The organism is Mucilaginibacter sp., assembly GCF_028288225.1.
Taxonomy (GTDB): domain Bacteria; phylum Bacteroidota; class Bacteroidia; order Sphingobacteriales; family Sphingobacteriaceae; genus Mucilaginibacter.
This window is the reverse complement of sequence record NZ_JAQBOC010000076.1, coordinates 173,015-260,484: the sequence shown is the minus strand read 5'-3', so window position 1 is coordinate 260,484 and position 87,470 is coordinate 173,015. Positions and strand designations below refer to the sequence as shown.

At 40.8% G+C, this 87,470-nt stretch carries 75 protein-coding genes and 1 pseudogene (1 of these 76 cut by a window edge); 31 read left to right on the top strand and 45 right to left on the bottom strand.

Going from position 1 to position 87,470, the window contains the following annotated elements; all coding sequences use genetic code 11:
- Positions 1 to 203: 203 nt before the first annotated feature.
- From JWQ54_RS23045 to JWQ54_RS23035, 3 genes are all read right to left on the bottom strand, one after another.
- Complete coding sequence (locus JWQ54_RS23045; RefSeq protein ID WP_299589884.1) at positions 204 to 617, bottom strand: hypothetical protein; 414 nt, start codon at positions 615 to 617, stop codon at positions 204 to 206.
- Between the two features lie 362 nt (positions 618 to 979).
- Positions 980 to 1,672, bottom strand: coding sequence for an SIMPL domain-containing protein (locus JWQ54_RS23040; protein ID WP_299589883.1), 693 nt, complete (start codon positions 1,670 to 1,672; stop codon positions 980 to 982).
- 152 nt (positions 1,673 to 1,824) lie between these two features.
- A complete protein-coding gene (locus JWQ54_RS23035) occupies positions 1,825 to 2,172 on the bottom strand; it encodes a hypothetical protein (protein WP_299589881.1) in 348 nt (115 codons plus the stop codon).
- Between the two features lie 360 nt (positions 2,173 to 2,532).
- Here JWQ54_RS23035 and JWQ54_RS23030 point away from each other — a divergent pair, with 360 nt between their 5' ends.
- Positions 2,533 to 4,179 carry a M28 family metallopeptidase gene (locus tag JWQ54_RS23030; RefSeq protein WP_299589879.1) on the top strand — a complete coding sequence of 549 codons (1,647 nt, stop codon included), beginning with the start codon at positions 2,533 to 2,535 and terminating at the stop codon, positions 4,177 to 4,179.
- A gap of 190 nt (positions 4,180 to 4,369) precedes the next feature.
- Complete coding sequence (locus tag JWQ54_RS23025) at positions 4,370 to 4,651, top strand: hypothetical protein (RefSeq protein ID WP_299589877.1); 282 nt, start codon at positions 4,370 to 4,372, stop codon at positions 4,649 to 4,651.
- A 142-nt stretch (positions 4,652 to 4,793) separates the two neighbouring features.
- Here the strand turns inward: JWQ54_RS23025 and JWQ54_RS23020 are convergent, their stop codons facing one another.
- The 4 genes from JWQ54_RS23020 to JWQ54_RS23010 all read right to left on the bottom strand — a co-directional run bounded on the left by JWQ54_RS23020 (position 4,794) and on the right by JWQ54_RS23010 (position 8,084).
- Complete coding sequence (locus JWQ54_RS23020) at positions 4,794 to 5,180, bottom strand: NINE protein (protein WP_299589875.1); 387 nt, start codon at positions 5,178 to 5,180, stop codon at positions 4,794 to 4,796.
- Between the two features lie 180 nt (positions 5,181 to 5,360).
- Positions 5,361 to 5,558, bottom strand: a complete 198-nt coding sequence (locus tag JWQ54_RS29245) for a type II toxin-antitoxin system HicA family toxin (RefSeq protein WP_367187130.1) — start codon at positions 5,556 to 5,558, stop codon at positions 5,361 to 5,363.
- Positions 5,555 to 5,779, bottom strand: coding sequence for a type II toxin-antitoxin system HicB family antitoxin (locus JWQ54_RS23015; protein ID WP_299589874.1), 225 nt, complete (start codon positions 5,777 to 5,779; stop codon positions 5,555 to 5,557). The genes JWQ54_RS29245 and JWQ54_RS23015 overlap by 4 nt, the downstream gene beginning before the upstream one ends.
- A 22-nt stretch (positions 5,780 to 5,801) precedes the next feature.
- Entirely contained in the window at positions 5,802 to 8,084 is a 2,283-nt protein-coding gene (locus JWQ54_RS23010) for a glycoside hydrolase family 31 protein (RefSeq protein ID WP_299589873.1), read from the bottom strand.
- A 149-nt stretch (positions 8,085 to 8,233) separates the two neighbouring features.
- On the opposite strand from JWQ54_RS23010, the gene JWQ54_RS23005 reads away from it, so the two are divergent.
- Complete coding sequence (locus tag JWQ54_RS23005) at positions 8,234 to 8,956, top strand: hypothetical protein (RefSeq protein ID WP_299589871.1); 723 nt, start codon at positions 8,234 to 8,236, stop codon at positions 8,954 to 8,956.
- A 65-nt stretch (positions 8,957 to 9,021) separates the two neighbouring features.
- Here JWQ54_RS23005 and JWQ54_RS23000 read toward each other — a convergent pair whose 3' ends face one another.
- Entirely contained in the window at positions 9,022 to 9,924 is a 903-nt protein-coding gene (locus JWQ54_RS23000) for a sugar phosphate nucleotidyltransferase (protein WP_299589869.1), read from the bottom strand.
- A gap of 108 nt (positions 9,925 to 10,032) precedes the next feature.
- Positions 10,033 to 11,157 (bottom strand): M42 family metallopeptidase, encoded by a 1,125-nt coding sequence (locus tag JWQ54_RS22995; protein ID WP_299589867.1) that lies wholly within the window; start codon positions 11,155 to 11,157, stop codon positions 10,033 to 10,035.
- 264 nt (positions 11,158 to 11,421) lie between these two features.
- Between JWQ54_RS22995 and JWQ54_RS22990 the strand changes: the two genes are divergently transcribed.
- Positions 11,422 to 13,194, top strand: a complete 1,773-nt coding sequence (locus JWQ54_RS22990) for a glycoside hydrolase family 9 protein (RefSeq protein ID WP_299589866.1) — start codon at positions 11,422 to 11,424, stop codon at positions 13,192 to 13,194.
- Between the two features lie 144 nt (positions 13,195 to 13,338).
- Here the strand turns inward: JWQ54_RS22990 and JWQ54_RS22985 are convergent, their stop codons facing one another.
- The 5 genes and pseudogenes from JWQ54_RS22985 to JWQ54_RS22965 all read right to left on the bottom strand — a co-directional run.
- A complete protein-coding gene (locus JWQ54_RS22985) occupies positions 13,339 to 14,688 on the bottom strand; it encodes a sigma-54 dependent transcriptional regulator (RefSeq protein WP_299589865.1) in 1,350 nt (449 codons plus the stop codon).
- Between the two features lie 140 nt (positions 14,689 to 14,828).
- A complete protein-coding gene (locus JWQ54_RS22980; RefSeq protein WP_299589864.1) occupies positions 14,829 to 16,160 on the bottom strand; it encodes a Gfo/Idh/MocA family oxidoreductase in 1,332 nt (443 codons plus the stop codon).
- Positions 16,161 to 16,315: 155 nt separating this feature from the next.
- On the bottom strand, positions 16,316 to 16,672 hold the full coding sequence (locus tag JWQ54_RS22975; RefSeq protein WP_299589863.1) for a DHCW motif cupin fold protein: 357 nt from the start codon (positions 16,670 to 16,672) through the stop codon (positions 16,316 to 16,318).
- A gap of 180 nt (positions 16,673 to 16,852) precedes the next feature.
- Positions 16,853 to 17,947, bottom strand: a complete 1,095-nt coding sequence (locus JWQ54_RS22970; protein WP_299589861.1) for a sensor histidine kinase KdpD — start codon at positions 17,945 to 17,947, stop codon at positions 16,853 to 16,855.
- 192 nt (positions 17,948 to 18,139) lie between these two features.
- A pseudogene (locus JWQ54_RS22965) lies at positions 18,140 to 18,277 on the bottom strand (YqaE/Pmp3 family membrane protein); the annotation flags it as partial.
- Between the two features lie 230 nt (positions 18,278 to 18,507).
- Between JWQ54_RS22965 and JWQ54_RS22960 the strand changes: the two are divergent.
- The 9 genes from JWQ54_RS22960 to JWQ54_RS22920 all read left to right on the top strand — a co-directional run bounded on the left by JWQ54_RS22960 (position 18,508) and on the right by JWQ54_RS22920 (position 25,955).
- Positions 18,508 to 18,999 carry a hypothetical protein gene (locus JWQ54_RS22960; RefSeq protein ID WP_299589859.1) on the top strand — a complete coding sequence of 164 codons (492 nt, stop codon included), beginning with the start codon at positions 18,508 to 18,510 and terminating at the stop codon, positions 18,997 to 18,999.
- A gap of 78 nt (positions 19,000 to 19,077) precedes the next feature.
- A complete protein-coding gene (gene purU / locus JWQ54_RS22955; RefSeq protein ID WP_299589857.1) occupies positions 19,078 to 19,905 on the top strand; it encodes a formyltetrahydrofolate deformylase in 828 nt (275 codons plus the stop codon).
- Between the two features lie 87 nt (positions 19,906 to 19,992).
- Positions 19,993 to 20,754 carry a PIG-L deacetylase family protein gene (locus JWQ54_RS22950; RefSeq protein WP_299589855.1) on the top strand — a complete coding sequence of 254 codons (762 nt, stop codon included), beginning with the start codon at positions 19,993 to 19,995 and terminating at the stop codon, positions 20,752 to 20,754.
- Between the two features lie 133 nt (positions 20,755 to 20,887).
- Positions 20,888 to 22,309 (top strand): glycosyl hydrolase 53 family protein, encoded by a 1,422-nt coding sequence (locus JWQ54_RS22945; protein ID WP_299589853.1) that lies wholly within the window; start codon positions 20,888 to 20,890, stop codon positions 22,307 to 22,309.
- 295 nt (positions 22,310 to 22,604) lie between these two features.
- Positions 22,605 to 23,003 (top strand): VOC family protein, encoded by a 399-nt coding sequence (locus JWQ54_RS22940; protein ID WP_299589852.1) that lies wholly within the window; start codon positions 22,605 to 22,607, stop codon positions 23,001 to 23,003.
- 202 nt (positions 23,004 to 23,205) lie between these two features.
- Positions 23,206 to 23,421, top strand: a complete 216-nt coding sequence (locus JWQ54_RS22935; RefSeq protein WP_299589851.1) for a hypothetical protein — start codon at positions 23,206 to 23,208, stop codon at positions 23,419 to 23,421.
- 159 nt (positions 23,422 to 23,580) lie between these two features.
- Positions 23,581 to 24,480, top strand: coding sequence for a LysR substrate-binding domain-containing protein (locus JWQ54_RS22930; protein ID WP_299589850.1), 900 nt, complete (start codon positions 23,581 to 23,583; stop codon positions 24,478 to 24,480).
- Positions 24,481 to 24,555: 75 nt separating this feature from the next.
- Positions 24,556 to 25,566, top strand: coding sequence for an NAD(P)/FAD-dependent oxidoreductase (locus JWQ54_RS22925; protein ID WP_299589848.1), 1,011 nt, complete (start codon positions 24,556 to 24,558; stop codon positions 25,564 to 25,566).
- A gap of 71 nt (positions 25,567 to 25,637) precedes the next feature.
- Positions 25,638 to 25,955: a 2Fe-2S iron-sulfur cluster-binding protein gene (locus JWQ54_RS22920; RefSeq protein WP_299589846.1), complete on the top strand. Its 318-nt coding sequence runs from the start codon at positions 25,638 to 25,640 to the stop codon at positions 25,953 to 25,955.
- A gap of 599 nt (positions 25,956 to 26,554) precedes the next feature.
- Here the strand turns inward: JWQ54_RS22920 and JWQ54_RS22915 are convergent.
- Complete coding sequence (locus tag JWQ54_RS22915; protein ID WP_299589844.1) at positions 26,555 to 28,387, bottom strand: patatin-like phospholipase family protein; 1,833 nt, start codon at positions 28,385 to 28,387, stop codon at positions 26,555 to 26,557.
- Positions 28,388 to 28,524: 137 nt separating this feature from the next.
- On the opposite strand from JWQ54_RS22915, the gene JWQ54_RS22910 reads away from it, so the two are divergent.
- Positions 28,525 to 28,875 carry a helix-turn-helix domain-containing protein gene (locus JWQ54_RS22910; protein ID WP_299589842.1) on the top strand — a complete coding sequence of 117 codons (351 nt, stop codon included), beginning with the start codon at positions 28,525 to 28,527 and terminating at the stop codon, positions 28,873 to 28,875.
- 66 nt (positions 28,876 to 28,941) lie between these two features.
- Here the strand turns inward: JWQ54_RS22910 and JWQ54_RS22905 are convergent, their stop codons facing one another.
- Both JWQ54_RS22905 and JWQ54_RS22900 read right to left on the bottom strand, forming a co-directional pair.
- Positions 28,942 to 30,426: an MBOAT family O-acyltransferase gene (locus JWQ54_RS22905; RefSeq protein WP_299589841.1), complete on the bottom strand. Its 1,485-nt coding sequence runs from the start codon at positions 30,424 to 30,426 to the stop codon at positions 28,942 to 28,944.
- Positions 30,427 to 30,437: 11 nt separating this feature from the next.
- Positions 30,438 to 31,487 carry a hypothetical protein gene (locus JWQ54_RS22900; protein WP_299589840.1) on the bottom strand — a complete coding sequence of 350 codons (1,050 nt, stop codon included), beginning with the start codon at positions 31,485 to 31,487 and terminating at the stop codon, positions 30,438 to 30,440.
- A 493-nt stretch (positions 31,488 to 31,980) separates the two neighbouring features.
- Between JWQ54_RS22900 and JWQ54_RS22895 the strand changes: the two genes are divergently transcribed.
- Positions 31,981 to 32,886, top strand: a complete 906-nt coding sequence (locus JWQ54_RS22895; protein WP_299589839.1) for a DUF6340 family protein — start codon at positions 31,981 to 31,983, stop codon at positions 32,884 to 32,886.
- Here JWQ54_RS22895 and JWQ54_RS22890 read toward each other — a convergent pair.
- On the bottom strand, positions 32,852 to 33,322 hold the full coding sequence (locus JWQ54_RS22890) for a GNAT family N-acetyltransferase (RefSeq protein WP_299589838.1): 471 nt from the start codon (positions 33,320 to 33,322) through the stop codon (positions 32,852 to 32,854). The two genes, JWQ54_RS22895 and JWQ54_RS22890, sit on opposite strands and share 35 nt — an antisense overlap.
- A gap of 101 nt (positions 33,323 to 33,423) precedes the next feature.
- Positions 33,424 to 34,965 (bottom strand): acyl-CoA carboxylase subunit beta, encoded by a 1,542-nt coding sequence (locus tag JWQ54_RS22885; RefSeq protein ID WP_299589836.1) that lies wholly within the window; start codon positions 34,963 to 34,965, stop codon positions 33,424 to 33,426.
- A 150-nt stretch (positions 34,966 to 35,115) separates the two neighbouring features.
- Between JWQ54_RS22885 and JWQ54_RS22880 the strand changes: the two genes are divergently transcribed.
- Both JWQ54_RS22880 and JWQ54_RS22875 read left to right on the top strand, forming a co-directional pair.
- Positions 35,116 to 36,351 (top strand): sodium:proton antiporter, encoded by a 1,236-nt coding sequence (locus JWQ54_RS22880; RefSeq protein WP_299589834.1) that lies wholly within the window; start codon positions 35,116 to 35,118, stop codon positions 36,349 to 36,351.
- A gap of 126 nt (positions 36,352 to 36,477) precedes the next feature.
- Positions 36,478 to 36,747 (top strand): hypothetical protein, encoded by a 270-nt coding sequence (locus JWQ54_RS22875; RefSeq protein ID WP_299589833.1) that lies wholly within the window; start codon positions 36,478 to 36,480, stop codon positions 36,745 to 36,747.
- Positions 36,748 to 36,839: 92 nt separating this feature from the next.
- Here the strand turns inward: JWQ54_RS22875 and JWQ54_RS22870 are convergent, their stop codons facing one another.
- From JWQ54_RS22870 to JWQ54_RS22860, 3 genes are all read right to left on the bottom strand, one after another.
- On the bottom strand, positions 36,840 to 38,018 hold the full coding sequence (locus tag JWQ54_RS22870; RefSeq protein ID WP_299589832.1) for an MFS transporter: 1,179 nt from the start codon (positions 38,016 to 38,018) through the stop codon (positions 36,840 to 36,842).
- A 166-nt stretch (positions 38,019 to 38,184) separates the two neighbouring features.
- Positions 38,185 to 38,685, bottom strand: a complete 501-nt coding sequence (locus JWQ54_RS22865; protein ID WP_299589830.1) for a hypothetical protein — start codon at positions 38,683 to 38,685, stop codon at positions 38,185 to 38,187.
- A gap of 149 nt (positions 38,686 to 38,834) precedes the next feature.
- On the bottom strand, positions 38,835 to 39,542 hold the full coding sequence (locus tag JWQ54_RS22860; protein ID WP_299589829.1) for a DsbA family oxidoreductase: 708 nt from the start codon (positions 39,540 to 39,542) through the stop codon (positions 38,835 to 38,837).
- Between the two features lie 231 nt (positions 39,543 to 39,773).
- On the opposite strand from JWQ54_RS22860, the gene budA reads away from it, so the two are divergent.
- Together budA and JWQ54_RS22850 are read left to right on the top strand one after the other, a co-directional pair.
- Positions 39,774 to 40,580 (top strand): acetolactate decarboxylase, encoded by an 807-nt coding sequence (budA, locus tag JWQ54_RS22855; protein WP_299589827.1) that lies wholly within the window; start codon positions 39,774 to 39,776, stop codon positions 40,578 to 40,580.
- Positions 40,581 to 40,757: 177 nt separating this feature from the next.
- On the top strand, positions 40,758 to 42,056 hold the full coding sequence (locus JWQ54_RS22850) for a PQQ-binding-like beta-propeller repeat protein (RefSeq protein WP_299589825.1): 1,299 nt from the start codon (positions 40,758 to 40,760) through the stop codon (positions 42,054 to 42,056).
- Positions 42,057 to 42,081: 25 nt separating this feature from the next.
- On the opposite strand, the gene JWQ54_RS22845 is transcribed toward JWQ54_RS22850, so the two are convergent.
- The 4 genes from JWQ54_RS22845 to JWQ54_RS22830 form a co-directional block, all read right to left on the bottom strand.
- On the bottom strand, positions 42,082 to 43,266 hold the full coding sequence (locus tag JWQ54_RS22845) for an aminotransferase class I/II-fold pyridoxal phosphate-dependent enzyme (RefSeq protein ID WP_299589823.1): 1,185 nt from the start codon (positions 43,264 to 43,266) through the stop codon (positions 42,082 to 42,084).
- A gap of 164 nt (positions 43,267 to 43,430) precedes the next feature.
- On the bottom strand, positions 43,431 to 45,506 hold the full coding sequence (locus JWQ54_RS22840) for a pitrilysin family protein (protein ID WP_299589822.1): 2,076 nt from the start codon (positions 45,504 to 45,506) through the stop codon (positions 43,431 to 43,433).
- Positions 45,507 to 45,530: 24 nt separating this feature from the next.
- A complete protein-coding gene (locus JWQ54_RS22835; protein WP_299589821.1) occupies positions 45,531 to 46,865 on the bottom strand; it encodes a pitrilysin family protein in 1,335 nt (444 codons plus the stop codon).
- A gap of 197 nt (positions 46,866 to 47,062) precedes the next feature.
- On the bottom strand, positions 47,063 to 48,022 hold the full coding sequence (locus JWQ54_RS22830; RefSeq protein ID WP_299589819.1) for an acyltransferase: 960 nt from the start codon (positions 48,020 to 48,022) through the stop codon (positions 47,063 to 47,065).
- A gap of 178 nt (positions 48,023 to 48,200) precedes the next feature.
- Between JWQ54_RS22830 and JWQ54_RS22825 the strand changes: the two genes are divergently transcribed.
- Complete coding sequence (locus JWQ54_RS22825) at positions 48,201 to 49,103, top strand: hypothetical protein (RefSeq protein WP_299589818.1); 903 nt, start codon at positions 48,201 to 48,203, stop codon at positions 49,101 to 49,103.
- A 130-nt stretch (positions 49,104 to 49,233) separates the two neighbouring features.
- Here the strand turns inward: JWQ54_RS22825 and JWQ54_RS22820 are convergent, their stop codons facing one another.
- A complete protein-coding gene (locus JWQ54_RS22820) occupies positions 49,234 to 50,112 on the bottom strand; it encodes an AraC family transcriptional regulator (RefSeq protein ID WP_299589817.1) in 879 nt (292 codons plus the stop codon).
- A 195-nt stretch (positions 50,113 to 50,307) separates the two neighbouring features.
- Between JWQ54_RS22820 and JWQ54_RS22815 the strand changes: the two genes are divergently transcribed.
- Positions 50,308 to 50,832: an O-acetyl-ADP-ribose deacetylase gene (locus JWQ54_RS22815; protein WP_299589816.1), complete on the top strand. Its 525-nt coding sequence runs from the start codon at positions 50,308 to 50,310 to the stop codon at positions 50,830 to 50,832.
- Positions 50,833 to 50,909: 77 nt separating this feature from the next.
- On the opposite strand, the gene JWQ54_RS22810 is transcribed toward JWQ54_RS22815, so the two are convergent.
- From JWQ54_RS22810 to JWQ54_RS22785, 6 genes are all read right to left on the bottom strand, one after another.
- Complete coding sequence (locus JWQ54_RS22810) at positions 50,910 to 52,157, bottom strand: FAD-binding oxidoreductase (protein ID WP_299589814.1); 1,248 nt, start codon at positions 52,155 to 52,157, stop codon at positions 50,910 to 50,912.
- 106 nt (positions 52,158 to 52,263) lie between these two features.
- A complete protein-coding gene (locus tag JWQ54_RS22805; RefSeq protein WP_299589813.1) occupies positions 52,264 to 53,262 on the bottom strand; it encodes a 4-hydroxyproline epimerase in 999 nt (332 codons plus the stop codon).
- An 86-nt stretch (positions 53,263 to 53,348) separates the two neighbouring features.
- A complete protein-coding gene (locus JWQ54_RS22800; RefSeq protein ID WP_299589811.1) occupies positions 53,349 to 54,923 on the bottom strand; it encodes an aldehyde dehydrogenase (NADP(+)) in 1,575 nt (524 codons plus the stop codon).
- Between the two features lie 102 nt (positions 54,924 to 55,025).
- On the bottom strand, positions 55,026 to 55,973 hold the full coding sequence (locus tag JWQ54_RS22795; protein ID WP_299589810.1) for a dihydrodipicolinate synthase family protein: 948 nt from the start codon (positions 55,971 to 55,973) through the stop codon (positions 55,026 to 55,028).
- Between the two features lie 101 nt (positions 55,974 to 56,074).
- On the bottom strand, positions 56,075 to 58,297 hold the full coding sequence (locus tag JWQ54_RS22790) for a putative Ig domain-containing protein (RefSeq protein ID WP_299589809.1): 2,223 nt from the start codon (positions 58,295 to 58,297) through the stop codon (positions 56,075 to 56,077).
- Between the two features lie 81 nt (positions 58,298 to 58,378).
- Positions 58,379 to 60,388: a glycoside hydrolase family 127 protein gene (locus tag JWQ54_RS22785; RefSeq protein ID WP_299589808.1), complete on the bottom strand. Its 2,010-nt coding sequence runs from the start codon at positions 60,386 to 60,388 to the stop codon at positions 58,379 to 58,381.
- A 434-nt stretch (positions 60,389 to 60,822) separates the two neighbouring features.
- On the opposite strand from JWQ54_RS22785, the gene JWQ54_RS22780 reads away from it, so the two are divergent.
- From JWQ54_RS22780 to JWQ54_RS22765, 4 genes are all read left to right on the top strand, one after another.
- Positions 60,823 to 61,179 carry a hypothetical protein gene (locus JWQ54_RS22780; protein ID WP_299589806.1) on the top strand — a complete coding sequence of 119 codons (357 nt, stop codon included), beginning with the start codon at positions 60,823 to 60,825 and terminating at the stop codon, positions 61,177 to 61,179.
- A 251-nt stretch (positions 61,180 to 61,430) separates the two neighbouring features.
- Positions 61,431 to 61,790: a hypothetical protein gene (locus tag JWQ54_RS22775; RefSeq protein WP_299589804.1), complete on the top strand. Its 360-nt coding sequence runs from the start codon at positions 61,431 to 61,433 to the stop codon at positions 61,788 to 61,790.
- 40 nt (positions 61,791 to 61,830) lie between these two features.
- Entirely contained in the window at positions 61,831 to 62,196 is a 366-nt protein-coding gene (locus JWQ54_RS22770; RefSeq protein ID WP_299589802.1) for a hypothetical protein, read from the top strand.
- 229 nt (positions 62,197 to 62,425) lie between these two features.
- A complete protein-coding gene (locus tag JWQ54_RS22765) occupies positions 62,426 to 62,794 on the top strand; it encodes a hypothetical protein (RefSeq protein WP_299589801.1) in 369 nt (122 codons plus the stop codon).
- A 122-nt stretch (positions 62,795 to 62,916) separates the two neighbouring features.
- Here JWQ54_RS22765 and JWQ54_RS22760 read toward each other — a convergent pair whose 3' ends face one another.
- Complete coding sequence (locus tag JWQ54_RS22760) at positions 62,917 to 63,441, bottom strand: GNAT family N-acetyltransferase (RefSeq protein ID WP_299589800.1); 525 nt, start codon at positions 63,439 to 63,441, stop codon at positions 62,917 to 62,919.
- Between the two features lie 488 nt (positions 63,442 to 63,929).
- Between JWQ54_RS22760 and JWQ54_RS22755 the strand changes: the two genes are divergently transcribed.
- On the top strand, positions 63,930 to 64,124 hold the full coding sequence (locus JWQ54_RS22755; RefSeq protein WP_299589797.1) for a hypothetical protein: 195 nt from the start codon (positions 63,930 to 63,932) through the stop codon (positions 64,122 to 64,124).
- 105 nt (positions 64,125 to 64,229) lie between these two features.
- Here the strand turns inward: JWQ54_RS22755 and JWQ54_RS22750 are convergent, their stop codons facing one another.
- On the bottom strand, positions 64,230 to 64,757 hold the full coding sequence (locus JWQ54_RS22750) for a hypothetical protein (protein ID WP_299589795.1): 528 nt from the start codon (positions 64,755 to 64,757) through the stop codon (positions 64,230 to 64,232).
- Positions 64,758 to 64,924: 167 nt separating this feature from the next.
- On the opposite strand from JWQ54_RS22750, the gene dnaK reads away from it, so the two are divergent.
- Entirely contained in the window at positions 64,925 to 66,874 is a 1,950-nt protein-coding gene (dnaK, locus tag JWQ54_RS22745) for a molecular chaperone DnaK (protein WP_299589885.1), read from the top strand.
- Between the two features lie 226 nt (positions 66,875 to 67,100).
- Here dnaK and gcvP read toward each other — a convergent pair whose 3' ends face one another.
- Entirely contained in the window at positions 67,101 to 70,010 is a 2,910-nt protein-coding gene (gcvP, locus tag JWQ54_RS22740; RefSeq protein WP_299589792.1) for an aminomethyl-transferring glycine dehydrogenase, read from the bottom strand.
- A gap of 184 nt (positions 70,011 to 70,194) precedes the next feature.
- On the opposite strand from gcvP, the gene JWQ54_RS22735 reads away from it, so the two are divergent.
- Entirely contained in the window at positions 70,195 to 73,584 is a 3,390-nt protein-coding gene (locus JWQ54_RS22735; RefSeq protein WP_299589789.1) for a gliding motility-associated C-terminal domain-containing protein, read from the top strand.
- A gap of 417 nt (positions 73,585 to 74,001) precedes the next feature.
- Here the strand turns inward: JWQ54_RS22735 and JWQ54_RS22730 are convergent, their stop codons facing one another.
- Positions 74,002 to 74,718, bottom strand: coding sequence for a pyridoxine 5'-phosphate synthase (locus JWQ54_RS22730; protein ID WP_299589787.1), 717 nt, complete (start codon positions 74,716 to 74,718; stop codon positions 74,002 to 74,004).
- A 120-nt stretch (positions 74,719 to 74,838) separates the two neighbouring features.
- Here JWQ54_RS22730 and JWQ54_RS22725 point away from each other — a divergent pair, with 120 nt between their 5' ends.
- Positions 74,839 to 75,831 (top strand): polysaccharide deacetylase, encoded by a 993-nt coding sequence (locus tag JWQ54_RS22725; RefSeq protein ID WP_299589785.1) that lies wholly within the window; start codon positions 74,839 to 74,841, stop codon positions 75,829 to 75,831.
- Between the two features lie 152 nt (positions 75,832 to 75,983).
- Here JWQ54_RS22725 and JWQ54_RS22720 read toward each other — a convergent pair whose 3' ends face one another.
- From JWQ54_RS22720 to JWQ54_RS22710, 3 genes are all read right to left on the bottom strand, one after another.
- Positions 75,984 to 80,210: a two-component regulator propeller domain-containing protein gene (locus JWQ54_RS22720; RefSeq protein ID WP_299589782.1), complete on the bottom strand. Its 4,227-nt coding sequence runs from the start codon at positions 80,208 to 80,210 to the stop codon at positions 75,984 to 75,986.
- 211 nt (positions 80,211 to 80,421) lie between these two features.
- On the bottom strand, positions 80,422 to 81,711 hold the full coding sequence (locus tag JWQ54_RS22715; RefSeq protein WP_299589779.1) for an MFS transporter: 1,290 nt from the start codon (positions 81,709 to 81,711) through the stop codon (positions 80,422 to 80,424).
- Positions 81,712 to 81,802: 91 nt separating this feature from the next.
- Complete coding sequence (locus JWQ54_RS22710) at positions 81,803 to 83,188, bottom strand: M20/M25/M40 family metallo-hydrolase (protein WP_299589776.1); 1,386 nt, start codon at positions 83,186 to 83,188, stop codon at positions 81,803 to 81,805.
- Between the two features lie 238 nt (positions 83,189 to 83,426).
- Between JWQ54_RS22710 and JWQ54_RS22705 the strand changes: the two genes are divergently transcribed.
- Positions 83,427 to 83,609: a bacteriocin gene (locus JWQ54_RS22705; RefSeq protein WP_299589773.1), complete on the top strand. Its 183-nt coding sequence runs from the start codon at positions 83,427 to 83,429 to the stop codon at positions 83,607 to 83,609.
- 60 nt (positions 83,610 to 83,669) lie between these two features.
- Positions 83,670 to 83,855, top strand: a complete 186-nt coding sequence (locus JWQ54_RS22700) for a bacteriocin (RefSeq protein ID WP_299589770.1) — start codon at positions 83,670 to 83,672, stop codon at positions 83,853 to 83,855.
- A 186-nt stretch (positions 83,856 to 84,041) separates the two neighbouring features.
- Here JWQ54_RS22700 and recG read toward each other — a convergent pair whose 3' ends face one another.
- From recG to JWQ54_RS22680, 5 genes are all read right to left on the bottom strand, one after another.
- The gene (gene recG / locus JWQ54_RS22695) at positions 84,042 to 86,150 is read right to left on the bottom strand and encodes an ATP-dependent DNA helicase RecG (RefSeq protein WP_299589768.1); all 2,109 of its coding nucleotides are present in this window, start codon (positions 86,148 to 86,150) and stop codon (positions 84,042 to 84,044) included.
- Between the two features lie 107 nt (positions 86,151 to 86,257).
- Positions 86,258 to 86,635 (bottom strand): RidA family protein, encoded by a 378-nt coding sequence (locus tag JWQ54_RS22690; protein WP_299589765.1) that lies wholly within the window; start codon positions 86,633 to 86,635, stop codon positions 86,258 to 86,260.
- A 62-nt stretch (positions 86,636 to 86,697) separates the two neighbouring features.
- Positions 86,698 to 86,841 carry a DUF6728 family protein gene (locus JWQ54_RS29240; protein ID WP_317042443.1) on the bottom strand — a complete coding sequence of 48 codons (144 nt, stop codon included), beginning with the start codon at positions 86,839 to 86,841 and terminating at the stop codon, positions 86,698 to 86,700.
- A complete protein-coding gene (locus JWQ54_RS22685) occupies positions 86,784 to 87,071 on the bottom strand; it encodes a hypothetical protein (protein WP_299589763.1) in 288 nt (95 codons plus the stop codon). The genes JWQ54_RS29240 and JWQ54_RS22685 overlap by 58 nt, the downstream gene beginning before the upstream one ends.
- Before the next feature lie 67 nt (positions 87,072 to 87,138).
- Positions 87,139 to 87,470: the end of an OmpA family protein gene (locus tag JWQ54_RS22680; protein ID WP_299589760.1), read on the bottom strand. 1,024 nt of this gene lie beyond the right edge of the window; the window shows 332 of its 1,356 coding nt (coding positions 1,025-1,356); the start codon falls outside the window, past its right edge — the gene reads right to left on this strand; the stop codon is at positions 87,139 to 87,141.

The window sequence follows — 87,470 nt, the reverse complement described above, 5'->3', positions numbered from 1 at the left end:
TTTTATGTTAACGTTTTCCACAAAGTTTTTAGTTTTTAACACCCCCCAGACCCCCCATTTCCAACAATAACAATATTTAATAAAAACTATCTTTGGTAATACAAAGGTAATACAAAGGAAAGGGTCTAATATGTCAGCGAAGGGCATCGCCCTTCGACAATAAGAATGTTATTTGGAAAACACGCCCATTAAGAAATAATCCCTTAATGCGTAACATTAATCACCCATTTTACAATGGATGCATCAACTACAGAGCTAAAAGTATTTAATAGCGATTTGCTTTTTGTTGCTTGTACAAGGTCTTCCCGATATATCAGGTGGTCAACGCCAAGTACTTTTAGAAAACTGTCTGCATTTTCGTTTACTGCGTTTTTGAAACAACAGATTTTTACCTTATCGTAAAATTTATTAACCTTTAGGCGACGAAGGGTTTTTTCCATGTCCTTACCCATAAACTCGTAATCAAACACGATTACATCAGGGCTCATTTCGTAAATAGCCGGAAAAATGCCGCTTGCGGCAGAAATATGCTTTACATTGGTATAATCAGTTAATAACTGATTGGGAAAAATTTCAGGTGCAACCAATAGTACCTTCTTAAAGCGCGTACGGATCATGCTCAGTGACAAATTAGGGTGTATAAATATATATTGTAAAATTCACATTGTCAAATGATTATTACGTTAATTACCCTAAAAAAGGTTGCGGTTTAGTTTAATATTACAAATATTCAAGCAATCGCACTAAAGACGTTGATCAATATTAACTTATAGGAAACATTTTAAAGCTCCGCATCTTATTCTGGATAAGATTTCATAGGAAAATCACTATTGTAACATTTTTATTACAGTACAATAGAATTATTCTTTTTCTTAAAAATTTTTAGATCTTTTTATAAAGATGGAGTCATCTATATATAGGAATAAGGCCAGGTAAACCAGGTGAGTATCAAATAATACTCACCTGATCCCTTTAATAGTTATTTCACAATTTCAAATATCGCGTTGATTTGAAAATTTAACTTTATTGTTTTAAAAGTAATATCTGACTCTGCCGGAGATGCATCAGCTACCATTGCCTTATTAGCATACATCATTGGTCTTGGTGCCTGGTAGTTACCGTTATCAACCTCGGTAATACTTATTGCATCGCCCACCTTATCATTAATGCTGCTCAACAAATAACCTGCTTTTTCCTTTGCTGCAAGTAAAGCTTGTATTTTCAGATCCCGTTTAAGTTCTGTCATTTTTGAATAATCATAGCTTTCAATATTGGTTGACTGAATTCCCTTTGGATCAATTTTATTCAGGATCTGGTTGTACTTATTCAGATCGTGAAATTTAATGCTGTATTGCTTGCTGGCCAAAAAATCAGGTGTTTTTTTCTTGTTGTAGGTATTGTTCCAGGCCGATACATTGTTTACGGTAAAATCCTCTTTAGCTATACCTGCTTCTTTTACTGCATTTTCCAATTGGCTTTCTAACTGATCAATTGTGATCTTTTTTTTGCCATCAAGATATTCCTGTAACGAGATGGAAACGTTAATAATGTCAGGTGTAACTTCCTTTTCGGCAATACCGCTAACCTCAATTTTGCGCCTCAGATCAACACTTTGTGCAAACACACTCCCGGTAAATGTAGCCAGGGCTATTAAAATAAATAATTTTTTCATGGTTGTTATTTTATAAATAGACTATGCCTGCAAAGGTAGGTTTAATTGATATAGTCCAAAAGACTGAAAGTCAGTAGTCCGAAAGATCGGATGTTAAGGCTGGAGGCTTGTATCAGAAAAAAATCTTCAAATTTTAAATAATAATATTCTTATTAAATGGCGCCATCACTTTTAACAATTACCAGGATCCCACTTTTTATCAGGAACATAAAAAAAATACGACTGATAATGGATTTTAGCCAGCTTAATAAACTTTGATGCTGAACTGGTTTTATAATATCTTTTTCCGGCATATTATCAGGATCATCCTGGTCATCCCTGTCGTTCAAAAACAGGTTTTCAATAAGCACTCTTTCGCGAATAGTGGGGTCACGGTTTACTATATCATCCAGCTCGGTTAGCTCGTTAAATGTAGCCTTACCGCTTTTTTGCCTTTTTATTAAAATTTCATAACGGTCCTGTGAAAAGGTGCGCCGTTCCAGTGGTTTGCGATGGCTCATTTTAACATGTCTATTAATCAAATAAAAGCGATCAAACCACGTGCCGTTGTTATAATTATTTGATTAATAAGCAGTTATGAAGATATTAATTATCTGCTTGCACCATTTTGATACAATTGACTGTTCGTTTTCGGGCGGATACAAGAACAGCATCCGGCTTGGTAAAGAATTATTTTAACGTACGAGTCAAGAGAACGGGAATCAAGAGGCAGTAGTGATATGAAAATTTTCAATCGCCACAAATAAATTATTATGCCAACGCTTCCTGGTCTTCGTTTTTCCTGACTCTTGATCTCTTGACTCCTGGATCTTTCCCTCCTGACTCTTTTTACCTACATTTGGCTTATACAACCCCGTAATATGAAGATAAATTATACCCGCATTTTATGCCTTGCAACAGTTGCTTTTTTAGCCGGATGCAAGCAGGATAAAGAAAACACAAACACAATTACCGGCGATGAAATAAAAAGCCATATTGCCGTACTGGCAGATGATTCACTAATGGGCCGCAAACCTTTTACCGCTGGTGAAACAAAAGCCATTGCCTACATTTCATCGCAATTTAAAAAAGAAGGACTTGAGCCCGGCAATAATGGCAGCTATTTCCAGGATGTGCCCATGGTTGAAGTTACCAGCAGGCCATCGGCAACAATGGCCGTGAATGGCGCAAAAGGAAACATCAGCTTAAATTATTTAACCGACTTTGTAGCCTCAACCCGCCGGGAAGTTGACGCTGTACAATTAACAAACTCGCCCCTGGTATTCGCCGGTTATGGGGTTGTGGCTCCTGAGTATCATTGGAACGATTATGCGGGGCTTGATGTAAAAGGCAAAACAGTAGTGGTATTGGTTAACGATCCGGGCTTTAAATCAGGTGATGCTAAATTATTTAAGCAGGATACTATGACCTATTATGGCCGCTGGACGTACAAATACGAAGAGGCCGCCCGCCAGGGTGCAGCAGGGATTATTATTGTGCACCAATCCGAGCCTGCCAGCTATGGCTGGAGTGTTGTAGCCAATAGCTTTACCGGCGCCAAATTGTACCTGCAGCAGCAGGATAAGCATATGTCGCGTTGTAAGGTTGAGGGTTGGATAACTGAGGATGCCGCCAAAAAGCTATTTGCAGCCGCAGGTATTACCGGGGATTTCAGGGCAATAGCACGAAAAAAAGATTTTAAAGCGATCCCTTTAAATCTGAATGCTACTTTAACCGTGCATACTAAATTAAAATACTCAACCTCGCATAACGTGATAGCCGTTTTAAAAGGCAGCACAACACCAGGTGAATGCATATTGTATACTGCGCATTGGGATCACCTGGGTATTGGCAAGCCTGATGCAAAGGGCGACAGCATTTATAATGGTGCAGTTGACAATGCCAGCGGCGTAGCTGCAGTATTAAACGTGGCCAAAGCTTTTGCACAATTAAAAGAAAAGCCTAAACGTTCCATCGTATTTTTAGCGGTAACTGCTGAAGAACAGGGCCTGCTTGGTTCTGAATATTATGCCTCACATCCAATTTACCCGCTTAATAAAACCGTGGCCGATTTAAATATGGACGCTTTGGGTAATTATGGCGAAACAAATAATTTTGCCATAACAGGGAAGGGCCAAAATGACCTGGAAGATTATGTTGCAGAATTTACTAAAGCAGATGGCAAAAAGATAACAGGAGATAAAAACCCTGGTGCTGGCGGTTATTACCGGTCTGATCATTTTAATTTTGCCAAAGTGGGCGTGCCTGCCCTCGACATGAATAACGGCGCTGAAAGCACCGCACATGGCGAAGCATATGGCAAGCAAAAACAAAAGGAATACGGTGAACAGCATTATCACCAGCCATCAGACAGCTATTCGACTGATATGGATGCGAATGGCATGGCACAGGTAGCAAACCTGCTTTTTAAAGTTGGAAACAAACTTGCTAATGAAACCAACTTCCCTGGTTGGAAAAACGGCTCGGAGTTTAAGGCGATTAGGGAGAAATCAATGGAAAAGAAGTGAAGGAAAGGGTTAAGGGCGGAAGATTTTTGTTCCTTGTCATAAAATTTAATTGTTATTATTTACCGATCTATAAAAAACTTTTATGAGCCCACTTTGGCACTTCCTGGCAATGGTTCTTGCTTCTTTCGTTCTGTTCTTCTTAATTATAAGGATAGTAGTAGGGAAACAAGAATTTAGACGAAGGATAACAATGATAATATTACTTTCAATCCTGATAGTAATTATAGGTATGCTGTTCGGGAAATATGGAGCAAACTATGGATTAAAATGGTGGATATACTATCCGGTACCAATGTTGATGAACATTTTGCTGCCTCCCATTATATTAAAAATGGGCTTAAAAAAAACCATTTTGTATTTGTTTCTGAGTTTTCTATCGGCGCCATTGATCCATATATTTTTCTCGTTTTTTTGGGGATGGACTGAATACATGCCTTTTTGGAGTGTGCCTCATATAAAAACAATCTTCTGAATCTAAGCCCGGTATATTAACCCTCCTAATACTGCTGCAAAAGTAAAAACTCCATTCATGTCAATGAATGGAGCTTTTACTTTTCATATATGATGGAGTAAGGGAGTTTTTCAGTTATTATTCATTGCGCTCCCCCGTTGAGTCAGTTATTCATTTTTGCTATCTGGTAACAATCGTAAGCCAGGTGCCTGTTGTAATCATTAGCGATGCTTTTATAACTAATGGCATCTATCAATGTTCCTATTCCCAGGAAACCGCCCGTTAACAAAAAAAGCAAGCCTAATAGTATTTGGTTGGTCATAAATCTTTGAATGCCGGCAAGGCCCAAAAAGCCAAGCAAAGTTGCCGCAAGTATATCGGTAGGGTTCTTTCTGCGGCTGTTGTAAACGGCCATGAAAGTTGTCATTTGGTTTTGGTTTAAGCCGGCAGATGCATGATGAATAAAACTATATTCATCCATAGTCATGCCTGGGAATGCTGCGTCTGAGTTTTGATAGGTGTTCATTTCTGTATCAGTTTTGGTGTTCATTATAAAATCTGATGTAAAACTATATCCCGGACCCAAAATTGGCAATCTGAATTAGGTTAGCAGCAAAAAGAAATCGGTAAAAGGTGGTTTTTGGGCGGTGAAAAAATTTGCAGTGGGGGGCAGTTGATCCTTGCAATAATTTTATGAGATTAGATAAAGTACCCAATTCCTAAATTGTTACTATTCAATCCCGGCTTGTTTTAATATAGTTCGTGCCGTACCATAAGGCAAGTCTTTTTTAGGATGAGGAACTACAGCTCTTTTCTTATTCTGAGGATGAAGAAATATATGATGACTACCTTTTATGCGATCAAGAACAAATCCCGCTTCTTTAAATATACTAATGATATCATGCGAACTATACGCTTTCCTGCTCACGCAAAAACTTGCAAGTTATATTCAAGTACATCTTCATCGGAGGGGATTTCTTCACCATGTTCTTTTAAGCTGTCAATATACAATTCAATAGCTTCCTTTGCATTCAGCTTTGCTTCTTCTAAATCTACACCATAAGTGATACAACCTGGTAATGCGGGAACATTTACAGTATAACCGCCCTCAGGTTCAGGTTTAAGCAATATTTTATAAGATAACGACATATTTAAAGTTAAAGATAATTAGTTAAAAATCAATTTTTATTATTCCTTTGTCATTTTCATACTGGCTGAAACTCTTTCCAGTTTCTTTCGAAATCGAAAAACTCGCAAACCCATGCAACATCAGTTTAATTTTATCATACTTTGATTCAAAAGAACCATCAACTTCCGAAAAACTGATCAATCTATTTTTCGGATCAAAGCTTATTTCTCTTTTATAATATTCCCCTTTTTCATAATCATAAGACGATCCATCATCCTCATAGTAAACAAAGCTGCTTGCTTCATTGCCAAACCACACATTAACCTCCAAAATACCATCGCCTTTTTCATCTGTGCTTTGTATCACATTTTGCATTGGGATAATTGCGCCTGCTTTAATAAATACGGGCAGATCAGTTAACGGCGCTTCAGCAATAATAGCCTTGTCGCCGGTGTAATTTTCTTCTGTACTTAGTCGGTACCATTCGCCTTGAGGCAGGTAAACCTCTGCGGTAAACCTGGTACTTTCAACCGGGGCAACCATTATAGCATCGCCAAATAAAAACTGGTTATGATATTTTACATCGAATACGTTTTCGTTATCTGTATAATTTATAGCGAGCGTACGGCTTAAGGGCATCCCTGTTTTATGGGATTGATAGAAGCCTGAATAAATATATGGCAGCAAACGGTAACGCAGCTCAATATCTTTTTTAATTATAGCCTCATTTTCCTTACCCCAGCACCATGGCTCGCGCATTTTAGTGCCCTGCATGGCATGATTACGAAACATTGGGGTATATACGCCCAGCGAGTTCCAGCGTACCATCAGCGCAGGTGTCGGGTCGCCGGTAAAGCCGCCAATATCAACACCAATTAATGACATACCTGTTATCCCCAAGCTGTTCACCATCCGCTGTCCAAGCAGCATATGGGCATCATAGGCAGAATTATCTCCTGTCCACACCGCTGAGTAGCGCTGTGTGCCTGAATAGGCCGCACGGGTAAGTACAAACGGGCGCTTATTGTCAGGGATCTTCCTGATTCCTTCATAAGTGGCGCGTGCCATCTGCATCCCATAGGCATTGCGTACTTCGGGCATGTAGTATTCGCCGAATTTTACCAGCCAAGGCATGTTTTGTCCCCAGGCGGCAGGTTCGTTCATATCATTCCAAAAACCTTCTACACCGGGTTCGGTCAATGCGGTGAATGATGTGCCCCACCAATCCTGTACATCATCCCTGAAAAAGTCGGGAAAATGACAGCGGCCCGGCCATACATCAGTAATGTATTTTTCGCCATTAAGATAGGTGGCAAAATAATCTTTAGCCACGCCCTCATCATATTGCTTGTAACCGGGCTCAACTTTAATGCCCGGATCAACAATGGTAACCAGGTGAAAGTTCATGGCTTTTAGTTTGTCAATTAATCCCTTCGGGTCGGGGAAAGTTTCTTTATTCCAGGTGAAGATCTTAAACCCGTCCATGTAATCTATATCGCAATAGATCACATCTGCCGGAATCTTTTCCTTGCGGAAGTTTTCGGCAATATCCAGCACTTCAGCGGCGCTCATATAGCTCCAGCGGCATTGCTGGTAACCCAGGCTCCATAAGGGCGGCATTTCCATGCGACCGGTTAGCCAGGTATAATCTTCAATAATTTTTTCAACACTTTGTGCTCCAAAAAAATAATAGTTCATATCGCCGCCATCAGCTCCAAACCAACTCATTTGTTCATCGGTTGTTGCACCAAAATCAAAGTAGCTTTTATGAGTATTGTCGAAAAAGATTCCATAAGTAAGGCCATTATGCAGGCCAATAAAAAATGGAAAGGTCTTATAAAGCGGATCGGCATCAACACCGTGTAAAGCGGCATCGGTATTCCAGTTCACATAACTGCTACCCCGCCGGTTCAGGTTGCCGGTTTTTTCACCCAGGCCGATAAACTTTTCATCGGGATAGAGCTTACGGTAATTAATCACCCTTTCGCTTTGCCAGTTGATACCAAACCGCTCATCATCCTCGCTTAATACTTTTCCATCGGCAGTATAAAAATTAAAGCGTAGCGGCGATTTGCTAACGCGAAGCTTTAATGCGGAAGTAGTTAGGACGATCTCGTCATCAGATTCTGTATAATCAAATCTGTCAGCCGGGTTTTGGATTACCGCGAAAGAGGTGTCATTTTTATCAAATGACTTACTTACATTAATCCTGATAACTGAGGGACTGTAAACCCATACATGTGCTACAGCTTCTTTGGTTTTTATGATAAGAACATTGCCCTGCTTATTGACACTTTTGGTATTTCCTAATATTTCGGTTTGCATATTGTTGCTCTGATAGTAACTATTAAGGTAACGGATGAAGCAGGATAACGTTTTATTGAATTGATAATAGATAATTCAAAGCATACATGCTGTTAAAAAAAGTTAAAGATTATAATTAAACCATTTGTAAGCTTAATTTTATTAATGATATGACTATCAATAGAATAATACTATTTGGTGTTGTTACCTTATGTGTTTTTAATAAAGCTGGCGCACAAACAGCAAAACTACAGCAGGGGCTATTGCTAAAAAGCAATACAAACATCAGGTTAGGTAGTGTAACGGTTTTAAATAAACGGACCTTAAGTAATGCCAGGTCAAGTATGTTTGGCGTGTTTGGTATTTTGGCGCAGCCTGGTGATACCCTGGAATTTAAGAGCGATAATTACCAGGTAACAAATTTTGTAGTTGCAGATTTTACAGATAAAGTAATTTTTATGGCGCCTGTAATTCAATTGGAAGAAGTTGTTATTAAAGAAAATTCAATAAAAAGTGAAATAAAAGAAGCCCGGAACGGTTATAGAAGAAAAAGTGTGTTTTATACGGGAACACCTCACTATTATTATCTTTTTCTAAAACCGATGACCTTTATTTATGAGAATTTTAAAAGCGAAGTAAAGGATGCCAGAAGGTTTAACAGGTATGCCAGAAAAGAACTGGCATCGTACAAGGTTGCCGAACGTTTTAATGATGCTGCTATAAAAAGAGTTGTTCCCATTAAAGACACAGAGCTGGAGGATTTTAAATCAGCTTATATGCCAACTTTAAATCAAATAAATGCGTGGAATGATTATGATTTAATCAATTATATAAAAAGCGCCTATATCGATTTTGAAAAAAGCGGCATAAAACATAATGAAGTAACTTTTTAAACGGATCCTGTCTAAACAAAAAATCCCGCGGTTAAGCAGGATTTCAATTTCAAATATCAATGGATTTAATCCCAAAGATTAGCCGGGTAAGTGCCATTTTCCACCAATTCTGAGATGCATTTTTGTACAATAGGTTTATCTTCTTTATAAGTTACGCCAAACCATTTTGATGCTGTGGGGATCACTTTAAATGATGCCTGTCCGCTTTTTATTAATTGATCAGCTACTATGGGAATAAAAAACTCCGACTTTGGATTGCTTTCATTCGCTTCAACAAAGGCTTTAAACATGGGTTCGCTTTGTTTAAACACAGCAGGGGTAAAGCCCCAAAAGTTCATTGATACCCTGGTGTCGCTGCTCAGCGGATGTTCGCCGGTAGCGTCTCTATAAGCCACACTGCCGTCTTCTTTAAAATAAACCTCTGTGCGCTCATTTATTTCAACCATGTTGCCATCATCATCTACCTTACAAACCCCGCGTGATACGGTTCCGTAATCTGATAAAGTCCGGTCTATCTGGTATCCGATAATTGAATATTTATCGTCAGCCACCTCTGTAGTTAAAAACTTAGCCATTTTTTCAAATGAATCATAGCCATAAAAATCATCTGCATTAATTACACAAAAAGGCTCATGTACCTGGTTGCGTGCCGCTAATACTGCATGTGCAGTACCCCATGGTTTGGCACGTTCAATTTCTTTATCAATACCAAAAGGCTTTAGATCAAAGCTTTGAAAAACATAATCAGTTTCAATACGGCCTTTTAGCTTTGGCTCAAAAATAGCCTTAAATGGCTCAGCAAACTCCTCGCGAATAATGAAGCTTATTTTTCCGAATCCGGCCTTAATAGCATCATAAATGGAATAATCAATTATAGTTTCGCCATTGGGGCCAAAACCATCAATTTGTTTCATGCTTCCATAGCGGCTGGCCATACCTGCGGCCAAAATCAGTAATGTAGGTTTCATATGTTTTTCAGATGTGTCATATTAAATGTAAATATGACATTTTTATTTAATTATTATTTGTAATAATGTATAAAATGGTAAAATGTTTTTCTCTTTTTAGAGAGCGGGTTATTTAATATACCTGAAATCCTGCCCGGCCTTTATGTTTAATAAGGCTTCATATATCAAACGGATCACATTATCAACGTCCTCTTTATGGATCATCTCAACCGTAGTGTGCATATAACGCAGCGGCAATGAGATCAGTGCTGAAGGCACACCATCATTTGAATAGGCAAAAGCATCGGTATCGGTACCTGTTGAACGTGATGAAGCCTGGCGCTGAAAAGGGATCTTAGCTTTTTCTGCGGATTCTATCAGTAATTTATTCAGGTTGTTTTGTACCGCAGGGGCATAAGATACTACCGGGCCACGACCGCAAGCAAGGTCGCCCTGGGTTATCTTGTTGATCATTGGCGTTTGGGTATCATGCGTAACATCAGTAACAATGGCCACGTTTGGCTTAATGTGATGTGCTATCATTTCGGCCCCGCGTAAACCTATTTCTTCCTGCACGGCATTTACTATGTACAGGCCGAATGGTAATTTTACTTTATTTTCTTTAAGCAAGCGTGCTACTTCGGCTATCATAAAGCCACCTGCACGGTTATCCAGCGCACGTCCAACATAATAGCGGTCGTTAAGCACCATAAACTCATCTTCGTAAGTGATAACGCAGCCTACATGGATCCCTAATTTTTCAACCTCATCTTTTGAAGTGCAGCCGCAATCCAAAAAGATGTTTTTAAGGGTTGGAGCCTCTTCCTTTTCGCCTGCATTGCGGGTATGAATAGCGGGCCATCCAAAAACAGCTTTTACTATTCCTTTATCGGTATGGATATTTACCCTTTTTGACGGTGCTATCTGGTGATCAGAACCGCCGTTGCGGATAACATAGATCAGTCCATCATTCGTAATATAGTTTACAAACCACGAGATCTCATCTGCGTGAGCCTCAATAACCACTTTATATTCCGCTTTTTTGTTGATAATGCCTACAGCCGTTCCGTAGTTATCTACATAATAGTCGTCGATATATGGCTTCAAATAATCAAGCCATAATTCCTGGCCTTTCCATTCAAAACCGGTAGGTGAAGGGTTGTTTATATATTTTTCGAAGAATGATAATGATTTATCATTTACAACAGCAATATGCTTAGGGGTATCAGGAGTATCAGTTTTTTTCTTAGCCATATTTTTTAAAATGCCTCTGTTAGAAGATGGGGGCAAATATAATGATATTGCCGAAAGGCAGAAATAGAATTTAGCTTAAGCCCCTAATTGTTAAGGAGGTAAACTTAAATCATCGTTACTGCCAAATCATGCTTAAGTATATCTTTTTTGTTTTTAATGGGTGACTATATACAGGTGTAGCCACCCTACAATTCTACTACTATTGTATTAACTGCATGCTTTTTACAAAATAGCACCTATCTTTCGCTATAAATCAAATAAGCCATGAAATTTCCTGCTGTTTTACTGTCTGTTGCTCTTTCAGTTTTATCATTTATGGGCTTTGCCCAGCCTGTTATTTATGCAAACCAAATAGGTTTTGATTCGAAAGGCCCTAAAATAGCGGTGGTAAGTTTGGATCATAAACTTACTCGCAAAACCATATTTAACCTTGTAAATATTGCAACTAACAAACCGGAGTTTACAGGTGTGTTGAGCGGCCCCCAAATTATTGATGAATGGACACCCGGCAAAGTATATTACCAGGCCGATTTTTCATCATATAAAAAAACAGGAAAATACAGTGTTCAAATAATTTTTGAAGGGAAAACTTATAAGTCATATCCATTTAAAATTGAGGAGGATGCATTGGCAAAGCTTACCATCTCGTCTATCGTTCATTATTATAATAAACAAAGGGCCAATACCCCGCAAGAACTGGCAGCGGATGTACACATGCACTTACAGGGCGGCGGAGACAAAACTGTTGACATGCATGGCGGTTGGTGCGATGCATCAGGCGATGTGAGCAAATATTTTTCGCATTTGGCTTATGCGAATTTTATGTCGCCACAGCAAACGCCGCTGGTTACGTGGTCAATGGTGAGCGCTTCCGAAGCTATCCCGGGCTTGCTAAAGAAATGGAACGTTAAAGATACATTGGATAATGAAGCATTGTACGGAGCAGACTATATGATGCGTGCACTATCAAAGGATGATTATTTTTATATGATTATTTTCAGCTACTTTAATAAAGACCCTAACGCCCGTAGGATAGTGGGCTTGAGGGCCAATAGTGTTACCACCGATGAGTACCAATGTGCTTTCCGCGAAGGCGGAGGGATGGCAATTGCTGCGCTGGCCCGCATCTCTCAATGGAAAAAGAATGGCGAATTTACTTCGCAGCAATATCTTGATGGCGCCAAGCGAGCGTTTGCTCACCTGCTTATAAACAATACTAAGTATGATGATGATGGTAAAGAAAACATCATTGACGATTATTGTGCCCTTATGGCTGCAACCGAGTTGTGGATAGCAACTGATGATACGCTGTATCGCGATGAAGCAAGAAAGAGAGCGCAAAATCTGAATAAAAGAATGTCAACCGGGGGCTATTTTATTGCCAACGATGCCAATCGCCCATACTGGCATGCATCAGATGCTGGTTTACCGGTAGTGGCCCTATCCCGCTATTTAACAAAGGAAAAGGATGAGGCGCAGCGAACCGCAGCCTTAAGTACTATTAAAAAAGCACTGGATTATAACCTTGTTGTAACCAGTAAAGTAAACAATCCGTTTGGCTATGCACGGCAATCATTTTTGTATAAGGGGGCGGTTAAGGATGGCTTTTTTATTCCGCATGATAATGAAACCGGGTGGTGGTGGCAGGGTGAAAATGCCCGCTTAGGCTCATTGGCCGCTGCGGCATTGGTTGGCGGTAAGCTGGTATATTCTGGCAAAGAGAATTGGGGCGTTAAGGATTCACTGGCAGTTTTTGCTTCGCAGCAGGTATCGTGGATCCTGGGCTGCAATCCTTATTCCATGTGTTTTATGTATGGGTTCGGAAAAAACAATGTGCCTTATATGCATTCAAACTTTGGGCATGGATCCGAAAAAGGCGGCATCTCCAACGGGATAACCGGTAAAAAAGATAACGGTGATGGCAGCGGCATAGATTATAAAACAGAAGATAACGGCAATGAATGGCGCTGGACCGAACAATGGATCCCTCATGCTGCCTGGTTTTTGCAAGCGATCTCGGCAATGGCGGAGAAATGATGTGCGGATGTGCGGATATGCAAATGTGCGGATGATTAATCACCACGTCATTCCCGCTTGCATGGCGTAAACTTAGCATATGGTGTGCTGAAACAGCATGCATGACATTATTCCGCATTTGGCATTCCGACTTCCGCATTCAATCTACTCCAACCCGTAATCCTTCAGTTTGCGGTATAAGGTGGCTATACCTATATTAAGCAGGCGGGCTGCTTCGGCGCGATTGCCGCGGGTATGGTTAAGTACGCGCTGGATATGTATTTTTTCTACAGATGCGAGATCAAATGCTGACAATGAATTACCGGCTTGTGCAGTTTGTGGCCCCTGCATTTCATAAGGCAGCAGTGTTTCGTCTAAAATATTTTCATCGGCCAAAATAACAGCGCGCTCAATAATATTTTTCAGTTCGCGGATATTACCCGGCCAGTTATAAGCCTCCAGTTTTTCTATAAGCTTATCGCTTAAACCGGCAATTTGTTTTTTAACCTTTGCACCAAAGTAGTGCATAAAGTATTCAGCCAGCAGCTTAATATCTTTTTTGCGGTCGCGCAGGGCCGGCAGTGTGATCTGGAACACGGATAAGCGGTAATACAGGTCAGACCGGAAGCCTTCTTTACCAACCTCGGCCTGCAAATTCCGGTTTGTTGCCGCCAAAATGCGCACATTGACCTGGGTAGGCTTTGTATCGCCAATTTTAATAAACGATTGCGACTCCAATACTCTTAACAGTTTGGCCTGCAGGTCGTGATCGAGCTCTCCTATCTCATCCAAAAAAATAGTGCCACCGTTGGCTTCTTCAAAAAGTCCCTTTTTATCTTTTATAGCGCCGGTAAATGCTCCGGCTTTGTGGCCAAAGAGCTCGCTTTCCAGCAGCTCTTTGGTAAAGGCGCTGCAATTTACCGCTACAAATGATTTTGCATTGCGCGGACTTGCCTGGTGGATAGCTTCGGCAAAGATCTCTTTACCGGTGCCGGTTTCGCCCAATAATAAAACGGTGGTATCGGTTAATGCTACTTTTTGGGCCAGTTTTATGACATCGCCTATAGCGGCAGATCTACCTATAAGCCTTTCAAAACCAAATTTGCTGTTCAGCTTCTTTTCAAGCTCTAAAACTTTTTGCTGTAAAAGGGCCTTATCCATGGCCTTGCTTACCAGCGGGATTATCTTTTCGTTATCATCCCCTTTGGTAATATAATCAAACGCACCGCCTTTTATGGCTTTAACACCATCGTTTATGGTGCCAAAAGCAGTTAACACTATAATTTCAGTAGCCGGCCAGCTAGCTTTTATTTGCGATGTAAGCTCAATCCCATTAATATCAGGTAATTTAACGTCACTGATAACTACAGGTATCGGCTCATGCTGTAATTTTTTTAATGCCTCCTTTCCGTTTGATGCTACCAGCACATCATAACCTTCCAGCTGAAGGATCCGGGCCAGCAGGTTGCGCAGGCGTTCCTCATCGTCAATAATTAACAGCTTATCTTTTTGCATGATATGATGCAAATGTGGAATATTATTTCGGAATTATAAAGAGGCGCTGCTTAAAACAAACGTCATGCCGACCAGTTGATGGACGGCATGACGTTAATCAAAATTAAATAAATCCGAAATCGAAAATCCGAGTTCCGAAATCAAACCTTCGGCAGCTTATACCCATTATGATATTCCTTCATCAGGTATTCTTTATTAATGGCCTTATCAGTAAATTCATGAGCAGCTTCGTTCCACTCTAATTTTTTACCGCTACGGTAAGCGATGTTTCCCATTTGTGCAACGGTTGCTACATGGGCGCCTGCCTGTATGGGGCAATGCAGATCGTCCATTTTGCGCGATTTTACTACGCTTACAAAGTTTTCCCAATGTTTATCCAACCCATCGTCAGACTTTGCTACAAAAGGCTTGCTCACCTTGTTGCCGCTTTGACGTTCTTCAATTACTTCCCAGCCATTGCGATTTAAAATAAGAGTACCATTATTACCGATATAGGCAATGCCATGATCCTTGTTATAGGACCCATTATCAATTCCCATTGCCGAATCCCAAACCATGTTAAAGCCATCAAACTCATACAGCGTGGTAAGAGTATCCGGTGTTTCTTCTGATAGCTCGGGATAAGCAAACCGTCCGCCTAAGGCTGAGACTGATTTTGGGATAGGCGATTTCATACCCAGTAAACCATAATCCAGTAAATGTACACCCCAGTCGGTCATCAGGCCTCCGGCATAATCCCAAAACCAGCGGAAGTTAAAATGAAAACGGCTCGCGTTAAACGGAACTGTTTTTGCCGGACCAAGCCACGAAGCATAATTAACACCGGCAGGCGGCGCACTATTTGGCACTATTGCTCCCGGTTTCATCCAGCCCTGGTAACACCAAACCTTTACAGTTCGTATATTCCCCAACTGCCCGCTTTGCACAAAATCAACCGCATCTTTAAAATGCTGCTGGCTGCGTTGCCACTGGCCTGCCTGTACCACTTTATTATAGCGCTGCTGGGCGTTCACCATTGCCCTGCATTCTCCTATTGAATTACCAACAGGTTTTTCAACATAAACATCTTTACCAGCCTCTACGGCGTGTATCATTATCAGGGCGTGCCAATGGTCGGGTGTGCCGATAACAACGGCGTCAACATCTTTTTGGTCCAGCAACTGGCGGTAGTCTTCAAATTTTTTAATTTTTGAGGTATCATAGCCTGTTTTGGCTAAATCGGCCAGCCGCTTATCTATCACATTTTTATCTACATCGCAAACAGCCACCAGGTTTACTCCCGGCACTTTTAATGCCGCCATCACATCTGCCCAGCCCATGCCATTTATACCAATAGCACCAATATTCAGTTGGTCGCTTGGCGCAATACCACTTTTAAAAATGGCAAAAGCCTGGTTATTTAAAGCTGATGCTAACAGGCTGCCACCGGCTACGATGGCAGATTTTTGTAAAAAATCTCTACGGGAACTCATACGATTAGTGTTATTTGGTTGTGATAAATTTAGGATTAATTTCGTGATAAACAAGTGTCTAAACAACAATTATAACACGATTTAAGGATTGGAAGAATTTTCAGGATTCTTTAAATTGATTTAATCACGAAAATCAAAAAATCCCTGAATCGTGTTTAAATAGTGTTTGTGTTCAAAAAATCACCGTCAACAATTAGCAGCTTAACACCGTTTTCAGTGATTGAGCGATGGGAACTTAAATCATCCGACACAATATAACTCATGCCTTTAGTTAGCCGAAAGCTTTCACCCGTCTGCATCTCGGTTGTAAATTCGCCTTCCAGGCAATAAACAATATGCCCCTTTTTGCACCAATGATCTGCCAGGTACCCTGGGCTGTATTCAACAACCCTTACCCGTAGACCTTTAAACTGAATAGTTTGCCACCAGGCCGTGCCTGTTGTGCCGGGATGAGTTGTTTTGTCAATATCGTCCCAGTTGATGGTTTGGAAAGGGATGTTTGTGGATTGCATATTTATCATTTTAATATCAGAGGAAGTCATGCTGCTTGTTTCAGCAACTCACAGGACAAGCCATGTAACCGGTCTAAACCATGCCCGATCAACTTGTATAGGGTAGACTTAGCATGTGGGGTGCTGAAATAAATTCAGCATGACATATCGGGTTTAACTCCGAAATCTATCATCCGAAAATTAAGCCTCCACTTTTTCTAAATAAACTATAAACTCCGCGCCCTCGCCCGGTTTACTTTGCACTTCAAGCCGGCCATTGTTGGCATCAACAAATTGCTTAATTAAACCCAGCCCTATTCCTGCACCTACTTCATTATTTGTACCATTACCTGAAATATCCTTGCCTGTTATTTTAAAAAGCTTTTCCATTTTTTGAGGCAAAATTCCAATGCCATTATCATTAACATGTATAGCAAGGTAATCGTCATCATCAGTATAAAACACTTCAATTGTACCGCCATGTGGGGTAAATTTTATGGCGTTGCCAATGAGGTTATGAAAAATAATTTTCACGTGGTTTAAATCTGCCAATATCCATTTTTCGCCTTCGTAATTGTGCCGGAGGTTGATATGTTTGTTTTTTGCCAGGAAATTTGATAACTGGAGTATTTCATTAATAACTTCGGTAACATTAAGTGTTACCAGGTCGGTTTTAATGCCTGATTGTTGGCTATCTGCCCAAACCAGTAAATTGTTCACCATCAGGTTAACCAGGCTTAGCTGCTGATAAAAGCTATTGAGGATCTCCTTTTGTTCACCGGCTGACATCTCGCCTGTCCTGACGCTATCCATTGTTTGCAAAATTGCAGCAAAAGGACTGCGAAGGTCATGGCTGATAACTGAAAAAAGCATGTCCTTTGTATGATTGAGCTGGTGCAGCGTTTCCCTTTGTTGTGTGATCTCCGCTTTTTGCAAGGCAATATCAGCATTTTGTTTTTGAAGCACTTTATTCAAGCCTGTTTTTTGGCGATTGCTGCGGATGATAAGGAATATAAAAATGACAACAAACAGCGCTATCACGTTCCTGAACCAAAATAACTTGTTCCTAAACGCAATGACTTGCTCTTTAATTTTTAATTCGTTTACAAGCCATTCATTATCTGCCTGCCGCCTTAAATGGACATTGTTTGTATCTGAAGTATAATTTGAGGCGGAGCGGGCCTTTTGCCCTTTATTTAACAAGTCAGTACTACCCGGCTGGGCAAAGCTTGTAAAACATAAAAATGTTAATAGCGGTATAAAAATATACCTCGATGAAAATTTGTTAAAAAGCATTTATAAAACCAGTAGGGATGGGCAATGTTTAAATCAGCGGTGAAAATAGGGATTATAGCTAAGTATGCCAAGAGAACACTTGGTATTTATTGCTGATTACCAGTTATTTTAGGAATTTAAACATATTTAATACCCTCTGCGGGCCACGCGCATTAGTTGCCGGTGGCGCTTGTCATCATAATATTTTGTGGTAACCAAAACGGCATGTATAATGCCAGGTACCCAAAAAAATAATGTGAGCAGGATATTTAATATAAATGCGCCAATCTTCCCGGTAGTTAATATAGCTATCGGCGGGCATAAAAAACATAAAAAGTATCGCATAATCATTTTTTAAGCAAAAAGCTTAAGCTAATATAATTACCAGCTTTATATTTTGATAATGATTATCACGTTTTGTTACAACTCATGAAATAATGGTTTAACTGATGGAGTTCTCTGATCCTTATTAACATTGTACGTTAAAACAGTTCTATCCTACAATTACCCAATCAACCATCCTCTCAATCGCTGTAATCTAATATTTGCATGAAATTTGCTCTGTATTTAAAAAACATATCATGGAAAAAATCATGTGGTTTCTTAGTCTTTTGTTTGCAGGGCTTACTTTAGCACCCGCAATGGCCCATTTGCTGGAAATGCCCCAAAAAATGGAATTATCTATGGAGAATTATAAGGTTGTACAAGCCATTTACCGCGGATGGTCGCTTTTAGGAGTTCTGCAAATTGGCGCTATTGTATTTACTTTCATTTTATTGTTTTATGTAAGGCAAAAACTTATTGTTTTCAGGCTTACGCTTGCTGCATTTTTATGTTTAGCTATAACTATAGTTATATTTTTTATATTCACCTATCCGGCTAATGCAGCTACCAGCAATTGGACAATATCACCTAAAAACTGGGTAGCGCTCAGGCAGCAATGGGAATATTCCCATACAGGCAACGCTGTGCTTGAACTCATCTCTTTTATTTTATTAATATTGGGTGTATTGAACAAAGAAGATGAACCCTTACCGCCAGGATCATCATTATTAGGTGCCCGCATTTATTGATATTAATATAGAATTGTAAGATATTAATTCCTAACATCACATCAATTTATATCTTTACCATACTTTCCATCCCAAAGTATGATCATCGTAATTCAATGTATTGACCGCGTCGGACTTGTGGCATCTGTATCAGCCATATTGGCAAAAAACCTTTTTAATATAGTTTCATTACGCGAGCATGTGGACCAGGCCGATAACCTGTTTTTTATGCGCCTTGAAGTTACCTTTGGCGACGACGGCTCAAAGCTTGAAAAACAATTGCGTAAAGTGCTGCCTGATGATGCTACTATTTTAATAAATCCTCTTCCCGATAAAAAAGTAGTAGTAATGGTAACCAAAGATTACCATTGTCTTGCTGATATACTGATCCGCAATTATTTTAGTACGCTTGGCGCAACGGTGCAATGTGTTATCGGCAACCATACCGTGCTTGAAGATATTTGTAAACGGTTTGATATGCCTTTTTTCACTATATCGCATGAGCGGGTAAGTAAAGAAGCCTTTGAAGAAGAAATTGCGAAAACTGTTGATCAATATAAACCTGATTATATTGTCCTGGCTAAATTTATGCGGATCCTGTCACCTAATCTGGTAGCAAAATTCCCAATGCGGATCATCAATATCCATCATTCCTTTTTGCCGGCATTTATTGGAGCCAGTCCATACAGGCAGGCTTTTGAGCGCGGCGTAAAACTAATTGGCGCAACAGCTCACTTTGTATCAAATGAACTGGATGAAGGGCCAATTATCACCCAGCAGATCATTTCGGTAAACCACTCTTTTACAGCAGCAGATATGGTAAAGGCGGGGAAAGAAATTGAAACCTCGGTACTGGCAAAGGCGCTTAAGCTTGTGTTTGAGGATAGGGTATTTGTGTATAAGAATAAAACGGTGGTATTTGAATAGCACCTTTTTGATCTCAGTGACACAGAAATCTAAGCATGCATGTATTATTTTATGATTGCTTTAAGCTTATATTCAACCTAAATAAAAATGAGCATTAAAACCAACACCCGCCGTCAATTTGTAAAAACCACTGCTACCGGTTTAGGCCTGCTTACCCTGCCCACTTTATTAAACGCAGAAAATACCATCGCGGCAGCAAAGAGAAAAATTGTTTGTATAGGAGCGCACCCTGATGACCCTGAAAGCGGCTGTGGCGGAACACTGGCAAAGCTGGCAGTACAGGGACATGAGGTCACAATAATTTATTTAACCACCGGCGAGGCCGGAATTGCCGGGGTTAACCATGATGAAGCCGCCAAAACCCGGAAACAGGAAGCTATTAATGCCTGTAAAATATTAAATGCCAAACCCGTTTTTGCCGGACAGATTGATGGTGCCACTATTGCCGATAATGCAGCCTTGCAGCACATTCAAAGTTTGATAACTGCCGAAAAGCCCGATGTGGTTTTTACCCACTGGCCTGTCGACTCGCATAAGGACCACCAGGTGGCCGGCTTGTTAACCATACAAAGCTGGGTACGTGCAGCTGCTAAGTTTACTTTGTACTTTTTTGAAGTATGTGCAGGTGAGCAAACCATGATATTTAACCCTACCGATTATGTGGATATAAGCGAAACCCAGGAGCAAAAAAAGAAAGCCGTTTATTGCCACACCAGCCAGGACCCACCGGGGATCTATGCCTGCGGACATGCCTCAATGGAGGATTTCAGGGGAAGGGAAGCTGGCGTTAGGGCTGCTGAAGGCTTTGTAAGGATGACCGGAAAAGGCATGGGAATGATAACTGTGTAACTTTTTTAGTTGTTGGCGTTCACTACTATCATCATTTTACACTGTAAAATATTAGCTACACTTCTATTTACCCTAAATATAATTGTCGCCTGCACAATTTATATTTTACCTTTAACATACCAATTATACCGTAATGTTAAAATTATCCAAAACAATGATTAAAGGCAGTTTACTATTTGCTTTGCTGTCATTATTTATTGCAGGCACCGCTAACGCCCAGGGAAGAAGAAAACCCAAACCTGCAGGCGTACCAGCCGAACTACAGGTAACGCCTTATAAAACTACCATGATAGCAGATGGTAAGGATGAAGCATTGATAACGGTGAAAATAATTGACAGTAAAGGAGATAGCATAGCTAATGCAAAATTGGCTGTTACGTTTCATATAGCAGGTGATGCTAAAATTGTAAATATTTATGATGCCGGTGACTTTAATAGTTTACCACATACTGACAGCACCTGGCAGGCAAATATTACTGGTAGCTGCCGGGTTATATTACGCACCGGCCGCATCCCGGGAAGGGTAAAGTTTGAGGCTAAAGCAGATAGTTTATACACGGGTTCTACCGAGATCCATACGGTGCAGCCTGGCATTGCACATGTGGTTACAACTGATAAATATGTACCTAAAACCGTTAGCGATAAAATTTTAGGCGCAGATATTTCCTTTTTACCAGAGCTGGAAAATCGGGGCATGAAGTTTTCGGACAACGGCAAACCGGGTGATGCTATCCAAATAATGAAGGAGCATGGCTTTAACTACATCCGCCTGCGGATCTTTAATGAGCCTGCAAATCCTAAAGGATACTCTCCCAATAAAGGTTTTTGCGATTTGGAGCATACCAAACAAATGGCCAAACGCATAAAAGCTGCCGGCATGAAGTTTTTACTCGATTTTCATTACAGCGATTACTGGGCTGATCCGCAGCAGCAAAATAAACCTGCTGCATGGGTGGGCCAGGATTTTACCACTCTTGAAAAATCATTGTACGATTATACAATTAATGTAATGCAGCAACTGAAAGACCAGGGCACAACGCCCGATATGGTGCAGGTAGGCAATGAAATTAACCATGGCATAGTATGGCCGGATGGTGCTATCAATAACCTTGACAGCCTTTCGCAACTGCTGTACCAGGGAATTAAGGCGGTGAAATCGGTTAGTCCCCAAACTATTATTATGCTTCATATTGCTTTGGGCGGACAAAGCGCAGAATCGAAATTTTTTCTTGATAATATGGCTAAGCGCAATGTGCCGTTTGATGTGATAGGCTTGTCCTATTATCCTAAGTGGCACGGTACGCCTGCCGACCTGAGGAACAACATGACCGATCTTGCCAAACGTTACAACAAACAGGTAATGGTTGCCGAATACTCGCAGCTTAAACAGGTGGTGAATGATATTGCCTTTACCGCACCCGGCAATAAAGCATTGGGATCATTCATTTGGGAGCCCTTAAGCACCTGGGAAGGCATTTTTGACAAGGATGGCAAAGCTAATGAGTACATTAATGTGTACCCTGGTATTGCGGAAAAGTATGTGAACGGGAAATAGCTGAAAGCGAAAAGACTAAAGCTGAAAGCTAAGAAAAATTGATTTATGCTATTTCTTTATCCTTTTTGCTTTACGCCCGACCAGACAAATCTGTATTGTAAAAAAGTGTGTATCGGTTTTGTACCGTGTTTGGCACGTGTGGAAATTTTGATAAAATCGCTGTGGTGAGAAACATCCTGGATAGAAACCATTTTATCCTGATTCCTGAAATCCTGATTCTTTTTTTCTGATTCCTGATTCTTTTTCCCAATTCTTTTCTCTAGTAAGATATGTTTAGCTTTGAAAATTAGAAAAGATGAAGTTCAGAGCCGCCAGACATACTAAAGACTTAAACCGCATTATTGACTTTTACGGCAGGGTTTTAGGTTTAAAAGTTTTGGGAGAATTTAGAGATCATTATGACTACAACGGCGTTTTTTTAGGACTTCCCGGTGCCGACTGGCACCTGGAGTTTACAACATCGGGCATAACACCCGTTCACTACCCGGATGATGATGATCTGCTGGTTTTTTATGCCGAATCGATTGAGGAGTTTAATGCGATAAAACAAAAATTTATTGCCAACCGGGTAAGGCCTGTACCACCCAAGAACCCTTACTGGCGAAATAACGGCATAACTTTTACAGATCCGGATGGCTTCAGGATAGTAATCTCGTTATTAAGGATAGCTCCGAAAAATTTACTGGATAAATAACTAGTGTTGTGTCAATCATGAATTGACTCTTAGTCTTGAGTCGAAAGTCTTGAGCTCTAAGTCAGAAAAAGACAAAATTTGACTTGCGACTTAAGACTATTTTGACTTAACACTATAGTTAAGTCCTGAATATTTAGTCATTAGCTGTTCAACTCAAACAATTTTCTGTATTTTATATTGTGTAATAAACTCAATCATCGCTATGAACAGAACTATAGGAATTGCGCTCATTATTATAGGCGCCATTATGCTGATATGGACAGGCTTTACCTACACTAAAAAAGAAAAAATTGTTGATGCAGGCCCGCTGCAAATATCTGCCGACAGGCAAAAAACGGTTAACTGGCCGCCTTATTTAGGAGGAATACTGTTAATTGGCGGGATTGTGATTGTGGCTACAGCAAAGAAATCGGCGTAGAGACGCGATGCTTCGCGTCTTTAACCGCCTTGCTGAAGGGATAATCGGATACACGTTAAATCGGATATAATGGCAGACGCGAAGCATCGCGTTTCTACCAGACAAATCATAATTTTGTTACCTTAGCAGAGACGTAAAGTATTGCGTCTCCTATATTTAATGATCTTCGATTTTCGGCTAAAGGTATTTCATACGGTTGCACAACGGCTAAGCTTTACAAAAGCCGCCGCCGAGTTGTTTATTACCCAGCCAGCGGTTACCAAACACATAAAAGAGCTTGAACATCAGCTGAATGTGCAATTGTTCCGCCGTAACGGTAACAGCATTGTTTTAACAACCGCCGGAAAGATCCTGCTACAATATTCCGAAAAGATCTTCCAAACCTATACCGAACTTGAAACCGAACTGGCACAGCTTAATAATATGGAAGCCGGCACGGTACACATTGGCGCCAGCACTACAGTTGCACAAACTATACTGCCAAAGATCCTTGCGCTGTTTAAAAAAACATATCCTGCTGTAAACTTCACCTTTATACAAGGCAATACGGATGTGATAACCCAATTGGTTTTGGCCGAGAAAATTGACATTGCCATTGTTGAAGGCGCAGCTCATTATCCGCAGATAGCCTATTCACCATTTGCCAAGGATGAGATAGTTTTAGTTACCCGCGCCAATAATCAGCTGTCGAAAAAAGCAGAGATCACCCCTAAACAATTATTAAATATCCCGCTGATCTTACGTGAAGCCGGTTCGGGAACATTAGATGTTATTTTTAACGCGTTGAACAGTGCCGGTGTTAACCCCAAAGACCTGCGCATCGAAATTCAGCTGGAAAGCAGCATAGCTATAAAACAATACTTGCTATATTCAGAAACTGCCACATTCCTGTCCATCCAGTCTGTTGTAAGCGAATTAAAATACAACGAGCTTAGCATTATAGAAATTAAGGGATTGGAGATCTTCCGCACCTTCCAATTCATCCAGCTGCATGGCAAAAACTCAAAGCTAATAGATCTTTTTAAAAGGTTTTGCCTTGCTAGCTATAACTTAAAGTAATTAGTAATTACTATTTGTCATTAGCATTAAGTTATAATAACTACCACCTTTAGTCATTATTTAACCGGTACTTTTATGGAACTAATAACTACTGATATTTGTATTATAGGCGCAGGTCCTGTTGGTTTATTTGCTGTTTTTGAGGCAGGTCTTTTGAAAATGCGCTGTCACTTAATTGATGTTTTACCGCAGGTAGGCGGGCAGCTTTCTGAGATCTATCCGCAAAAACCAATCTACGATATTCCCGGCTTTCCCACTGTTAATGCGCAGCAGCTGGTTGATGGCTTAATGGAACAAATTGAACCTTTTAAACCCAGCTTTTCATTAGGCGAAAGGGTTAATGAATTGCAGCAACTGGAAGACGGCTCTTTCATCACCACCACAAGCGATGGCACCGAGGTGCATAGCAAGGTTGTGGTGATAGCGGGCGGCCTTGGCTGTTTTGAACCACGTAAACCGGCAATTGATCATTTAGAAGAATTTGAAGGCAGGGGTGTAGCCTACATGATAAAAAACCCCGAAGCATTTCGCGGCCGTAAGGTAGTATTGGCAGGCGGTGGTGACTCAGCCCTGGACTGGACGATATTTTTGGCTGATATTGCTGAAGAAGTTACGCTCATCCATCGCGGGGATACTTTTAGAGGAGCGCCAGACAGTGCTGAAAAAGTTTTTGATCTGGCCAAAGAAGGCCGCGTCAACCTGATTTTGCAGGCACACATAAAAGCTATAAATGGTAACGGGCATTTGCAGGAAGTGGAAGTGATTGACAGGGAGAACGGAACCACCATTATTAATGCCGATCATTTGATCCCGTTGTTTGGCCTCACCCCAAAGCTTGGTCCGATAGCCGAATGGGGTTTAAATGTAGATAAATCGGCCATTATGGTTGATACGCTTGACTATAGCACAAATGTGAAAGGGGTTTATGCCATTGGCGATATCAATATTTATCCCGGCAAGCTAAAGCTGATCCTTTGCGGTTTCCACGAGGCAGCCCTGATGGCCCAAAGCGCCTTTAAGCAGGTTTATCCCGATCAGAAATTAAGCTTTAAGTATACTACGGTGTATGGTGTAAGCGCATTTTGATGTGAGATGTGAGATGTGAGATGTGAGATGTGAGACCTGCCTGCGGCAGGTAACTAAAGAAAGATTAAAATATGATCAATTTAACTATTGAAGACAGGGATGGCAGTCGCCGGCCTGTTGAAATACCCGAAGATATAAGCTTGAGTTTGATGGAGGTTTTAAAAGCCTCAGAACATAATATACTTGCCACCTGCGGTGGTATGGCCCTTTGTGCGACCTGCCATGTACAGGTTGTTGAGGGCCCCGAAAAATACTTCCATCCATCAGACCAGGAACTGGATCTACTGGATACCCTGCCCGATGCTGCACATGACAGCCGCCTGGCCTGCCAGCTAAGGATCAGCGAGGATATGGATGGAATGGTGTTCAGGATATTGGGGGAAGAGTAAATAGTAATAACAGTTCATATTGAACTTATTGCTCAGATGACGTGGTGGTGGTTTGTTTCACTTTTTGTTTGGGTTGTTCCGAACAGAAAGCGAACGGAACAAAGTGAATATGAACGCTCCATCAAGTGATAGCTGGTATCAGTATTTTCATTGGTCTTATATTTTTATAGCTTATTTAAAGTAATTATGTTTTTTTACTTCAGTTATTGACTGACTATACAAATCTTACAACTCTTCCCGATCGCCTCCACTCAAAACATAACCTATTTGATAAGTAGCTTCAAACCACTTTTGATCATTTGATTCTATTATTGTTTGATCCTGCATTATGTACTAAAAACAATAAAGAAAAACTGAGATATCTTGTTCCGTTCGTTTTTTGTTCGACACAGGGTGAAACAGTACCGAACAAGATTATTTTTACCCTATTCCCAATTAGTAGGGAAAGGAATATCTTTTATGGTTAATGGTTAAAGTTTTCTATTTTGTATTCCCTGCCGGAATTATTAAAAAGCAATAAAGAAAAACTGAGATATCTTGTTCCGTTCGCTTTTTGTTCGACACAGGGTGAAACAGTACCGAACAAGATTATTTTCACCCTATTCCCAATTTGTAGGAAACGGAATATCCTTTACACCTACTGGTTTAAAATTTTCAATTTTGTATTCCTTGCCGGAATCGTTATACATAAAAAACGGATCGGCTTTAAAATGGGTATAATCATTTGTTAATTGCTCTTTCAATTTAAGCAGCCTGTTCAGGTAAACTGCATCATAGGCTGCCGGATTTTTCATCAGCTTCACAATATATTCAAGCAGGTTATAACAGGTAGTAAATTGTCCGCAGGCAATAATGCAGGCTTCGTCATGCTCCTGCAGGCAGTTGGTTTTATCAAACCATAAAGTTGTGCCCATGTTAAAGGCTACCTGGGCCACTATTTGCATATCGCGACTGGGCGGGTAAGGTGAAGGCTCGGGGTTGCGGTTCCGGTTTATATCATTTGAAAATGACAGATCGTAAATGTGATTGCCCTTACCACGGTTTTTCCACTCAGGCGATCCGTAAAAGGTATTGTAAAGAAGCTGCCTTATCCGCTTTAAAAAAACACTCATATTTAGCAGCAATACAGAATCGGCCCTGGCCAGCAGCATTTGTTTAAGCACAGGTAACGAGGTTTTTGTGAGATATTTTACCAGTAATAAAACAATCCGTTCAGTAAAGCTCTTCAATAACCCTGAAGAGATGCCCGATTCGGTAACGTTAAAGATCTTTTTTTTGATCCATAAAACACCTATCATAAAAAGTAAAGGAAGGGGTATAAGTACGCTACCCATAATAATTAAAGGGGTGCAATGGATCCATACACCTGTAACTGTAATAGCAACGGCAGCTATAAAGCAGGCTATGACAATTAAATTTAATGCGCTCAGGCTGAGCCCTCCTTTTTTTGGCGCAGCAGGCATAACATATGGCTTTATAAAATGGCTGCCAACATCATTAACCAGCATCAGGTTAAATGGCTTAAAATCCGTCTCGCACTTTATTCGCCTTTTGTCGGCATACATCATACTTTGCAGTCCCTGGTTATCAGTTATGCCCCCATCCATAAAGCCAACCCGTTTTTGGTCAATAAATTTGGTCTCCTGCTTATCGCCCGTTTGCGGCCGCATGGTCAGCGCTTTTTTAAGGGTCGGTTCGGTTAGTCCCTGGTGAGTAAAATCACTTGGGAAAATAATGGGTTCAAATCCGGCCGGGAAACAGGATGATGCCGCCAGCAAATCGCTTAGCTTCAGTTCATCGGCAACGGAGGGCTCCAGAAATATCGCCTCGTTCCCAAACTTAAAGTACTTATCGGGCATAGCATCATAAACAACTTTCCGTTCCTGCCTGAAAGATTGGCCGGTATAAAATTCAGTTGTGTTAAAACAAACTTCCTGCAGGTGCTTGCCGGGGCTGTTTTTACCAAGTGCTTTTAACGTATTCCCCTCAAAAATATATTCGTCATAAGCCATGGCAAAAGCATTAATGATATTACGGCTTTTATCCGGGCGGTTTTTCCACCTGACTTTGTCTGATAGTATTTCGAGCGCATCCTTCAGGATCTGCTCACCAAGCAGGGTTTCATATAATTTAACATAAAACTGCCCGAACGTTTTACCCTCGGCATCATACAGTGCATACAGTGCTGTGGTTATAGTGCCGCCGGATGCGGACGACATATAAGTTACCTGCTGCAACAATGACTTGCCATTTAGCGGATCGTCTGCATCATTAAATTTTGCGTTGTTTAAGTACGACAAAACGCCCAGCGCAAATGATGCTGCACGAAAACCACCACCAGAAAAGGCAAGTGCAATATTTTCAAAAGGTTTTATACAGGTAACCTGCAAAGAAAGGGCATCAGGTTGAGGCAGCACCGCAGTGTTTTCCATAATTGTTAAAGGTATCAAGGTATTTTCACCTATAAAATTATGAAATTAATAATGATAAAAAAGAATTTTGAAACGCTTAATTGGAATTTATATTTATTTGATATATATTTAATATCAAAACATTAAAGTATACCAGCATGAAGCAGGACATTAGTAAAATCGCCGACAAGATCAGCCAGATTCAAAATACTTTATCTGTTATTAACGGCAAATGGAAGCTCCCCATTTTATTGTCTATGTATTCTGGCATTTCCAGGTTTAGAGATCTGCAGCGCAATATCCCAAATATCACTACCCGGGTATTATCGAAAGAGCTGAAGGACCTGGAAACGAACAAGCTGATAGTTCGCTTAGTACATGATACCTACCCTGTATCCATAGAATATAAGCTAACTACACACAGCCGCACCCTTACCCCGCTGGTTGATGAAATGATAAAATGGGGGAAACAACACGGAAAGACACTGCCGGGTGTAAGCGGGCAGTAGACTGCTTATTTTGATAATTTCTAAAACTTAGATAATATCCTTGAATTTAATCACGTATCCTATTGGTTAAAACTGGAAATAAATAAATGATTTGCCGGTTTGCTGACTTAAGATAATTAATATTAACATTACAGACCATGCGATGCTAACCATCCACCAGGGCAATTTTGATGCTGCAGTAATAACATTGGTGTTGCGCATTATCCAATGAAAAATAAGCATCAATGGTATAATTACAAACACTTTAACAATTGCTATAGTTGTTAATAAAGGTGCACCGCTTTGTACCCTGCCAAACATCCCCATTAATAATTGCCACGCCTCTGAAAAAGTGCCTGAGCGAAAAAATACCCATGTTAAACATATCAGTAAAAAGGTTAACACCGCCCGCAGAGGGCCAAAAGAAAAGTTCCTGTTTACCGCATTTGGTATTATGGTGGCAATAACCACCTTGGGTGTTGTTGCATCAAAGGTTTCACTATCCTTACTTTTAGTCCGGCTGTCTTTTATAGCTTTTTCAACCCATAAATAAACACCATGTAAACCTCCCCATGCAACAAAGGTCCAGTTGGCGCCATGCCAAAGCCCGCCAATCAACATGGTTATCATAATATTAATATAAGTTTTAAAACTGCCATGCCGGTTCCCACCCAGTGGGATGTAAAGATAATCGCGCAACCACGCTGATAGTGTAATATGCCACCTGCGCCAAAAATCTGAAAAGCCAATGGCTGCGTAAGGGTAAAGGAAATTTTGAGGCAACACAAAACCAAGACATAAAGCTACGCCAATGGCCGCCGTTGAATATCCCGCAAAATCAAAAAATATTTGACCCGAAAAGGCAAGCACCCCTGCCCACGCATCCAGCGGACTTAAATTACTGTGTGCGCCAAATACTGCATCAGCAGTTGTTGCCAGCATGGCATCAGCTAATACCACTTTCATAAATAAGCCGAGGGAAAGCAGCAATAAACCATTCAGCACTTGTTGACGGGTAGCCTTATGGGCTGTTTCAAACTGGGGCACCAATTGCGGCGGCCTAACTATTGGCCCGGCAACCAGGTGCGGAAAAAAGGTTACAAACAATGAAAAATCAAGTAAAGACTTTACCGGCTTGCTGCGGCGTTTAAACATATCAATTGTATAACACAGGGTGGTAAACGTATAAAAAGAGATCCCTGCGGGCAATATGATGTTAGGTTTTGCCGGATGATAATTAATGCCCAAAGCATTAACTAAATAGGTAAAATTTTCTAATATAAAACCTCCATATTTAAAAAAACATAACATGCCAAGGTTGCCTATAAGGCTTATAACCAGTAAAACCCTCCGTTTGTGAATATTAGGCTGCGTATACAATGCCCGGCCCACAAAAAAATCAACAACGGTTGATAACCAAAGCAGTAAAATAAACGGCGGATTCCATGCTGCATAAAAAATATAGCTTGCCAGTAAAAGGTTTACTTTCTTCGCCTTCCATGAAAAAGGGAGGTTATGCAGAAAAAAAATAACTATAAAAAATACGACGAAGGTATAAGAGTTAAAAACCATGGTATAATAAGTTAAAAGGTTATTAATTTATGATTGTTACAGATCCCACTTTTGTCCTTTTTAAGTATATCGATCATGTTTTTAGTGTATAAGACCGCGTCTGAAGGTGCCAGGTGTGAAAACTCAGGACAGATAAAATGATTCAATGCAGGATAATCAGCAAAATGGATCCCCTTACACCGTGTAAATTCAAGCAACTTATCATAGTAAACAGCACGCGGATAGCCCATATTTTCGCCCATTAAAAAAGGCCCGCTCGAAGGCGTCCGCACAAACAAAACATCGCCGCCCCTGGCCCTGATCTTGTCTACATCGTTTTTTACAGATTGCATAATATCCAGCAAAGCCTTACCCTTTACCGGTGGTGTTGGATCAAGTTTTGGCAGAGTGGCCCAAATCCCCCTTACTTTGTTCCGTAAATTAGTATCAGCCAAAAACTGGTCTGTCATTTTGGTTTGCCGGTTAAACATGGTTGATCCAAAACCCAAAGGAAAATCCAGCCCGGCATACACTCCCTTACGATTTGGTATGTACAAATGGTCGAGCAATGCATTCATCGAAAAGAAATTATAATTCAGGAATGCAAGCCTCGATTCAAGCCCGCGGTCGATAGCAAAGCTTGCGCGCCGGGCAGGCGTAATGTTTTTATAGTAATCAATGCCGCCTGTTGGTGATAAGTCTACCCAGGGCGACTGGCTAAAAAACAACACTTCCGTTACGTCTATTATCAGCTTTCCTTTAAACTTAGGATCATTGGCAAGGTCAGCTAAAAATGGTCTGGGCGAAGAACCTACCATGGCTAACTGGATTGCATGTTTACCCGTTATCTTTTCCCATGTCGGGATATCCAGGTCGTATTTTATGCGCGAAGAGCCGATGAAAACGGTTGCCTTATCAGCTGGTTCGTACACCATTGCCCGTTTACTCGCCCATAACTCATCGTTATCATCAAAATCAATTGGAACGCCTTTGTGCCTGAGATAAATTTCCCAGGAAGCTACAGCCAATAAAACTAAAACTGTTGTCAAAATGGCTTGTTTTACAAATAAAACACTTTTCATATGCGGGAATTTAAAGAAGGGATTTGAAAAGCAGCAAAAACTTTCGCTGAACAAATTGCAGCAATAGCTTGAAATTATTTATCAAATAATTACATAAACAACATTACCACAGGTATTTATAATTTATTTACGGATAATTTCCGGTGAAATTAATTTTAATATTTCAGATCTAACCCGCTTTTTAGATTTTGATCCGGTTATTGTAAACTTGTGTAAAAAAATTGTAAACTGATTTAACAGGCGACCTTTTAAAATAATTTCGAAAAGTACCCGGACTGAGTCCGCAAGGGGTAATAAGATGGTGTTAATTACACGCCTAACATTTATTAATGCCTTAACACTAGTTTTACATAACAACTGTTCCTTTGTGACGAGTAAATTTTTTTAAGATAAGATCAGTTTAGTTAGTTAGATCAGCCTGCTAGTAACAGGCTGATTTTTTTTCATCCCGATTTCATTTTAAAACGGTACTTTAGGCCGCCCTATCTATAACATGAAACTATTAAAATCCGCCTGCGTTATCCTGTTATTGTTTTTTAGTGCTTGCACAGCGCCGCTGTATGTAGCCGTCCCGGTTGATTATACGGCAAAGCTTAATTTCAGGCCCGATTCAACTATTATTATACTGATCAATCAGTTTGATATAAACCAGGCAAAAATTACCAATAAGAAAAAGCTTGACGTAATTAAGGCAGGAGCTGTTGCTGCTATTAAATTTGCCGGATTGGAGTTCAGCTCACTGCCGCATGTTAAGGTGATCAACCTGGTTGATTCCGTGGCGTTTACTGTAAACACTGATTCGGTAAAGCTTACCGCATCAAAATATCATGCAAATTATTTGCTGGCCTTAAAAAGTTTTACTGCGGATATCGGCTTATCTGATATTGCAAATTATACCACCTATTATAACACTAATACCGCGGTCAATTTTGTTTTATACGAAAGCAACGGCATCTATCATCGTAATTTAAATGGTACTGCTGTTGATGCACAATCCGAACAGCCATATTTTGGGCTTTTACCAACTTTATTGATCCACCCGACAGTAAAAGGTAATAAACAATCTATTAAAACATCGGCAGAACATGCCACAGAAAACGCCTTGCAGGATTATTTTCCCTACACCATAACCCATAACAGGCCGCTTTATAATGATGCTATTTTTCTGCCTGCGATAAAGGAGATCCAGACAGGTAATTTTGATAAGGCTGATAGCCTGCTGGCGCCATTTTTACAGGACAAAAATCCGCAGATTGCAAGTAAGGCGGCTTATAACCTGGCCGTGGTTTATGAATCGGAAGGGGATATTGATGCCGCTATTGACCTGGCGCAGCAATCATCAGATAAATATAACAATGAATTTGCTACCGCGATCCTTGCTGAGTTAAAGGAGGAGTGATCATTTTTTCCATGATCACATAATTTATCCCGTTTTTGGAAAATACATCACCCGTTTCAACAAATCCAAGCTTTAGATAAAAACCAAGGGCATCAGTGCGGGCATTGCACCAAATACGGGTGCCGGCATTTTCCTCAACGTGTTTTGTGATGTATGCTAATAAACTGCTGCCTATTCCAGCTTTTTGCATAGCTGTATCAACTGCCAGCTTACGGAATTGAAAAGAAGTTCCGGTTTGAAATAACGAAACCACACCGGCCAGCTTATTATCCTTAAAAGCGCCGAAATGCATCCCATCCACATCTTCCTCCATCTCCATTTCGTGCTTCATTTTACCGGGATACAAAACATCCCTGCGTAATTGCCAGGTATGTTCGGGTCTTATTTGCTCGATTTCGGATTTCGGATGTTCGATTTCGAATTTATTTATTTGCATCTATGATATTCAATTTGAATTAAGCTGCTTTGTTTTTTTATTAGTACTCAGTTTAAATAAAATATTCTAAATATCCGAAATCGCACATCCGACATCAGAAATTACAGCGGAATATTTCCATGCTTCTTCCTCGGGTTATTCACTACTTTATTTTCCAGCATTTTAAAGGCATGGATCAGTTTTATCCTGGTTTCTGCAGGCTCAATTACTTCATCAATAAATCCGCGTTCGGCAGCACGGTAGGGGTTGGCAAAAATCTCTGAATATTGCAGCTCCTTTTCCTTCCATTTGGCTTCCGTATCTTTGGCAGAGGTGATCTCCCGCTTAAAAATAATTTCAGCAGCGCCCTTTGCACCCATTACGGCAATTTCAGCAGTAGGCCAGGCATAGTTCATATCGGCACCGATGTGTTTGGAGTTCATTACATCATAAGCGCCACCATAGGCTTTACGGGTTATTACGGTAATACGGGGGACGGTAGCTTCGCAAAATGAATAAAGCAATTTGGCGCCGTTAGTGATGATAGCGTTCCATTCCTGGTCGGTGCCCGGCAAAAAGCCCGGTACATCTTCAAAAACCAGCAGCGGGATATTAAAGCTATCGCAAAAGCGCACAAACCTGGCGCCCTTGGTTGATGAGTTGATGTCAAGCACACCCGCCAAAAATGCAGGCTGGTTAGCCACTATCCCAATGCTGCGGCCAGCCAGCCGGGCAAAACCCACAACAATATTTTCTGCAAAATCCTTATGTACCTCTAAAAATGATCCCACGTCAATAACATGGTCTATCACATCCCTTATATCATAAGGCTGCGATGCGTTTTCGGGCATTATAGTGTTAAGCTCTTCCCGTAGTTCATTTTTTATTTCATAGGGGAGGGCTGGTGCAGTATCCTCACAATTTTGGGGCATATAGCTCAAGAGCTTCTTTACATTTTGAATGGCCTCAATCTCATTGGCGCAGGCAAAATGCGTAACACCCGATTTAGTGGCATGTGTAGTTGCCCCGCCCAGCTCTTCAGATGTTACCACTTCATGCGTGACGGTTTTTACCACGTTTGGCCCGGTAACAAACATATAGCTTGTATTTTCAACCATTAATATAAAATCTGTTATTGCAGGGGAGTAAACAGCGCCACCTGCACAAGGGCCCAGGATAGCCGAAATTTGCGGTATAACGCCTGATGCCATAGTATTACGATAAAATATATCGGCATAGCCGCCTAATGATACCACGCCTTCCTGGATGCGTGCTCCGCCCGAGTCATTCAGCCCGACAAATGGTGCGCCGTTCTTCATGGCAAGGTCCATTACTTTACAGATCTTTTCCGCATGGGTTTCTGAAAGTGATCCACCAAAAACGGTGAAATCCTGCGAGAAAACATATACCAGCCTGCCGTTCACCGTACCGTAGCCTGTTATTACACCATCACCCGGATACTTTTCCTTTTCCATCCCAAAATCGGTTGAGCGGTGAGATACAAACATGCCTATCTCCTGAAAAGATCCTTCATCCATCAAAAAATGCAAACGCTCACGCGCAGTAAGTTTTCCCTTTTTATGCTGACTCTCAATCCGCGCCTGTCCGCCGCCTAAAAGGGCCTCTTCGCGTTTTTTACTTAATAGCTTAATCTTATTATCCACAGTATCGGTTTATAAAATGCAAGATGGTGATTTTAGGTGAAAGCTGAAAGGCAAAAGGCGAAAGGTATGGAACAGAAATAATGACCAAACCACAACTGAACTAATTACACCAGTGAACCAATGAACAATATTCAGTATTTTCGTTCCTAAATGGCAGTTTATCACATTATATCCATCCTCATATTTTTAACGGCAGTTTTTGCCTATATGAATGACCGCTGGATAAAATGGCCGCCAACCATCGGTATAATGGTAATCGCGTTGCTGTCATCAATCCTGATCGTTATCCTTGGTAATTTAATCCCGGGCATTTCATCAAAAGCTTTACTGTTGGTTTCAAATATCAACTTTGAACAGGTACTGATGAAAATAATGCTGAGCTTTTTGTTATTCGCCGGCGCATTGCACATTGACGCCAACAAGCTTAAAAAGGAGTTTTGGCCAGTAATGTTGATGGCTACGGCGGGTACATTTATTTCTACCTTTTTGGTAAGCATAATGGCTTACTACCTGTTTATGCTTTTCGGACTGCAAATGCCATACATTTATTGCCTGCTTTTTGGAGCGCTTATCTCGCCAACAGATCCAATTGCTGTTATGGGGATACTGAAACAGGCAGGTATCCCCAAAACCCTGGAAATGAAAATTGCCGGCGAATCGCTTTTTAACGATGGGGTAGGCGTAGTTGTTTTCCTGACGATTTTTGAAGTGGCTGTAAACGGTACCGATAAGTTTTCAATTGGCGGCACTGCTGTGCTGTTTTTAAAGGAAGCCGGGGGCGGGATCTTATTTGGGGCTATGTTGGGATACCTGGGACATTTTCTGATCAAATCTATTGATAATTACCGTGTTGAGGTTTTAATAACCTTAACAGTTGTTATGTGCGGTTATTCTGTTGCGGATCATTTTCATTTATCCGGCCCGCTGGCCATTATTATAGCCGGCATAATAATGGGTACCAAAGGCAAAAAGGAAGGCTTGTCTGAGATCTCCCGCGATTACCTAAGTAAGTTCTGGGACCTTACTGATGAGATCTTTAATGCTATTCTTTTTCTGCTGATAGGTTTGGAAATGCTGGTGATTAAGGTTAACCCAACCATTATGATAATTGGCGGGATAATGATAGTTGTGGTATTACTGGCACGCCTGCTATGCGTAGCAATCCCCGTTACGTTTTTAAAGATCTGGATGAAATTTGAAAATAACGCCATACTGATGCTAACCTGGGGCGGGCTAAGGGGCGGTCTTTCGGTTGCCATGGCGCTTTCCATCCCTGAAGCTATGCATAGGGATGAATTTGTTTTGATAACCTACATTATCGTTGTGTTCTCTATAATAGTTCAGGGCCTTACCATTGGGCCGTTGGCGAAAAAGTCTGAAGTCTGAAGTCTGAAGTCTGAAGTCTGAAGTAACATTATGTTAAGTGAGTCAGCGTAATCAAAAAAATCAGCGGTTAAAAACTATTATTCTTCTTATCGCTTTTATAGGTGTATCACATAAACAACTACTATTATGAACCCATACCAGCAAAAGTGGATCGAAGTTTTAAAAAGCGCCCATATCCCTAATTGGAAAATTGAACCATTGGAGGAAGATATTTACATTGAGATGCCACACGTAACCGATCTGAAATTAATACGGGATAACTTGCCGGCAACGCTCGGCGCTATGTCATTAGATATAGATGTACCTAAAGAACGCCTTAAATTCATTTTTCATAATGGCCATGAAAATTTTGAATACATGCTAAATCCCAATGAGGAAGATTTGGATGAGGAGTAAGGAAGTCCGAAAGTCGGAAAAGTCAAAAAAGATAAGGCAATAAGTAAAAGAATCGGTGTAATCCTCCTGAAATCAGTGCAATCCTAAAATAATCATAACCGCGCGCGCGTTGATAACACCACTACGCTGATCCCCATAACTGCTATAAACGCAAATGATGCCCTTAAAGTAGCCAGGCCTGCGATAAAACCTATAACCGGCGGACCAACCAGGAAGCCTATAAAGCCTATTGTAGAAACCGCTGCCAGTGCCACACCCGCGGACATGGTTTTTGATCGCCCTGCAGCACTATAAACCATAGGCACAACTGATGATACCCCTGCGCCAACCAGCAGAAAACCCGCCATTGCGGTATAAAAATAAGGAAAGATAATTGCCACCAGCAAGCCTGATGCAGTTAACGAGCCGCTAACCTGCAATGTGCGTTTTAAGCCGAAACGATGGGCAAACCAGTCGGCAATAAATCTGCCGCTAGCCATTGTAAGCATAAATGCAGTAAAGCCAGCGCCCTGTAAAGCAATAGGTACAGCCACCACTTTTTTAAAGTAAACAACGCTCCAGTCGAACATAGCGCCTTCACAGATCATAGAACAAAAGGCGATGCTGCCCAATGTTAATAGCGGAACCATCAATCTGAATTTTTCGCGAAGAGAAATTGAAACCGCACCTTTGTTTTTAGGTGCACCGGCATCATCATACAAATACCTAGAGGCTGCTGCAACGCCAATAGCAAGAATAACAAGCACTAAGATAAAGTGATGAAAAGGATCAATCCTGTTGGCTATCATCACAGTGCCTATGCCAGCCCCGGTAAACCCGGCCAGGCTCCACAAGCCATGGAACGATGCCATAATTGGCTTATCATACATGCCCTCAGCGGCAACTGCCTGTGTATTAACAGAAATATTAACTGCATTACTTGAAAAACCAAAGCAAACCAGGCAGATGATCAATTGAAACGTATTTTGTGCCAGGCCAAGGCTTATTAAACAAATACCATAAACCAATATGGCAGCAAGCAGTAATTTTTTGCTTCCTATTTTAGTAATAACCCAGCCCGAAAAAGGCAATGATAACATTAAACCAACCGGAAGTGAAAAGAGTACAGCACCAAGGGCAGCATCAGTTAAGCCCATGGTTTGCTGAATAGTAGCTATCCGCGATGCCCAGCTTGAAAAACACAACCCGGCCATAAAAAATAAAACGCCTACCGCAATGCGGAGCGTTTTTCTGGTAATGGATGGTTGTATTGCTGTAATTGTATCTGCCATTGCACTATGTTAGTGTATGTTTTACACTTTACATTTTATGCAAATGTATCTGATTTTCAGCAAAGTTGAAAAGATAGTTTTAATTTTTACAAAAAAAATAAAACCATCCCTTTATTATAGCATCAAATACTCACAGTGACTAAAGCTAACCCGGCTCCAATTCTTATTACAAAGTAATGTTAAATGTACCTGTAACACCGGGTATTGTTTCGCCGGTTGAAATATTGAACAGATCTGTAGTAAAAGTGCCTTTAATAGTGCCATGAAAACCGTCTGTAGTATTCAATTGTGTTACGGTTACCTTTCCGTTATCACCCAGCATGCTGTTTAAGTACAGGACATCAATATTGTAAGTGCCGGCTTTATTGTTGCTAAACGAAAGTGAAAAGCCACCTTCGGGTGTTGTTCCACCCATTATTTGAGTGTTTCCATCAGGTAGGGTTGAGGCATCAGCTGCCATAACCTGGAAAGCAATCATGGTAAGTGTAGTTACACTGCCATTAACGTTGTAAGTAATTGTACTGCCATTTTTGACAAGTATTTCGCCGGGAGTACCCGTTTGCGTAGTAGTGCTATTGGCAGGATAAATTGGTGGATCGAGCTTACAACCGGTTAAGCCGGCAATTATAAGTAGTGAAGTAAAAACTTTAAAGTATAATTTTCTCATTGCGCCGTTTTGTGATCCGATTTATAAGTATAAATATTTACTTGTCGGTTAAATGCCTGTGAATAATAATTTATAGCGTAAATTATCCACACCACAATACGTAATTTGCAAGTGTTAGGTTACAAAAACGGGAATAAAGTTCCTTATAATTAATTGCAGTCGCCATCAGGCCCGCACGATTCACCTTCAATAATTTCTAATTTGGGTTTTGAGTTTTCCTGCTGCCACTCGCCAAAAGCTTTCTGCAAGGTTTGCTCAAACACGGGGATGGACTGTGCGCCAGATACAGCATACTTATTATTCAATACAAAAAATGGTACGCCCTGTATGCCAAGATACTGTGCGGTATCAATATCATGCTTAACCTCATCAGCATAAGCATCACCTTCTAAAACCTGTTTTATTTCAGCAGCGTCAAGGCCTATTTCCTTGCCTAAAGCAATCAGGGTTTCGTTATCGTCAATGTTTTTGCTATCGGTAAAATAGGCTTTAAATAATTGTTCTTCGGCTTCAACGCCTAAGCCGTGTTTTTTAGCGAGATGGCTAAACCTGTGTGCTTTAAAGCTATTGGCAACAACGGCCTTATCAAGGTTGTAAGTTAAGCCTGCTTCGGCAGCCATTTGGGTTACGCGGGCATTCATTTGTTGGACATAGTCAATTGTCCACCCCTTTCTATCAGCAAGGTATTGATCAATGTTAGTAGTCGGATCGGTTTCAAGATCAGGGTTCAGCTGAAAGCTTTTCCATTCAATTTCAATCTCTTCCTTGTGCTCAAAATGCTGTAAAGCATCTTCAAACCTGCGCTTGCCTATATAACAAAACGGGCACATTACATCGCTCCATATCTCAACTTTCATCTTGTTCAATTTAAAGTTTACTTTTTCTCTGTGTTCCTTTGCGTTTGCCTTTGTGAACTTTGCGGTTAAATTTAACCACGGAGAGCACTGAGCAGCCACGGAGAGCAACAGAGATTTGCTTCAAATTCGCAGTCGTCTCATTTTTCGATCGTGGCAAAGCAAAGTTAAATCCATATCTTAACATCACCGTAAGCAGAAAGTAAAACTTTATAATCACCTTTGTTCTAAATTATGACGTCAACAATTAAATATTTTTATACCGCTACTCTATTAGTTTTTAGTCTGAATTTCAGCCTTATCGCGCAGCAAAAGAACGCAACTTCCGGTAGTAACTTATACAGCGCGGGCTATGCCTCAGCATTTATAGGTGGATTATACGATGCCTGGTATCCATATAAAGACCTGCACCAGCATGGTGATTTTGGCCTGGGTGCCCCCGCCATGCTCGACGGCGAATTAATAATGCTGAATGGTAAACTTTATAAAACACAATATACCGGCAAAACCAGTCCGGTAAGTGATGCCGAAAAAACACCTTATGCGGTGGTGTGCTTTTTTCATGCCGCTAAAGTTTATAAACCGGGTAAAGAATTAAACAAGGCAGCGCTTTTTAAATACCTGGATAGTGTGCTTACCAATCAAAACGGGATCTATGCCATTCACATTAGCGGCAATTTTAAGTACGTAAAAACAAGGGCATTTCCGCCGGTGGAGAAAAAACCATATTTGCCGCTTGCAGCCATGCTTGATAAGCAGCACTTTTTTGAATTTAACACCATAAAAGGCGACCTGGCAGGTTACAAATTGCCGGTATTTATGGAAGGTCCGCACATCAGCGGGTATCATTTTCATTTTTTATCTGCCGATAAAACATCGGGCGGCCATATAATTGATGTGATAGCTGATGACATAATTATTGAGGTTGATATCCTGAGCAGTTATACAATGGAACTGCCCCAAACACCTGATTTTAATAATTTTGATTTCAAGAAAGACCGCAAGGAGGAAATTAAAAGCGTGGAGAATGGGAAGAAGTAGTAGCGCGTTGTTATGCGATTGGGTAGCTTCGTTCTTCGCCATCAGGATCGGCTATGAGTGTAGAAAGTTCACAAATTTTATCCGCAATTTTTGCCATATTTATTAACCCCATATTTATAACCAACCACTTATCCCTAGATGATGCCTAAATACCTTGTGATTTTTGTTTTTTGCTGGATGAATATTGCATTCGGCCAAAGCAACTCAAATTCAGTTACCTCAGTTTTTCATGCTGGTGCAGCGCATACCGGTGTTTACACGGGAGAGAACTATAGCTCGTTTGCCGGCTTAAAATGGAAATTCAAATCGCAGGGCAAAATATTTTCATCTCCCGCCATTTCTAATGGCATTGCGTACATCGGCAGTGCCGATCATAACCTGTACGCCATTGATATAAAAACAGGTAAGCAACTATGGAAATTTACAACAGGAGGTGCGGTGCATTCTTCACCGGCAATAAATGGTAATATAGTGTGCTTTGGCAGTTTTGATGGGCATTACTACGCTTTAAATGCCAAGACCGGCACTTTAATATGGAAATTTAAAACCGGGGGCGAAAAACTGGTAGGCGCAAAAAGCTTATGGGCCATGAAACCGCATGATCAGTATATGAATGATCTGTATGATTTCTTTCTCTCCTCACCAATATTTAGCAGCAATAACCTTACTGTATATTTCGGCAGCAGCGATGGCAATATGTATGCGTTAAACGCTGTGAGCGGTAAGCTAAAATGGACCTTTAAAACAAAAGGCCTTATTCATACTACACCAGCTTTGTATAATGGCAAACTGTATTTTGGTAGCTGGGATACCTTTTTTTATGCTGTTGATGCTACCTCAGGCAAACAGCTCTGGAAATTTAAAACCGGCGACCAGCCTGTTGTGCATTTATTGGAAGGCGTCCAGGGTTCGGCGACTTGCAGCAATGGCATGGTTTATTTTGGTGCAAGAGATAGTTATTTGTATGCGCTCAATGCTAACACCGGTAAAATGACATGGAAATACAGCGCACAAGGCTCATGGATCCTTACCACACCCGCCATACAAAGCGGGGTTGTTTATACCTCGACATCTGATACTTATATTTTCGCAGCTTTAGATGCTAAAACCGGGAAACAAAAGTTCAGCTACAAAGCCAATGGCTATCTTTATTCATCAGCTGCAATTGGCGGAAGCACTGCTTACTTTGGAGACTTTACTGGTAAACTTTCTGCCGTTAACCTTAAATCAGGTAAACTAACCGGTCATTTTACTACTGATGGCAGGAACAGAAATGCCGCTAAACTATTAAAGAAAGACACCCTTGATTATAATTACATTTCAACAGGTAAGGATAACGAGCTTTATGCCACTTCGGTTAAAATCATGGATCAATTGTATACGCTTGGCCCAATAGTTTCATCACCGGTTATTAGTAATGGCGTAATTTATTTTGGCAGCGCCGACGGTTGTTTATATGCGCTTGGTTTAAAATAAACTCATTATACCAGAAATTTTACGCTTATACTTTTGCAGATGATAGCGCATCGGTAAAAGCTGCTACTAACGATTGATTATCTGTTTTAAGCAGCGTTTCATTTACCTGCAGCTTGATAACACCTTCATGGTTAGCATTTCTTACCAGAACCTTGTGTTTTTCATACAGTTGCTGCCTGAATTTTTTAACATCGGTGGCAGTTAATTTAAGATCGAATATATTAGAACCACCCTTTATAGGATTAATATTTATGCCCGGTAATTTGTTCAGTTTACTAAAGAGGTCATTCGCTTGTATAAATGTTTGTTTTAGCCTGTCTTCCAGTCCATCAAGGTGGTATAACGCCATTGCCGCTTTGCTCCAGCTGCTATAAACGGTACCGCCATGAATCTTGATAAGATGTTCCATCTTATCTATCACAGCTTTATCGCCACAAAGAATGGCACCGCCATCGGCTCCAAGGTATTTATAAAGCGAAATATAAATAGTATCAAAATTCGAAGCATACTCTGCAATTGAAATTCCGCTAACAGCCGCGGCCAGGTAGATCCGCGCGCCGTCAAGGTGAAGTTTATAGCCATTGCTGCGGCAGAAGGCAGAGATCTTCCTGATCTCTTCTATCGGGACCTGCTGACCGTCGCAGCGCCTTACCGGGTTTTCAATAGCGACAGTTCCTATCCCACTTTTAAAAACTTCGCCGTCATTAACATAATTGATGCCTGCCTTGAGATCTTCCAGCGTAAAAAAAGCTGCGCCCGGGGCCAATGGCATCAATCTTTTATTGAAAACAGATTGGGCGGCGTCAGCTTCATCGCGGTAAATATGGCTTGTGTCCTGTACAAAAATCTTGGTGTTTTCACCATTTAGCACCGATATAGCCAGCTGGTTAGCCATGGTACCTGTAGGCATATAGGTAGCTGCCTCTTTGCCGGTAATTTCCGCAAACCGTTTGGTAAGCTTTGCAAGTGTTCCACCTTGTCCATAAACGTCTGCTTTTATAGGATCTTTTTGACTGATCTCCTGCAGCTTTGCCAGGTAATCTGCGGGGGCATAGTGGACCCCATCATCAGTAAAAGAAATGTAAGTATTTACAGGCGCGTCGATTTTTATTACAGCAGCATGCGCATTGGCAGCAAGGCCCGGTAATAAAGCCGGAACCAGGGAAAGGCCTGAAAGTTTCAGAAAATTCCTTCTTTTTATCTCTCTCATTTTGTGATGATTTTTTACGGTTGTAGTTTTCTAAGTTAATATTTATTTCATAAAAAAAAGAGCCTGCCACCGGCAAGCTCTTTTAAAAATAAATTTAATCTCTGTTTTCGCAATGCCTCTTATAGAGTACCCTACGATGGAATTATATCGTGATAATCACAATTCTATTTAAAATCGTCAGCAGTTACGCCAGTATTTATTTTAACATCAGTTACGGTCATTTCAAATGTTTGATCGGACTGTGTTATGGTTTGCTTGTACGGGAACATCACATTGCCAACTTTGCGGTAATCGCTAAAATCCACTGTAGTGTTTGCACTTACATTATTGCTTACTGTAGTGCTTTCGTTTTTCACCAGCAGCTTGCTTTTAACATCATAATATTCGGTTGATGTTTTGCCGGTTGGGTCGGTAACGCTAACCTGGTATGCATCGGCTCCATTCACTTTTTGGATGCCTTTTACCGCAAGCTTAAATGCAGGGTTGCTTAAGTAATCAAGCTGCTCGGTTAATGAAGTGAAAACCTTTTTTTGCGCTATTTCATCGGCACCCAGATCTTTTTTATTAGGTCCCTGTTGCTGATAGCCTTTATCACCATCAAATGTTTCTTTCATCACCGTGTTGCCACCCATAGTAACGGTCATGGTTTCTTTGTTAGGCGCCATTTTCTTTTGCAAAACATTTAGTTTCATGCCTTGCATGCTCATATCCATGGTAGTAACGCTCGATGTTACCTTTTTCAATTCGGTAGCTCCGCCAACAGCATCAATATAGCCTTTTATTATATCGGCAGCATTTACGTTGGGCACGGCAGCAGTTTGGGCGCCTTCTGTTACCGGGTTGGCATACTTATCGTATAGCTTAACAGGATGTCCGCTTTTCTTAAGCCCGTCAAGCATTTGGGCGGCACCGCCAACTACTACCACACGCGTATTATCATAGTTAAAGTATTTTTGAGCCACGCGTAAAATATCATCAGCCGTTACCGCATTTACCTTTTGCAGGTAAGTTTTGTAAAAATCAGCAGGCAGGTCATTAATCAGTATATTACTGGCAAACGTTGCCATGCGTGCCGGGTCTTCCAATCCTAATGCAAATGATCCGTTATATAAAGCCTTGGCCGTGCTTAGCTCTTCGGCTGATACCTTATCAGTGCGGATCCGTTTTATCTCGTTCAATATTTCGGTAACGGCACTATCTGCTTTGGCATTTCTTACTGATGCTGAAGCATCAAAAGTTTCCTGGAACCTGCCTGTGCCTAATTGTGAGTAAGCGCCGTATGTAAAGCCATGTTTTTCGCGCAGATTCATAAATAATCGGCTCTCGGCACCACCACCTAAAATATAGCTGGCTAATATAGCCGGGAAATAATCGGGGTTGTTCTTTTTAATATCAACGAGGTTTATCACGCTGATCTCTGATTGTACTGCGCTTGGCACGTCAACAACGTCAATTTCGGTTTTTGTTGGATTAGCTACTTCTGCAAGTTTAGGTAAAGTAAGTTCAGCGCCTTTCCAGCTGCCAAATATTTCAGTAGCTAATGCTTTGGCCTGGGCTGGCTTAATATCGCCAATGATGGTTAAATAACCCCTTGAAGGCGTCACATATTTACTATAAGCATCTTTAATATCCTGCAGGGTAAGGGACTGGATACCTTCTTCGGTTTCAAATTCGCCGTTAGGGTGTGTTTTGCCATAAGCAAGTGCATTGCCCACCCTGGCTGCAATAGCCTTGGCACTTTTTGCATTTGCTTTTAAACCGGTTATAGTTTGAGTTTTTAACTTATCGAAAGATTCCTGTGTAAATGCGGGCTCTTTTAAAGCCTGCCCCATTAGGGTAAATGCATTTTTGAAATAGCGGGTTAACGCTGATGCATATCCGCCTGAGGAGTTAAGGCTAACGTCGGCACCTAATTTTTCAACCGATTCATCAAATACAGCTTTAGGCATGGTTTTGGTGCCCTCATTAAGCATAGATCCCATCAGGTTTACTGCACCGGCTTTACTGCCCTCGGTTACCGGGCCAACATCAATCAAATAACTTGCTGATACCTTCGGCAGGCTATGGTTCTCAACAACTAAAACCGTAATACCATTTGGCAATGTGTATTTAACAGGGTCTTTTATAGTTAACACAGGTGCCGGCCCCGGTTTGGGCTGTTTTGTGCGGTCAATAGTTATTTGTGCCTGCGCATATTGCATCAATAATGCTCCGGCAGCTATCATTATATATTTCTTCATGATCTTTTTCGTGCTATAAGTTAATTATTGAGCTTTACCTTTTCCGGGCAAATAATACAAAACAAGGCGCTGGTTAGGGTTAAGGTATTTTTTAGCGGCATCCCTTATTTCTTCCCTGGTTATTGATCTTATCTCAGTTAATTCTTCATTTACATGCCCGGTATCCTTATGATAAAAGGTATATCCGTTACTCAGATTTTCTGCTAACCCAACCATTCGCGTATTAGCGCTCACAAAGTTATTTTCAAATTGGTTTTGTAATTTCTGGTATTCTTCAGGACTTATCAGATCGGTTTGCAGCTTTTTAATTTCCTCGTCCATATCAGGTAATAAGCTTGCCGGGTCAGCCCCGCCGTTTGGCAGTGCACCAACTATGTACATACCGTAATCTTCAAGGGCATAGTTAAAGGCAACCACCTGTAATGCATTCTTTTTCTCATCAACCATTTTTTTGTACATCCTCGAGCTTGCACCACCCGAAAGAACAGTAGAGATCATCTGCATTATTTTCGAATCATGACTGTCCCTGCCCGGCACCCGGTAAGCTTCAATCATAAAAGGGATCTGAATGTTGGCGTCATAGGCAGTATCAGTAACCTGTTTGGTTATTGGCGACTCGCCCGTTTTTTTGTAAACAATATTCTCCCCACGTGGTATCGGTCCAAAATAGGCTTCAACCAATTGTTTTGTTTTAGTAACGTCAATATCGCCGGCAATGGTTAATACGGCATTGTTAGGGATATAGTATTTTTTAAAAAACTCCTTAAATTCAGTCAGCCTGGCTGCATCCAGATCTTTCATTGATCCAATTACTCCGTTGTGGTAAGGGTGGGTAGGGAACAGCCCTTCGCTTATATAAGTAATTAAATTACCGTAGGGACGATTATCAAGACTTTGGCGTTTTTCTTCTTTTACTACCTCGTTCTGCGTTTTTACACCAATTTCATTTATTACCGGGTGCATCATGCGTTCGCTCTCCAGCCACATGCCGGTTTCCAGTTGGTTTGATGGGAATAGCTCGTAATAAAAGGTCCTGTCTTGTGTGGTATTGGCATTGTTCTGGCCTCCATTTGCCGATACCACCTTCATGAATTCGCCACGCTTAATATTGTCGCTGCCTTCAAATAGCAGGTGTTCAAAAAAATGAGCGAAACCTGTACGGCCCACAACCTCATTTTTTGACCCGACATGATACATAACAGTGACAGCCACTACAGGCGCCTTACTATCGTTGTGCAGAACTACGTGCAAACCATTAGGCAGATCGTATTCCGTAAATTCTACTTTTTGCGCTTTAGCTTGTAGACCCGCCAGGAATACCGCTGCGAGTGCACAAAAAACGCTTTTCTTTAGCTGCATATTGTGAAATTGATTTATTGCTAATTTATTAATTTGTTTTTAAATAATAGGCTAAATAACTATCTTTTTAGTTATTTAGATAACTGTAAAGATGAAAAGTTACTAAGTCGGAAAATCCATGGTACCAAAATTTAAATCCCCAGCAACCTTCAAGACTATTTCTTTTTAGAGAGTCCTGAAAAGAGAAATAAGCATAATTACCTGGATAACTTTATCATTTTAGAGAGCTTTAAAGCATATCTTTCTACCAATAAATAAAAAATATAGGCCGATAGAATACTTAGAAGTAAGCATCCCCCAAATAATAATGATTTATTGGTGACATGTGAACCAATACTCCCAACCAAAAAAAGACTTAAAGGAAAATGTATAAGGTATAATGAATACGAAATATTACCTAAAAAATAAAGCGGCTTAATCTCTTTTTGACTTTTATACAATAAAATAAAGAGAGCTACCGATAGTGGCACAGCGCCGCTTTTAATGGAAACAGAAACCATTATATAAGCTGAAAGTGCAAACAACACTAATAAACCTTTGGTTAGGCTAATTCTTTTAACGTAAGCCATAAAGGCTATAAACCCTATTACAAAATCAGACATTTGTTCAATAATAACACCATGATAGTTTAGCTTACTTAAAATACAAATTATGTTTATGCAAATTAATATAAGTATTGATACATTAGCTTTAATACGTATTAAAAAAGGGAAAAATATGCCTAAGAGCAAATAAAACTGAAATTCAATTGCAAGTGTCCAAAAAACACCTAAGAACCAATTTGTTCCCTTTACAAATGGTACCAGGTAAAACAGGTGTAACAGGACAGAATTTAAGTTTAGCAATGAAATTGGCAGAACGCCAATTATAAAGGGCAAAGCTATAATACACCAATAAGGAGGGTCAATCCTGATACTTCGCCTGAGTAAAAATGAAAAAAAGTCCTTCAACACATACTTTTTCTTATAAAGCGAATAAGGTAAAATAAAACCTGATATAACAAAAAATATGACGACGCCTTGCTGTCCGACGTTAATTAAATAGTCAATAATGAAATTTACATGGAAATCACAAATCATTTGAATATGAACAATACATACAGATAAGGCAGCAATTGCACGCAATAATATAATACTGATAATTTTAGGATCGTTCACGTGTGCAATATATAAAAACTCTTTGTGGAGTGTTTAAATTAAATCCTATCCATCTTCCGGACTTTTCCGAATTTCGGCTCAAAACCAATCTAAACTCCGTCATCTCCTGATAAACTCTTCACACTAAATGCGTTTATTTGCGTTATTATATATTTTTGTAAACAGAGAGCAGCATTAAATGAACCGCGTTACTAAAATAAGGATCCTGGTACCGTTTGTTATTATCCTTTTTTTGGGTGCTTATGGGCGGCACAGGCATTTTAGCCGGGAAATAGATATCAGCGGCAAACTGGACGACAAGCAAATGAACGAAATTTCAGGAATTGCTGCTTCTCGTATAGTTCCGGATATTTATTATATACATAACGATAGCGGCGATACAAGCCGTTTTTTCGCCATAGCTCCAGATGGTAAATTAAAATCAACCATTTATTATAAAGGCGACCTGAAGGGGAAACTGGGAGTGGATGATTGCGAAGATATTGCCGTTGGCCCCGGGCCGCTTAAAGGTAAAAGCTATGTTTACCTTGGCGATATAGGTGATAATAATTCAAAACGGTCATTTTTAACAGTATACCGTATGGAGGAAAATGCCGCATGGCTCAATAATGAAACTTCAACTGCGGATGCAATTCCTGTTCATCTTAAATATCCGGATGGTCCAAGGGATGCCGAAACATTAATGGTTGATCCTATTGAAAAGCTAATGTATATTGTAACAAAGCGGCAGGACTCGGTAGCTGTATATACAGCCCCGCTAAATTATAAGTCAGGGGATACCATTACATTAACAAAACGCTGCAAATTGTTTTTTAATGGACTTAAAGTGTTTAAATGGATAACGGCAGGCGATATATCAAAAGATGGCTCGCAAATAGTATTGAAAAGCTACGAAAAGGTCTATTATTGGAAACGTGATGGTAATGAGCCGATTTGGAAAACCATACAGACAAAACCCGAAGAGCCGTTTTATGTTCCCGAGAAACAAGGCGAAGCAGTAGGTTTTACACCGGATGGTAAGGGATATTACACCACGAGCGAAGGTGTTTATTCGCCGATATACTTTTATAAAACACCATAGGAAGGGAAATCAAGAGAAAAGAACCAAGATTCAAGAAGGAACGGGAAACTGATTAAAATACCTTTTCAGGGAATAGGTATGGTCTTATTTTGAATTTTCATTCTTGTCTCTTGCTTCCTGACTCTAAAATCTATTCTATCGTATTCGCATAGCTGTGCACATAATCGCGGGGTGATACGCCGGTAATGCTTTTAAACACATAATTAAAGTTAGTGATACTGTTAAAGCCGCAGCTGTAGGCAATGGTAGCAATGCTTTTTGCAGAGCCGTTAACCAGCATTTTACAGGCTTCGTTCACTCTTACTTTGTTCACAAAATTCACTAATGTATGCCGGGTGTGCTTTTTAAAATACCGGCAAAAGGCAGTAGGGGTAAGGTGGGCCTGCATGGCAACATCCTCCAGCGTTAAGGCACTGCTGTAGTTTTGCATAATATAATTATAAACCGATGCAATGCGCATCCCTTCAGGATCGGTCATGGAGAATGCATAGCTGCCGGATGAAAGGGGCTGCAGGTTATCAGTTGTGCTTAAAATATTAAGCAGCTCAATAAAGCTGTATAACTGTTCTGCACCGTTAGCATGCTGAATAGCAGCCAGCCTGCCAGCTATGTCTGTATACATACTATCAGGAATCTTAAACCCACTTTGGTTTTGGGTGATGAATGCTTTTACAGCCTTCATTTCGGGCAGATTAAATAAGGCTGATAATTTACCAGAGGGATTAAAGAAAATGGTAACCGTACGAACTTCCTTACCGCTATCTGGCTGAAAATATGCCGGGTCGCTTTTAAACAAATGGGGGAGGTTGGCTCCAATTACATAAATTTCGCCCTCCCGGAAAACATGCATGTTGTTATCGGCCAGCAAGGTGCCCTCGCCTTTTTGGATCCAGGTGATCTGGGTTTCGGCATGGCGGTGCAGGTAAGTATAAAAATGCGGCAACACTTCTTCCTGCACAATGATTGAATGATCATGCGGAACAGGAATGGTGAAGGGCAGTACTTTCATGGGTGTAAATTTAGGTAATTAGGTTGATTAAGTTGATTGGGTTGAATAGTTAGATTAGGTTGATTGGGTTGGGTAAGTTGATTAGGTTGAATAAGTTAGATTAGGTTAATTTGGTTAGAATGGGTTGATTAAAATTGGAACATTTATTGTTTATTTAGTTAAGTTAGATTTGACAGCTTCACAAAGCCTATAATTATGAATGTTGAAAATAAAATAGAACTGCTGCAAGCGGACATCACCAAAATAATTGCAGATGCCATTGTAAATGCTGCCAATACTTCGCTGTTAGGTGGTGGTGGTGTAGATGGTGCCATACACCGTGCCGGCGGACCTGAAATTTTAGAAGAGTGCCGTAAAATAGTTGCCAGGCAAGGCGGCGGCAAAACTGGCGAAGCAGTAATAACTAATGCCGGCAGGTTGCCTGCAAAATATGTCATCCACACTGTCGGTCCTGTTTGGAACGATGGTAAATATCACGAAGAAGAAAAACTGGCTAATTGTTATAAAAACTCCCTGCAATTAGCTGTCGATAATAATTGTAAAACAATTGCTTTCCCCAATATCAGCACCGGTATTTACAGGTTCCCAAAGGATGGAGCGGCAAAAATTGCTGTTGATATGGTTAAAGATTTCCTATCTAAAACAGATAAAATTGAAAAGGTGGTGTTTGTTTGTTTTGATGACGAGAATTATGGATTGTATGAAGCGCTTTTGAACTAAGATTTGTAGGATTAGAGAATTATAAGATCAATTGCCAGTTAAAAAGGCAATCCTAAAATCTTCTAATCCTATAAATCTTAGTTATACCGGTTCGCGTCAAACAACCCGGCATTAATAACGGGTTTCTCCCCATTAAAAGCATCTGCAATGAGTTTACCGGTTGCAGGCGCCAATCCCAAACCTATCATTGCGTGACCGGTTGCAATTGCCAGGTTCTTATATTTACTTGTCATACCAATATAAGGCAATCCATCAGGTGAGCATGGCCTGAAACCAAACCAAACATCTTTTTGATCAGGCATTGCCAATTTAAAATCAGGGAAGTATTTGGGAACAGATTCAACAATACCCTTTACCCTGTTCATGTTTACCTGTTTATTGATCTTGCCGATCTCCATGGTGCCACCAAAACGGATGCCGCCGTTCATTGGCGTAATAGCTACCCTGGCTTCACAAAGTATAGAAGGGATGGACATCGGTTTAACCGGATCATTTACCATAAAGGAGTAACCCTTACCCGGCATCAGCGGAATATTTAGCCCGGCCAGCTTTGCTATGCCCGGCGACCATGAGCCACCTGCAATCAAATAATTATCGCCTGTGTATGTTGCGTCTTTTGTACTTACTGATATGACCTTGCTGCCATCCTGGTTAATTCTTAAAACTTCAGTATTGCGATGAATGCGAACACCTTCAGCTTCCAAATATTTTACCAGTCCCTTCATCAGTTTATTGGGCGACATGTGTGAATCGCAACGGTAATGTACCGCGCCTAAAATATCCAGTTCCAGATCCGGTTGCAACTTGTGGGCTTCTGCTGAGGTAAGGTATTGCGCATCCAAACCAAGGTTGGTTGCTTTTTCAACCAAATGAAGCTCTTCCTCCTCAACTTTTGGCGATTTAAACAGCATCAGGATGCCTTTATCCTCCAAACCAAAATCAATCCCCGAATCTTTTTCAAACTCATGGTATAAATTTCTGCTAAGCAGTGAGATATCCCTTAAACCGCCAGCAGAGCGTTCCAGATGCTTCTTAGTCGCGCTTTTTACAAATTTTAATCCCCAGCCAATCAATTCCCTGTTTAAAGATGGCTTTACATAAAACGGGCTTTTGCTGTTAAACATCCAGCGGATACCCTGTTCAATCATCCCCGGCGAAGCCAGCGGCACAAAATGACTTGGTGTAACCATTCCCGCATTGCCGTATGAGCAATTATCAGACAGGTCGCCCTGTTCTAAAACGTCAACTTCCCAGCCTGATTTATGCAGGTAGTAAGCTGAAAATAAACCTATAACACCACCGCCAATTATTATTGCTTTGCTCATGCCCCTCTAAATCTCCCCTAAAGGGGAGACTTTTAAATTATGGTTAATATTTTGTTAGTTACTCTATTTTAAGCCCTCTCCCTTTAGGGGAGGGTTTGGGTGGGGCTTATATCACCTGGAACCCAAACGCATATGGATCCTCATCATCTATTTTTATTGTATTGTATCCAAAAACTCTTGCCCAGCCTTCAATTCCGGGAATTATAGCGGGTTTATCACCTATCGTTACCTCATCCTCGACCGTGCCGATAAACTGGCTGCCGATGATGCTTTCATGGATAAATTTATCACCTTTTTTTAGTTTGCCTTTTGCATGCCATTGCGCCATACGGGCTGATGTGCCGGTTCCGCATGGTGAACGGTCAATTGCTTTATCTCCATAAAAAACAGCATTGCGTGCGGTAGCTTCGGGCGAGATAGTTTTACCTGTCCAAAGGATGTGTGAGCAGCCGTTAATAGTAGGATTTTGTGGATGAACAAAAGTATATTTCTCATTTATCTTTTGTCTTAAAACCCGGCTCCACGAGATCAGCTGATTGGCAGTATAATCTTCCAGACCTTTAAAGTTTGGCTGCGGGTCAACAATGGCATAGTAATTACCGCCATAACTTACATCAACAGTCAGCATTCCCAGGCCTGGGCATTCCACCTCCAGATTTTCAGCAGCCAGGTATGAGGCTACATTAGTAAGCTTTACCGATTTTACTTTGCCGCCATCCTGTTTGTACTCAATTAACACCAGGCCGGCAGGCGCTTCCATGCGCACTATGCCTGGAGTTTTTGGGGTGATCAAGCCTTCCTCAATGGCAATGGTAATGGTGCCGATAGTTCCGTGCCCGCACATGGGCAGGCAGCCACTGGTTTCAATAAATAACACGGCTACATCATTTGCAGCATCATGTGGCGGATATAAAATACTGCCCGACATCATATCATGCCCCCTCGGCTCAAACATCAGCCCTTTACGGATCCAGTCGTATTCCTTTAAAAAATGCTGGCGTTTCTCGCTCATATTATCGCCCTGCAGGTTTGGCCCGCCACCGGCTACCAGCCTTACCGGGTTACCGCAGGTGTGCGCATCTATACAGAAAAAGGTTTTAGTCATTTTGGTCATTAGTCATTATGTCATTCGTCATTGGTATTAGCCTGGTTAAGATTTTTCACCAATGACTAATGACCATTGACCAATAACTATTTAGTCCATTCGTTATTAAACAACCGCCAGATCTTTAGCGGATTGCTGGTTTTTAATTCATCGGGCAATAAATCTTCGCTCCAGTTTTGCCAGCATACCGGCCTCACAAAGCGTTTGATAGAAGATGTTCCTACAGATGTAAACCTGCTGTCGGATGTTGCGGGAAATGGGCCGCCATGTTGTATGGCATTGCCAACTTCAACACCTGTTGGCGGTCCGTTCAAGATTATCCTGCCCGCTAAATTTGACAGTTTATCGGTTATGCTTTTATAGTTTGGCAGTTCTTCATTTTCGGCCATTACGGTTGCAGTTAGCTGGCCATGCAATGAATCAACAACCTGTTCCAGTTGTGCTATATCATCAGCAATTACAAGCATGGAATAAGGTCCGAAAACTTCCTCTTTAAATTTTTCATCAGCTAAAAATGCTGCTGCTGTTATTTCGGTAACAACGGCTATCCCCTGGTTTATTTTTGTGGCGTCAAGCTTGTCTGATTTTGCGATCACAGTAACTGCATCATCTGCCAGCATCCCGCTTGATAGCCTATTAAAATTGGCACATATGCCTGGTGTTAGCATGGTAGCCGAATTTACATCTGCTATCGCGATACTAAGCGCTTTTTTAAATTTTTCTAATCCTTCTGATCTTACGGCTATTAATAAACCGGGCTGCGTACAAAACTGACCCGCGTTTGTGGTTATTGAGGCAGATAATTTTGCCAGTCCTTCAGCACGGTTTTCCAACGCTTTTGGTAAAAATATAATGGGATTGGTGCTACCCATTTCGGCAAATACCGGGATGGGTTCATCGCGCTCGCGTGCCATTTTTACCAAGGCCATTCCCCCTTTAAACGAGCCTGTAAAGGTTACTATTTTGGTTTTTGGATGTTTTACTAAAGCTTCGCCAATGGCATAGCCATCATCATACAAAATAGAAAAAACACCTTCAGGCATACCGGTTTTTTCAGCAGCTTTTTTTATGGCCTCTGCTACCAAAGCACTTGTACCGGGATGTGCAGGATGTGCCTTTACAACTACCGGACAGCCCGCAGCTAAAGCAGCAGCAGTATCGCCACCGGCAACAGAAAATGCCATGGGGAAATTGCTTGCGCCAAACACAACACATGGGCCAAGCGGCACCATCATTTTACGGATATCAATACGCGGTAATGGCTGACGATCAGGGATAGCAGTATCAATAACAGCCTCAACCCATGAGCCTTCCTCAAGCAGGTCAGCAAACATTTTTAGCTGATTGGTAGTACGCGCCCGTTCGCCTTGCAAACGGGCTGCGGGTAAGCCGCTTTCGGCCATTGCACGTTCGATCAGCGGATTGCCAATGGCTATAATTTCATCGGCAATGCTGTGCAAAAAAGCAGCTTTTTTGCTGTTGCCGATGTGGCGGTAAAATCCAAAAGCTTTATCAGCCAAATTCATAGCAGCACCTGCTTCCGCTATGCTTGCCGCATAAAATTCGCCGGGCAGATCAACTCCTAAAGAAGGATCTACCGCTTTAAATTTATTGCCTTGTTCGGGTTGGTAACTGTACCCTATTAAGTTTCTTGTTTCCATAGTTTGTAATTTTTACATTGGGTGTCATGCTGAGGCACTCGAAGCATGCGGGCAAAGGCCTCTGCGCTCACCCTTCGAGCGCCTCAGGGTGACACCCATTTTTTAACTAACGCCGCTAACATCCACCTCAGCCTCAACTCCCCAACTGCCTGTGGGCAATTCAGGGCGGTTGGCGATGGCTTTATCAATAATTGATAAAATTCTTTCACGTTCTTCGCCAATAAGCGTTAAACGTGGCGCCCTCACATTTTCGGTACCTAAGCCTGTTTGTTTTTCGGCAAGCTTAATATACTGTACCAATTTAGGGTGAATATCCAGCTCAAGCACCGGTAAAAACCACCTGTAAATTTCCAATGCTTCCTGGTGACGGCCCTGTTTAGCTAAATTAAAGATAGCCACAGTTTCCCGCGGAAATGCGTCAACCAAACCGGCAACCCAGCCATCAGCACCCATAAAAATGCTCTCTAATGCTAACGTATCCACACCGCATAATAGTTTAAATCTGTCGCCAAATCGGTTTATCATCCGGGTAACATTACTTACATCACGGGTCGATTCTTTTACCGCCTGGATGTTATCATATTTTGCAAGCTCCTCAAACATATCCAAAGTAACCTCAATCTTATAATCATAAGGGTTATTGTAGATCATAATTGGCAATGGCGTGCTTTTGGCAACAGTTGCAAAATATTGTAACGTTTCCCGCTTATCAGCAAGGTAACGTAAGGGTGGCAGCATCATTAAACCATCAGCGCCGTATTTTAACGCATTTTCGGCACATAGTAGTGCCGCTTTGGTGGTTTGTTCTGCAATATTTAATATTACATAGGCACGTTTGTTAACCGTTTTAACGGTTTGCTTTAACAGCTCAATCTTTTCAGTATCTGTTAATACGCTGGCTTCACCCAGTGAGCCACCTATGATGATCCCTTTAGCCCCTGCCTCAAGCTGCGCCTCGATATTTTTATCGAATGCCTCAAAATCAATTTCATCATTATCATTGAATTTTGTAGTTACCGCCGGGAAAACCCCTTTCCAAATTACGCTCATATTATGCCCCTCTAAATCTCCCCTAAAGGGGAGACTTTCTATTTTATTGTTTTTACTTTGTTATTTACTCGTTTTAAAGCCCTCTCCCTTTAGGGGGGGGCTCACTTACTAAGCTTTACCAGCATCACCCCATGCGGTGCTACCTGCGCTGAATAAGTACTTCCGCTTGTTATTAAATATTTTTGCTGCCATACATCGCGTATTTTGGCAAGGCCCTTTAAATCGTTTTCATCACGGTTAAGAGTGATGGTTTGATACTTGTCTGATGTATTAAATAACCCAACTGCTTTACTGCCATCAGCCAAATCCTTTATCCAAATTTGGTAATCATCATTTTTAACAGCCTGGCGTGCTTCTTTGCCTAAGGCATCCTGGTCAATAGCCAGCACTTCATCATTTGTTAGCAGGCCAAGTGTAAACCTGTCAAGCTTACCCATATCGCAGCCTATTAATAACGGTGATGATAACAAACTCCACAAACTGATGTGTGTATATTGTTCATCAGGGGTTAAATGCGTATTATGCTGGTTATCGCCCCAGCCAACTTTGCCAACCACCAACATGTCAGGATCGTTAAAATGACCCGGTTCTGCGTGCGGAGCAGCTGCCATTTGGCTAAAGCCAATGTCGGTCATGCTTTTCCATGTATCTGTAATATCGCCTGTAGTACGCCAGCTGTTGCCGCCAACTTCAGCGCCCCAGTTCCATACCTGCCCCATCCCATACTGGCAAAAGCTGAACATAATATCGCGCGGAATTTTATTTAATGATGCGCGCATTACCTGGTAAGGCTTTTTCATATCGTCGAGGTTTGGATCTTTAGCCGTTACCTCGCTGTATGAGCACCAGTCGTATTTCAGATAGTCAATGCCCCAATCACCATAGGTTTTGGCATCCTGGTCTTCATGCTGCCAGCTGCCTAAGTAGCCGCCGCAGGTGCGCGGACCAGGAGATGAGTAAATGCCCATTTTTAAACCCAGGCTATGCACAAAATCAGTTGTGGCTTTCATATCCGGGAACTTTTGGTTGGTTACAATCTCGCCGCTTGCTGCACGCTGCTCTGCTTCCCATCCATCATCAATATTAATAAAGTTCCAACCATGGGCACTTAGTTTATCAATCATGGTTTTCGCAGCAACACGTACTTTTTCATCGTTAACACTGAGCCCGAACGCATTCCAGCTGTTCCAGCCCAGGGCAGGGGTAAGGCCTATCAGGTCGCCAATCTTTATGGTAAATTTTTTTGTTTTTGTGCCGAGGGCGTTTTTTACAGTGATATTTACCGCGTGATCTCCTTTCTGATTAACCACACCGGTAATTATACCGGTATTGGCATCAAGCTTTAAGCCATCGGGCAAGCCTGTCGCAGCATAAATCAATGGCTTTTTACCGCTGGCAGGTATTAAGTATAAGAATGGGTTGCCGGGACGGGCACCATAAACGTCAGGCCCGTTTATCTGTGGCTTTGAGCTTGGGTAAGGGGTAAGCACATAAGGTGTGCCATCGGTTTTTGTAATGGTTTTACCCGATTTTTCCTCAATAAAAGTATAGCTAACCAGGTATGATTTTTTCTCGAGCCGGGCAATGCTGAAACTATAGGTAAACGGCTTGCCTGCCGTAAATTCTACATCGTTTATCTTATCATAAATAACCTTGTTGTTTTCCGGATCAGTTACCTTAAAAGCCAGTTTTCCTTTATAGGCATAGTTGCTTGTTGTTGTTAGTTTAATGGCTTTGTTTAAGCTGTTATTATCGCCAAAATTAAACTCGGCATCGGTATTAATGCTTACCGGGTCCATCAGGTCGGCCATGCCTATCGAAAATTTATCGCCGTATATGCCGCCATCACCGCCGGTATCAAATATGCGTATAGCCAGCACATTTTCCTTATCCCATAAAATTGCAGGGTTATTGGCTGCTATGGTATAGCTGCGCGGTCCGTAGTTACCGGTTTTTATGTCGCCACTTTTGCCGCCATATTTTGCCACCAGCTTACCATTAAGGTAAACCTCATCATTATCGTCAACCTCATCCAGGTTGATGCGCAGACTATCTTTTAAATATGATTTTTCTTTTACTGATGATGGGATAACCACATGCAGCCTGTACCAGCCAAAGCCATCAATGCCTTTATAGCCCTGCTGCTCCCAGCTATGCGCCAGGCTAATGGGTTTCCAGTTTTGATCATTATACGTCGGCGATGCCCATTGAGTGGAATCACCGATTGCAAATTTCCATCCTTTAGCGATTGAAATTTCCTGTGCGGCGGCCCTAAATGTAAGGGCGGCAACCATGCAGGTCAACAAAAATAGTTTTCTCATCATTTTAATATTGATTTGATAATTGGTTTAACCGTAGAAACGGTGGTTTTTTGGTTTAATACTGTCAAAACTACGGTTTATAAATTATTTTGTCATCAATTCAATATATTTTACTTGTTCGGGAAACCACACTGTCATTTCGCCCTTCCCCCGGTTAGCCCATGAGTAATAGGGAATTGCGGTCATGGTTTTGTTTGATGTACTTATGATCTGCGCTGCTTCATCAATATTAACACTTTTTATACCAGCCTTTAAAACAGTTACACCATTTAATAGATCTGGCTCAAAAGTTGTTGTAAAAACAGTGTTTTTCGGAACAATAATGTTACTTGCCTTACCATCATTGTCTTTCCACTCGGCACAATACATAATAGGGCCACGCTGCAATGCCACCTTGCCATTATCATCAATTAAACTTGTGTTAGCAACCACGCGTTGTACATCCATTGGCAGGGTTAGCTCAACCTTGTCGTTCTTTTTCCATTTTTTGCTGATAACCGCATAGCCATTTTTTATTTGATAATCAACCGCTTTACCGTTAACTTTTATTTCTATTTTTTGTGCCGATGACTGCTCGTATGAATAAAGTGTTGACGGAACAGCCTCGTTTTGCGCCCAACCCGGGATGCGGATCTTCAGGTTCATGTCCATTGTTGATGATGGGTTAATGGTGAAAGCTAAACCACCATCCCATGGATAATTGTTTTGCTGGATTATCTTCACATCTTTATTATTTACCTTCAAATTCCCGATGCCGCTGATGAACAGGTTTACATAAACATCATTACCGTTTTGTGCATAAATGTAGCCGGGGATAGACGGAATAAGCCGCACCACATTGGTAGGACAGCAAGAGCATACAAACCAGCCCGAGCGTCCGCGCTCCAGGTCAGGATGATTAAAGCTGTCGCTTACCTGCATGGCATTGGTGTAAAAAAATGATTTCCCGTCCAACCCAACACCGGAGATCAATCCATTATACAACGTTTTTTCCATCACATCAATGTATTTGGAATCGCCGTGCAAAAGGAACATCCTTTGGTTCCAGAAAACGCTGCCAATGGCTGCACAGGTTTCGTTATAGGCGGTGGTATTTGGCAGCTCGTAATTATCGCCAAAACGCTCACCGTCGCCAACGGCACCAATGCTTCCCTGCACATACATCTTTTTGGTGACCATATTGTTCCAAATCCTGTCGATAGCTTTAATATAAGCGGTGTCGCCGGTTAAAGCAGCCACATCCGTCATGCCCGAGTACAGGTACATTGCCCGCACCGCATGACCCTCGGCTTCGTCCTGGTCAACAACAGGCTCATTATCCTGGAAATAGACGCCATTTTCGTAAGGGTTTTTACTCCGCTTGTCGTATTTCTTTATGCCGCGCTGATCAATAAAAAATTTGGCCAGGTTTAAATAATCAGTTTTGCCGGTAATGCGGTATAATCTAACTAAACCCATCTCCACAATTTCGTGCCCGGGAGCTACCTGCTTTTTACCGGGACCGAAGGTGCGTACCAAAAGATCGGCATTTTTTAAGGCGATGTTTAAAAAATTGCGCTTGCCGGTTGCCATGTAGTGTGCAGCAGCAGCCTCAAACATGTGGCCGCAGTTGTATAGCTCATGGCTCATTTTTCCTTCGTTTATCCAGCGCTCAGGCCCTGCAGCTGATATCGGGTGGGCAGGGTTAATACTGCGGGCGGTATACAAATAACCATCCGGCTCCTGCGCACGGCCAACTATACCAATTAAGGAGTCAATGTAGGCTGATAATACTGCATCGGGATGAACAGCCAGCGAGTAGGATGCCCCCTCAATAGTTTTGTAAATATCGGTATCGTCAAACGGGTAAACCGTGCAAAATTTCCCCTTATGCTCGGCAGCCATCACAAAGTTTTTAATCCTGCCCGTGCTGTCGCAACGTTTAAACGATGCCGGTATGATAACCGTACGATTGGTCTCAATGCGCGATGTCCAGAAATGGTCTGTAAGCTTAACACTGGTAAAAGACACCGGCTGGATAGGATAATCCTGTTTTTGTGCATTAGCTGAAAGCCAGCAGCAGGTTATAGCCAGTAAACACAATTTTTTCATCATATCCTTTTTGAATTAGTTGATTAAGTGTATGGTTGACCAGGTTAGTTTTCAGCTTAATTAACCATTCGCTATCCTATTATAAACTTACACAATTCAAAAGTACATACTATAAAATTTTATAATAAAGGATTTTTACCTGATTGTAACCGTATTTTATCTTGTTGTTTGGTTTTGATTGAGATGTTGGGGTAGGATAGAGGAATGTTGTTTGATTTATGATTTGCAGGATTATGAATTACAATGACCAATTAAAGTGCTGAAATTAGATCAGGCAATTATGATTCAGGCAAAATAAGTGTTAATAACCATTTCAATGTTAATAAATTCCTAAATACCAACTTATGTTGTTTATAAACTTAACCTGCTGTTAATGATAACATTTAATGCCAAACCTACTTTTGTGATTGAAAACAACATCACACAAAAAATTAATCATGAAAACTCCAAAAATCATTTTTACTGCATTGTTAACGTGCTGCTTTTTTACAGGGTTTGCAACAATTGAAAGTTTAAGCGGCAGGTGGACCGGTCTTTTAAAAACAGACCAGGGTGATGAATACCCTTTACTCTACAATTTTAAAATTGAAGGTAACCAGCTAACCGGAACTGCCAAAACCCCCAAAGGCGATATGCCCATAAATGATGGCAAAGTAACCGGCAGCAGTTTTACTTTTAATGTTGTGGTAAATAATATGGAAATTGACCATAGCGGCAAATTTTATGGCGATTCGGTTGGTGTAGATATCAGTTTGGGCGATGCAAAGTCGCATGCTACGCTGATAAGAAAGTAATCTTCTAAAGAGGATCAACTTTCAAATTTCTTCTCTGTAGAGGTGTTTGAGTCTTGTGTAATGCGAGTTGGACTTATACACTATGCAGATCCGCAAACCATCCCCCCGAATATATTCTCCCCAACGTGTACACTTTTAATTATTAAAAACTTTATTTTTAAGGAGATAATGGTTGTCGGAATTTCCCGGTTATTAATTATATCTTTATTGTAACACTTATATTACTAAAGCGTCTTACAAAAAACTAAATTATGAAAAGAAAATTTTTTACAACTACAGCATTGCTATGCTGCTTTATGGTTTGCTTTGCTATAGTGGCAGACATTACCGGAAAATGGTCAGGCACAATTGTTAGCCCTGACGGTCAGAACATCCCTGTAACTTACAATTTTAAGGTTGACGGTGAAAAACTAACCGGTACCGCAGATTCTCCGCAGGGATCAATAACTATTGATAACGGAAAAATAAAGGGGGATAGCCTCTCATTTAAAGTTACCGTTGATGGTAGCGACTATGCGCACACAGGTAAGGTTTATACAGATTCTTGTGCAATGAATATTGATTTCGGCGGTCAAATGGTGCATTTTACTATAAAAAGGGCTGACAAATAATACAATAAAACCTATCACATAAACTTAAACACACAGATATATGAAAATAAAGATTTTTACTACTACGGCATTGGTTTGCTGCTTTATGGTTTGCTTTGCTGTTGTTGCAGACCTTACTGGTAAATGGACAGGCTCCCTGCATGCACCTGACGGCAATGATTACCCTCTAAATTATACTTTAAAAGTTGACGGTGATAAACTTACCGGTACCGGTGACTCTCCGCAAGGCTCAGTAGCTATTACTGAAGGCAAAGTAAATGGCGCCGATTTCTCTTTTACTATTGATGTAGGTGGTGTGGCCGTTAAAAACACCGGCAAGTTTTATGCTGAAGCAGATTCATGTGGGCTGGACATAGATTACAACGGAATGAAAATGCATGCTACGCTTAAACGAGGCGACAAATAATTTATCCTTATTAAAATTTTATAAAACAAACCTTGCCCATCCGGCAGTGTTTGTTTGCGAAAAATGGTGGGTAAGAGTCAAGAGTTCAGGAATCAAAAGCCAGAAATAGGGAATAATTGAACTTGGTTAAACCAGCTTTTTTATATTGACCCCTGAGTTCCTGGCTCAAAATTTAAACTCCTGTAACGTAATGTCTGCTAACAGCATCATACATACAAAACTTAAAATTATGAGCAAAAAATTATTTACAACTGCGGCATTGGTATGCTGCTTTATGATCTGCCTGGCTGCTGTAGTAGCTGATCTGTCGGGCAAATGGACAGGTGTAGTAAAAACTCCGGATGGGCAGGATGTTACTCTCACTTACACTATTAAGGTTGATGGTGATAAATTGACGGGATCCGGTGAATCAAATGGTAACACGGTGGCTATTGACGAGGGTAAAATAAAGGGTAATGATTTTACTTTTAAAATTACCAACACAGAAGGTATAGTTATCCCGCACACCGGTAAATTTTATCCCGAAGCCGATTCAGTTGGTATGGATATAGATTATAACGGCACAAAAATGCATACCACGCTTAAACGGGATAAGTAATAGTGAGTTATTAAATAAAGATGTCCGTTTGTTTACTTAGGCCTGGCTCATGTAAACAAACGGACACTGGTTAACAATAGTTGGTTTAAATGCCGGCTTGCTTAGAATCTATAGACCATAATTTATTTTGTCAGGTTTTTTTTGGAACCAGGTGTTTTTTCCTGCCTGTAAGCCATCAAACCTGCTGCATCTTTTCCGACCTCTTTAAAATTACATTTAGCCAGGATCTTCCTCGACGGTAAATTATCTTCATAAGTATGCACAACAATAGCCATAACCGCATCATGTGTAAAAGCCCATTTAATTAATAATTGCAGGGCTTCAGTTGCGTAGCCTTTATTTTGGTGCTGCTGGTCTATCATGTAACCTGTTTCCGCTTCCCAGTGTTCATTTGGCTCACCTGCAAAGCCCATACCTCCTATACTGGTATTGGTGCTTTTTAATATAATTTCCCAATTTGTATACCATTTATATGATTCCGGGTGCTCCAGTGTTTTTGGCAGCCAAAAATTGACCATTGCGTCTTCAATTTCTTTTACATACAGCTCATCAATTTGCTGTAGGGAAGCATTAAGGCCAAGTTTCAGCTCCATAGCCTGCCTGTCAGTATGCATTAACTGCAATAACTCATGTGTTAACGGTATCATTTTTAACCGTTCCGATTCGATAAAAAACATTTGATTTTGAATTTAATAACAATAGAAAACTAGTTCAATTTAATTGAAGGTTTAGCTGCGTAGATTGGCTATTGTTATACAATTCCAGGCAAAGCGATTTGCCTGTTTGGTTTGTTAAGTAACAGAGGCATTTATTTTATAGCACAAACATAAAATAATATTAACAATTATTACAAGCCATTCTTTCTTTAATAAGTTTAAATGCAGATTTTATATCAAATAATTTTTTCGGTGCTTCACTTGAATTAAATGGAATACAAAATTTTGTTTTATCAGATAAGTATCTGTAGCTTTATGTCAACCTAAACGCAATCACAACCTCATCGGTACATATTTGCCCTGGGCCATTTTTTTAATTTTTTTTTGATTGATCTGCTAAACCATATAGATCAGCCTTAAAAGGTAGTGAGCTTTGTACCTCTTTTAAAAACCAGGGCCGAGAACTAAACCAAATAATTATGAAATTTAACTTAGGAAAACCACTTTCTAAAACGGAAATGAAAGCTGTTATGGGCGGTAAATTACCCGGCTGTGCTACACAGGGCCAAAATGGCGAATCTTATTCACAAGGTTGCTGTACAGGCCTGACCGAGTGTCCCGGTTCAACACATAAATGTGAACCACCAAGCGACCCTTGTCACGGTGTTGCTTAGTAACCTTTAGAATTGCTGCCGGGTAATTCCGGCAGTAATTGCTTTAACTAATTTGGCAATAGTAAACAATCAAGTGCTGCGGGGTGGGCCTGCTACATATATTGTTTATTCATTCTCGATTATAACCCTCCCAAGCAGTTGCCAACTACCGTTTATAAACTCACACAGTAACAAGTCCATTCGTCCGCACGTCATCCCGCACCAAAAATTTTCCCCAATTAATACCCGTGTTTCGTTTTTATTAAGGTATAACGCCTCTGAAAAGGAATAAATAGTCTTAGTACTATAGGGAGACCAGTTCTTCATGAATTTTACCTTCAATTGTGAATATTTTTTTCTCCAATCGGTTTGCATCAGCATTTTGGGTGCCTTTTTAAAAGTCTCAACCTCATCGGCAGAAAGCATATCTTTTATGCATCCGCCTGGAATTTCTTTAAAAGATTCGTCCACCATGGCGTGTTTCGTCAATGCAGTAGTATCATAGAAAGTTCCGGCATTACTTTTTGCGTTCAGATAAGTTATATGATCTTTTTTAATAAGCCAGGTTAAAAGCGAGGTTGTTTTCTCGACCCGGTTTTGTCCGCGGGCGGTTACATGTATAATTAAACATACGAATAATAATGATGTTTTCATTACTGCAATTATACAACCTGCCGTTGTATAATCCTATCAGCCGGTTTTCTGCCAACCTGTCACCGTTTTTATACGGCGAACTGACTAATTTTTCCCTTTTTCCTTTTCCTTTTCACCTTTCACCTTAATTTTTTCTGCCAAACCCAAATTGGCACAACCCTTGTTAAATAGGTTGTAATACAAATAATCAATCAAGAAAATATAATCATATGTCTAAAATAATTGGAATCGACCTGGGAACAACTAACTCCTGCGTTGCAGTAATGGAAGGTAACGAGCCTGTAGTTATTGCCAACAGCGAGGGTAAACGTACTACGCCGTCAGTAGTGGCTTTTGTTGACAATGGCGAGCGTAAAGTTGGTGATCCGGCTAAACGTCAGGCAATCACCAATCCAACAAAAACTATTTATTCTATAAAACGCTTTATGGGTAACCAGTTTAACGAGGTTACTAAAGAAGCAGCACGTGTGCCTTATAAAGTGGTAAAAGGCGATAACAACACCCCGCGTGTTGAAATTGGCGACCGCATGTATACTCCACAGGAAATTTCGGCCATGGTTCTTCAAAAAATGAAGAAAACAGCTGAAGACTTTTTAGGTCATGAAGTTACCGAAGCAGTTATTACTGTACCGGCTTATTTTAACGATGCACAGCGCCAGGCTACTAAAGAAGCCGGTGAAATTGCAGGTTTAAAAGTACGCCGTATAATAAACGAACCTACTGCAGCTGCCCTGGCTTACGGCCTTGACAAAACACACAAGGATATGAAAATTGCCGTGTTTGATTGCGGCGGTGGTACCCATGACGTATCAATCCTTGAATTAGGTGATGGCGTGTTCGAAGTAAAATCAACTGATGGTGATACACACTTAGGCGGTGATGACTTTGACCAGGTAATTATAGACTGGTTAGCTGATGAGTTTAAAAGCGACGAAGGCGTTGATCTGCGTAAAGATCCAATGGCTTTACAACGCTTAAAGGAATCTGCTGAAAAAGCTAAGATCGAATTATCAAGTTCAGCTCAAACTGAAATTAACTTACCATACGTTACCGCATCTGACGGTGTGCCTAAGCACCTTGTTAAAACTTTAACCCGTGCTAAATTTGAGCAACTGGCAGATAGCTTAATAAAACGTACTATTGAACCTTGTAAATCAGCGTTGAAAAATGCAGGTTTAAGCACTTCTGATATTGACGAAGTAATTTTAGTAGGTGGTTCAACCCGGATCCCTGCGATACAGGAAGCTGTTGAAAAATTCTTTGGCAAAGCGCCTTCAAAAGGTGTTAACCCTGATGAAGTGGTTGCCATTGGTGCAGCTATTCAAGGTGGTGTATTAACAGGTGAGGTTAAAGATGTGTTGTTGTTAGACGTTACCCCGCTTTCATTAGGTATTGAAACTATGGGTGGTGTAATGACCAAGCTTATAGAAGCTAACACTACTATCCCTACCAAAAAATCAGAAGTGTTTTCAACAGCATCTGATAGCCAGCCTTCAGTAGAGATCCACATATTACAGGGTGAACGCCCGATAGCATCCGGTAACCGTACAATTGGTCGTTTCCATTTGGATGGCATACCACCAGCACCCCGCGGCATTCCGCAAATTGAAGTGACGTTTGATATTGATGCCAACGGTATATTGCACGTATCTGCAAAAGATAAAGCTACCGGTAAAGAGCAGAAGATCCGTATTGAAGCTTCATCAGGTTTAACTGATGCTGAGATCAAAAAGATGAGGGACGAAGCTGAAGCAAATGCTGATGCTGACAAAAAGGCAAAAGAGGAAGTTGAAAAACTGAATGCTGCCGATGCCCTGATCTTTTCGACAGAAAAGCAACTGAAGGAGTACGGCGACAAAATTTCAGCTGACAAAAAAGCTCCTATTGAAGAAGGTTTGAAAAAACTGAAAGAAGCTTATGCAGCTAAAAACTTTGCTGACATTGATACAGCACAAGCTGAACTAAGCAGTGCCTGGAACGCAGCATCTGAAGAGATGTACAAAGCAACAGGTGATGCAGGTCAGGCTCAGCCAGGCGCAGAAAATGGTTCCGGTGCACCAAATGCAGAAGGCAACTCTGATACTGTTACAGATGTTGACTTTGAAGAAGTAAAATAAAGACCTCTAACCCCGTAAAGGGGGAATAAGAAAACCCCGGTTATGTATTTAGCCGGGGTTTTTTGTTGAGATAGATATGGTTTAAAACTCGCGAAGTTTTCAAAACTTCGCAAGTTTGTTTAAAACAAAAAAGCCGCCGGATAAAATCATCCAACGGCTTTCTTATTTTATAAATATCTGCCAATTTCATCCGCACATCCGCACATCAGAAATTCGCACATCAACTTCACGTTCCGTATTCCGGAGTTGTTATTTCACTCTCTTCAAATTCATAGTCTGTTAAAGGCGGACAGCTGCAGATCAATGTCCTATCTCCATAAGTATCGTTTACACGGCCAACCGACGGCCAGAATTTATAGGCAGCAACGTAAGGCAGCGGAAATGCAGCTTTTTGACGGGTGTATGGATGTTCCCACTCATTAGCCGTAATTACCGATGCAGTATGCGGCGCATTTTTAAGAGGGTTATCAGTTTTGTCAGATAAGCCTTTTTCCACGTTATCAATTTCATGACGGATAGAGATCATCGCATCGCAAAAACGGTCAAGTTCGTGTTTAGGTTCTGACTCTGTTGGCTCAACCATAACCGTACCGGCAACAGGGAATGATACAGTTGGTGCATGGAAGCCATAGTCCATTAAGCGTTTGGCAATGTCAGTAACCTCGATGCCGAAGCTCTTAAATGAGCGGCAATCCAGGATCATTTCGTGCGCACAACGACCGTTAGCGCCTGTGTATAGCACAGGGTAGTGATGTTGCAGGCGTGTTTTGATATAGTTGGCATTTAGGATGGCATAACGGGTTGCGTCAGTTAAGCCTTCGCTGCCCATCATAGCTATATATGCGTGTGAGATGATCAGGATAGAAGCTGATCCCCATGGCGCTGATGATACTGCGTGGATTGATTTGCCTTTATCGATATCAACAACCGCATGCCCTGGTAAGTAAGGTACCAGGTGTTTTGCTACACCGATAGGGCCCATGCCCGGGCCGCCACCGCCATGCGGAATACAGAATGTTTTATGTAAGTTAAGGTGGCAAACATCAGCACCAATATTAGCCGGACTTGTTAGACCTACCTGCGCATTCATATTTGCGCCATCCATATAAACCTGACCGCCATTTGCATGGATGATCTCGCAGATCTCGATGATCGACTCTTCAAACACACCATGCGTTGACGGATAAGTTACCATCAAACAGGAAAGCTCATTTTTATATTGTTCGGCTTTGGCTTTCAGATCGGCAACGTCAATGTTCCCGTTATCGTCGCATCTAACCACAACAATCTTCATACCGGCCATTGCAGCTGATGCAGGGTTGGTACCGTGTGCCGATGATGGGATCAGGGCAATATTGCGGTGACTGTCGCCACGATCATTATGATAAGCACGGATCACCATCAGGCCGGCGTATTCGCCTTGTGCCCCTGCGTTTGGCTGTAAGCTCATGGCTGCAAAGCCTGTGATCTCGCTTAGCCAGTTATTCAGCTCATCAAATAGCTGCATATAACCACCAACCTGGTCGGTTGGTGCAAAGGGGTGCATTTTGCTGAATTCTGCCCAGGTTACAGGAACCATCTCGGTAGTAGCATTCAGCTTCATGGTGCATGAACCCAAAGCAATCATTGAATGACAAAGAGAAAGATCTTTTGCCTCCAGTGATTTGATATAGCGCAGCATTTCATGTTCTGAATGATGCGAGTTAAATAAGGAATGCGTTAAGTATGCTGATTTACGCTGCAATTCGGCAGGGATAACCGTTGTAAGGTTTGTCTTAAGTTCGTCAAAGCTTACATCGTTCAGTGTTTTGCCTTTCACGCGTGCAAAAAAGCGGACAATGGTTTTTATATCTTCAGGTGAAGTGGTTTCATCAACAGATATAGTAACAGCCGAACCTTTATAGTTAAAGTTCATCTGGTTATTGATAGCCTCTGCATGAACCGGGCTAGCCAAATTACCAAGTTCAAACTTTACCGTATCAAAATAGCTGTCGTTCAGCTGCTCATAACCTAATTGTCCTAATGACCCAGCCAGTAAAACAGTTAAGCCATGGATTCTTTCAGCAATCAGTTTAATACCTGCAGGGCCATGATAAACGGCATACATACCGGCCATAATAGCAAGTAATGCCTGCGCAGTACAAATATTTGAAGTAGCCTTATCCCTGCGGATATGCTGCTCGCGCGTTTGCAGCGCCATCCGCAAAGCATAATTGCCTGCGCTATCAATAGTAACCCCTATTATACGGCCGGGGATTGAACGTTTGTATTCTTCTTTAGTAGCAAAAAATGCAGCATGAGGTCCGCCAAAGCCCATTGGCACGCCAAAGCGCTGGGTTGAGCCGACAACAATATCCGCACCCCATTCGCCGGGAGGGGTTAACAGCACCAGGCTCATTATATCGGCAACTACGGTAAGTTTAATGCCTTTTTCGTGCGCTTTTGCGGCGTAGTCGGTATAATTATAAACCGCACCATTACCTGCAGGATATTGAACTATGGCGCCAAACATATCATCGGTTAATTCAACTGTCTGATGATCGCCAATTCTTAATTCAATGCCATAAGGCTGTGCACGGGTTTTTAAAATATCAATGGTTTGCGGGAACACTTCCTCAGATACAAAAAACACATTTGCGTTTTGATTTTTGCGAAGGCTGTATTGCATAAACATAGCTTCAGCAGCAGCTGTGCCTTCATCAAGCAATGATGCATTGGCAATTTCCATCCCTGTAAGGTCAATCACCATAGTTTGGAAATTTAACAGCGCCTGTAAACGCCCCTGGGCTATTTCGGCTTGGTAGGGGGTGTATTGGGTGTACCAGCCGGGGTTTTCAAGAATGTTGCGCTGGATAACACCGGGCACAATTACATCATAATAACCCTGGCCAATAAATGATTTAAATACTTTGTTTTTTGAGGCAGTTTGTTTCAGCGCATCTAAATAATCAAACTCGCTTTTTGCCGGCGGAAGATTAAGCGGTGCTTTTAATCTTATCTTTTCCGGAATGGTTTGAGCGATCAATTCGTCCAATGAATTTACGCCAACAGCTTTTAACATTTGTGCGGTATCAGCTTCGTTTGGAGCTATATGACGCGACTGGAATTTTTCCTGGTAATCAATATTCAACTTCATCAAATGGGTGGTCAGTTATTTTGGGGCAAAGGTACAATTTTAGATAATGAGTATCAATTAGGTTAACCTAATGTTAGGGATTTTACAGTAAGATGTAATTGATAATCTTCAAAGCAAAATCAACCAGGGTTAACTTGATAAATTAATTAATAAAGTGGTATTTTGGCTTTGAATACCCTAATTAATGTATCACAAGAGCATTTTCCTTTTTTTATTATTTTTTATACTAAGCCTGAGATCATTTTCAGCTGTTTTTGTGGTTACCAGTAAAGCGGATTCGGGGCCGGGAACTTTGCGGGAGGCTTTGACAAAAGCGGCTGCAAATGGTACGACACAGATTGATTATATTAATTTTAATCTGCCGGATTTGAGTGTAACTGGCCGGACTATAACTTTAGAGAGTGAGTTACCCTACGTATCATCCAATGTAGTAATTGATGCATCAACACAGCCCGGACCTGATTTAAATCTTGGAGATGCCCGTGTAAAGATAGCCGTCGACAGGTTTCAATATATAGTGTATGGTGTGTCGGGCGGTGCATTCGCTATACTCAATGTTACTAACGTAAGCATATTTGGGCTCGATATCGAAGGTTTCTTTTATCTGAGAAATACGTTTCAAGACGCCTATGTAATAAATGCGGGAATTTTAATTATCGCTTCAGGCAATATAACAATAGGCGCCCCGGGTAAAGGTAATTTTATTAGTAATAGTGACTATACTGTATGTGATAACGACTATCCCATCACGACAAATAGTGTAATCGGCAACATTAAAATCCAATCCAATTATTTTGATTATGGTTATATGGATGGGAATAGTATGTATGGTGGCGTGTTCCTAACGGATGATAACGTGTTATTTGGTGGTGATACTCCATCTGAAGGTAACCACTTGTTGGGTACTTTGTCAATTGCAGGAAGCAATGACCGGGTTTCTAATAATTTGCTTGGCCTCAATAAAGATGGTTCACCTATAACAGATAAGTCTGTTGTTATTAAGGGAAGCGGGAAAAACTTCACGATCAATAATAATAAAGCCAACAGTTTTGATCTTGAACTAAATGGCATGGACGGTTTTAAAGTATATGCCAATACAGATGCTGATATTCCCAGCCCTTCTCTACGTCCCAGTTATATTGAAATGTATGAATGTGCAAACGGTATCATAGGGTCAAATGATATTGCCCAACAGAATATTTTTCATGGTATTGACAATACTATTGATGGTATCGGTTCTCAAAACTCCAGCAATATTCAAGTCCTGAAAAACAGTCTGAATTGTATTGGTGCTACGCCATATATCATTAGTAATGACACACAAAATCCGCCGATTATACCCAACATTAAAGTACTGATAAATAACGATACGCAGATTTCAGGTACATGCAACCCCGGTTCGGTCATTTACATTTATGAAGACAAAACCGATTGTTCTACTTGCAACCCCCAGACTTTTATACAAACTGTTACCACCGACGCCAATGGTATTTGGAAGTTAGGCGGCAATTTTGCAAACAGGAAAATGCTGGCAAATGCATTGCTCAATCAAAATTCATCGCAATATACAACGCCTAATATTTCTTATTACGATTACAGAAATCGCATTGTAAGCCAGCCGTCGTGCCATCAAAACAACGGTGTAATAGCTATTGAGGCGTCTCAATATGTACTTAAAATGGAATGGTACGACAAAAATAATGTTAAGGTCGGCGATGGCTCTACGGTTAGGGGGTTAGGCCCTGGAACTTATTATGCAGTGGGATATAATGGTAACTGCAAATATCAATCAGGTTTCTACGATTTATACGATATAGAGCCCCTGATATTTGATCCTTATGTTTCCATTGTTCAACCTTCGTGCGGTAAGGGGGGCTCTATAACAGGGTTGTCAACAACTACCAATTCAAGTGATGGTGCTTCGTATGAATGGAAGGATGAAAATAACCATATTGCAGGGCACGAGAGTGACATAAATGACTTACCACCGGGGAGTTATACACTTACCATGACAGATATTGTCACAAAATGCAGCACGACCTATGGCCCGGTAGTCTTAAAAAATGCCACCGGCCCAAACATCAACCAAACCGCCGCCAAAATACAATCAACAAACTGCGGACAATCAACCGGATCAATTACAAACATTAGCGCCACAGGCAGCGGTACCTTGAAATACAGCTGGACAAATGATCAGCAGCAAGAGGTTGGTACAAACAAAGATCTTTTAACCCAGCCGGGCGGAACTTATAAATTACAGGTTACTGATGATACGCAATGCGGCTCAATCTATACAACAGAAATAGTAATTCCTGAAACAAATGGGATTACGCTTGATGAATCAAAAGTGCAAACATACATAGCCAGTTGCAGCCAAAATAACGGAACGATAAAAGGCATCAGTTTTACAGGTGCTACTAAATTTCAATGGATGGATGCCGATAATAAAGTAGTATCCAATACCTCCGATTTTATGGGCGCTGCCCCCGGCGTTTATACTTTCACCGCGTCAAATAATTTTGGCTGTAGCAAAACCAGCCAGCCTTACACCGTTGGCCAGCAGGCGCCCGTGCAATTGCCACACTATTCGGCTACACTTGTTGCGTCCTGCTTTGGCGGCAAAAACGGCTCGGTTTATGTGGCTACCGACGGACTGGTTAAAAGCCTACGCTGGGTTGATAGCCAGGGCGCACCCGCCGGCGACCAGTCTTCAATTAATGGTGTAACAGCCGGAACCTACACCCTTTACATAACCGACCAAAACGGCTGCGAAAATTTATATAATACCTACACTATTGACGAAGTGCCGGAATATAAAGTGGCAAGCACAGGAGAATCCGTAAATGACCAATGCGGGTTAAAAATTGGGAGCATAAGCAATGTTAGTATTACCGGGGGGGTACCGCCATATACCTATAAGTGGACTAATGCCAATAACGAGGTAATAGGTGAAACCAGCTCAATTACAAACCTTGCTGCCGGTAAATATGTTTTAAATATTGTTGATACCAGGTGTGGTAATGTGGATCTTCGTTATACCATCACAGACGAATCTGCAGATGTAGCAGCGCCTTCGGTTTCAGATCTGCAATTATGCAGCAGCGGCAGTGCGTTGCTTATTGTTAATAATGCATCGTCATCCGTTACCTATCGTTTATATGATACCCAAAGCAGCGCCCAGCCCATAGATGAACAAAAGGGGGGTAAGTTCAATATTGCTGTAAACGCTAACCGGAGCTATTTTGTAACCCAGCTAAACGGAACATGTGAAAGCTCCCGCACCGAGGTGAAGGTAGTCGTTGGCTTGTCAGTAGTAAATATTGCCAACACCTTCACCCCCAATGGCGATGGTATTAATGATTATTGGAAAATTACCAGTATAGAAAATTATCCTGATGCAATTGTACAGGTATTTTCCCGGTACGGACAAAAAGTATATGAATCCAAAGGTTATGGTACTCCGTTCGATGGGAACCTGAATGCAAAAGAGCTATCCGCGGGTGTATACTATTATATTATTAATTTGAAAACAAATTGTAATATACTGTCGGGCAGCTTAACTATCATCAGGTAGTTTAAGTTGGTAGTAAGAGGAAGAATTTGCGATTCTTTCCTAGAGCGACACCGAGTGTATACATCTTTAAGTAAAAGGGTGCCAGTAACAGTCTTGTTTTGATCTGTGACCCATCGGGTCTACCCCTTTGTAGAGGCACAAATGCATTCTTTTTTGACTCGTAGAGTCTACCCTCCGCCAGTCTAAAGGTCTTGCGGACAAAGGGTAGACTCTACGAGTCAAAAAAATATTTTATCGTTTTTTCTACAAAGGGGTAGACCCGATGGGTCATTGTTGATTTTTATACTTAAAGCCACCATCAAAACATAAATACCGAGCAAAAAATCAAAAAGATGTATACATGGCAGCTTAATTTCCTGGGGAGGGCGTCGCACAGAGCGATGTTTTTTGTAATCTTCCGAGTGAATATCTAGGCCTTTATGCCAACTGCCTTAAATACATCTGTATAATATTCTCCAGCCCATAATACAATGCATCGCTTATAAGTGCATGCCCAATACTCACCTCATCCAAACCCGGAATATTCTTTGCAAAATATTTAAGGTTTTGCAGGTCGAGGTCGTGGCCTGCGTTTATGCCAATGCCCAGTTCTTTGGCCACTTCTGCGGCTTTTATATAAGGTGCTATTGCAAGCTCTTTGTTTGAATGATATTGATGAGCATAAGCTTCCGTATAAAGCTCAATGCGGTCGGTACCGGTTTTGGCAGCACCTTCAACCATTTCAACAACCGGATCAACAAATATAGAGACCCTGATGCCGGCATCTTTAAAAACCTTTATCATATCAGTCAAGTATTGCTGATTAGTAATGGTGTCCCAGCCATGGTTTGAGGTGATTTGTCCTAAAATATCAGGCACAAGCGTAACCTGTTCGGGTTTATTTGCTAATACAAGATCAATAAATTTTTGCTCCTGGCAATTGCCTTCAATATTAAACTCGGTAGTAACAATTTTCTTCAGCTCAAAAACATCATTATAGCGAATGTGTCTTTCGTCAGGCCGGGGGTGTACGGTTATCCCCTGCGCACCAAAAAGCTCGCAGTCTTTTGCTACTTGTACCGGGTCTGGATTATTGCCTCCACGTGAGTTACGAAGGGTGGCTATTTTATTGATGTTTACAGATAGACGGGTCATGAGGATTTTGGATTTACGAATTACGATTTCGGATTTGCTTATTATTTTTAGCTCCTTTAATCTTAATACAAACTTATAAATACTAAATTCGAAATTGAACATCCGGTATCCGAAATTTCAATGAAACAACTATTAAAATATTTATTGCTTCTTTTTTTATTCCCAGCGTGCGTAATTAATGTCAATGCCCAGGCTAATTATACCAAAATCACCAATTACCGGGTTTACTACGGATGGGCCAAACATACCCCTCGGGATTGGATGATCATCCGTCAGTTTGATAATGATAACAAAAGTTATTTTTTGCTGGTAAACCCTCAAACCTTGGAAACCAGAATAGATGAACCCGATTTTTACCAGGTTAAGCCAATGACGCTTGATGAAGCAAAGCTGTTTTTTAAAACATCGCCTTATATTAAGGCCTTACAAAAAGCAGACAAACAATCAGTAAACACCCAGGATGCTGGCATTGAAAGTGGCATGCCCAAACAAACCGGAATAACTTTAACGGCAGACCTATGCCCTTCGCACAGACCGCTGGATAAAAGGATCTTTACTGATATTATTGCTCAATTTAAAAAGGTAGAGCGCCCGGTTCCTGTAGCACTATCTATTACCGGTATATGGATGCGGCAGCATCCGCAGGACCTGGAATGGCTAAAAAAAATGCAGCAGGATGGCGAAATTTATATCACCTGGATAAATCATTCCTTTAATCACCGGGTAAGCGCAACGTTGCCGCTAAAACAGAATTTTTTACTGGAAGCAGGGACAAATATTAATTATGAAGTGATGGAAACAGAAATAGCCATGCTTAAAAACGGCCTGTTGCCGTCCGTGTTTTTTCGCTTCCCGGGGCTTGTATCTGATCAAAAACTGGTGTTTGAGATCACAAATTTTGGATTGATCCCTATAGGTACTGATGCCTGGTTAGCCAAAGGGCAGCAGCCACAGGCCGGCAGTATAGTTTTGATTCATGGGAATGGTAACGAACCGGTAGGAGTAAACGATTTTATAAAGCTGTTAAAATCAAAAACGAAATCCATCGCTAAAAAACAATGGCTGCTTTATGATTTGCGGGAGAGTGTGGATGAGGAGTTTCAGGGGGAATAATTAACCTCCTCGCAGGTCATGTCGTCCGCCAACTGGTCGGATCGGCACCCCACAAGACATTTTCGTTTGCCTGGTAGTATACATATCTACCACATACCTTTATGCTGGGGGTGCTGAAACAAGTCAGCATGACGGTATTATTAATTGAAAATTTACACGTTATGACCAACCTCTTTTTCAACGTACGAACATTCCAAAACGTTAATCAAATTCTGGATACTGATTGGTTTTGAAATAAAATGATTCATTCCGGCTTCCATACAGGCGGCTTTATCCTCGGCCATTGCGCTGGCTGTCATGGCTATTATATAGGGTTGTTTTAACTCGTTTTTTCGGATGATCCGGGTAGTTTCCAGTCCGTCAAGCTCCGGCATTTGTACATCCATTAATATAATATCAAAAAAATCATTGGCAATTATTTCTAACACCTGGTTGCCATTATTAACCACCTGCGGTGTATAACCCAGTTTATTTATAATTTTTGTGATCAACTTTTGGTTGATCAGGTTATCTTCGGCAATCAGGATGTTCATCGGGAATCTTTGAGCAAATTGCTCAGAAAGCAAGGTTGCAGTTGTTTTTTCTGATGATAAAGGCTGGCTGTGCAGCAACCCGGCTTGTATAAGATTGCTTAATTGCTGCTGCTTAACAGGCTTTAATAATATTTTAACAGACTTGTCTGCAATTTTATTTTTTTCGAGGACTGAGCATATTAATATAACCGGGATGTTTTGATCGATATTTTTAATAGCCTTTGTTAGTTCAAGGGTATCTGTATCCGGAATGTTGGTGCCTGTTATTACCAGGTTAAATTTTTCGCCACCAGTTAAATGTTTTAGCGCTTCGTTGGCAGTTGAAGTACAAACAGAGATTAATTTCCATTTATTAAGCTGATCTTCTAAAAGACTTAAAATTTTCGGACTTTGATTAATTACCAAAACACGTTTACCAGTATCACCGGTTACGCTAAAGCTGTTAGCTACCGTTACCGTCTTATCGTCTTTGATGCTTTTTATATTAAATATTACCGATGTGCCTTTTCCAGGTTCACTTTCAATATCAATACTGCCGCCCATCAGCTCAACCAAACGTTCGCATATAGCCAGGCCCAGGCCGGTTCCGCCATGCAGGCGGGTAGTTGAAGCATCAATCTGCGAAAATGCCTTAAACAACCGGCTAAGTTTTTCGTTAGGTATGCCCATACCGGTATCTTTAATTTTAAACCCAAGGTTTAGGTTATTCCCATCCGCTTCAAGCAGGCTCACCTCAATCAGGATTTCTCCTTTACTGGTAAATTTAATGGCGTTGTTCACCAGGTTTAACAAAATCTGCCTTATGCGCAGCTGATCGCCAATTAACTTTTCAGGTACGTTATGCGCTATTTGATATAGCAGGTTTAATTGTTTTTTAGCAGCCGATTCTGAAAAAAGATCCAGTGCATCTTCAATACAATGTCTTAGGTCAAACTCGTGATGATCAAGTTCCATCTGGCCCGATTCTATTTTCGAGAAATCCAGGATATCATTAATTACATTTAGCAGGTTTTCTCCACTAACTTTAATAATATCAGCATATTCCCGCTGCTCGGCATTCAATGGCGTTTCACAAAGCAACGATGTCATGCCCAATACACCATTCATAGGTGTCCTTATCTCATGGCTCATGGTAGCCAAAAAAACACTTTTGGCTTTATTTGCCTTTTCGGCTTCTTTACGTGCCTGCAGCTCCTGGTCTTTCTGATCCTTCAACTCGTTATTTAACTCTTGTAAATAATCCGACTGTGATTGCAACTCTTCGGATTGTGCCAGCAGCTCTTCATTTAGTGATTGTAATTCTTCCGACTGATTTTGAAGCTCTTCAGATTTTTTAACTACTTCGGCGGTTTGTTCTTTAACCAGCTTTTGTAATATTTTTTTCTGTGCCTTTATGGTAAATATGCGGTAACGGTAATAACTGTAAATAACCAGGCAAATTGCCAAAAGAATCCCTATCCTGAGCCACCAAGTCATATAAAAAGGCGGTATTATTATAATTTTAATAGTAGCAGGTGCGTCATTCCAAATGCCATCACTATTGGCCGCTTTTACTTTAAAAGTATATTCGCCGGGGTCAAGATTAGTGTAGGTAGCTTTTCTTTGCGTACCCACATAATTCCAGCTGTTTTCAAATTCCTCCAGCATATAAGCATAGGAGTTCATTTCGGGCAGTGTATAATTTAAAGCGCTGTACTCAATAGTGAAAACTGATTGTGCATATTTAAGCCTGATCTCTTTTGTTTGGGTAATAGACTGTTTAAGAACAGAGCCATCGCCTATGGCTACCTTTTTATTGAATAGCTGAAAATCAGTAAATACTACATGGTGTTTATTTTTATTTACAGCCAGTTGGTAAGGGTCAATTATGTTGAAGCCCTTGTGACCGCCAAAAAGCAATTCGCCATTGAGAGCCTTTAACCCGGCTCCCATAAAAAACTCATAGCCCTGCAGGTTATTTGAAATAGTATATTTTCTAAAATTATTTGTATTAGGCTTAAAACTTATAATACCGGCATTGGTACTAACCCATATAAAACCATTGTCGTCCTCAGTAATGCTATTAATTATTGAGTAGTTCGAGCCACCGGGGAATACATAGGCGGAGAAAGTTCTTTTATGCTTGTCATATAAGTTAAGGCCACCTCCAAGGGTGCCAACCCAAATGTTTCCTTTCGCATCTTCAAATATCGAAATGATAACATTGCTTGACAGGCCGCTGTTATAAGGTTTAAAGTGGGTAAAATTGTCAGTAGCCGGATTGTAAAGATTTAAGCCGGCATAGGTGCCGATCCACATGTTGTTTTCCCTGTCCCTGTAAATGGTTTGTATATCATTGTTTGACAAAGAATGAATAGTGTCAGCCGATGTATATTGATACCGCTTTATAACTTTTGAGTTACTGATAACATTAAGGCCTGCGCCATCCATACCTACCCAAATGTTCCCGTTTTTGTCTTCGGCAATTCCAAAAACATTTGCTCCGCTTATTTGATTTGGTTTGCTGCCAACCGTATAATGGGTAAAGCTTTTGGTTCGGATATTCATTAAATCAAGCCCGGCACCGTAATATCCTATCCAAAGGTTTTTTTTGCTGTCGTTCAATAATCTAATTACATGTTTACCGCTCACGGAATTTTTATTTCCCGGCTGTGGAAAATAATGCGTGAATTTTTGTGTTGAAGAGTTTAAAAAGTTTAAACCGCCACCGTCGGTGCCTATCCAGTATCCTTTCTCAGTTTCGGCAAAAGAGGTAACTATATTATTGCTCAATCCATCAGGACTAAGAAGATCTTTATGGAAATAATCAAACAATGATAGATTGGTATCATAAAACTTTACGCCCGCTTCATAAGTTCCGAGCCATAAAATGCCCTCGTTATTATAAATGCAGTTTATAGAATTATTTTCGCTGGTTGTTGACTTATTGTCACTGATGTATTTTGTAAATATCCCTTTATTTTCATCAAACAGGTCGAGGCCGTCCTCTGTGCCAACCCATATTTTTTTATCAATGCCGTAGGTTAAAGCAAATACATTATTATTAACTAAGGAGTTAGCATTGCCAGGCTGATGCGAAAAATTGGTAAAGGTTTTTGTTTTGATATTGAACAGGTCAAGACCGCTGCCAACCGTGCCGATGTATAAATTGCCATCAGTATTTTTCAACAGGGTGTTTATCTGGTTATTGCTTAAACTATTTTTATCGCCATGCAAATAAAGCTTTGTAAAACCGGTACCATAATTAAACTGTATCAGCCCGCCACCTGTGCCCAGCCATAAGTTGCCCTCATTGTCTTCGGTTATAGCGTTAATATGGTGCCCGACAATATCATCGTGATTTTTGGTGTAGAAAAATCTTTTAAATTTTTTCGTTTTTGCATCCAGCAGATTCAAACCTGAATAGGTAGCAACCCATATATTATTTTTACTATCCTGAAAAATGTAATTTATATCAGGGCTTGATAATGTACTTTCATCATTTCTGTTTGAAATTAAAGTGGTAAAAGAGTTGGAATTCCTGTTATATTCACTTAGCCCGTTGCCACTTCCAATCCATATATGGCCTTCCTTATCTTCAAGAATATTAGTGATATTATTAGCGGGTAAGGAGTGCAGATCCTTTGGGTTGTGCCTGTAAACAGTAAAGTTATAGCCATCATAGCGGTTTAATCCATCATCTGTTGAAAACCACATGAATCCTAAATGATCTTTTATAATACATTTCACATCGCTTTGAGAAAGACCATCATCAATGGTTAGGGACGAGAACTTTATTACCTTATTTTGAGCATTTACACTGTTATTGAGCAATAGTAAAATGCTGAATAACAATGCCAGGGGCAAAATAAATAATTTTAGGAAGGAATATAACATTACCAATATTTTCTTATCAGCAGGTTATCCGGTTATAATGGCAATTGAAAGCATGGTTGGCCATCATAAACATATATCAAACTGTTGGGTACCTTTTACGATGTTTTTAAATAAAGGTTATGTAATTGGATGAAAGCCAAAAGGATCGGCTTTGCTACAAGTCCAGAATAATAGGCGCAATTTATTCGGTGGTAACGGTTTCTGGTTTTTGGATCTGGCTTAACGATAATGGGATTAGCTTTTTGGTTTTAAAGAAGGTTATGGTTACAATTGCCAGCGTCATGGTGCCGCCAAAAATAACCGACGTAACTGTTCCTAATAATTTTGCGGCAGTGCCCGATTCAAATGCACCTATCTCATTTGATGAACCGATAAACATGGAGTTAACGGCTGATACCCTGCCACGCATATGGTCGGGTGTCAACAGCTGCATAATAGTACCCCTGATAATTACGCTGATGCTATCAAAAGCTCCCTCGGTAAACAGAAATAGGAGCGACAGGTAGAAGCTGCGTGATAAGCCAAAGCATATAATGGATAAACCAAAACCTGCAACGGCAATTAACAGGTTACGCCACGGTTTACCCATAGGCGAGAACCTGGCCATTGCCAGCATTGTTAAAACAGCACCTAACGATGATGTGGCACGCATTATCCCTAACCCCTCGGAGCCAACCTTAAGAATATCATTGGCAAATACAGGTAAAAGCGCAACAGCGCCGCCAAAAAACACCGAAAATAAGTCGAGGCTCATGGCCCAGATGAGCATTTTGCTATTAAATACAAAAGATAACCCCTCTCTTAGACTTACCCATATATTTTCTTTAGGTATAAATACAGGAGGATAGGAGCGTAACAGGTAGATAAGTATAATTGAAAGTAGCAGAATAACAATTATCACGCTGAATGCTATGGTTATTCCATAAAACCCATAAATTAAACCACCTGCTGCCGGGCCAAGGATAGAGGCGACCTGCCAGCTTGAGCTGCTCCAGGTACTTCCATTAGCGTAAAGTTCTTTGGGGATACTTTGCGCATAAATGGTAAAGGTAGCCGGACCGTAAAAGGCCCGGGCCAATCCATTTAAAAATACCATAAAATATATGATAGGGACTATCCAGCTTTTGTGAATGTATGGGCCCATGGTTTTCATGGTAACTATAAACATTACAATGGAAGCAAAAAATATCAAACAGGAAATGGTGAGCAGCATTTTCCTCTTTTCAGATTTATCGGCTACATAACCGCCATACATAGCAATGCCGATAGCGGGCAAGGCTTCACAAAGGCCGACCAAACCTAATGCAAATGCACTTTTTGTAAGCTGATAAACGTAAAAGCCAATTATTACAGCCTGCATCTGGTTGGCGAATGTGAAAAAAAAACGCATCCCGAGAAAAGAGCGGAAATCTTTATAGCGCAAAGCTGCAAAGGAATCGGGTTTGTGTTTACTTTCGCCTTCTTCTGACACTAATGATTTTTTTGTGGTGCGTAAAATTACTATTTACGGCTTAATAAAAAAATCGAAGTTTTTAGGACTTCGATTTCTTTAAAAGAATTTTCTAATTAAACCCATGCATATCTATCAGATAGATCAATGAGGCCATTGATGCTGCACCTAGTTCAAGTTCGCGTTTGTTCACATTTTCAAAAACGTCATTAGGTGTATGGTGTACATCAAAATAACGCTGCGAATCGGGTAAATAGCCAATCAATACTATGCCTTTCTGTTTTTCAATTAAAGGGCCAATATCGCTTCCTCCACCACCGGCTACAAGGGTACCTGATCCATAGGGTGCCAGCAGTTTACCCCATTTGCCATTAATATTTTGAATCCATGCCGGTGATACTCCTTCAAAGGTAAAGCCTCTTGATGTAAATCCACCCAGGTCTGATTCTATGGCTGCAATATGCTCTTCCTTATTCTGTTCAGCAAGTTCAGCATATTTAATGCCACCTCTGTCGCCGTTTTCTTCATTTATAAAAAATACCGCTCTTATGGAGTTTTTAGGTTTATATCCCAAAACTTTAAGCAGGCGCAGCGCCTCAACAGATTGCATTACACCTGTACCATCATCATGCGCACCTTCGGCCAGGTCCCATGAATCAAGGTGACCGCCAACTGTTATAAATTTATTAGGATTTTCAGTGCCTTTCATTTCACCCACTACATTGAATGATGGTGCATCGGGCAGTGTTTTACAGCTCTGTTTAAAATAGAACTTAACGGCGGGTAACGACCTCATTTTAAGCATCGTGCTTAATTTGTTGGCATCAATTGTTGAAATTGCGGCCGCGGGAATATTAATTCCATTTTTTACAACTGAGGTTGCACCTGTATGCGGATAATTATCAAGGCTTTCGGTCAATGAGCGTACAATTACGCCAACTGCGCCGTATTTTGCAGCAGCAGCGGGCCCTGCATTACGCTGATCGCCCGCCGTTCCGTAAGCCCATAGTGTTTCAATAAATTTAGGATCAAACGGGCGGTTAAAGAAAACAATCTTTCCTTTAATAACATCTTTACCAAGCGTTTCAAGCTCTTTTAAGCTATGAACCTCAATAACGGGTGCGGTTATGCCATTTTTTGGAGTAGCTACCGACATGCCCAAAGCAGCTATATGTATACTGATCTTAGTGTCACCTTTAATTATTGTTCCTTCTTCTTTAGCGCCGCGCACCCAATGCGGTACCATTACCGGTTGTAAAAAAACACGGTCAAAGCCGTAGCTTTCCATCAGCTTTTTACCCCATTCAACAGCCTTTTGCGCGTTTGCCGAGCCGCTTATGCGCTGACCAATATTTTTACACAGGTAATGAAGATTTCCATAACATTGCCCGTTAACCAGCTCTTCATCATAGATCTTTCTGATCATTACGGAATCCTGGGCTTTTAGGAGTCCACTTGCTAAAATAAGGGCGGATAGGAGTATAAGTTTAATTTTCATTGTTATAAAGTTGAATTGTAAATATATGGTTTAGCAAAACAGATTTAGGAAGTTTTTAAAACTTTGCAAATCTTAAAGTATCACGGGATTTCGTCCCAGCTTAAACCATTTATCATTTTGTGTATAATTATTTAATAATTTTGTTTTGCTTTATTGACATGATAAAAGTTATTTATTAAATAATATTTGTAATTAATAAATATATCCTTACATTTAATAAACTAAACCAGTTATTATCATGAAAAAGGAAAAAAAATCAATGGGCAAACTTAGCCTGGAAAAAGAATTAACCAAGAACGAATTAAAACAGATTACTGGTGGTGTGACCGGATATACCAGTTGTAGTGATGGTATTTATCAAATTGGTTGCGCGCCTGCCTATTGTACTGGGCCGCACGGGACTTTTCTTGGCTGCTCTTAATTCAATGCGCTATTAGCCAACCGGCTGGTTGAGATTTAATAAACTAAACCAATTATTATCATGAAAAAGGAAAAAAAACCAATGGGCAAACTTAGCCTGGAAAAAGAATTAACCAAGAACGAATTAAAACAGATTACTGGTGGTGTAAGCGGATATACCAGTTGTACTGGTGGTATTTACCAAATTGGTTGCGCGCCTGCCTATTGCAGTGCTGCGGGGCACGGGACTTTTCTTGGCTGCTCTTAATTCATTGCGCTATTAGCCAACCGGCTGATTGAGCAGAATGATTTAATAACCCTCCCTTATTTTGGAGGGTTTTTTGTTGCATGTATTAATAGGTGCTTACAATTTTGGAGAAAATAAGCAACGCAGTTATAAATTTGAGCCTGTAAGATTGTGGCATTCCGGAAAAGTGTAAAGAGAATGTAATGATTACGAGATCTTATCCCAGCTCAAGCCATCTTTTTTTGATTTAAATGATTGATGCAGGATTTGGTTTTCAGGCAAAGCAAGCTGTGGATCTTTTTCAAAAATGCCTTCAACACATTTACGTACCTGGATCAGCAACTCCTGATCTGTAACCAGGTTGGCAACTTTTAAATCGAGAACCCCGCTTTGCTGGGTACCTTCAATATTTCCCGGCCCGCGCAATTGCAAGTCTGTTTCTGCTATTTCAAAGCCGTTATTGGTTTTAACCATTGTGTTAAGCCTTATTCTGCCATCAGGACTTAATTTATGACTGCTCATTAATATACAGAACGATTGTTCGGCACCCCGGCCCACACGCCCCCGTAGTTGGTGCAACTGTGACAGGCCGAAACGTTCGGCATTTTCAATGATCATTACCGAGGCATTTGGAATATTTACGCCAACTTCAATTACAGTTGTCGCCACCATTATCTGCGTTTCGCCTTTTATAAAGCGATTCATTTCAAATTGCTTATCAGCCGCCTTCATCTTTCCGTGTACAATGCTTATCCGGTAATCGGGTAAGGGAAACTCGTGCGCCATTACATCTATGCCATCCATCAGGTTTTTAAGGTCGAGTTTTTCACTTTCCTGTATCAGCGGATAAACCACATATACCTGCCTGCCCCTGGCAATTTCCTGTTTCATAAAGCCAAACATCCTTAAGCGCTGGTTTTCATAAAAGTGCACAGTTTGAATAGGTTTGCGTCCGGCAGGAAGTTCATCAATCACTGAAATATCAAGGTCGCCATATAAGGTCATAGCAAGCGTACGGGGAATAGGGGTGGCAGTCATCACCAAAATATGGGGCGGGATACTGTTTTTGCGCCAAAGCTTTGCCCTTTGCTCAACACCGAAACGGTGCTGCTCGTCAATTACAACAAAACCCAGGTTTTTATATTGTACCTTATCTTCAATAAGCGCATGGGTGCCTATTAATATTTTAAGCTGCCCGCTTTCTAATCGCTCATGCAGTACCTTCCTGTCTTTTTGTTTGGTTGATCCCGTTAGCAAACCTACCTCAATAAAATCATCACCAACCAGTTCTTTTATCGTTTGATAATGCTGGTTGGCCAAAATTTCGGTAGGGGCCATAATACAGGTTTGAAAGCCGTTGTCAATAGCAATAAGCATGCTCATTAAGGCCACAACAGTTTTGCCGCTGCCAACATCGCCCTGTAAAAGGCGGTTCATTTGTATACCCCGCTGGGTATCCTGCCTGATCTCTTTTAAAACGCGCTTTTGTGCATTTGTTAAGGGAAAAGGTAATTTATGATGATAAAACTCATTAAAGGTATTGCCAACGCTTTCAAAAATATTACCCTTAAACTTTTGGCTGTGAAGCAGTTTGTTTTTTAATAGCTTAAGCTGTAAAAGAAATAATTCTTCAAATTTTAAGCGATACTGAGCTTCGTTAAGCTTAGCGGCATCTTCGGGGAAATGAATGTTTTTATAAGCTTCGGCACGACCGGTTAATTTAAACCGGTTAATAAGATATAAGGGCAGGTTTTCATGGACATCCTTAAGTTGCTGCTCTAATAATACAGCTACCAGCTTCATGATCCCTTTACTATCTAACGAGAATTGTTTTAATTTTTCGGTAGAGTTATAAGCAGGCTGTAATGTTAAATTCCCTTTACGTTGTTGTACATCAGTACTATATAGCTCCATTTCTGGATGGGCCATTTGGGCTTTCCCGTTAAAAAAAGTGGGTTTGCCAAATAACACATACACCTTACCAGGGATAAGGGCTTTTTCTATCCATTTAATACCCTGAAACCATACCAGCTCTATTACCCCGGTATCATCATGTGCCTGTGCCACCAGGCGACTTGTACGTTTCTCACCAATTATTTCCTTATGGGTTAAGCGTGCCAGCACCTGTACATAGGGCAGATCGGGCTGAATATCCTTAATCTTATAAAACCGCGTACGGTCAATATATTTATAAGGGAAATAATTTAGAAGGTCACTAAAATTGAATACCTGCAGTTCTTTTTTTAAGATCTCTGCACGGTGAAGGCCTACGCCTTTTAAATACTCAATGGGGGTTTCAAATACCTGGGTATTCAATTAGTGGATGGTTAAAGATTTGAAGATGTGGTGATTTGAAGATTCAATGCTTTAGCGCATGGATTTCGACGCCGCTCAATTTTCAAATCATCAAATTTTCAAATTATTTATTTAAAAGCAGTAACGGTAATCTCAACATTAACCCCTTTAGGTAAGCCGGCAACCTGTACAGTTTCACGTGCGGGAAATGCATCTTGAAAATAAGTTCCGTAAACATCGTTAACCTGTGCAAAGTTCTGCATGTCTGTTAAAAAAATGCTTGCTTTAACAATATTGCCAAAATCAATACCAGCCTCAATCAAAATGGCTTTAATATTTTCCATCACCTGTTTTGTTTCGGTTTTAATATCGTCTGTTACCAATTGACCGGTAGTGGGGTTGAGGGCTATCTGCCCCGAAAGAAATACAAAATTTCCTGCTGCCACGGCCTGGCTGTACGGACCTATAGGAGCAGGTGCGTTAGTAGTATTAATTATAGTTTTCATGAATATTAGTTGTTAAGACAGATGGGGTTATATTGATTTTTTTTATTGCAGCTTATGCATGTTCATTTTTTTAATATGAACAATTTGATCAGTGTCCAGATAATTCCCAGCAGAAACATAATAATGGCAATAGCATTAATAGTGTGCATCACCTTAAGGTTGAAATTTGTGGGTCTGTTTGGATCTTTCTTTCGGAAAAAATACATAAACAAATATAGGAAAGCTTAAAGCCGAAAGCAAAAAGCTGAAAGCGAAAAAAGGGAATAAAGCTTAAAGCCGAAAGCAAAAAGGAAAAAGCCGAAAGAATAAAGCCTAAAGCAGAAAGCAGAAAGCCGAAAGCGAGAAAAGGCGACGGCAGAAGTAAGCAAAAGATTGAAGCAGCAGCTGTTATAAGCTTTGGACTTTTAGCTTTTTGCTTTTCGCTTATTTTTAACATATTATCTAAAATGCAAAAAGGCTTCCCAAATTCGGGAAGCCTTTTATTATAATAATTTTAATTAAAATTATTTGTGGAATTCAACACGACGGTTAGTGATACGACCTTCTTCGGTTGAGTTGTCAGCTATTGGATGAGTTTCACCAAATCCTTTAACTTTTAAGCGTTTCGCATCAACACCTGAGTTAACTAAGTAAGTTTTTACAGAGTTAGCACGGTCTTTAGATAAACGCAGGTTGTGAGCTGCAGTACCTTCAGATGAAGCATAACCAGCTAAAGTAAGTGTACTGGAGTTAGACCTCATATCAGCAGACGTAGCATCTAATACTGGGTATGAAGAAGTTTTTAACACTGAGCTATCAAATTCAAACTGAATGTTTGAGTAAGCAGCAGCAGCAG

Excerpts from the sequence above, each read along its gene's own strand:
- JWQ54_RS22760 (WP_299589800.1), bottom strand. The coding sequence starts at position 63,441 with ATGATACCGTTAACACATGAGTTATTGCAGTTAATGCATACTGACAGG.
- JWQ54_RS22800 (WP_299589811.1), bottom strand. The coding sequence starts at position 54,923 with ATGGAAACAAGAAACTTAATAGGGTACAGTTACCAACCCGAACAAGGC.
- JWQ54_RS22960 (WP_299589859.1), top strand. The coding sequence starts at position 18,508 with ATGGAAAAAATCATGTGGTTTCTTAGTCTTTTGTTTGCAGGGCTTACT.
- JWQ54_RS22825 (WP_299589818.1), top strand. The coding sequence starts at position 48,201 with ATGAACCGCGTTACTAAAATAAGGATCCTGGTACCGTTTGTTATTATC.
- JWQ54_RS22985 (WP_299589865.1), bottom strand. The coding sequence starts at position 14,688 with ATGCAAAAAGATAAGCTGTTAATTATTGACGATGAGGAACGCCTGCGC.
- JWQ54_RS23005 (WP_299589871.1), top strand. The coding sequence starts at position 8,234 with ATGACTATCAATAGAATAATACTATTTGGTGTTGTTACCTTATGTGTT.
- JWQ54_RS22915 (WP_299589844.1), bottom strand. The coding sequence starts at position 28,387 with ATGGAAAACACTGCGGTGCTGCCTCAACCTGATGCCCTTTCTTTGCAG.
- JWQ54_RS22920 (WP_299589846.1), top strand. The coding sequence starts at position 25,638 with ATGATCAATTTAACTATTGAAGACAGGGATGGCAGTCGCCGGCCTGTT.
- JWQ54_RS22905 (WP_299589841.1), bottom strand. The coding sequence starts at position 30,426 with ATGGTTTTTAACTCTTATACCTTCGTCGTATTTTTTATAGTTATTTTT.
- JWQ54_RS23000 (WP_299589869.1), bottom strand. The coding sequence starts at position 9,924 with ATGAAACCTACATTACTGATTTTGGCCGCAGGTATGGCCAGCCGCTAT.
- JWQ54_RS23010 (WP_299589873.1), bottom strand. The coding sequence starts at position 8,084 with ATGCAAACCGAAATATTAGGAAATACCAAAAGTGTCAATAAGCAGGGC.
- JWQ54_RS22940 (WP_299589852.1), top strand. The coding sequence starts at position 22,605 with ATGAAGTTCAGAGCCGCCAGACATACTAAAGACTTAAACCGCATTATT.
- JWQ54_RS22910 (WP_299589842.1), top strand. The coding sequence starts at position 28,525 with ATGAAGCAGGACATTAGTAAAATCGCCGACAAGATCAGCCAGATTCAA.
- JWQ54_RS22895 (WP_299589839.1), top strand. The coding sequence starts at position 31,981 with ATGAAACTATTAAAATCCGCCTGCGTTATCCTGTTATTGTTTTTTAGT.
- JWQ54_RS22780 (WP_299589806.1), top strand. The coding sequence starts at position 60,823 with ATGAAAACTCCAAAAATCATTTTTACTGCATTGTTAACGTGCTGCTTT.
- JWQ54_RS22930 (WP_299589850.1), top strand. The coding sequence starts at position 23,581 with ATGATCTTCGATTTTCGGCTAAAGGTATTTCATACGGTTGCACAACGG.
- JWQ54_RS22970 (WP_299589861.1), bottom strand. The coding sequence starts at position 17,947 with ATGCTTTTTAACAAATTTTCATCGAGGTATATTTTTATACCGCTATTA.
- JWQ54_RS22975 (WP_299589863.1), bottom strand. The coding sequence starts at position 16,672 with ATGCAATCCACAAACATCCCTTTCCAAACCATCAACTGGGACGATATT.
- JWQ54_RS22995 (WP_299589867.1), bottom strand. The coding sequence starts at position 11,157 with ATGGCTAAGAAAAAAACTGATACTCCTGATACCCCTAAGCATATTGCT.
- JWQ54_RS22870 (WP_299589832.1), bottom strand. The coding sequence starts at position 38,018 with ATGGCAGATACAATTACAGCAATACAACCATCCATTACCAGAAAAACG.
- JWQ54_RS22860 (WP_299589829.1), bottom strand. The coding sequence starts at position 39,542 with ATGAAAGTTGAGATATGGAGCGATGTAATGTGCCCGTTTTGTTATATA.
- JWQ54_RS22850 (WP_299589825.1), top strand. The coding sequence starts at position 40,758 with ATGAATATTGCATTCGGCCAAAGCAACTCAAATTCAGTTACCTCAGTT.
- JWQ54_RS22810 (WP_299589814.1), bottom strand. The coding sequence starts at position 52,157 with ATGAGCAAAGCAATAATAATTGGCGGTGGTGTTATAGGTTTATTTTCA.
- JWQ54_RS22880 (WP_299589834.1), top strand. The coding sequence starts at position 35,116 with ATGGCAGTTTATCACATTATATCCATCCTCATATTTTTAACGGCAGTT.
- JWQ54_RS22725 (WP_299589785.1), top strand. The coding sequence starts at position 74,839 with ATGAAACAACTATTAAAATATTTATTGCTTCTTTTTTTATTCCCAGCG.
- JWQ54_RS22705 (WP_299589773.1), top strand. The coding sequence starts at position 83,427 with ATGAAAAAGGAAAAAAAATCAATGGGCAAACTTAGCCTGGAAAAAGAA.
- JWQ54_RS22945 (WP_299589853.1), top strand. The coding sequence starts at position 20,888 with ATGTTAAAATTATCCAAAACAATGATTAAAGGCAGTTTACTATTTGCT.
- JWQ54_RS22735 (WP_299589789.1), top strand. The coding sequence starts at position 70,195 with ATGTATCACAAGAGCATTTTCCTTTTTTTATTATTTTTTATACTAAGC.
- budA (WP_299589827.1), top strand. The coding sequence starts at position 39,774 with ATGACGTCAACAATTAAATATTTTTATACCGCTACTCTATTAGTTTTT.
- JWQ54_RS22845 (WP_299589823.1), bottom strand. The coding sequence starts at position 43,266 with ATGAGAGAGATAAAAAGAAGGAATTTTCTGAAACTTTCAGGCCTTTCC.
- JWQ54_RS22865 (WP_299589830.1), bottom strand. The coding sequence starts at position 38,685 with ATGAGAAAATTATACTTTAAAGTTTTTACTTCACTACTTATAATTGCC.
- JWQ54_RS23020 (WP_299589875.1), bottom strand. The coding sequence starts at position 5,180 with ATGAACACCAAAACTGATACAGAAATGAACACCTATCAAAACTCAGAC.
- JWQ54_RS23040 (WP_299589883.1), bottom strand. The coding sequence starts at position 1,672 with ATGAAAAAATTATTTATTTTAATAGCCCTGGCTACATTTACCGGGAGT.
- JWQ54_RS22835 (WP_299589821.1), bottom strand. The coding sequence starts at position 46,865 with ATGCAGCTAAAGAAAAGCGTTTTTTGTGCACTCGCAGCGGTATTCCTG.
- JWQ54_RS22875 (WP_299589833.1), top strand. The coding sequence starts at position 36,478 with ATGAACCCATACCAGCAAAAGTGGATCGAAGTTTTAAAAAGCGCCCAT.
- JWQ54_RS23030 (WP_299589879.1), top strand. The coding sequence starts at position 2,533 with ATGAAGATAAATTATACCCGCATTTTATGCCTTGCAACAGTTGCTTTT.
- JWQ54_RS22820 (WP_299589817.1), bottom strand. The coding sequence starts at position 50,112 with ATGAAAGTACTGCCCTTCACCATTCCTGTTCCGCATGATCATTCAATC.
- JWQ54_RS23025 (WP_299589877.1), top strand. The coding sequence starts at position 4,370 with ATGATAATATTACTTTCAATCCTGATAGTAATTATAGGTATGCTGTTC.
- JWQ54_RS22990 (WP_299589866.1), top strand. The coding sequence starts at position 11,422 with ATGAAATTTCCTGCTGTTTTACTGTCTGTTGCTCTTTCAGTTTTATCA.
- JWQ54_RS22750 (WP_299589795.1), bottom strand. The coding sequence starts at position 64,757 with ATGAAAACATCATTATTATTCGTATGTTTAATTATACATGTAACCGCC.
- JWQ54_RS22690 (WP_299589765.1), bottom strand. The coding sequence starts at position 86,635 with ATGAAAACTATAATTAATACTACTAACGCACCTGCTCCTATAGGTCCG.
- JWQ54_RS22790 (WP_299589809.1), bottom strand. The coding sequence starts at position 58,297 with ATGATGAGAAAACTATTTTTGTTGACCTGCATGGTTGCCGCCCTTACA.
- JWQ54_RS22795 (WP_299589810.1), bottom strand. The coding sequence starts at position 55,973 with ATGAGCGTAATTTGGAAAGGGGTTTTCCCGGCGGTAACTACAAAATTC.
- JWQ54_RS22840 (WP_299589822.1), bottom strand. The coding sequence starts at position 45,506 with ATGAAGAAATATATAATGATAGCTGCCGGAGCATTATTGATGCAATAT.
- JWQ54_RS22685 (WP_299589763.1), bottom strand. The coding sequence starts at position 87,071 with ATGTTAAAAATAAGCGAAAAGCAAAAAGCTAAAAGTCCAAAGCTTATA.
- JWQ54_RS22710 (WP_299589776.1), bottom strand. The coding sequence starts at position 83,188 with ATGAAAATTAAACTTATACTCCTATCCGCCCTTATTTTAGCAAGTGGA.
- JWQ54_RS22805 (WP_299589813.1), bottom strand. The coding sequence starts at position 53,262 with ATGACTAAAACCTTTTTCTGTATAGATGCGCACACCTGCGGTAACCCG.
- gcvP (WP_299589792.1), bottom strand. The coding sequence starts at position 70,010 with ATGAAGTTGAATATTGATTACCAGGAAAAATTCCAGTCGCGTCATATA.
- JWQ54_RS29240 (WP_317042443.1), bottom strand. The coding sequence starts at position 86,841 with ATGTATTTTTTCCGAAAGAAAGATCCAAACAGACCCACAAATTTCAAC.
- JWQ54_RS22935 (WP_299589851.1), top strand. The coding sequence starts at position 23,206 with ATGAACAGAACTATAGGAATTGCGCTCATTATTATAGGCGCCATTATG.
- JWQ54_RS22700 (WP_299589770.1), top strand. The coding sequence starts at position 83,670 with ATGAAAAAGGAAAAAAAACCAATGGGCAAACTTAGCCTGGAAAAAGAA.
- JWQ54_RS22770 (WP_299589802.1), top strand. The coding sequence starts at position 61,831 with ATGAAAATAAAGATTTTTACTACTACGGCATTGGTTTGCTGCTTTATG.
- JWQ54_RS22785 (WP_299589808.1), bottom strand. The coding sequence starts at position 60,388 with ATGATGAAAAAATTGTGTTTACTGGCTATAACCTGCTGCTGGCTTTCA.
- JWQ54_RS23015 (WP_299589874.1), bottom strand. The coding sequence starts at position 5,779 with ATGTCGTTATCTTATAAAATATTGCTTAAACCTGAACCTGAGGGCGGT.
- JWQ54_RS22980 (WP_299589864.1), bottom strand. The coding sequence starts at position 16,160 with ATGAGTTCCCGTAGAGATTTTTTACAAAAATCTGCCATCGTAGCCGGT.
- JWQ54_RS22765 (WP_299589801.1), top strand. The coding sequence starts at position 62,426 with ATGAGCAAAAAATTATTTACAACTGCGGCATTGGTATGCTGCTTTATG.
- JWQ54_RS22950 (WP_299589855.1), top strand. The coding sequence starts at position 19,993 with ATGAGCATTAAAACCAACACCCGCCGTCAATTTGTAAAAACCACTGCT.
- JWQ54_RS23035 (WP_299589881.1), bottom strand. The coding sequence starts at position 2,172 with ATGAGCCATCGCAAACCACTGGAACGGCGCACCTTTTCACAGGACCGT.
- JWQ54_RS22730 (WP_299589787.1), bottom strand. The coding sequence starts at position 74,718 with ATGACCCGTCTATCTGTAAACATCAATAAAATAGCCACCCTTCGTAAC.
- JWQ54_RS22755 (WP_299589797.1), top strand. The coding sequence starts at position 63,930 with ATGAAATTTAACTTAGGAAAACCACTTTCTAAAACGGAAATGAAAGCT.
- JWQ54_RS22890 (WP_299589838.1), bottom strand. The coding sequence starts at position 33,322 with ATGCAAATAAATAAATTCGAAATCGAACATCCGAAATCCGAAATCGAG.
- JWQ54_RS22900 (WP_299589840.1), bottom strand. The coding sequence starts at position 31,487 with ATGAAAAGTGTTTTATTTGTAAAACAAGCCATTTTGACAACAGTTTTA.
- purU (WP_299589857.1), top strand. The coding sequence starts at position 19,078 with ATGATCATCGTAATTCAATGTATTGACCGCGTCGGACTTGTGGCATCT.
- JWQ54_RS22775 (WP_299589804.1), top strand. The coding sequence starts at position 61,431 with ATGAAAAGAAAATTTTTTACAACTACAGCATTGCTATGCTGCTTTATG.
- JWQ54_RS23045 (WP_299589884.1), bottom strand. The coding sequence starts at position 617 with ATGATCCGTACGCGCTTTAAGAAGGTACTATTGGTTGCACCTGAAATT.
- JWQ54_RS22925 (WP_299589848.1), top strand. The coding sequence starts at position 24,556 with ATGGAACTAATAACTACTGATATTTGTATTATAGGCGCAGGTCCTGTT.
- JWQ54_RS22815 (WP_299589816.1), top strand. The coding sequence starts at position 50,308 with ATGAATGTTGAAAATAAAATAGAACTGCTGCAAGCGGACATCACCAAA.